Here is a 114,240-nt window from a genome sequence, read left to right as displayed (position 1 = left end):
TCTGGAGCTTGCGAAACTGTTGGGCCAGATGGAGGGCGTGGTTTTCGACAGCGGTGCTGCGGCATTGCGGGCGGAGTTTGAGACACCGCATGGACCGCGCGTGTTGGAATGAAAATTCGTCAGGCTCGGGTGGCGGATGCCAAGGCAATCGCGGACATTGCGAATACTATCATTCGGGACACACTGATCACCTTTACGACGGCGGAACGCAACACCGACAGCATTGCAGAGGATATCCGACAACGGGACCGCGCCTATCTGGTGGTTGAAGACGCCGCTTTGGTTCAGGGATTTGCCACCTATGGCCCGTTCCGATCCGGCCCCGGATATGCCCAATGCCGCGAGCATTCTGTTCAGTTATCAGAGCAAGCACGCGGCAAAGGCGCGGGGAGGGCCCTGATGGCTGCACTGGAAGAAGTCGCGCGGCATGAGGACGTTCATGTGTTGGTCGCCGGCATCTCATCGGCCAATCCGGGGGCTGAGGCGTTCCATGCAGCGCTTGGGTTCCAACATGTCGGACGGATGCCCGAGGTAGGATACAAATGGGGCAAACGGCTGGATCTTGTGCTAATGCAGAAAATTCTTGCCCCCAAGCCACTAGTCGCACCTGACACCGGCGTTTTCAAAGGCTAGGGTGCGCTCATGTCGATCTGGACTCGCATATCCGATGCGCTAAGCGCGCTTGCCAAGGGCGAAAGCCTGACTGCTGTTTTCGAAAAGCTGCGTACGCCGCCTGAACGGTCGGTGGCCTTTACGATCGCAGTGATCGCGCTGGGCGCCAAGATGGCCAAGGCCGATGGGCAAGTAACCCGAGATGAAGTCACCGCATTTCGTGATGTCTTTCAGATCGCGCGCGAAGATGAGGCAGACGCCGCACGTGTGTTCGACATGGCCCGAACCGACGTTGCGGGGTATCAGGAATATGCCCGCAAGATCGCGGGGATGTTTGCCGATGACAGCACCACCTTCTGCGATTTGATGGAGGGGCTGTTCCACATCGCCATGGCGGATGGGTTCTACCACCCCAACGAAAACGAGTTTCTGGAAGAGGTCAGCCGCATCTTTGGCCAGACCGAGGCGCAATTTCTGGCCTTGCGCGCGCGGTTTGTCCCGGATGCGCCTAATGATCCCTACATTGTGTTGGGTGTTCCGCGAGATATGCCATTACTTGATATCCGAAAGGTCTGGCGGCAATTGGTGCGCGAAACCCATCCCGACGCGATGATGGCACGTGGCGTCCCCGAAGAGGCGATCCGACTGGCCGAGAAAAAGATGATCGACATCAACCGCGCATGGGATGAGATCAACGGCGCTCGGGCCTGACCGCAATGCGGTTGGCGACCTACAATATCGAGTGGTTCGCCAATCTTTTTGATCGTCAGGACAAGCTGATTGTCGACGACAGTTGGTCCGGCAGGCACAACATCACCAAGGCGGAACAGGTTGAGGCGATTGCCAAAGTTTTGACGGCCGTAGATGCGGACGCGATGCTCATAGTCGAAGCGCCTAACACTGGTAAGACCCAGAACACTGTGCGCGCGTTGCAGCGCTTTGCCGAAGCATTTGATCTGCGCACCAGTCACGCGGTGATGGGTTTTGCCAACGACACGCATCAGGAACTGTCGCTGATGTATGACCCGATGGCCATGGCAGTAAATCACGACCCGAAGGGGACGGGTGACAAGAACGCCCCGCGGTTTGACGGCGTGTTTCATATTGACCTCGACATCGACGCGACCGAAGACCGCGTTCGGTTTTCAAAGCCTCCGATGGAGCTATTGGTGCGGACACCGGCGGGTGGGCGCTTTCGTCTGATCGGCGCGCACCTGAAGTCAAAAGCCCCTCATGGGGCCGAAAGCCGGGATGAGGCTATACGAATCTCGATCGCCAATCGACGCAAGCAATTGGCTCAGGCGGTGTGGCTGTCGCGGCGGGTAGGGGCCCATTTAGACGCGGCAGAACCCGTGATCCTGATGGGCGATCTGAACGATGGACCGGGGCTGGATGAGTTTGAAAACCTGTTCGGCCGATCCTCGGTCGAGATTTTGTTGCAAGCGGGCCTGTTCGACCCTCACGCGGTCGAGGCCTATGCGGATCAACCGGGTAGTTTGTTTTCGACGGCGCGCTTTGCGCGCCCGACCGAAGGTGAGTATCTTGAGGCTCTACTGGACTACATCATGATCAGCGAGGAATTGCGGGCGTGCAGTCCGCAATGGCGCATCTGGCATCCTTTTCATGATCCCGCCTGCCTGGCTGTGAAGGACTTGCATCAAGCGCTTTTGACCGCATCCGATCATTTCCCCGTCACACTGGATATTGATCTGTGACCTTACATGACCGGCCTGATGGCTCTATATTGCCAGTATGAGACATTTCATCACGATCTGCGCGATTTCCGTAGCCTTGACCCACCCGGCCCACGCTGAAGATGACAGCGGCCCGTCGCTGATGGAGCAAGGCGCCGAACTGTTCTTTGAAGGGCTGCGAAAGGAAATGGAACCAGCGTTCGATGAATTGCTGGGGCTGGCTGATCAGTTTGGACCAGCGATGCAGTCTTTCATGGCCGAGATGGGTCCAGCGCTTGCGGATCTGGCTGCCGAGATCGAGGACTGGAGCACCTATGAGGTCCCGGAAATCCTGCCCAATGGCGATATCATTATCCGCAAAAAGCCTGAAACACCCGAAATCGAACCGGTACAGCCGCAGGACGCGCCGGAAGGTGAGATTGATATCTAAGGCTCAGCCTTTGATCACAACGCGGGTTTCCGACCTCAGTGCAGACGCCAGTGAATTCAGGCGCGCTTGGGCCACTTCGCTGAAGAGCGAGGCAGCGGTTTCAGGCAAAAACAGTTCAAGCTGTCGCTTTTTTGGATAAAAGCGCAACTTACCCATCGTGGCGTCGTTCTGCATCCAAAGCATCGCGCCGAACCGCATGGCTTTGCCCAGAATCTCGGCCTGTTTCTGGCCGCTTTCATCTAACAGGTCATAAAGCGGTGCAAACCGATTATCTTCGCGCTTGTTGCGGTATCGGTGCTGCAGGGCAAGCCCGATGAATACCCGCTCGGAGTGTTTTAGGCCCCCCAAATTGGCGCGTGTGACATAGTCAAAGCAGGTCTCGGCCCGGTAGTCGGGATGCGCGCGCCAACTTACATCATGCAGCAGGCAAGCCGCCTTGATCAGACGCACCCGTGCGTCGGGGGCGGATTTGAACAAGGGCATCACGAAGTCAAACAAGTGTTTGCTGAACCCGGGCAAGCGAGCATCTTTCGCCTCATAAAATCGACTGGCTTCGATCAATGGATCGCGGTCGCGCAGGATTTGCGGCATCTGTTCGTATAGCAAGCCTTCACGGATGCCATAGCTTGAGATCGCGATATCCTTAGGTTTGAACGTCCGCACCAACCGGGCCAGTACATCCATCGCAAAGGGCATCAACGCCATACGAGAGCCAGACACACCAGCAAGGCTTCGCAGCTTGTCCGGGTCGCCCTTTTCAATGAATTTTATTGTCTCGTGAACCTGTTTGGTGGTCATGCGGTATTCATGCAGCACGTTCAGCGGATAGCCCCGGCGCAACATGTCCAACCGTGCAAAAGCACGCCAACTGCCACCGACCAGAAACAGCCGGTCACGCTGCGGCCCCATTTGATCGCGCAGCTCTTCCATCGTGGCTTTGATATGTGCTTTGCGCGCCCGTCGCCCACCTTTGATATCGCGCAGCTTGAGCGGACCAAGGGCCGATGTCACGCGGCGGCCCACATCGCCGCCTCCGATCTCGGCCAGTTCCATCGAAGACCCGCCGATGTCGCAGATCAAGCCATAGGCTCCGGGCCAGCCCAACAGGACGCCTTGCGCAGACAGGCGCGCCTCTTCACCGCCGTCGATAACCGAGACGGTCAGGCCAGTTTCGGCAAACACCTCTTTGCAGAAGGCAGGCCCATCTGTGGCTTCGCGCACCGCAGCCGTCGCGACAACATGCAGGCCCGGCAGCCCCAAATCCTGGGCCAGTTGTGCAAACCGACGCAGGGCAGCCAATGCGCGTTCCCGTCCGCGTGGGTTCAGACGCCCGGTCTCGGACAGGCCTGCGCCCAGTTCGCACATAACTTTTTCGTTGTAGAAATAGGCTGGCGACCGTGCTGCACCGTCAAAGATAACCATTCGGACCGAGTTCGATCCAACGTCGACCACTCCGACACGCGACAGGGCGCGGGCCTCGGGGTTGTCGAATAGCGGTTTTCCGAAAGGCCCCCAGTCGGGGATGTCTGTGTCGACGGTCTGATCCATGTCTCTTCCAGATATTCCGTGCTTAGAATGCGAAATCGTCGGGTTTGGGTCAATCGTCAGATGCGACATCACCTACGTCCGAGTTCAAAACACGCACAGCCAGCGAGCGGGTGATGTCACGTTTTTCAGTCAAAGCCACCAAATCCAACTGCGCGACAACATTTGCGGCTGTCTCGAACCTACGATCCATGTGTTTCACAAGGTAGGATATCACCTCGGGGCCCGGGTTAAGCTGTCGGTCCAGAAACAGTTTAGCCAGAACCGCCCCCAAAAGGGCGTCGTCTGGCGGGTCCAGTGCTACGTGGTGTGCCCCCTCGATCCGGCTTTGAAGGTCAGGCAGCGGCAGTTCCCAGAACTTCGGAGCCATGCGCCCTGTCATCAACAGAGCGTTGCCTTCCGCCAACGTCAAGTTGTGCAAATGGAACAACGTCTTTTGGAGGTCGGGATCACCGGCGATCATCGGCACGTCTTCCACAGCAATCGGCGTGCTGGCCAGTGCGGGTACATCGTCATAGCGCAGATCACGGGCCTGAATAATCCGGCCTCCGGTCTCAGCCGCCCAGACATGGGCCAGGTGAGTCTTTCCCGCGCCCGCCGGGCCGCTTAGCACCAGCTTGTTGCCGGGCCACGAGGTCGCAGAAATCATCGCCACCGCCAGCGCATTGGCAGGCGAGACAAAGAAATCCTCGCGGCCCAAGGCGGTTTTGGCCGGCAGGTCAAAGCTCAGTTGGCGGGGCATTTATTCGTCGTCCTGTTGAAGCCCTTCAAGGCCCGTATACAAGCGGCTGTCCAGATAAAGAGAGGTCATGAACCGGGCCACAACACCCAGTGCCGCCGCGACCGGAACCGCCACCAGCATCCCGACAAATCCGAACATGGCGCCAAACACCGATAAAGCCAGCAAAAGCCAGACAGGGTGCAAACCTACCGAACTGCCCACCAGCTTGGGGGTCAGGAAATTGCCCTCGGTCACTTGTCCCAGCGCGAAGATCCCGGCGACCAGCCCGATCTGCGCCCAGTCGCCCCAGAACTGAAACAGGGCCAGCCCGATTGCCAGCGATCCGCCGATCAGTGCGCCCAGATAGGGGATGAAGGTCACGAGCCCGGCGATAAAGCCCACGATCAGGCCAAACTGCAGGCCCACCGCCATCAGCGCCACGGCATAATAGGTGCCAAGGATCAGGCAGACCGTACCCATACCGCGCACGAACGAGGCCAAAACGGCGTCAATCTCGCTGGCCAGGCGCTTTATGGTGGGGGCGTGGTCGCGGGGCAACAGCTCTCCGACACGGGCGATCATACGGTCCCAGTCCAACAGCAGATAGACAGCGACAACGGGGACGATCACCAGCAGCACCACCACATTGATCGCGGATCCCAGCGACGCCGCCACCGATTGCAGCACATCCCCGGTTTTGGATTGCAGCGTCTCGCCCAGCGAGACAAGGAATTGGTGCGAGCTGGATTCGCGGTCCAGCAGCGAGGGGAATTGTTGCTCGACAAACCCGCGCAGCTGTTTGATCAGGCTGGGCATGAACTCGACAAGGTCGATCAGCTGCGTGACCAGCGCGGGCACGACCATCAGGATCATCAGGACAAAGCCCAGAACTCCGACAACGGTTATAATCGCGGTTGCCGCCATGCGTGACAGCCCCAGATTTTCCAGCCGGTCGGCAACCGGGTCAAGAAAATAGGCAATCGCACCGCCAATTACGAAAGGCAAAAGCACATCGCCCAGCGCCCACATCAGGAACACGAAGACAACAGCGGCAATGCCCCAGTATCTGAGTTGGTCCTTCACTGGCAGCGCCATGCCCGTCCCCTTGTTGCCGGTTCTTGCATATGTTCTTGGCGTATGCGGCGCGGCGATGCAAGCGGTTCATGGGGCTGTGGATTTCTGCCCCTCAATCGGCAAGCGTTCCCAGTTCCGGCGTCGCCTCATCGGCATGTTCATCTGGCCAGTTGGTGCGCCATATCTCGGCCGACCAATGGCCGCAATGGACCGAAGGGCGGTCGAATCCGTCCAAAGGCTCCAGCAGCGGACGCACAACAACATCATGACGAGGTACAGCGAAATATGGGAAGGAATAGCGTTCTTGCCCAGATCGGTTGACAACCCGGTGTGGCGTGGATTTCAGGCGTCCACCGGACCAAAGCTCTAGCATGTCACCGATATTCACGACAAACCCGCCAGGAGGGCAGTCCGGCGTGATCCAGCCGCCTTCGCGGGTCTGAACCTCCAGCCCGCCGACGGGGTCGGGGGCGATGATGGTCAGGGCGTCGGTATCCTTGTGCGGGTGGATACCATATCCACCCTCATCCGGTGCCTGCGGCGGGTAATGCAGCAGGGTCATGTTGGTCATTGGATCGACAAAGGCATCGCGCAGGGCGCGCGCAGGCAGGGCCAGGCCGACCTCTAGCGCGCCCAGCAGGTGATCGGCCACCGTGTCCAGTTGCGACCAATAGCCCAGTATCGTGTCGCGCGCGCCGTCCACGCCCTTTGGCCAGAGGTTCGGGCCATACAGCGCGCAGTCCTGCCGGATCGGTGCATCGAGGGCCACGTCATAGTGCAGCTTGTAGCCCTCGTATTTGTCGGCCTTTCCCGATCCGTCATTCGGGGTAAAGAACCCCATCGGGATGTATCCGCGGTAATTCTCGCGGGTGATGGCCTGATCCCATTTGGCGCTTTCCTCGACCGCAAAGATATCGCGCACGCAGGCGCGCACGGCGTCTGCCGTATCGGGGGAAATGCCCGTGCCGGTGATCGACAGAAAGCCGATACCGGTGCCGGCGTCCATGATTTGCTGAACGGTGCTAGCGTAGTCCGAGTGCGCCGAGTCGCGCAGGGGGGTGATGTCGATGGTTGGGATATGCTGCATCAGTGAATCCGCACGCCCTAACGATCGAGTTCTTTGTGGCCGGGGGCGAGGTTCATCGTGTCGACCTCCTGATTGCTTTTCAACGATAGCGCAGCGGCGATGCCTGCGCCTTGGCCCATGACAGCGCAGTAGGCCATGTTGCGTGTGGCGGCATGGGCCACTTTGTCGGCTCCGTGGGAGCGGCCCGCGACCAGCAACCCTTTGATTCCCTTGGGGAGCATCGAACGATAGGGCACCTGCATATACCGCCCCGTGGTGGGTAGGATCAGGATGCCATAGCCGTCAATGAATTCGGGGTAGATGCCGATCGTATCTTCGAACCGGCCCTGATGGCGGGCGTCATCCTCGGTCATGTTGTAGACCGCGTCGATCTTGCGTGTGTCACGGATACCGATGGTCATGCCGAAATTTCGCAGCCGCGCGTTTTCGCAGCCCGGCATGAAACGGCGCAGCGCCTCAATGGCCAGCATCGACTGACGGCGGCCCTCGATCTCGCCCCGCGTCAAGCTGTCGGGATCGGTGCCGTCAATCTCGGCCAGATGGATGAGGTTCATATAGGTCAGCTCACCCGTATCATGCATCGCACCCCACGTGCCTGCGATGGTGTTCAGGTGCGGCGGGATCATCCCTGCATCAATCGCCTGTTGGAAGGGCTTGTGAACGAAGGGCGAGAACATGTCATCCTCTTTCCCCGAGGTCTCGATATTCCACTCACCGCCGCCGCCCCAGTCCTTGTAGGTCTGCGGATCGGCCTTGACGCCCTCCATAAACGCGCGCTTGTCGACACCGGCCAGATGAAACATGACCGAGGCCGCCATCATATCCTCGCGCGCGGTTTTATGGGTCGGGGCACCGGCGCGGTGGGCGACATCTGCGTCGCCGGTGGCGTCGATTACAACGCGGGCCAGAATCGCCTCGCGCCCCGCTTTGGATTCGGTGATGATGCCGGTGATCCGGTTGCCGTCCATGATCGGGGCCACGAACTGACGGTGCAGCATCGGATGCACACCCGCCTCTTCGACCAGTTTGTCGGCGACCAGCTTGAACCCCTCGCTGTCCAGCTCATAACTCAGCGACTGGCTTTCCGCACCGCCGCGCCCATGTCCTTGGCGCGGGTCTCAAACTCCATGCCGATGCCGCCTGCCTCGACCGTTTGTTCGTGGCGATACCATGCGAACCCCTCTACCCCCACGGCGGTGATATTGCCGCCCATGCAGCCAAAGCGGTCAACCAGTGACACTTCGGCCCCGGCGCGCGCGGCGGCCAAAGCGGCGGCCAACCCGGCGGGGCCAGAGCCCACGACCAGAACATCCGTCTGGTGAACAACAGGAATTTGACGGGCGGGTTCCGAGATTGTCTGCATCGGGGCCTCACATTTTTACATTCCTGTCACATTTGAGGTTCCTGACTGGCGGGTCAATAAAAAATGCGACGGGCCGGGGGTCGCAAAAACGCCATTGCGTGATTGCCCCCGGCGAGGCTTTGGCATAATCACCTTGCAGCGAAATTTTCACCTTTGAAGGTCCTCCCATGCGCCTGAGCCGTTACTTTCTGCCCGTTCTCAAGGAAAACCCCTCCGAGGCTCAGATCGTCAGTCACCGGCTGATGCTGCGCGCGGGCATGATCAAGCAGGCTTCGGCCGGGATTTACTCGTGGCTACCGATGGGCTTCAAAGTGCTGCGCAAGCTGGAAAACATCATCCACGAAGAGCAGGCGCGCGCAGGCCATATCGCGATTCAGATGCCGATCATCCAATCGGCGGACCTGTGGCGCGAATCCGGGCGTTACGACGACTATGGTCAGGAAATGCTGCGGATGAAGGACCGGCATGACCGGGATATGTTGTTTACGCCGACTGCCGAGGAACTGGTGACGGATATCTTCCGTGGCCACGTCAACAGCTACAAAGACCTGCCGCTGACCCTGTACCAGATCCAGTGGAAGTTCCGCGATGAAATCCGCCCGCGTTTCGGCGTGATGCGGGGGCGTGAGTTCTATATGAAGGACGGCTACAACTTCGACCTGACCAAAGAGGATGCGCTGCACGCTTATAACCGCCATCTGGTCAGCTATCTGCGCACCTATGAACGTATGGGCCTGCAAGCCATCCCGATGCGCGCCGATTCCGGCCCGATCGGTGGCGACGACACGCATGAATTCCTTGTGCTGGCCGATACGGGTGAATCCGAGGTCTTCTATGACAGCGCTGTCACCGATCTGAGTTTTGGTGATCGTCAGATCGACTATGACGACCGCGCGCAATGTCAGGCGATCTTGGAAGAGTTCACCTCGAAATATGCGCGCACCGATGAAACCCATGACGAGGCGCTGTTCAATCAGGTGCCCGAGGATCGCCGCCGTGTGGCGCGTGGGATCGAAGTAGGGCAGATCTTCTATTTCGGCACCAAGTATTCCGAGGCGATGGGCGCAACCGTTCAAGGCCCGGATGGCAAGCCGACGCCCGTTCACATGGGCAGCCACGGCATCGGCGTCAGCCGCCTGATCGGCGCCATCATAGAAGCCAGCCATGACGATAAGGGCATCATCTGGCCCGAAGGCGTAACCCCGTTCCATTGCGGCATCGTGAACCTGAAGCAGGGCGATGAAGAGGCAGATGCGGCCTGTGACAAGCTCTACGGTGCGCTGACTGCGTTGGGGCTGGAGCCGCTCTATGATGACCGCAACGAGCGGGCAGGTGGCAAATTCGCCACCATGGACCTGATCGGCCTGCCATGGCGCATCACCGTTGGTCCGCGCGGGTTGAAAAACGGTGTGGTTGAACTGACCTGCCGCCGCACTGGCGAGAGCGAGGAACTCAGCCCCGAGGCCGCCGTCACTAAGATCGCCGAGATCTATGAGCAAATCGGCTGACACAGACGCGCCGCTGATCTCGGTTGTCACGGCGACGCATAACCTGCTGTCCCAAGGGCGGCAGGATAGCTTTCGCGAGGTAATCGCGTGCATGGCCCGCCAGAACTGCTTGAGGGCCGAGCATATTATTCAGGACGGTGCCTCAACGGATGGCACCGTCCCGTTTCTTCAGGACGTCACTGCCAATGCAGAACGGACCCGCGTGATCAGCGAACCGGACCGCAACCTCTATGATGCGATGAACAAGGGGGCAGGGGCCGCGCGTGGTCAATACCTTTTGTTCCTGAACTCGGATGACTCACTCGCTTCGGATGACATCCTGAACATAGCCGCTGAACGTTTGACCGCGACCCGGCCCGACTTCCTGTACGGGTCCACCTTGCGCCGGTTCAAGGACGGGACGGAAAGCCGCGAAAAGCGCATGTCGCTGACTGCGATCCTGCAACGGATGCCGTTCTGCCATAACTCAGTCCTGATCCGGCGCGACGTGTTTGCGGCGCTGGGCGGCCATGATCCGCAATTCCGCGTGGCGGCCGACTATGACCTGATGCTGCGCATGATCACGGCCGGGTATCAGGGCGAACGGATGGATGAGCCGATCTCGATGTTTTGGGGACGTGGGGCCAGCAGTGACCCGGATGTGACGGCCCGAGACTATGCGCGGGTCTGGATGAAGTATTACGACGGGCGTAAAGCTGCGCGTGACTTGACCGAGGATGATTTCTGCCGGTTCTACCATCGCGGCCATATGCCCGCGAAACTGGTCCTTGGGCGGTTGATCGAACCGGGAACATGCGCCGGTATCAAAGCGGCGGCGCGCCACAGCCTGTGGAAGGCCACGCGGCGTTCAGTCCAGTTCTGGCGCAGCTTTTAAGCGCCGTTCACCGAAGGTCGGGCGGCCAGCAGGTCTCCGGTTTCACTGTCGCGTGCAACAACGATGGGGCGTCCCATCCGCTGCACCAGATCGCGAAACTCCAACCCCAGAAACCGCAGCCCGCAAATCCGTTTTGCCGTGGCGATTTCGGTGACACACAGCCGACCCTGCCGGAAGGCCAGTTGATACCCCTTGTCTTTGAGAATATCGGTGAGGCTGTTCCAACTTGCAGCACTTGCAAACAAAGGGCGGATCGCGGCCCTCAGCAATGCCGCTGTTTCGCAATCCAGTTCTGTTGATGCCTGCCGGGCCGAAATCGCGCCCGCTTTTTCTTTGTTTAGTCGAATACTCATGAGCGACCCCCGCTCTAAAAATTGTATTCCCCCAAAGTCAGGGTGACAAAGTTTCGAAAAATAATCAAAAAGCGAAATATTATTCCAACGAAAATGTTGCATTTTGAGTTCAGTCAATCACGCGAGCCCGGCATTGACTACATAGCTGAAACAGTCGCCGCTGGTCTGTGAACGGTATCACAACCTTTGGTTTTTAGAGGTTCGACTAAATCATCCTTACCTCGAATAGCGGTTTGCCGGAACCGACGACTGATTCGTGGTGTGGTTCGCTTGGACAGGTCGGCAAATGCTGCTAGATGAGCGGAAAAACGCAAAAAGGTCTGCGCGGTGCTGAGTTTCGCAACGGTTGTATATTCCAGGGACTTTCCTTTGCTGGAACTTCAGGCCCTTTCCTTCGCCCGGTTTGTTGATCCGGCGCAGGTCGGGTCGATCCATGTGATCATGAACGACGTTGATGAGGGTGCGTTGGGGCAGCGGATCGAGCCGATTCTACCTGCCTACGGAGCACTGCAAGACAAGGTGCGCGTCCTCAGTGGGGACGATGTTCTACTGGGGGAGGGTCATTGTGCGCGACGCCCGGCGCTGGATCGTGTGCTGATCGAGAACCGCTTTCGCATTCCGCTGATCCGCAAGGGCGGGTGGCGTGGCAACAATGGCTACCGCAATCAACAGATTCTGAAACTGGGCGCGGCGCGGGTCGCGGCCTCCGAGAATATGGTCATTCTGGACACCAAGAACCTGTTTCTGCGCCAGTTTGATGAGGCAGAGTTCTTTACGCCCGGTGGCGCGGCGCGCATCCCGTTCATTGACATTGAAAGTGATTTTCACCGCAACTGGCTGCTGCAAAGTTTGGATGCCCTAGGTGCGCCACGGTCTGATCCAGGGCAGATCAAGACGACAACCTTTGCCACGCCGTACCCTGTGCGCCGGTCGCTTGTCCTGTCTCTGCTGGATGAAATCAACGCGCGCTACGGCTCGGTTCAGGCCTTGTTCGCGTCGCGCAGGCGGCCCTCAGAGTTCATGCTGATGAACGCGTTTTGCCTGAAATCCCACGACGGTTACGCCCCATGGTTCGAAGAGGCGGAGTCTACAGCCATCGGGCTCTGGCCTACATATTCGACCGAGGCGCTGACGCAGTTGCTGGGACGGCTGGATGACCCGCGCAGTTTGACGCTTGGGTTGCACAACCGCGCCATCGCAAACCTGCCCCAGGATTTGCGCGACCGTGTCTTTCACGAGCTTGAGGCGCGCGGCATTTGCGACCGGAACCGGGCCGAGGCCGTTTTGCAGCAAACCGCAGCCCTGTCGGGATAACGCGCGGCTTGACCATTTGGCCAAATGCCGAAAGGGTCACGTCCAACAAAAACACCGGAGCAGGCATGGCCAAGACACCCCCGCCCTTTGCACCTTTTGAATGGAAAATCGCCTGGCGATACCTACGCGCGCGCCGCGCCGAGGGGGGCGTCAGCGTGATGACCTGGATCTCGCTGATCGGGATCACCTTGGCCGTGTTCGCTCTGATCGCCACGTTGGCTGTTCGATCGGGTTTCCGTGCCGAGTTTGTCGGCACCATTCTGGGGGCCAACGCGCATGTGACGGTTTATTCGGCTGGGAATTTTGATGCCCAGGGGCACGTAGATCGGACCATTGAAAACTACGATCAGGTGGCTGACAGGATCGGGCAGGTGCCGGGCGTTCAACGGGCGGCACCTTTGGTCAAGGGGCAAGTGCTGATCACCAACCGCGACCGCAGCAGCGGTGTCGAAGTTTTTGGGATACAGCCGGACGACTTGTTGGACCTGCCGGGCATCGCCGAAAGCGATCAGGCGGTTGGCGATCTGTTGGAATTCCAGAACGAGGTATTCGTTATTGCGATCGGTTCGGGCGTGGCGCGCAGTATCGGCGCGACAGTAGGGGATACAGTCAAGCTGACCTCGCCTAACGGGGTAAAGACTGCTTTTGGCACCTCGCCCCGCGTCAGCGCCTATCGGGTGGTTTATGTGTTTTCGGCCGGGCGCTATGACATCGACCGCACCCGTGTTTACATGCCGTTCGAACAGGCGCAGACCTTCTTTAACCGGGAAGGTGTGGCCGACGAGATCGAAGTTATGGTGGATGATCCGGAGAATCTGACACCCATTCTGATCCCCATCCTGGAAGCAGCAGGCGAACGCAGTCAGATATGGACATGGCAGGACGCCTCGGGCGGGTTCCTGCGCGCGCTTGAGGTCGAGGACAATGTGATGTTCATCATCCTGTCGATCCTTGTACTAATTGCGGCGATGAACATCGTCTCGGGTCTGATCATGCTGGTCAAGAACAAGGGGCGAGATATCGGCATCCTACGCACCATTGGCCTCAGCGAGGGGTCTGTCCTGCGCGTGTTCTTCATCTGCGGGTCATTTACGGGCATTATCGGCACCACGATGGGTGTGGTGTTGGGCTGTCTGTTTGCCATTTATATCGACCCGATCTTCAGCTTTGTGAATTTTGTCATGGGCGGCGGGGTCTGGGATCCTTCGATCCGGGGCATCTATGCGTTGCCGGCCGAGTTGCACTTGTCCGATGTGCTTAAGGCCGTGGGGCTGTCGCTTGGCTTGTCCTTCTTCGTCACCTATTTTCCGGCCCGTCGCGCGGCGCGGCTGAACCCGGTTGAGGCGCTGCGCTATGAGTGATGTGACATTGCGGCTGAACGGCCTGACCAAAACCTATCTGCAGGGCACACCGGGCGAGGTGCAGGTGCTGCGCGGCGTCGATCTGGACCTACGCGCGGGCGAGGCAGTTGCACTAGTGGCGCCCTCTGGGGCGGGCAAGTCGACGCTGCTGCATATTGCCGGGCTGCTGGACACGCCCGATAGCGGCACCGTTGAGATCGCGGGGCAGAGCATCGCAGGCAAAGGCGACCGCACCCGCACCGCGCTGCGGCGGCAGGATGTAGGCTTTGTCTATCAGTTCCACCATCTACTGCCCGAGTTCACAGCGCTGGAGAACATCACCCTGCCGCAACTGGCCAATGGTGTCTCCGAGAAGGCCGCACAGGACAGGGCGATGGCGCTGCTGGATCGCGTCGGTGTTGCGGCGCGCGCGGATCACCGCCCGGCGGCCCTGTCTGGGGGCGAGCAACAGCGGGTCGCCTTTTGCCGCGCGCTGGCCAACGCGCCGCGCGTATTGTTGGCGGATGAACCGACGGGCAATCTCGACCCCGAGACCTCGGATCAGGTGTTCGATGCGCTAATGGCATTGGTGCGGGACGAGGGGCTCTCGGCCCTGATCGCCACGCACAATATGGATCTGGCCGCGCGGATGGATCGCAAGCTGCGGTTGGATGGGGGCGTTCTTAAGCCAGTTGAGTGATCGCCACCCCGGCGGCCATCACGGCAATACCGCCCGCGCGTATCCATGTCAGCGGCGTGACTTGCGCACCGAACAGGCCGAAATGGTCTATGGCAGCGGCGCTGATCAACTGTCCGATCAACACGAAGAACACCGCGTTGCCCACACCGAAATGCGGGGCGACGTGGGTGATAGACAGAACGTAGAAGGCGATAAGCACACCCGCAAGCAGCAGGTGTCTTGGTGCCCCGGCGATTTTCGATAAGGCACCGAACCCCGGAAATAGCACCATGACGACCGCCGAAGATGCAAAGGCGATGGCGAACAGAACCACTGCGGCGGTCGTGGGGGAACCGATCATCTTGCCCAAAGCCGCGTTCAATGCGGCGAGGATGGGAACTCCGATTCCGGCGGCCAGCATGATGGCTGCGTATTGTGTCATGGCCCGTGTCCTATGGTTTCGTTGATCTGGATCATTGCGCCAAGCTGCCCAACGAGCAAGTCTGCAAATGTCAGTCGTGACAGGAGGATGCGATGATCAGACGGGTACTCGGGCTTGTTTCGATAGGGTTAGCAATGGGGTCTCAGGCCATAGCGCAGGATGTGCAAGAGGGTGCGAAACTGTACCAGCACTATTGCGCGACGTGCCACGGCATTGATGCTACCGGGCAGGGTCCTATGGCCGGGGTGCTGGTGATCCAGCCGACGGATTTGACCACATTGGCCAGCGCGGATGGTACTTTCCCGGTCGCACGTGTTGTCGCGCGGATTGACGGGCGCGATCCCTTGATCAGTCACGGCAGCCCTATGCCGGTCTACGGGCCATATTTCGATGGTCAGGATACTTCGATGAAAACACCTCAAGGGCAGCCAATTCTAACAAGCCAGCCAATCGTGGACTTAGTGGCGTACCTGCAAACGTTGCAAGCAAAATAGCCTTAACGGCAAATTCCCTCGACCTCAGCATCGGCCCAAGGGATCACCACGTCCCGTTCGCGGCGTTCGCCGGGCAGCGCCGCTAGGTCAAAGTGCTGTCCCAGCATTTCATGCAGCCGTTGCGTGCGCGGTGCTGTAGGGTCCAGTGCACGGCAGCAGATGTATTCCTCGACAATAGCGCCCTGCTGCTCGAACCCGTAGGACAGGAAATCGGGCGAGGTCGTCAGATCAAATTGATAAGGATCCGTATTGCCCCCATGCTCGGCCGCTGCACGCAATGGGTGATAGCCCGTGGTTTCCCGGTTCTGCCACTGCCACACGTGGGTCAATTCATGGGCCAGCAACATGGCGGCGATCAGGTCCATCTGTTCCGGAAACTCGGACATATAATCCTCGAGGTACCAGTCTTTCGTGAAGTAGACTTTGTTAAACAACGCGACGGCGGCAGGTTTTGCAGTGACCACGCCTTCCTTGGTTGGCGGCAGGATACGCTCTCGGCAGGCCAGGCGCGGACGGTCTTTGCGATAAAAGGTGATCGGCACGACCGGGGCGCCTTCGACCAAACGTACGTTCTTTAGGTCCAGCGTGTTGCCCTGAACAGCGCTTGCAAAGGCGACCTCGTTTTCCGTTAGGGGACGGCCGCACGAGTAAAGAAACAACAAAGACGTCATCAAAATGAGGCGCAACATGTTCCGACCTTAATCCCTGACCTTCAACCTGCAACCTGTTTTCAAACGCTCATAGCCAGAACGCGGCTGATTTCCGTGAGCGAACGCCCGGATTGATCCATCCACGTATTAAAAGCAGCCTGCACAGCGTTCATAGCTTTCTTCGAGGTCGGCGCTTTGTCTACGACGCCTTCGGCAATCAACCGTGCGGTGACGTCCTGCGAGAGAATGAAGCTGTCACGGCCTGCAAAGCGCATTGCGATCTGCGCCGAGGTTCCCCCCAAGCGCGCACCACGCTTACGCAGCATCTCAAGCAGACCGACGAAGTCGGTCGAAGGCCAGCCACCCAACACCCGGCCTGCACCACCTTCTTCACGCAGTTCCAGCAGAAAGGCTGCGTTGTCACGCACGGCGGCGATCTTGGTGCCGTTGCGCACGATTCGGGTATCTTGCAAGAGGGAGTCGAACTTTTCGTCGTTCATGAAGGCGCATCGGCCCACGTCAAAACCGTCGAACGCAGCCTCGAACCCGTCCCATTTGGACTCGATCACTTTCCAGCTGAAACCGGCCTGAAATATGCATTTGGTCATCACCGATAGCCAGCGGTCTTCTGGCAGATCCGCCAGTTCTTCAGGAGATTTGGGTGTCTCGAGCTGCGAATTCAGGGCGTCGGCGCCGCCATGTCGGTCGGCGGCCATCCGAAAGATATCGTCAAAATGGTGCATAGCGGTGTCCTTTCTGATCAGCGTTGCTTGTCAGGCCCGGGGTTTCAAGGCCCCGGATACTGGGCAAGGCCTAAGCGTTTCGGGAAAAAAGTTGGAAAATTGGAAAGAAACACTCGACAAATCAGGTGATTCTGGTTTGTGATTGACTGGTCAATCAATGTCCGTGCCCAGCGAAATGTGAAAACACGTGGGGGCGGGCTTTCGGTGCATGCCGGCAGGCGGGGGACATTTAGGTCGGTCGAGCGTATGATTTCCGCGCTAGACCCAACTGTTTGCTTTCCCTTTCCGGCTTTAATTGTGCATGTTGCGGCATGGTAATGTTGTGAGACAGCCCCCAAGGCGCGTGCTTGTGCCGGGGCGGGCGAAGCAAAAAAAGACAGGGAGAATGTCGATGAAAAAACTCAGTGTAAGCCTTTTGGCGATGACCGTTGCGGGCTCGGCTTTTGCGGCCGATATGGGCGCCGTGGATGAACCTATCAAATTGGCGATCAACGAGTGGACTGGTCAGCATGTGACCACCCATGTGGCCGGTGAGATGCTGAAAGCCGCAGGGTACAACGTGGAATATGTCACGGCTGGCATGATGAACCAGTTCCAGGCACTGGCCGATGGTGATATCGATGCGACGCTTGAAATCTGGTCGTCGAACGTTTCCGACGAATATGCCAAGAAGGTCGACGAAGGCACCGTTGTGGAAATCGGTGATCTGGGCCTGAACGCCAAGGAAGGCATCGCCTATCCTGCCCACGTGGCCGAACTGTGCCCGGGTCTGCCCGCATGGGAAGCTCTGAAAGACTGCGCGCAGGTTTTCGCAACGGCTGAAACGCTGCCCGGTGGTCGTTTGGTCGATTACCCGGCGGATTGGGGGACTCCTGGCGCGGACCGTATGACCGGTCTGGAACTGCCGTTCAAAGCCGTGCCCGCTGGTTCGGAAGGCGCTTTGATTGCCGAACTGCGTGCCTCGACCGAGCGGAAATCACCATTGCTGATCACCTTCTGGCAACCGCATTGGGCGATGTCCGCATATGACGTGCAATTCGTTGAGCTGCCTGCCGGTGAAGAAGCCTGTTTCAACGATCCCGCATGGGGTCCAAACCCCAACGCGGTGAATGATTGTGACTTCTCGCCCTCGCGCATCTTCAAGGCCAGCTGGAGCGGCATGGAAGACAAGTGGCCCGCAGCTTATGAAATTCTGACCAACTATCAGTTGGCAGTCGAAGATCAGCAGCCGATGATGGGCGCGATTGACGTCGACGGCGGTAAGGTCGAGGAAGTCGTCGCCGCATGGATGGCAGAAAACGAAGGCAAGTGGCGTCCGGTTGTTGACGCGGCAACTCAGTGAGTCTGCCTAAGTGACTGACGCACAAACACCAGCCATTGCCTGCCAGAATCTCTGGCAGGTCTTTGGCCCCGGTGCAGACAAGGCCCTGACCGACGCGCTGTCTCGGTCAGGGAGTGACTCCGACAAAGCCGCCTCCGATCTGCGCGAACGCGGGTTCATCCCTGCCGTGCAGGACGCCAATTTCGAGGTAAAAGAGGGCGAGCTTTTCGTTATCATGGGCCTGTCGGGCTCGGGCAAATCGACGCTGATCCGCTGCATCTCGCAACTGCTGCCCGGTACGGGCGGTGAAATCCGCGTGGATGGCGAGAACGTCATCGGAGCCTCCAAGAAGGTACTGACCGACCTGCGCCGTAAGAAGCTGGGCATGGTGTTCCAGCATTTCGGTCTTTTCCCCCATATGACCGTCGCCGAAAACGTGGCCTATCCGCTGCGTGTTCAAGGCGTTGGTAAAAAGGAACGTCTGGCCCGCGCGCAAGAGGTGATCTCATTGGTCGGCCTTGAGGGGCGCGAAGACAGCTTCCCACGGCAGCTATCGGGCGGTCAGAGGCAACGTGTGGGCATCGCCCGCAGTCTTGCCGTGAACCCCGACATTTGGTTTTTGGATGAGCCGTTCTCGGCCCTCGATCCCCTGATCCGTCGTCAGTTGCAGGACGAATTCCTGCGCATTCAGGCGACGTTGAAGAAATCCATCGTCTTTATCACTCACGATATCCAAGAGGCGCTGAAACTGGCCGACCGCATCGCGATCATGCGCGATGGCAAGATCGTGCAGATCGGCACGCCCACCGATATCGTGCTGCGCCCGGTCGATGACTATGTACGCGAATTCTCGAAAGACGTCGCCAAGGGCCAACACGCCAAGGTCGCCTCGGTCATGCGCGACGATTCCGAACGTGGCCCGGACGATCCCGGTCTGACAACCAGTATGACATTGGACGCCGCGCTGGCGCATTGCATGGAGCTGTACGAACCGGTGCCCGTGCGGGATGAGGCGGGCAAAATCGTCGGCACGGTTCACCCGTCCGATCTGGCTGCGGCGCTTCAGGTGGATGAGACATGACGGCGATCACGGACATCCCTGCACAGGCGCGCCTGACGATCGGAGCCAAGGCGGCACTGATTACTGTTGTCGTTGGCGCGCTGTGTCTGGCGCTTGAAGGTATTGCCCCGTGGTTGGTCAAATGGCCCGCCGCATGGGAGTTGCCTGCGACGCAATGGGTCGGAGCCTTCCTCGACTGGTTCCTGAACGGGATCAAACCCGCGATGCGGTTGTTTTCAGACCTGATGACCTATCCGATGGATGCGGCCAATTTCGTGCTTGCGAACACGCCATGGCCAATCCTGATTGGGCTTGTCACCGCGCTGGGCTGGTATCTGGGCGGGCTGCCAATGGCCGCTCTGGGATTCTTTGGCCTCAGCTTCGTGCTGGCCTCGGGTTATTGGGCTGAAAGCATGAATACGCTGGCGCTGGTGGCTGTCTCAGTCCCTGTGGCGCTGGTTGTGGGTGGAGGGATCGGCATTCTGGCCAATGAGATCCCCCGCGTGAAAAACTTTGTTCAAGCCGTGCTGGACGTCATGCAGACCGTGCCGACCTTCGCTTATCTGACGCCTTTGCTGCTGCTCTTTGGTTTTGGCCCGGTGGTGGGTCTTATCGCCTCGGCCATCTATGCTGCGCCGCCCATGGCGCGCAACGTGATGCTGGGGCTGGAACGGGTCGAACCCGAGATCAAAGAGGCCGCCATCATGTCCGGCGGTACCCGGTTTCAGCAACTGTTTCAGGTGGAAATTCCGGCAGCGGCAACGCAGATCATGGTCGGTGTGAACCAATGCCTGATGGCGGCCTTGTCGATGGTGATCATCGCGGCTGTGATCGGTGGCTTCAACGATATCGGATGGGAGGTTCTGCTGACCATGCGCAAGGCGCAGTTCGGCGAATCCCTGATGGCCGGTCTTGTGATCGTGGTGTTTGCCGTCGTCATCGACCGCATGAGCGGCACGCTCGCCACCGAACGCAAACGCTATGACCAGCGAGTCGTCTGGGCGGTTCTGGGCTTTACCGTTCTGTTCACTGCGGCCTTCTGGCTGTGGCTGCCGAACCCGTCCGAGCTGACTCTGCTGGACCCGGTGGCCGGGGCCATCGACAGCGGCCTGACCGCCTTTACGCAGGCTAACGGCCCGTGGCTGGATGCGCTCAAGAACAACTCGCTGTTCTACGTGCTGCTGCCACTGCGGATTGGTCTCGACCAAGCGGTGCTGCCCTTCACTTGGGGCTTTCAATGGACGTCCGGTATGAGCTTCGGTCTCTTTGCCGTGGCCGCTGTGATCGCTGCGCTGATGGCATGGCGCGGGCATCTGACCGGAGGGCTGGTTGTACTGATCCTGATCGGCATGTTGGAAACCGGCATTGCGAACCTGCCATGGCCCTTTGTCCTGACGGGGGCTGCTGCCCTCAGCTATGTGGCGGGCGGTTGGCGACTGGCGGCGCTGTCCGTGGGGCTGCTGTGCACCATCCTTGTCTCGGGCCTGTGGGAGCGCGCCTTGCTGTCGCTCTACCTTAGCGGTGCGGCGGTGTTTTCCTGTGCTGTGGTCGGCGGGCTGATCGGTCTGGCCAGCGCGGTTTGGACGCCCGTCTGGAAAATCGTCCGCCCGATCTGTGACATGCTGCAAACGATCCCTCTATTCGTGTTCCTGATCCCGGTGCTGATGGTGTTCCAGATTGGCGAGTTCTCGGCGTTTCTGGCGATCTGCGCCTATGCGATCGTGCCGATGATCCGGTACACCCGCCATGGTCTGGTAAACACACCCGAGGAAATGATGGAGGCTGCAATCTCCAGCGGCGCGACCGAGTGGCAGATCATGCGAGACGTGCGCGCGCCCTATGCCGCGCCGACCATCCTGCTGGGGCTGAACCAAACCATCCTCTATGCATTTGCGATGCTGGTGATCGCGGCACTGATCGGCACCACCGGTCTGGGCCAGTCGATCTATCTGGCGTTGGGGCAGGCGGATGTGGGGCTTGGCATCTCGGCCGGGGCGGCGATGGCCATTCTGGCGCTGATCGCCGACCGTATGGTGCAGGGCTTTGCCGAGGAACGCCGCAAGGCACTGGGCCTGTAACTCAGGGCAGGGGCGGCGCGACCGCCCCGCCTGGCTTGATTTCGAACAAAGACGGTCCCAACCTATAGGGCTAAACCGGGCGCAACACGTTCGGAGACTCTGATGACTGGTTGGGTCCTATTCCTTGCAGCGCTGATCACATTCATGCTGACGCACGCTATTCCGGCGCGTCCCGCCTTGCGTGGGCAGTTGATCACAGCGTTGGGGCGCAAGGGATATTTCGCCGCTTATTCGGCTTTGTCACTGCTGGTTCTGGGCTGGCTGATTGTCGCAGCCAGTCGTGCGCCCTATGTCGAGGTCATCCCACCTTGGCCTGTTTTCCGCTGGTTACCATTGTTGGTCATGCCCATCGCCTTGTGGCTGGCCGCCGCCGGTGTGGCGATACAGAATCCGTTCTCATTCGGCGGATTGGGTCGACGCCCGTTCGATCCGGAAAAGCCGGGCGTTCTGCGCGCCACTCGACATCCGGTGCTGGCGGCGCTGATGCTTTGGGCACTGGCGCATCTGCTGGCCAATGGCAGCCTTTCGCACGTGATCCTGTTTGGCCTGTTCGCGGGGTTCGCGGCGATGGGAATGGCCTTGATTGACCAGCGCAAATCCCGCGAGATGGGCATCGAATGGATGCGCCTGTCCCGTAACACCGCGCGCTTTTCCCTGCGCGCCCCGCATCCCTGGCCACCCCTTTGGGTCTGGCTGGTTTCACTTGCCGCATATGCGGTTCTGCTTCACCTGCACGCAGCTGTGATCGGACTTTCTCCTTTACCTTAGGGTAAAGGAGTGGCCGGAGTGTATCTTGCGTGCTATCTGGAATGTCACAGTTTTACGACGAGGGTCTCTGAATGTACCTGGGCTATGTAACCACCACCGACCGTGGCGCGACCGATCTTTTGCTGGCCGCAGCTGCTGAACAACTGTCGAAATCTGGCGCTCGGCTTGCAGGCGTTGTGCAAACCAACACTGAATGCGTCGACAGCACTAAATGCGATATGGACGTGCGCGTCCTACCCGAAGGTGACACCATCCGCATCTCGCAGTCACTGGGCACGCAATCTCGAGGATGCCGTTTGGACCCCGCCGCGCTGGAACAGGCTGTGGGGTATGTGACCGCGTCGCTTGCCGACAAGCCGCAATTGTTGATCGTCAATAAGTTCGGCAAACATGAGGCTGACGGGCGCGGGTTTCGTCCTTTGATTGCCGAGGCATTGGCGCAGGACATCCCTGTTTTGGTTGGCGTGAACGGTCTTAACATGGAAAAGTTCCAAGAGTTCACGGGCGGCGGAGCAGAAGAAATCACGCCGAAACGCGATGCCATTCTGGAATGGTTTGACCGTATCACAGCGCAACGAGCAGCCGCTGCTTAACGCGGGTTCTTTCATCGTACAAAAACAACGCCTTTGGTATGCCAAGGGCGTTTTTTTTGAAAACTCGCAACGTCACTCAGAGATTCAATTTCGCGAACGGAGATGATGCGCGCTGCACATTACGCAACCCGTTGCGCTTTTTTACCATCTGAGGAAGATGGTGGGCGACCCTGAACTGGTAGTTTCAAGCTAAATCAATGGCTTGAAGTGTAAACCCCGGCGAAAGCGTCTTATTGTTTTTCAAGGACTTTCACGTGAACTGTCAAACTTTACAGGGCCTCAAGAGAGGAACTGAAGCATGAATCACGCTTGACGATTACAAAAAACCCCCGCCGAGAAAAACGGCGGAGGCATCCAAAAAAAACGATCCCGCAATCCTCTGCCAAAAGGAAGCAAGATGCTGAATAAAAATAGCAAAACCACCACCAAAGCACAAGCGCAACAAGTTTATGACCAGAACAGACAAGCGGCCCTAGATGCTGCAGCTCATGACCTGCGGGTATTCCCCGTTCACGTGACCCACGACCCGAAAAAGCCCGGCAAGAAGAAAGCCAAGGTTCTTGTCAAATCTTGGGTGAAAGACGCCTCGACTGATCCCGTCCAGATTAACAGTTGGTGGGATGAAAACCCTAGTGCGGTTCCGGGGATGCCAACTGGCGATTTTCTTGTGATTGATTTGGATGATCGCGACGGGAAGGACGGTTCCGCTGCATACAAGGCTATGGGTCTCGACCCGGAAGATGCGCTTTTCACTGTAGAAACACCGTCTGGGGGCGAGCACCTTTATTTTGAGAACTCGATTGGTCTCAGCATTTCACAAGACAATATCGCCCCGGGCATCGACACACGCGGAAAAGGCGGCTTCGTGTTTGCCCCCGGTGCCCGGACGGTCTTCGGGGAATACCGAATAAAACGGGGTGATTTGAACTATCTTCAACTTGGTTGTTTGACCGCTGTCCCTCAGCTAATTTTTCATGCACTCACGAAACAGAAATGCGAGAAGGAACAATCTGCACTCGGCGAGTGCGATCTAGACACGATCCGTGATGCACTGAATGTCGTGCCCAATGACCTCTACTATGGCGACTGGATTGAAACCCTAATGGCCGTTCATCACGCAACCGGCGGCGCGGAAGAGGGGCTTGCTCTCGCTCTGGCATGGTCTGCGGGCTACGATGGTTTTTCCATCAAAGAAGTCCAGAGTAAGTGGCGGTCATTCGGCAAATTCGAAGGTAATTCTATCACAAAAAAAACACTTTTCATGAAAGCGCGTGAGCATGGTTGGGACGACCCGCTTGCGCTCTTGACTGACGCGGATGTTGAGATTGGCGAGACGACTGATTTGCGGTCCGCTGGGCACGGGTCGCTGGATGCAGAAGCCCGCGAACTATTGGGGCTTCCGCCCTCGCGATTGAAATTTCTGAGCCCGACTGATTGCGAAACCCTGCCTACCCGGAACTATCTTATCAAGGGTCTGCTGGGCGAGGGCGACGTTGCCGCTGTCATTGGCGCACCGGGTGCGGGTAAATCTCTTCTGGCCCCTTATCTGGGCTATGCAATAGCGCAAGGCGCGGAAGTCTTCGGCTGCCGGAACCGACAGGGCGGCGTCTTCTACGTTGCCGCAGAGGATAGCCATGGCATGCGCGCGCGAGTTCAGGCACTCCGAGGTCAATACGGTGATGCCGATGCCTTCAGGTTGGTGGAAGGCGTCTCCGATCTATTGAGCGAAAACAGCGAAGACCTGAAGGCATTGCTGATCGCTGTTGAGGACCGGCGCCCGGTGCTAATTGTGATCGACACGCTCGCTATTGCCTTCCCAGGCTTAGAAGAGAACGAGGCGAAGGCGATGGGCCGAGTCGTTGCTGTAGCCCGTAGCTTGACCCGATGGGGTGCCGCCGTCGTGCTTGTCCACCACGACACCAAGGCCGGCGACGGGCTGCCGCGAGGTCACTCCATCCTGAACGGCGCGTTGGACCTGTCACTGCACCTGAAGCGCAACGGCAAGGTGGTCTGCGTCCGACCGACCAAGAACCGGAACGGCAGCACTGATCAGCAACTGGCCTTTCGCGTTGACACGGTCCAGATGGGAAATGACGATGACGGCGAGCCGGTCTTGACCGCGATCTGCGTGGAGGAGCACGCCACCGAACTGCAAAAGACAGGCAAGCCATTGGCCCGAAGTAAACGTGTCGCACTCGAAATCCTGACAGACTTGCTCCGGTGGCAGAGTAGTGTTTCTGAAGATGAGTGGCGGGCGGCGTGTATCGCCGATCCGAAGTTCTCTGCGGCGGAAACTGATAACGGAAAACGCAAGACATTCCGCGAGGCCCGCGTGGACCTTGCAGACCGAGAATTGATCGCACTTCGCGATCGGGGTTTTGTTCTGACGGAAAATGACCACGGGGCGCAGCCGGAGGACGACCATGAGATCCTGTGAGAGACGGGACTTTCAGGAAACACTTCCCCTCACGTCCCCGGCAAACCGGGAGATGGGCAGGGGACGGGACAGGACACACCCCTTAGAGGGGGTGTCCCAAGTCACCGCCCCTCAAATGCCATTTTGACAGTGTTGAGAAATTCATAAGGAGAGCCACGGCGGGGAAGCTGTTCGCTCGGGTCCTTCCCGAGGGAGGCTTGCTCCGGGGGGTGCGCCGAGCCCCAGTTTTCCATAGCTTTTGGGGCCTCTAACGATAACAGACCTATTTCGCCCGCCATGTATGGTTTCAGCATCTCGTGCCAGCTTGCAATCAAGGCTTTAACCATAGGATTGCTTCCTAGGTTTTTGGACCCTGCGCCATAACAGATCCAGTGGCTTCCTCGACGAGGTCGCTGGAGAAATTCATCCATCGGACTCGATGTCGTCGTTCTCACCCGCCGCTTCAACAGCAGTCTTCGCCACTTGTTCTGATTGCCAGTCCCCATAGGAAACGTTGGAGCCGCTGACCTTCCAAGACGAGCGACCGTTGTCGGGGCGCCCGTAAACCACCGCAGATGCCGCGCTTGGGCTATTGAACGCGACATCTTGCGCAAAGCTAAGAAGGCCCTTTTGCCCCGGGACCAGCTTGCCCGTCTTGATTAGCTGCGCGTGCCGTTTTGAATAGCTGTGGTCCGAAGTGCTCGACCAGGCACTCACTGCGTCCGATCCCTCCAGAACAATAAATTCCCCTTCGACCTCGCGGGCGCGCGCTTCCAACCCAAGCTTACTGTGGACAAACTTGAACAGTGGTGCGACTTCGATTTCTGAGGTGATTTCGTCCCCGGCGGAAACTACCTTGGTCATGGCTCTGTGCTGGCGAAGGAAATCAAACCCAAGGACCGGCAGGATGAGGCGAAGCTGGTCTATGAAGTACTCCATGTCGGACGCGTCGGCCTCCGGCAGGGCGACCGGCGGGGGTGCCGTGCTATTCTGAACACTGGAGTTGCCCACAGCGTTTGCGATAGCAATCAACCGCGCCTCTAGATAACGCGCATGCGCCTTAGTGATGTTCTGGTCTTTGCTGGTTACAACGCAAGTGCTCTCCCAGAAATCCTTGCCGGAGTCTCTGTTGTGCTGAACGAGACGCTTTCGGACATTGTCGCTTTCACCGATGTAGAGTTGAAGGGTATCCGGGTCCTTAGGATCGCGACCAGTCAGGAAATAGATTCCGGTACGGTCAAGTTCCGAGCGTTTGAGGAAAGCAGGCAATCCATTCCGTGACCCGGATAGGACATGACCAGTCCAGTTCATTATCTCGGCCGTTGTCAGGCCGGACGCCGTGCCTTCGGCAAGAAACAATTTTACCGATCTCCCTAGTCGGGAACTCATGCTACAACCTCCATCGCCTTCTCACTCCCCCACGATACAAATTTCGCCCGACATCAGCATGAGTATTAGGAGGCTGTGGGTCGCCTCGAAACCGAGGTTCGGGCCGGATATGTACTGATTGTTCAACGAAGTTTATGCCATCTCATTTCTGACTTCCAATCATCTGCGAATTTGCGGGGGCGCAAGACGAAACCTGCAACCCGGCCTTTCTATCAACTATTTGCCAAAGTAAAGATAAGCGGTTTCGAAACAACCCGTAGGAAAGCAGTAACAGCCTTGGGCAGACGCAATGAGGATTCAGCGTTACCTAACTTGACAGACGCATTTTGCGCCATACTGGCAAACCATTATCCGAGCCGCCTTGGATATGCCCAAATTCTCATGTTAGCGTGCCGCCAAAGATACAGTGGGAGGATTCCCGCTCAAGAAAACAAAGATAAGAGCAGGCTGTATACTATGAGCGCAGATATTAAATCACTTAGTTCTTTCGTCTGGTCTATAGCTGAGCTGCTTCGTGGGGATTTTAAGCAATCTGAGTATGGCAAAGTAATATTGCCCTTTGTCGTGCTGCGACGCCTAGACTGCATTCTTGAAGAGAGCAAGCAGAGCGTCCTCGACATGGCCGCATCGCTGCCAGATGATATGGACGACGAGGCACGCGACACGCTGCTTTTTGGCTCTGTTGGTCAAAACATCCGCATTTACAACTTGTCCCACTTCACCTTTGCTTCGCTCAAGGGGCAGGATGCCAAAGACATCCATATGAACCTGCTCGACTACATCACCAAGTTCTCAGGCAACGTCCGCGACATCTTCCTCGACAAGTTCCTGTTCACTGATCAGCTAAAACGGCTGAACGATGCCGGGCTGCTCTATCAGGTGTTCGACCGCTTCACCCAGATTGACCTGCACCCCGACGCGATCTCTAACCTTGAAATGGGGTATCTGTTCGAAGACCTCATCCGCCGCTTCTCGGAGATTTCAAACGAGACAGCAGGGGAACACTATACCCCGCGCGAGGTCATCCGTCTCATCGTCTCGTTATTGCTCATCAACGACAAGGACGCGCTGACCGGCTCTGGCGTCATCCGGCAGGTCTATGACCCGGCAGCGGGCACAGGCGGGATGCTGTCAATTGCTGAGATGGAGATGAAGGCGCTCAACGACCGCATCCGCGTCGAACTCTTCGGGCAGGAACTGAACCCCGAGTCCTTCGCGATCTGCAAATCCGACATGCTGGTGACCGGGCACAACCCCGAGAACATCGCCTTCGGCAACACGCTGACCCAAGACGCCCACGCTAACAAACGCTTCCATTACATGTTATCAAATCCGCCCTATGGCGTGGACTGGAAGAAATACGCTGACCCCATCAAGGACGAGGCTGCAGAACTAGGCATGGGCGGGCGCTTTGGTGCAGGCCTGCCGCGGATCTCGGACGGACAGCTGCTCTTCCTACAGCACATGATCTCGAAGATGCGGAACGATGAGCAAGGCTCGCGTGTTGGTATTGTCATGAATGGCTCACCGCTTTTCACGGGCGGGGCCGGATCCGGCGAGAGTGAGATACGTCGCTGGATGCTTGAAAACGACTGGGTGGAGGCTATCATCGCGCTGCCCACCGACCTATTCTACAACACCGGCATCCAGACATATGTTTGGCTGCTCACGAACCGCAAGGACACAGCCCGGCGCGGCAAGGTGCAGCTGATTGACGCCAGTGGTGAGCGTTTCTGGAAGTCCATGCGCAAGTCCCTCGGGTCCAAGCGTCGCGAAATTCCGATTGAAGCCTGCGATGAGATCGCCCGCATCTACGCTGAGATGTTGAACGGCGACGGTGACTGGGGCGAAGTTTCAAAAATCTTTAAGACGACCGACTTTGGCTATCGTGAAATTCGGGTGGATCGACCGTTGAAACTCGCCTTTGCGGTGACCCCCGAGGGACTTGAGACGGTGCGCGAGGCCAAGCCATTTCAAAAACTTGAAGAAAGTGAGCAGAGCCGCGTTCTGGCGGCGTTGGAGGCCCTTCCTACCGATGAACGTTGGATCAACCGCGACGACTTCGACAAGGCACTCACAGCGGCGTTTAAAGAGTCTGGCCTCAAGGTTGGAGCGCCGGTTAGAAAGGCGATCCTTTCGGCCTTGTCGGAGCGTGATGAAGACGCCGAGGCTTGCGCTGACAGCAAGGGCAACACTGAACCGGACACCAATCTGCGCGATCACGAATTGGTGCCGCTGAATGAGGACTGGCGCGATTATGTGAGACGTGAGGTCCTGCCCTTTGTCCCGGATGCCTGGGTGGATGAAACTCACACCGATGGGCAGGACGGCCACGTTGGGCGTGTCGGGTATGAGATCAACTTCAATCGCTATTTCTACAAATACGTTCCACCCCGTCCGCTCGACGAGATCGATGCCGAGTTAAAGGAGCTGGAGGCAGAGATTGCAGATCTGCTTCGGGAGGTGGTTGAGTGAGTTTCGCGGTTCATGAAGACTGGAAAATGGCGTTCGGAGAATTTTCTAGTTGGTATCGCGTTCGTGATCATTTTGACCTGATAAACGGCTAGGTATCGTTGTTGGGATTCGATGGATGCAAAGCCACGATGATATAGTTGAGTCGTTCAGCCTTAAAACGCAAAGCTTTGAAGAGCTAAGCGACGCAGTCGTCAACTGGGATCAGGAGTATGACCAGTTGTCGGGCGGTCAATTCGAGGGTGGCCTCAAGCTGGCGCAGGTTAATGAGTCCCAGATCCTCAGAATTCGATGGGGACAAAAAATTCGCTACCGTGGAACAGCCCCAGCTGGGGCTTTTGCCTTTGCTTTGCCGTTCGATCAGCAAGGAGATGCAAACTGGATCGGCCAGAAAGCGGGCGTGGACACAGTTCTCATGCAAGCACCAAACAAGGCCGGCGATCTGATTTCCTCCAATTTCTACGACGCGCTGGTGCTCGGAGTTCCTGAAAACGACGTGTTCCGGATTTCATCGGCGCTATCTGGGAAAGGCGAAATCAGTGGCAACTTGCATGGGGCCTCAACCCTTTCGACGGCAGGTGCAGCTTCTTTACGCCATCAGGGACAATCGCTCATTGACCGGGCTATCTCAGATTTTTCCGACGACAGAGCCGCTCTTAAGCGTCTCTCCGATCAGTTTATCAAGTTGTTCCTTTGGGAGCTGGTGAAGTCAAATGGCGGCGGCCTAAAGGAACACCGGGTTTCCAGACCGGCCAGACTGGTGGGGGACGCAACAGATCTGGTTCTATCCGACGTGACCGGAAACATAGGATTGACCACTCTTTGCGCTCATTATGGTGTCAGCCTTAGGACACTTCACTATGCATTCAAAGATGTCACGGGCCTTTCAGCTGCGACCTGGCTGCGACGCATGAGGCTCAATAGAGTGCATCGCGAACTGCAAGGCGCGATCTCGAATGGGGCTACAATAGGCAGCGTGGCCGCGACTTACGGCTTTCACCATCAAGGGCATTTCACGAACCAATACAAGCGGCTGTTCGGCTGCCTGCCATCGGAAACACTGCATCGCAATTAGACGGAAGTTTAGTCTCAAAAACCCAGTCTCAAGAGATGTTTGCAGATTTTGGATAAGAATGATGCGTGATTTTGACAGCCAAAGAGGCCACCATTGTCGAGTAGTCTGATGGTTGCGCAGCGGCGCCTTCAGCCACAAGAATTCCGATCAAATTTTTTAGGAGAGATACATGAAACTTCTTACCAATCATTTATCGGCGGCAATTGCCCTCAGCCTCATTGCGGCGGGCGCCAGCGCCTCCAAGGCCCATGCAAATGAGGACACTGTCTCAACGGAGCTTCCGCCATTGATGCAGCAAATCAACAATGGCAACTGGCTTGAGGAGTCTGAGGCGCAGAAATTGGTAGACGAACTCTACTATCATAGAGCGATTCAGGCCTACTACGACATGTTACCGGCAATGAACACCATTGGCCTGCGCGATGGGTCTGAGGCAGTGTTTGGAGCGGGCTACAACGTCATTCCGATCTGGAAAGAAAGAATGGACTCCCGCGCCTGGGTTCCGACACCTAACGCTGACGTTATTTATTCAATGGGTTACGCAGATCTCAAAGAAACCGGCCCATTGGTTGTTGCGGCTCCACCCAATACAGTGAGCATGCTCACAGATTTCTTCCAAGTAACGTTGACGGACGTAGGCGCCGCTGGTCCAGATGGCGGAAAAGGCGGACTGTATCTCCTTCTTCCACCCAACTACGATGGCCCGGTTCCGAATGGCGGGTATTACACGTTCGAGTCTCCGACATACAACGTGTTTATCTTCTTTCGCACAATCATGAAGCAGGGTGATGGTGGTCCAGATCCCTCCGAGGCGGTCGCGACGGCGGAACAAATTCGTATTTACCCACTTTGGGAAGTGGAGAAGGATATTCCGGCAATGGAGTTCCCGAACGCCTCGGGCAAGCGCCTCAACATGATGTATGAAACCGATTTCGACTTTTGGACGAAAATGAAAGAGTTCGTGGACCATGAGCCTTACTCGGCCATTCCGCCGGCTACTCGCGGTGTTTTGGCTTCCCTCGGCATCAAGAAGGGTGAGCCATTTAATCCAACTGCCAAGCAAATGGAATCCTTGAACAAGGCGATGGAAGTTGCACCAAAGATGATCTTTGCCTCCAGGCAGGTCGGTCGACCGGATGGCCGTAACTTCTATTACTATGACAGACAGTATGAACGCGTTTGGTCTGGAGCTACCGCCGAGTTTATGCAGGACGGCTACCTCGACATCGACCAAAGGGCTGCCTTTATGCAATTTGCATACAGCACGTCACCAGCAATGGTTAAACGCGTTATCAATGGTGGTGCAAAATATCCGGTTACTGCCAGAGACGCGGACGGCGAATTCTTGAATGGTAGCCACCACTACAAGCTACATCTGCCGGCGGGTATTCCGGCGAAGCTGTTCTGGGCAGTAACGCTCTACAACGTAACCGATGGGACGATGCCGGAAACTGACCAGTTCATGCCGTCTATCAATCAATTCAACGATTACGAGAAGAATGATGATGGTTCGGTTGATCTCTACTTCGGTCCGACGCTGCCAGACGGCGCTCCTGAGTCCAATTTCATCAAGACCGTTGAGGGAAGAAACTTCCTGACAGCTGTGCGACTGTTTGGAACGGGTATCGAGTTCTTCGACCAAACTTGGAAACCCGACGATGTTGCGAAAATTGACTAATTTTCAAATCGTTGGATAAAAAAGTTCTGAAAGCCCGCAGGGAACTGTGGGCTTCCTGGACAACTGTGATCGCAGCGCACCAAGGAATCTGACCTTTCACAATCGCGAAGTATCTATTGCTCTCGTGGCAACCGGCAGAAAAGCAATTCCTCGTCGAATCCACAACATTTTGTAGCTTTCTGAAGTTGACCACAAAATGACACCCCCAACGAGGCGTCGGGGGCACAACTTAAGTGAACGGCTGGCTGTCTACACCCGACGTAGGGGGCAGACTGCTCCAATAACGGGTGAAGAGTTTTCGCAACTTCTGAACTCTCGCGACGATAAGACCCGTAGCGAAATATTCTCATATCTCAGCCGGGGGCGCGACATTGGGTTCGATCAGGTGATTGTCGCGGATCCTAGGAGCGGCGCAGAAGATGATGGGCAAGAAATGACATTCTATCTGCCTGAGACTGCCGCAGCGGACATGAATGTTATCGACGAGGGAACGCTTGTTCAGGACGACGGCGCACCCGCGTACAAACTTGTGGGCAACGTCCAATTGGCTGCGCCCGCCGACAATGACCCCCGCAACCCAATGCGAACCAAAGACGCCGTCGACGTGATGCGTCCAACCATCGTAGGGGTGTTCGGCGATCAGTTCCCTTGGTCATACGCGCATCTGCGAAAAGCAGCAGAACACCTTGGGTTCTGGGACCAAGCGGTTGGCGACAAGACGAACACCGGAGTGGAGCCAATCACTGGAACGACGCTCTACTATGGAAGGGGGCGCGAGGCGGTGATGCAGTTCGCGAAACAGACCCCCGACGACTTTGTAGAAGTGGTTGGCTCGAAACAGACGCAAACAGTCTGGAAACAGCAGCACGATGTTGCGGCCTTAGAAGCCGAGCAAGAAGGTTGAAGCTGAACACACCATACGCCAACTTCAAAAGCTCTTTCCAACGGATAGTCCCGCAATGACCGAAGTACGAAAACGCAAGAAACGTGAGATTATGCCGCCGCAAAGGGAATGGCCGCCGATACCTTTAGAACCTACCGATACCGAAGACCAAGATAATACTATCGTTTCTCGTCTACCTGGCCGCAACGGGTTGGCAGGAGCCGACGATATTGTCCAATGGCTCGCGCAGTTAATGAACAAGAAAAGTGTTTCATACGATCAGCTTTCACACCTCTCAGGCGTTCCCTCCCGGACTATCAAGAAATGGTTCAGCAGCGACGAAAAATCTCGAACTATTCCCAAACTCAATACTATCCAAGCTTGCTTCGAAGCGTTGGGCCAATCGCTCATCGTCAGTCCGCCAAGTGTTCAGATTGGAAACGGCCAGAAGTTCTATCCAATTGACAACTTCCGTCGGCAACTCTTGGAAGATTGGCTAGACCAGTCGGCCAGATCGAGAGGTGTATCCGTTTCCGCCTTAATCGAAGACTTGGAAACCAATCATCGCAGGGCGATCGAGAACCAAACGAAGGGTTATCGGAGGCGAGAGTTGTAAAAGTGCCTTTTAGGGCACCAGAAAACACCGAAGAAATACTCCATGTTTTGCTCAGAACGCCCAAGAAGCTTTGTGAGGCCCGCATAGTGAGTAAGAAAACCCTGCCAAATACAGACATTCGCCCCCCTTATATCCGTGAGCGTCAGATCGTATCCCGCTTCGGAGTTTCACGAGGCACCCAGTATCGCTTGCGTCGGCGCGGCATCTTTCCGCGAGGGATACGGGTGAGTCCACGGACTGTAATATATTCTGAGCCGGAGATCATCGATGCGCTGGCCGCATTGGCTACGGATGCGAAGAGGTAAGTCAATGGCCACCGCCTCCCAAGTACGACACAGGGTCTTGCCGCCGCCTTGCGCAAGGCTGCTGTCACGTGGAGAGGCATCAGCATATGCCGGGGTTAGCCCGAATACTTTTGACCGCATGATGGGCGATGGCCTGATGCCCGGCCCCAAGCGTGTGTATAATCGCGTGCTTTGGGACGTGCGTGCGCTCGACAGTGCGATTGATGCCTTGCCGGGCGACCAAGACTCGTCAGATGCTGGCGGTTCCGACATCAATGAATGGGACTGACCAATGAAACAACTCCGAAGACCGCCCAAATACTGTCAGGGCTTTGAAGACAGACATGGCAAGATGCGCTGGTATTATCGCCGCACGGGCTATCCCCGTGCTGCATTGTCCGGTTTGCCATGGAGTCCCGAGTTCATGGCCGCTTATGAGCTGGCGGCCCAAGGCGAACGCATGGACGTGGGCAGGACCAAGAGCAAGCCGGGGACCATCACCGCACTGGTGGCTAGTTACTACCGCACGTCCGACTTCACCAACCTGTCCGATGTAACAAAACGCACGTATCGCAACATCTTAGAACGGTTTCGAAAGGAGCACGCAGACAAGAGGGTGGCCTTGCTTCAGCGCCGGCACATTCAAAGATTGGTGAACGAAAGGGCAGGAACACCATCCGCTGCGAACCGCCTCTTGCGAATGATCCGCATCCTTATGCGTCACGCAGTTGAAATGGGCTGGCGTCGCGATGATCCGACCATAGGCGTGCGCAAGCTGAAAGAAAATACAGGGGGCTTCACTACTTGGGAGGATGAACACATTGAACGTTTTTTGGCGCATCATAAGCCCGGGTCTCGGGCGCATTTGGCGTTGATGCTTTTGCTCTACACGGGGCAGCGCAGGGCCGATGTGGTGCGCATGGGGCGGCAACACGTCAGAAACAATGTGCTGACGATCACGCAGCAAAAGACGGGCCAGCAAGTTTCGATCCCGATACACTTTGAGCTGAAACGTACCCTCGATTCTTTGCCGAAAAACAATTTGACATTTTTGGTGTCCGACCGAGGCGGCCCGCTGAAGCCCGAGAGTTTCACCAATTGGTTCAAGCGCATGGTTCAAGACGCCGGACTTTCTGGCTTGTCAGCTCACGGTCTGCGCAAGGCAACTTGTCGAATGTTGGCAGAAGGCGGATGCACACCGCATCAAATCATGGCTATCAGCGGTCACAAAACCCTGTCCGAAGTCACCCGTTACACTGTGGCCGCAAGCCGCGCGCAACTGTCTGAGGACGCTATGGCATCAATGGGTAAGGTCAAAGAAAGAACGTAAACTGTCAAACCTCATACAAAAGTTTGACAATTCGCTCTGTAAGTATCTGACTATTTTAAGTGAAATTTGGAAATGGTGGGCGACCCTGGAATCGAACCAGGCGTGCGTCTCCGCGAGGGAGTTACAGTCCCCTGCCACACCTTGCGGCCTGTCGCCCACTGTCAGGCGTTGCACCTGACGTGGAGGCGTGATTACTAGCGCCTTAAACGAGCGTCAACAGGAAAATACTGCTTTGGCGCAGGAAACCGAATTCCCGGCCAGGAGGCCTAAGAAATGAAGAAACCCAAGTGGGTCGTTGAAAAGGAACAGGCGCGCAAGGCGGCCGCTTCTGAAACTGTATGGCTGTTCGGCTTGCACGCTGTGCGCGATGCCCTGATGAACCCCAAACGGCAGAAATTGCGCCTAATCGTGACCCGGAATGCCCGCGACAAGCTGAACGAAGCCATTGAATTTGCAGGGATCGAGGCTGAAATGGTTGATCCGCGCAAGTTTACTGCTCCGATTGACCCCGGCTCGGTGCATCAGGGGGCCGCGCTTGAGGTAAAGCCGTTGGATTGGGGCGGGCTGGCCGAAAACTGTATCGGGCGTGAACATCCGCGTGTCATTCTGCTGGACCGTGTGACCGACCCGCATAACGTCGGGGCGATTCTCCGCTCGGCCGAGGTTCTGGGGGCCAGTGCGGTTATCGGCACCCGTCACCACTCGGCGCCGGAAACCGGTGCCTTGGCCAAAACGGCCAGTGGAGCGCTAGAGCGGCAACCTTACCTGCGCATGCGCAACTTGGCCGATACAATCGTTGAGCTGCAGAATATGGGTTTTCTGGTCCTTGGTCTGGACGGTGAGGCCGAGCAGACGATTGAGGCGACGCTGGATAGTAAGTTCGACCAACCGGTCGCCTTGGTGCTTGGGGCCGAGGGGCCGGGGTTGAGGCAGAAAACCAAGGAAACCGTTGACCACTTGGTGAAAATTGACGCGGCAGGCGGCTTTGGATCGCTGAATGTCTCAAATGCGGCCGCAATTGCCCTATATGCTTCAAGGCATAGATAGACAGGAGAGCGCCATTTCCACCCCTTCGAAAATTGTCACCTGCTGCTATTGCGGCACCCGAGCTGCGCTGGTCCTGAAAGGTAAGCAACGCCACGAGCTAAGCTGTTCAAGCTGCGGCGCACCGTTGCACGACCTCAAAATGGTGCCGAAGCGCAAGCTGTCCGACATAAAGCCGGACCGCCGAATCGAAAAACAGCGAAAGACCAAAAAGAAGAAGAAAAAGAGCGTCTTTTCACGCGTGTTCGACGAAGCATGGGATGTGATCGAGGATATTTTCGACTAGGGCGTTTATTCACCCACGCGCGATCACATCCGCGTTAATTGGGGTTTCAGCGGCGTTAATCAATTGCATCTTGATACCCTGACTTCCTAATGAAGACCTTATGAAGATGTACCGACGTTTCCTATTGGGCGCGATAACCGCCTCTATGCTTGCTCCTGCTGCGTTCGCGCAGCATTTACCCGTGTTTTACAAGACGGATGGCGCAGCCATGGCTGGGTATGATGCGGTGTCGTATTTCAACGGCGATGCCCCTGTTCGCGGCCGCCCAGAGTATTCTGTGGTGTGGAAAGGGGCCGAGTGGCACTTTGCGACACCTGAAAACCGTGATGCGTTCGAAATGAACCCGCGTGCGTACGCGCCTCAGTTCGGAGGATACTGCGCTTATGCAATGGCTCAGGGGGAATTGGTCAGTACAGACCCGAACCTGTGGCAGGTGATCGATGGACGCCTTTACCTGACGCATTCGCCAGCGATCGAGCGTATGTGGGAACAGGATACAAGCGGATTTATTCGAATGGCCGAGGCAAACTGGCCTGTTATCCTCTACGAGAACTAGGCGAATTTCCGCTTTTCGTGATCTGTCATCACAAAAATGCGCTCCCCCTCTTTTTTTTAGCCAGGACATGCTTAAATGTCACAGTGACCGCGGAACGGAACTGCCGCGGGTCATTTCACTGTCCCTCGTTCCAACACCTTGCGCCCGGGTTATTACCTGGGCGCTTTTTTCTTTGATGGACTGCGCATAGGGTGGCGGCATGACTAAATACACAGACGCATTTCTGTCGAACATACTTAAGCGCACGAAAACTGTGGCCGTGCTTGGTGTTTCGATGAACCCGGTCCGGCCCAGCTATTATGTTGCTCGCTACTTATCGCTCAAGGGGTACACGGTTATCCCGGTCAATCCTGGGCATGCGGGAAAAGAGCTGTTTGGCACCAAGGTTCGGGCGTCTTTGTCAGATGTTCGGGAATCGGTCGATATGGTTGATATTTTTCGACGGTCCGAGGCTGTCCCTCCGATCGTTGATCAAGCACTGGATGCGTTTCCGGAATTGGGAACCATTTGGATGCAGATCGGTGTAGAACATGCCGACGCTGCAGCAAAGGCGCAGACGCGCGGTGTTGATGTGGTGATGAATCGCTGTCCCAAGATCGAATATCAGCGCCTTTTCGGCGAGCTGCGGATGGGTGGGTTCGCGACCGGGGTGATCTCGTCCAAGCTATAAGCTATTCGCCTGTATAGGCGAGGAGCTCGCCGTATTGTTCGATACGCCTTTGTGCCAACACAACCTCGCGCGGGACCCAGTCATATCGGGTGTCCTCGCTGAAGGGTGACCAAAAAAGAGTTCCGCCGTACCGCCAGGGGTCCAGAATGATTCCGTCCTGCATCCCATCCTCTGAACGACTGATAATCGCGGTGCTGTGGTCAATTCGCAGCGGGTTATCAGCATTGGCGATGGCCCGGTGCATCTTCAGGGTTTTGAAACCCTCTTGGTTCAGACGCTGCTCGATATCCTCGGCCCAGTGCCAGCACAGTCCGCGCGGCTTTAGGCCCTTGTTGACCTTGGCATTGTGGATCAGCGGGGGATCGGTGATCTGGTATTCCTGCGCAAGCTGCGCGGTATAGGCATAGGTGATACGTGCGGCGCGGTCGGCCTCGGATGGATCAATGCCAGGCCCCAGATTGCGGATTTCGGTGGCCAGACGTTGCACCTCGTCCCCGGTCTGGGGCGGAAGGCTGGCACAAGCAGTCAACGCCACAAGGGCCAATAGGGTGGCCAAGGTTTTGATCATCTGCGGGCCCTTTGATCCGTTCGGTGTTGAAACCCGATCATAAAGGCACGTCGGCGAAAGCCTAGCCCTTTGGCCTTGCAGCTTTTTCGGAGATGCCGCTGATACCTTGACGGCGGGCCAGTTCGGCCAACACATCATCCAGCGCCACATCGCGCGCGGCCAACATGACCAGCAGGTGATACAGCACATCCGCTGCCTCGGCTGTCAGCCCGGCTTTGTCGTTCTTGACCGCTTCGATGATGGCCTCGACGGCCTCTTCGCCGAATTTCTCGGCGCATTTCTCGGGGCCTTTGGACAACAGCTTGGCCGTCCAACTGCTGTCGGGGTCCGCCCCCTTGCGCGAGTCGATCGTGGCGGCCAGATCGTGCAGGATACTCATGTCAGCCTCATGGGGATGCCGGCGGCGGCCATATGCTCTTTGGCCTCGCGGATAGTGTATTCGCCGAAATGGAAGATCGAGGCCGCAAGAACCGCACTGGCCCCACCTTCGGTGACGCCTTCGACCAGATGATCCAGATTGCCGACCCCGCCCGAGGCGATCACCGGCACGTCCACAGCATCAGAAATGGCGCGGGTCAGCGGCAGGTTGAACCCCGCCTTGGTGCCGTCGCGATCCATTGATGTCAGCAGGATTTCACCCGCACCCTTGGCAACGACGGTTTTGGCGAACTCGACCGCGTCGATACCGGTGGGCTTGCGGCCGCCATGGGTGAAAATCTCCCACTTGCCGGGGCTGACGGTTTTGGCGTCAATGGCGCACACGATGCACTGACTGCCGAACTGATCGGCGGATTCGGCGATCACATCGGGGTTGGCCACGGCGGCCGAGTTGAAGCTGACCTTATCCGCCCCGGCCAATAGCAGGGCACGAACATCGTCCTTGGTGCGTACGCCGCCGCCAACGGTCAGGGGGACAAAGCACTGCTCGGCCGTGCGTTGAACCACGTCGAACATGGTACCGCGGTTTTCATGGGTGGCGTGAATGTCCAGAAAACAGATCTCATCCGCGCCAGCCTCATCATAGGCCTTGGCCGATTCCACCGGATCGCCCGCATCGCGCAGGCCAACAAAATTGACGCCCTTGACCACGCGGCCATCAGCGACGTCCAGGCAGGGAATGATGCGTGTTTTCAGCATGTCGAAGTCCTTTGTTGGCGCACCTCTAACGGCAAAGCCCCGCCGATGCCAGACTTGTGATTGTGATCTCCCGCGAAGCCGTGGAAATTAGGGATGAAATTCATGAAAAGGATTATCGAGATGCGACATCTTATTCTGGCTTCAATACTCACATTCGGAGGGGCACTGTCCGCCATGGCAGACGACATCATCAAAGTTGAGACAAATAAATCCGTGGCCGAGGCGCTGGACGCGCTTGAGGCTGCTGTCGGCAATGCAGGCGCAACCGTCTTTGCCCGTGTCGACCATGCCGCCGGCGCCGAGAAGGTGGGTACACCGATCCCGGCCAATCAGGTGCTGATCTTCGGCAACCCTGCACTTGGTACACCCGCCATGCAGATCGACCCGCGCGCCGGGCTGTTCCTGCCGCTGAAGGTTCAGGCTTATGAGGACGCCAACGGGCAGGTTTGGTTGGCCTATGAAGACCCGAAAGAGACCTTGGAGGATCTCAATGGTGTCTCTGATGCCCCAGTCATCGAAAAGATGCGCGGCGCACTGGCCAAACTGACTGCAGCGGCCGCGCAATAAGGTTCTGCCACGCCGGCGGGTGCGTGGCGATACCTCTCAAGTTTTGGGATGGCGGCGATTTGTGATAGAATTGCCGCATTTCAAAGCACATATTGGGAGGTTTTTTATGAAAATTGCCTTACAAACAATCAGCGCAGCAGTGATGTGTGTCGGGGTGTTTACCACCGGAGCGTTTGCGCAAGATTTCATGTCCAAGTCAGAACTTTTGGCAACCCTACCCGGGTCAACAGTCCGGTCTATTTCTAATCAGGATGACAAGACGCAGTGGGCACAGGCATACAGCACTGGTCGCAAAAAAGGTAAACTTGCCGGTAATTTCGGGGGAAACTCCTACGACGGCGAGTGGTATGTTGATGGCGATAAGTGGTGCGAAAAGACCGGAGACTGGACGGGTTGTTTTCAATTCATAAAAATCAGTGAAACGGAGCTGCAGCCATACAAAGATGGGCAGCCCCGGAAACACACATGGAAGCTGGAATAACCGCCGGTCGGCTTGATTACGCGCCGAGCGTGGCAAGCGCTTCTTTCAGATCAAGCGCCCCGTCGTACAGCGCACGGCCCGAAATGGCACCATTCAATTCCACGCCACAATCGCGCAGGGCGATCAGATCATCCAGCGAGCTCACTCCGCCCGACGCGATCACCGGAATGGACACGGCGCGGGCGAGGGCGGCTGTGGCTTCAATATTCGGGCCCTGCATCGCGCCGTCGCGGTTGATATCGGTGTAGATGATGGCCGCGACGCCCGCATCCTCGAAGCTGCGGGCAAGTTCGGTGACCTCGACATCGGTTTCCTCGGCCCAGCCTTTGGTGGCGACCATGCCGTTGCGGGCGTCGATACCCACGGCGACCTTGCCGGGAAACTCACGCGCGGCTTCGCGGACCAGATCGGGATTTTCGACCGCAACGGTACCAAGAATGACGCGGGCGAGCCCTTTGTCGATCCAGGTTTCGATTGTTGTCATATCGCGGATGCCTCCACCTAGCTGGGCGGGGACTTTGCATGCCGACAGGATCGCCTCGACCGGGGCGGCATTGACCGGCTCGCCGGCGAAGGCACCGTTCAGGTCGACCAGATGCAGCCACTCGCAGCCGGCTTCGACAAATGCTTTCGCCTGGGCGGCCGGGTCGTCATTGAACACAGTCGCCTTGTCCATTTCGCCACGCAACAGGCGCACGGCCTGGCCGTCTTTGAGGTCGATGGCGGGGTAGAGGATCATGATCGGCGGCCCTATATCAGTGTTACACGCGGGGGATATCGCACAAGCGGGGCAGGGGATGCAACGCGACGCGGGGTCATTCTTGCCCGACGACATAAGGCGCGACAAAGTGGCCTCATAAAAGGGAGAAGATCATGAAATCTACATTCATTGCAGCAGCGGCCTTTTCTGTTCTTTCTACGGCAGCGCTGGCAGACCCGGTCGACGGTCTTTGGAAAACCGAGCCCGGAGATGAAGGCAACTATCTGCACGTTTCGATCCAGCCCTGCGGCAGTGCCATCTGTGGAATCATCGATAGCGCGTTTGACGCCTCGGGCAATCAATCGTTGAACTATGAGAATTTGGGTAAACAGATGATCTGGGATATGCAGGCGCAAGGGGATGGCGCTTATGGTGGTGGCAAAATCTGGGCCCCGGACCGCGATAAGACCTACAGTTCAAAGATGCAACTGGACAGCCAGAACAAGCTGACCGTCAAAGGCTGTGCTGCGGGTGGTCTGATCTGCCGCGGCCAGACTTGGACCCGCGTTCAGTAAAGGATCAGGGCTTCCACGTCAGGAAGTTGCCGATCATGCGCAGCCCCACATCCTGGCTTTTCTCAGGGTGAAACTGCATTCCAACCATCGTGTCACGGCCAATCACGGCCGTGACGTCCCGCCCATAGTCCACATAGGCCAGACGCTGTGCTGGGTCCGCGACCCGCAAGTGGTAGGAGTGGACGAAATAGGTGTGATCGCCGGATTTTATCCCGTCAAACACTGGGTGATCGCTTTCCAGAACCAGATCGTTCCAGCCCATGTGCGGGACTTTCAGCGCGCTGTCTGACGGTTCAATCCGCACCACATCGCCCGCAACCCAGCCCAGACCATCAGTATCGGTGTATTCATGACCTGTAGAGGCCATCAGCTGCATCCCGACGCAGATGCCAAGAAACGGACGGCCTTTTTGCTCCACCGCCTCAACCATGGCGTCGTGGATGCCCTTATGGCCGCGCAGTTCGGCGGCGCAGGCCGGGAAAGCCCCGTCGCCAGGCAGAACCAGCCGGTCGGCGCGCGCGACAACATCTGCGTCCGCGGTCACGACGACCTCGCCCGCATCCAATTCCCGCGCCATCCGCTGAAACGCCTTTTCCGCCGAGTGCAGGTTGCCGCTTTCGTAGTCAATGATCGCTGTCAGCATCTACAGCGCGCCTTTCGTGGATGGAATCGCATCCGCCTTGCGCGGGTCGGTTTCGACCGCGAGTCGCAGGGCGCGGGCGACGGCCTTAAAGGCAGCTTCGGCAATGTGGTGGCTGTTGAAGCCGTGCAACTGGTCGATATGCAGGGTGATGCCGCCATGGGTGGACAGCGCCTGAAAGAACTCACGTACCAACTCGGTGTCGAACGTGCCGATCTTGTGCGTCGGCAGGTCCACGTTCCAGATCAGGAACGGACGGCCCGACAGGTCAAGCGCACAGCGCACCTGCGCGTCATCCATCGGCAAGTGGCATTCGCCATAGCGCCGGATGCCCTTCTTGTCGCCCAATGCCTGCGTCAGCGCCTGACCCAGCGCGATGCCGGTGTCTTCGACCGTGTGGTGGTCGTCGATGTGGTAATCGCCCTTGGCGCGGATCGTCATGTCGATCAGCGAATGACGCGCCAGCTGGTCCAGCATATGATCGAAGAACCCGACGCCGGTCTGGTTGTCATAGGTGCCGGTGCCGTCCAGATTGACCTCGACCGAGATTTCGGTTTCGGCGGTCTGACGGCTGATCTTTGCGCTGCGCATGGGCGAATTCCTTTTGCTACAGGCGCGCTTATAGACGGGGAAGGGCGCGCATATCCAGACCGCAAAGGCGCATTCGCCGTAAACTGTTGCAGGGGATTGCACCCTGGCGCGCCTCGTGCCAGCTTGCGACCAACACGAACCAATAAGGCCCGGCCCATGTCCACCTGCGTTTTCATCCAGATCCGCTGCAAACCCGGCACCACCTATAAGGTGGCCGAAGACATCGCCCTGCGCGAAATTCATTCCGAGCTTTATTCGACCAGTGGTGAATACGACCTGCTGCTAAAGCTCTATATTCCGGAAACTGAAGATGTGGGTCATTTCATCAACGAAAACTTGCTGGTGATTCCTGATATCGAAAGATCGCTGACCACGATGACGTTCAAGGCGTTCTAACCCAACTCAAACGTAGTTACCCCGAAAACCCGACTCAGGTCGATGTCCGGTTCATGATCGGAATACATGCGCGCTGTTTCGAACACTTTCTTTAACTCCAACTGCTGCGCCATCGCGATGGCGGCATCGTTGGGCTGGGGCATGTCGACAAAGACATCGTGATCGCGATGATCTACGGGAATAGCGGCGAGCAAACTGGCCAAAAGCGCCTGAGCAATTGCGGCGTCATCGGCAAAAAGCGGGCCGACTTTGTACCCCGTTTTGCAGGGGCGAAGGGTGGCATATCCTCTGATCTGACCATTTTCGGTGTAGACGCGTGAGATGTGGGAGTAGGCGCTTAGCCAGCTTTGCAAAAATGCGTCCCGCGCTGCCGGGAATAGCTGTCGGTCGTAGGCTTTAAGGGCGTCGGTGGCTGTCTTTATGGGCGCAACCCCATTGCCCAGAACTTGACCCAGTTTGGGCAAGACCTGTCGAACGGGGGCGCCGAAGCGGAAATTGTTGTAGGCAAAGGTGAACCCTGATTTCCGGTAATTATCCTGTTGCTCGACCACGCCATCCAGCCCCATGTTGCGGCCTTCACAATGGGCAAGTGCGTGTCTGGCTATCTCGAGACCGTGGCCGTGATGTCGAAATTCGGGCCGAACAATGTAAAAGCCAAGGAACGAAAAAGCGTCGTCATAGTTCACGGCCGAGACCGACGCGATCATCTCACCATCCAGAAAGCCGCCCAGAAATCCACTTGGGTCTGTTGGGCGAAAACACTGAGCGTCGTGCACGCCGGGGTTCCACCCTTCGCGGCCGGCCCAGTCAACGGCGTGTTGCAATTCATCGGCGGTCAGTGACCTGATACTATATCCTGACATGTTAAAATCCTGAAACTTGTAACGATAACACCTACAACGCCAACAGAATGGCGTAACAATCGGCAGGTGGCCAGAAAAGTTTCAAGAATTTGGTATCTGGAGCGGGCGAGGCGATTCGAACGCCCGACCCTAACCTTGGCAAGGTTATGCTCTACCCCTGAGCTACGCCCGCATCAGATACTATGTTGGTCCGAAGACCTCTCAATGGAGCGGGCGAGGCGATTCGAACGCCCGACCCTAACCTTGGCAAGGTTATGCTCTACCCCTGAGCTACGCCCGCGCCGTTGAGTGAGGAGGGATGTATAAATTCCCGCGCAGGGCTGCAAGCGGAAAAGCACAAAAAGGTGCAAAAATATTTCGACGGAAATGCGCTGCTGAAGTGTTCAAGACATAGAGCAACGCAAAACAACAAAGATGGAAACGAGGAAATGAAGCGGGTAGCAGACATAAAGACGGCTCTATTGGCCGGTTTGATCGTTTTAAGCTGTGCACTGAGTGTGCGGGACGAGGACAGGCTTGGAAAGGCCGAGCCTGACCTCGGGCAATTGCCTAGGGTTGAAACACGTGTTTTGACCGGCTGACCCGTGTTGCGGTGATCAAAAGGCCAATATCAGATTCGAGATAGCCGCCACCAGAAGGGCTGTAAACGTCAAAACCATACCGAGTTGGCGTAGGATAACGATCTGAGGCGTCTTACCGAATCCGTAGGCATGCAGCATGCGTCCGGACAGCAAACACAGCCCCAACAGATTGACCATCAGGCCGCTCGCCCCCTGAAGCTCGACCATGGCGATCAGCAGCAACCCAAACGGAGCATATTCTGCAAAGTTGGAATGGGTTCGTACCGCTTTAAGCATCTCGCCGTTGCCCGAGTCGCCATACGAGATCTTTTGGCTCCGGCGGGTACTAATGACCCAGCCGCTGAGAGCGACGTAGATGATCGCCAGCAGCGCAGCGTAGATAGGTGTGATAGACAGCATGTTTTCCCTCCCGTTTGCAAAGCGACGGGCCGCCCGGATGTCCGAGCGGCCCGAAGGTTGGGAATTAAACTAGATCGTTCACTCAAGTTCGACCAGTAGGTCCTTAGCGTCAATCTGGCCGCCGGGCTGCACGTGGATCGCCTTAACGGTCGCGTCACGCTCTGCGTGGATGCCAGTTTCCATCTTCATGGCTTCGATGGTCAGCAACAGGTCGCCTTCCTTCACCTCTTGTCCGGCAGTAACGGAAACGGTTGCGACGACGCCGGGCATTGGTGCGCCGATGTGGCTGGGGTTGCCGGTTTCAGCCTTGGGGCGCGTCTGTGTCGACGACGTGACAAGACGGTTCGGCACTCGAATTACACGCGGTTGGCCGTTGAGTTCAAAAAAGACCTTCACTTCACCTTTTTCGTCGGTCTCACCAATGGCCTGACACCGAATTTCCAACGTCTTGCCGGGGTCGATCTCGGCCGTGATTTCTTCGCCCGGTTCCATTCCATAGAAAAAGGTGCGCGTGGGCAGGGTGCGAACCGGACCATAGGTACGGTGGCGGCCCATATAGTCCAGGAAGACCTTGGGATACATCAGATACCCGTTCAGATCCTCGTCATCGACCTCTTTGCCTTCCAGTTGCTTCGACAGCTCGGCGCGGGTGGCTTCAAGATCGACGGCAGGTACATCCTTGCCGGGGCGGTCCGTGTTGGGGGCCTCGTCCTTGAGGACCTTGTGGATGATGGTGTCGGGGAACCCGCCCGGAGGTTGGCCCAGGTTGCCGCGCATCATGTCCACGACTGAATCAGGGAAGGCCACATCCGAATCCGGGCTTTCAACGTCAGCACGGGTCAGGCCCTGGCTGACCATCATTAGCGCCATGTCACCAACCACCTTGGACGATGGTGTCACCTTGACGATATCGCCGAACATCTGGTTCACGTCGGCATACATCTGAGCGACCTCATGCCAGCGTTCCTCCAGCCCCAAGCTGCGCGCCTGCGCCTTGAGGTTGGTGAACTGACCGCCGGGCATTTCGTGCAGATAAACCTCGGAGGCCGGAGCCTGCAGGCTGGACTCAAACGCCGCGTATTGGCCACGAACTGCTTCGAAGTAGTCACTGATCTCGCGGATGGCCTTGATGTCCAACCCGGTGTCACGATCCGTGTGGCGCAGCGCCTCGACCACGGTGCCCAGCGTCGCCTGAGAAGTGTTGCCCGAGAAGCTGTCCATCGCGCAATCCACCGCGTCCACGCCCGCCTCGGACGCGGCCAGAATGGTGGCGCTGGCGATGCCCGCGGTGTCGTGCGTGTGGAAGTGGATCGGCAGTCCGACCTCTTCCTTCAACGCGCGGATCAAGATCTTGGCCGAGGCCGGTTTCAGCAGACCCGCCATGTCTTTCAGGCCCAGAACATGCGCGCCCGCGTCGCGCAGCTCTTTCGCCATGCCGACATAGTATTTCAGGTCATATTTGGCGCGATCCGGGTCCAGAATATCACCGGTATAACAAACGGTGCCCTCACAGATTTTGCCGTTCTCAACCACCGCATCCATGGCAACGCGCATGTTCTCGACCCAGTTCAGCGAGTCGAACACGCGGAACACGTCGATATTCTGCGACGCCTGACGGACGAATTCCTGCACCACGTTGTCGGGGTAGTTGGTGTAGCCAACCCCGTTCGCGCCACGCAGCAGCATCTGGGTCATCAGGTTCGGCATCGCTTCGCGCAGGTCACGCAGACGCTGCCACGGGCATTCCTGCAAGAAGCGGTAGGCCACATCGAATGTCGCTCCGCCCCAGCATTCGACCGAGAACAACTGCGGCAGGTTGGCCGCGTAGGTCGGTGCCACCTTGATCATGTCGATTGAGCGCATCCGCGTGGCCAACAGCGACTGGTGCCCGTCGCGCATGGTGGTGTCGGTGATCAGCAACTGGCGCTGCGCCTTCATCCAGTCTGCGACCGCCTGCGGGCCTTTCTGTTCCAGCAGGTTGCGGGTGCCCATTTGGGGTTCCCCCTTCAACGCGGGGGGCTTGGCCTCTTTCAGGTCGGCGCGGGGTTCGGGACGGTCCTTGGTCTCGGGGTGCCCGTTCACGGTAATATCCGCGATATAGGTCAGAACTTTGGTGCCCCGGTCGCGGCGCCGCTTGAAGGCAAACAGGTCCGGCGTCGTGTCGATGAACTTGGTGGTGTATTCGTTCGACAGGAAGGTCGGGTGCTTCAGCAGGTTGATAACAAAGTCGATATTGGTGCTGACACCGCGAATACGGAACTCGCGCAGCGCCCGGTCCATCCGCGCAATCGCAGCCTCAGGCGTGGGCGCCTTGGCCGTGACCTTGGTCAGCAACGAGTCGTAATAACGCGTGATCACCCCGCCCGCATAGGCCGTGCCGCCATCCAGACGAATGCCCATTCCGGTGGCCGAGCGATAGGCGGTGATGCGGCCATAATCGGGGATAAAATTGTTCTGCGGATCTTCGGTCGTGATCCGCGTCTGCAGCGCGTGACCGTTCAGACGCACGTCGGACTGGCTGGCAGCGCCGGTTGCTTCGGCCAGAGTTTTACCCTCGGCGATCAGGATTTGCGCCTGCACGATGTCGATGCCCGTGACCTCTTCGGTGACGGTATGTTCGACCTGTACGCGGGGGTTCACTTCGATGAAGTAGAACTTGCCGGTTTCCATATCCATCAGGAATTCGACCGTGCCCGCGCATTCATAATTCACATGGGCGCAGATTTTGCGGCCGAGTTCACAGATTTCCGCGCGCTGTTCGTCAGACAGATACGGGGCAGGGGCGCGTTCCACGACCTTCTGGTTCCGGCGCTGAACCGAGCAGTCGCGTTCGTACAGGTGGTAAATCTCACCGTGCTTGTCGCCCAGAATCTGCACCTCGACATGGCGGGCACGGGTGATCATCTTTTCCAGATAGCCTTCTCCATTGCCAAAAGCGGCCTCGGCCTCGCGGCGGCCTTCCAGTACCTTTTCTTCCAGCTCTGCCTCGGATTCGATCGGGCGCATCCCGCGTCCGCCTCCGCCCCAGCTGGCCTTCAGCATCAGCGGGTAACCGATCTCGGCGGCCTCCGCGCGGATCGCGTCCATGTCATCGCCCAGAACCTCGGTTGCCGGAATGACCGGAACGCCAGCTGCAATCGCAACGCGGCGGGCGCTGGCCTTGTCGCCAAGGGCGCGCATGGTTTCAGCTTTCGGTCCGATGAAGGTTATGCCGTTCTGCACACAGGCATCCACGAAATCGGGGTTTTCCGACAGCAGGCCGTAACCCGGGTGGATCGCGTCTGCGCCGCATTCCTTGGCGACGCGGATGATTTCATCAATCGAAAGATATGCAGCCACCGGGCCCATGCCTTCGCCAATGCGATACGCCTCATCCGCCTTAAAACGGTGCAGGCCCAGCTTGTCCTCTTCGGCGAAGACAGCGACGGTGCGTTTGCCCATCTCATTGGCTGCGCGCATCACGCGAATGGCAATCTCGCCGCGGTTGGCGATCAGGATCTTGTTGAAGTCGGTCATTTGCGGTCCCGGTCTTTATGGTTTGGCCGTGTTCATAAGCGGACAATACGCGCACGTATATCAGTCGTTCTGGGTAGAACCGGCATGTTAACGCTCGCAAACGCCCTATGTTGGCGCTAACGTATTACACGTGCCGCGCCGCAGCATCAATCTGAGATATTGCAGGTGGCAAGTGATCTAGAGATTCTGCCCCCAGCTGACCCATATTCGCCAGCAGATCTTGCCGCAGAATGTCTATCGCATGGTCAGGGCCATCGACGCCTAGGGCTGCGAGAGCATACATGAACCCACGCCCAAGCATGACCAAATCTGCGCCCAGTGCTTTCGCGCGCAGAATATCCAGCCCCCCTTCGATGCCGCTATCGAGTATCAGTGGCAGATCTGTCGCGGCACGAATGGCTGGTAGCGCCTCGATACTTGCGGGGGCGGCGTCGAACTGTCGACCACCGTGATTGGATATCCACAAGGCGTCGACACCCGCCTGTTTCAGCGGTTCAGCATCCTCGGCACGCATAACCCCTTTAACTATGAAAGGACCATCCCACGCATCGCGCAGCCATCTGACATAGTCCATGTCCGGCGACGTGCGCAGTAGATACCCAACATGCGCTGTCGGAGGGAGATTGCTTGAATCGTCGGTGTACTTGTCCAATGTGCGCATCCGCGGTGGCCCGCTACGCGCCATGGCAAGGGCCCATGCAGGCCGTTGAATGATTTGTGCCAGCAAGCGGGGGGTCAGCCTGGGCGGGTTCGTAAGCCCCGAACGGATTTGTCTTTCCCGTCGAGACGCCACCGGCACGTCCGCAGTCATTACCAGCGTTGAGAATCCGGCAGCTTTGACCCGGTTGAGCAAATCCATGCGGATGTCTGGGTCCTTTGGGGGGTAGAGTTGAAACCACGCGTCATCCCCAATGTGGCCGTCCAGGTCTTCGGGGCTTTGGGTCGCAACGTTTGAGAGGGTAAAAGGCAGGCTTGCCGCCGCGCAGGCCCGCGCCAAAACCCCCTCGGCGTCGGGCCAGATCAAGCCCGCCATTCCGATCGGAGCTACACCAAACGGGAGCGGGTAACGTTTCCCCAAAAAATCGGTGCCGGTGTCACAAGATATCGTTCCGTGCAGGATTGAGGGCAAAAAGCCAATACGATCCAGGGCGGCGCGGTTTCGGTTCAGTGTTGCTTCGACTCCGGTACCGCTGTCCAGGTATTCCCACACGAAATGGGGGATTCTGGTTTTGGCCCGACGCTTCAGATCTTCGATGCTGGGATATCTGCTGTGCAAATCCATACGGATTGATCGTGGTTGGCGTCTGATTCGGCAAGAAATTTAGGACTTTGCGCTAATTTTGGCGATGGAAGGTGTTGTAACGCCAGTCTGATCCCCGCGCCCAGAGCTCGGATCAATCTTTCCGGCAACCTGAACCTGATTGCGGCCTTTGTCCTTGGCCTCATACAGCGCATCATCCGCCGAGCGCATAAGATCCTGCGGCATGGTTCCATGCGCCGGGTAATTGGCGACACCCACAGAAATCGTTATGCGGGGTAGCGATTTTTCACCGTACCGCACGGTAATACCTTCAACCGCCTGGCGCAGCTGTTCAGCGCGGGTCATGGCATCTTCCTGAGTATTGTCGGGCAGGATCAGCATGAACTCTTCCCCACCGATCCTGCAGGCGATCTCATCCCGGTCACACTCTTGTTCCATTGCCGATCCAACAGCGCGCAAAACCATATCTCCGGCGTCGTGCCCATGAGTGTCGTTGAACTTTTTGAAGTGATCCACGTCCACAGCAATCAGGCTGAGCGGAGCGCCTGTTTGCTGGCTGCGGCTAATGGACTTGCGCAACGTCTCGGTCATGTGCCGCCGGTTGAACAAGCCGGTCAGCGGGTCCCGCACTGACTGGTCATGCAACTGGTCGCGCATCCGAACGTTGGCGATTGCCATGCTGATTTGCTCTGCACATAGCTGCGCCAGTTTGCGGCTTTTGTGAAAGCACTTGTCGCGACCTTCCAGCGCCCGCAGATGCAGCAGACCAACCGTTTCGCCGTGGGCCAGAATCGGGAAGCAGAAGTAAGGACGGCCATCATGGGGCTCGGCATGTTCACATACAAAGTCAATCTCGGACGCACCGAATTCATAGGTTCGCCCCCGACGCAGGCCCCAGCATCCTTCGGGGTGGATGTGAGACTTATGCGTGCCACCATTCCAACTGGCACACCCATCCAGCACATCGCGTGAGTTCGAGTATACATACACACTGCCCTCTGCCTCGGGCAGGATGTGGGTCATGAAACGCGAGACCATGTCGAACAGCTCGTCCAGAGACCGGCTGGATTGCAGCCATTCATTCAACTCGCCCAGCAAACGGACTTCTCGGGCCAAACGCAATTGTTCGTCCATAAGCTCACGTTCCTTGGCTGCGCGCCCGCGAAGGCTTTGAACCTGACGGCGGTTAGAGCGGAACACGACCAATGTCACGACACTGAACGCAAGAAGGGCAACAGTGCTGAGAATAAACAGAGACAACCGCACGCGATCGATGAACAGGTTCCTGACATCCGTAATGTCCGAATAGAACTCAATCGCGCCCAGAAAACGACCGTCTCGAATGATCGGAGTGTAGATTTCCGCAACGTGGCGTGTTTGCGGGCCCGAGGCGTGAATAGCGTCGCCATCGAAATCCTCGACCTCGGATAAAGGTTTTTCTTCGTGTTTATAGTAGATATTGCCCTGTTTGATTACGGTGTCAAAGTACGGTTTGGAGTTCACTGACCCTAGGTCGGAGGACCGTGAAGACCAGAAGACGCGATCATCTGCGTTGAACAGTTTGAAACGATAGATGTCGGATGTTGCGGGCAAAAGCTCAAGAAACTCCTGATCATGGCCGCCGACGAATCCTGTTTGGAACGTGGCTTGAACATCCTTCAGGTGCGATGTCACTTGTTTGCCGAGCTGCGTGGCTTCTTTTCTCAGGTCCGCTTCAAGCATACGGTCCACGACCGGAGCAGGCACCGCGTATATTCCCCAGCCAGAAAACGCGGTCAGGGACAAAAGCGTCAGCACAATGGCCGCCAATTTCAGCCGATATGACCAGCCTGGTTTAAGTTTTTGTTCCATGATCGCGCTCCCACAGCTTTGAATTCACTATCGAGTGCGCTTTTTTGAGCAAAGGTTAACGCGGGCCGGCAAAATGCACAGCTGTTGAATAGAATTGCTTATAGTTCAAACGGCAAATCTTGGCGAACAAGGGGTGAACAAACCCTTTCCCTCGGGCCTTATTCGGCGTAGCTTGGCACGATGAGCAGTTTCGATGAAATGGACGCCTTTGAAGGCGCATCCCTGTCCCAGCGCGCCATGGTTGCGCGCCCCGCACCTTATCTTGATGAACTGAACCCGGCGCAGCGCGAAGCGGTTGAGCGTCTGGATGGGCCGGTTCTGATGTTGGCCGGGGCGGGGACCGGCAAAACCAAAGCACTCACGGCGCGGATTGCGCATCTTCTGACCAAGGGGCAGGCGCGGCCGAATGAGATTCTGGCCGTGACATTCACCAACAAAGCCGCGCGCGAGATGCGTGATCGCGTGGGTCGCCTGTTGGGCCAACCGGCCGAGGGGATGCCGTGGCTGGGCACATTTCATTCGATCTGCGTCAAGCTGCTGCGCCGCCATGCGGAACTGGTGGGTTTGAAATCGAACTTCACCATTCTGGACACGGATGAACAGCTGCGCCTGCTCAAGCAGTTGATCAAGCTGGCGAATATTGACGAGAAACGCTGGCCCCCGCGAATGTTGGCCGGGATCATCGACGACTGGAAGAACCGCGCGCTGACGCCCGACAAGGTGCCCGCTGCCGATGCGGGGGCGTATAACAGCAAGGGTATTGAGCTTTATGCCCAATACCAGACCCGCCTGCGCGAGCTGAACGCCGTCGATTTCGGCGATCTGTTGTTGCACATGGTCTCGATCTTTCAGCAGCACGAGGATGTGTTGCAGCAATATCAGCGCTGGTTCCGCTATATTTTGGTGGACGAGTATCAGGATACCAACGTTGCCCAATACCTGTGGCTGCGGCTGCTGGCCGGGGCGCATAAAAACATCTGTTGCGTGGGCGATGATGACCAGTCGATCTATGGCTGGCGCGGGGCCGAGGTTGGCAATATCCTGCGGTTCGAAAAGGATTTCCCCGGCGCGTTTGTGGTGCGGCTTGAGCAGAACTACCGATCGACTCCGCATATTCTGGCTGCCGCCTCGAATGTCATTAGGGGCAACGAAAACCGTCTGGGTAAGGAACTGTGGACGGCCGCAGAAAATGGCGAAAATGTTCGCTTGATCGGCCATTGGGATGGCGAGGAAGAAGCGCGCTGGATCGGCGAGCAAATCGACGACCTTGTTAACGGGAGTTCTCCTGTTGCTAAACGAAGACAAAACTCTCGATCAGATCAGATGATGAGGGAGGTTGAGCGTCTCGATGAACTGGGTGCATTGAAGGGGCTCAATAGAAGAGAGGATGTCCTCGATAGGTTGAAGCAGAATAAGAGCTTTTTGGCAGACGATCATCGGAAAAGTCTTATCTGGGAATTGACGATGAGGCAGCAAGAAGGTCGATCACTGGAAGCGGCTTTCCCGAGATTCTATCTGGATGAGATCGCCATCCTTGTCCGTGCCTCGCACCAGATGCGCGCGTTCGAGGATCGGTTTCTGACCATCGGTTTGCCTTATAAGGTGATCGGCGGCCCTCGGTTCTATGAGCGGATGGAGATCCGCGATGCCATGGCCTATTTCCGGCTGGTGGTCAGCCCCGGTGACGATCTGGCGTTCGAGCGGATTGTGAATACGCCCAAGCGCGGTTTGGGCGACAAGGCGCAACAGACGATCCAAATGACCGCGCGCGAAAATGGCGTGTCGCTGGTCGATGGGGCACGGATTGCGGTCGACAATGGGCTGATCAAGGGCAAAGGCGGCAAGGCTTTGCGAGAGCTGATCGAGGGGCTGGCGCGCTGGAATGCGATGACGCGCGGGCCGCGAATCGAGGTCGAGGATGATACGGTCATCGACGACGGCGCGCCGCTGCGGTTTGGTGAGCCTGAAGTGTCGCATATCGAACTGGCGCAGATCATTCTGGATGAATCCGGCTATACGGCCCACTGGCAGAATGAAAAGACGCCCGAGGCGCCGGGGCGGTTGGAAAACCTCAAGGAACTGGTCAACCAGTTGGATAATTTCGAGAACCTGCAGGGGTTCTTGGAACATGTCAGTCTGGTCATGGACAATGAGCAGGACGGCGACGGGGCCAAAGTCTCGATCATGACGCTGCACGCGGCCAAGGGGTTGGAGTTTCCTGCCGTGTTCCTGCCGGGGTGGGAGGATGGGTTGTTCCCCTCGCAACGCTCGATGGACGAATCCGGCCTGAAGGGTTTGGAGGAGGAGCGACGGCTGGCCTATGTCGGTATCACCCGCGCTGAAGAGGTCTGCACGATTTCCTTCGCGGCCAATCGGCGGGTGTTCGGGCAGTGGCAAAACGCGATGCCATCGCGATTCATCGACGAGTTACCCGAGAACCATGTAGAGGTGCTGACGCCTCCGGGCCTGTACGGCGGCGGGCAGGCTACGGCCAGCATCGAAACCCGCGCGGCCGAAGCAAATGTCTATAACTCGCCGGGCTGGAAACGGATGCAGGCGCGGCAGGGGCAGTATGGGATGTCTCAGCCCAAAGAAAGCCGCAATACGGTGATCGATGCGACGGCACTGGTGAGTTTCACGCTGGGTGAGCGGGTATTTCACCAGAAATTCGGCTATGGCGCGGTGATCGACATCGAAGGCGACAAGGTCGAGGTCGATTTCGACAAGGCCGGGGTGAAGAAGGTCGTATCGCGATTCCTGTCGGCTAAGGACGACGTACCGTTTTAATCAAATGGAATGTGCCTGACGGCACATGCTCGAATCTGCGAAGGCGCCCGGTTCTGACCGCGGCGCCTTTTTTGCGTTCAGAAAAAGAAAAACGGCGGTTTCCAGGGAGGAGGAGAGGAAACCGCCGTTCTTTGCAACATCGAGACAGGGAGGAGGAGAGTCCCGATGTATCCGAATCCGGGTTTGATCCCGGTATGTGTAAGTCGCGACGACACCAGGGAGGAGGAGAGGTGTCGTCGCGCTCTTTCAACATCAGGGCAGGGAGGAGGAGAGCCCCGATGTATCTGTTTCCGGGTCTGATCCCGGTATCTGTAAGACGCGGCGACGTCAGGGAGGAGGAGAGACGTCGCCGCGCGCTTTCAACACCGGGAAAGGGAGGAGGAGAACCCGGTGTGTCACGTTCCGGCATTCAGGGCCGGTATAATCTGCGGCGACACCAGGGAGGAGGAGAGGTGCCGCCGCTGAAATACAGGCCCTAAAGGGAGGAGGAAGGACCTGATCTCGGTTATGTCGGTGCGCTTAGCGTGCGCAGTATTCTTCTGCCGCCTGCATCGCGAGGCGACGGATCATCGACCGGTGTAGGCCAAGATCAGCCAGTTCGCGGTTCGACAGCTCGGACAGCTCGTTGACTGTCTGGCGATAGATGCGATAACGGGCGTACCGGGTTTTTGCGGCTTCAATCAGAGAAGCCAGGCCGGTTGCCGGTGCGCCTTTGAGCGCTGTCTGATGTGTTACTGCTGCCATTTGCTTAACCCGATATGTCTCTTTGCTGCCGGATCGTTCCGGCGTTTGCTTGAGACTGAAGATAGGCGAATGCTGCGATTGCACAATAGCTCACGTCGTCAATGCTGCTATGCGGCAAGTGCATAGATATCAAAGCGTTGTAAGATATCTGCCAAAAGTGCCTTAAAAATAAGGGTTTTCACGATTTACAGTTTTCGCCACAAGTGTCACCTTGATTGCTTGCGCATAAAGTTTGCCCCAACTTTCATCGCCATTTCCTGAAATTTGTGCGCTTTGAGAGCGCCCTCGCTCGTTGAAAAAGAGAAGAATCTTTTGGGGGAGGGGTAAATGGGAAACCATGGGTCTTTCTGCAGACGATGATAATCAGCTCGTTTTCAGACGCTGATTCGCGGTTTCTAGGGCGTGTTTGAATGGCGATCACCCAAGAATCCGCACATTTTGGAAAAAAGTTGGGAAATCGTGGGACATAGTGGGTTCAGCTTATATTTATCTATATATCGTAGCTAGGCGCGATATGGACACTTTTTCTGGTATGCTTTTCCTGTTTGCGTCTATTGAATTCCTCCTTATAGTGGGCCTTCCGTGATGACATGCCTGAATTTTTTATTTGATTTCCATGAATTCCCATGGCATCCCTTATACATCCGATGAGGACGAGGCACATGGGGCACCAAACGACCCCGAACCAATAAAATTCAGGTTTCATACAGGCATCTCGCTTTCATCAATCAAGAGATCCGGCGCGCGGGCGAGCAGACATCCCCCCCAGGTGGCGCGCGCAGCTGGACTTCCCGCTCAGCGGGCCAATGCGGCGGGTTGATCAGTGGCAGCAGATCAACCCGCCGTTTTTCATCCGGGGGAAACGTGAAGTTCAAGTGGGGCGCAAGCGAAAGGGACAGTCGTCTTGGCGCGCAGGTTCAGAGGTGAAAGCCACCACAAGGTGGATACGAAGGGCAGGGTGTCGATCCCGGCCTCATTTCGCCGTGTGCTTGAAACTTCGGACCCGAACTGGCAACCCGGTGATAACCCTGAGCTTGTGATAGTCTACGGCGATCATCGTCGAAAATACCTTGAATGCTACACAATGGAAGCGATCGACGAGGTCGACGCCAAGATTGATGCTTTGCCGCGCGGATCTATGCAGCGCCGGATGCTGCAACGCATGTTCCACGGTCAGTCCCATCCGACCAACGTTGATGAAACGGGTCGTCTGGTACTGCCCGCCAAGCTGCGCAACAAGATCGATCTGGAAGGCGAGGCTTTCTTTATAGCCGCCGGCGATACCTTCCAGATTTGGAAGCCCGAGACCTATGAGGCTGAAGAGCTGGCAAAGGCGGAAGAGTGGTTGGACGATCTGCCCGATGACTTCGACCCGATGGTCTATCTTGATGGCGTCGAGGGGGCGTAGCGGCATGGCCGACGCTCTGACCCCTTCGGACAAACCTCATATCCCTGTTTTGTTGCGCCCATTGCTGGCGGCTGTGGCGCCGGTCTCGGGCGTGTGGTTGGATGGTACGTTCGGCGCCGGTGGGTACACAAAAGGTTTGCTGGAGGCGGGGGCTGAGAAGGTTATCGGTGTGGACCGCGATCCGTTGGCCTTTGAAATGGTCGCGGATTGGGTTGGTGACTACGGCGACCGATTGGTGATGCAACCCGGTGTGTTCTCACGCATGGATGAGTATGCACAGGATTTGGACGGAGTTGTGTTGGACCTGGGCGTGTCTTCGATGCAGTTGGACCAGGCCGAGCGTGGGTTTTCCTTCATGAAGAACGGCCCGCTGGATATGCGGATGAGCCAGGAGGGCGAAAGCGCTGCAGATCTGGTCAATGCCGCGTCCGAGGCGCAGTTGGCTGATATCCTGTTTCACTTTGGAGAAGAGCGCGCCAGCCGCCGCATTGCCAAGGCCATCGTCAAGGCGCGTGCGGAGGAGGCGATCACGACGACCCTGCGTTTGGCCGAGATCATCGAATCCTGCCTGCCGCGCCCGAAGCCGGGTCAATCGCACCCGGCAACGCGAAGCTTTCAGGGCCTGCGAATTGCAGTAAATGCGGAATATGAGGAACTGTTTCAGGGTCTTATGGCCGCCGAGCGGGCTTTGAAGCCCGGAGGACAACTGGCAGTGGTGACGTTTCATTCCATCGAAGACCGTATGGTCAAACGGTTCTTTCAATCGCGCGCGGGAAAGACCGGGCGCGCCAATCGTTACGCGCCTGAAATCACGCAGGACTTGCCGCAATTCACGTTGAAAACGCGCAAGGCGGTGGGGCCAGACGAGCAGGAATTGCAGGAGAATCCGCGTGCGCGCTCGGCCAAGTTGCGTGTTGCTGTGCGGACTGAGGCTCCGGCGGGGGAAATTGAGGCCCGCGCCATTGGGATGCCGCAAATCGGGGGAAGGGCAAAATGAAGAGTGTATTATATGTGATGACTGCGCTTTCGGTATTTGGGTTGGCTTTGTGGGCCTATCAGGAAAACTACCGCACGCAGCAGGTTGTCAAAGAGACACAGAAGCTGCAGCGTGAGATCGGCATGGCGCAAGTTCGGCTGGCGGTTCTGAATGCAGAATGGGCCTATCTGAACCGCCCGGACCGGTTGCGTGAACTCGCCGACCTGAATTTCGAACGTTTGGGCCTGCTGCCTCTGCGAGCAGAACAGTTTGGGCGGGCTGACCAGGTCTCTTATGCCGAAGATCCCGATCTGCCGATCGTTGATCCGATCGAACTGCAGGCGATCACGAACATTCAGGCGTTTGGCGAGGTGCAAATCCCATGACCCGGACACCGCTACGCCCCTTAGCCCGTATCCTTGACGCCCGCGCCCGCGGCGAAAACCCCAAAGCCATCGAGCGCGAAAATATCCGCCAGCGTCACGAAGACATGAAAGACCGCGCCCGCGCCCGCGCCGAGGGGCGTCTTTTGGTTTTGGGCCTGTTCTTTTTCTGTGCGTTTTCGGTAGTTGGTTTTCGCATGGGTATGCTCGCCACCTCCGAGGCGCAAGAGCCGCTGGCCAGCACGCCCGGTGCCGCCATCGCCATGCAGCGCGCCAATATCGTCGACCGTGAAGGACGCATTCTGGCGACCAATCTGGATACATACTCGGTCTATGCGCAGCCGCCATTGATGATCGACCCCGAAGCCGCCGCTGATCAATTGGTGGCGATCTTCCCCGATCTTGAAAAAGAACGTCTGGTCAAGGATTTCACCGGCAATCGTAAATTTCTGTGGATCAAGAAACGCATCTCGCCCGAGCAGAAGCAGGCTGTCCATGACATCGGCGACCCCGGCATCCTTTTCGGCCCGCGTGAGATGCGGCTTTATCCCAACGGCAAACTGGCCGCGCATATTCTGGGCGGCTCGGGCTTTGGTCGCGAAGGCGTCAGCGCCGCCGAGGTAATCGGTGTCGCGGGCGTTGAAAAGCAATTCGACGATTATCTGCGTGATCCGGCCAACGGCAACAAACCTCTTCAACTGTCTTTGGACCTGACTGTTCAGGCGGCGGTCGAACAGGTTCTGTATGGCGGCATGAAAATCATGAACGCCAAGGGGGCCTCGGCCGTTCTTATGAACGCCCATACGGGTGAGGTCGTTTCGGCAGCCTCGTTGCCGTCTTTTGACCCCAATGACCGCCCCCGCCCGCCAACTTCGGGGTTTGATCCCTCGGACAGCCCATTGTTCAACCGCTACGTGCAGGGCGTGTACGAGCTGGGCTCGGTCTTCAAGATTTTCACGGCGGCGCAGGCGGTTCAGCTTGGGCTGGTGAATTCCGAGACGATCATCGACACGTCGGGCCCGATGCGGATCGGTCGCTTCCCGATTGGCGAGTTCAACGGCAAAAACTACGGCAAGATCAGCGTGGCGGATGTGATCGTCCACAGCTCGAACCGGGGAACGGGGCGGCTGGCGCTGCAGATCGGCGCAAAACGGCAGCAGAATTTTCTGCGTTCGCTGGGTATGTTCGATTCGACCCCGTTTGAAATTGTCGAGGCCAAGGGCGGCGAGCCTTTGAAGCCCAAGAAATGGGGCGAACTCAGCACGGTTACGATCTCTTATGGCCATGGTCTGTCGACAAGCCCGATGCATCTGGCGGCGGGCTATGCGACGATTGCCAATGGCGGGCACTATGTCAGCCCGACGATCCTGCGCAAAAATGGGCCTCAATACGGGCCGCGCGTGATGTCTGACAGTGCAGCGCAACAGGCGCAGCGGATGTTGCGCAAGGTTGTCACCGACGGCACCGCCAGCTTCGGCGATGTTGCAGGCTATGACGTGGCGGGTAAGACCGGCACGGCTGATAAGCCCAAACCACGTGGCGGCTATTATGATGACAAGGTGATTTCCACCTTCGCGACAATCTTCCCGGCCTATGATCCAAAATACGTGCTGATCGTCACGCTGGATGAGCCATCGATCGTCGCCTACGGCGAAAAGCGCCGCACGGCTGGCTGGACAGCCGTGCCCGTTGCTGCCGAGCTGATCGGGCGCATTGCCCCGTTGCTGGGGTTGCGACCTCGGCTTGAGCCTGAAGCGCGCGCTGCTATAACGCTCACCTCAAATTAGACCGTCCGACAGAGGGTAGGGCATGGGCACAAGACCAAAAACACTCAGCCAACTGGCCCTGACCGCACGCGGAGGCGCGAATCCCGAAATCACCGGTCTGGCCGTAGACAGTCGCGAGGTGCAGGAGGGCTTTCTGTTCGCTGCCTTGCCCGGCACGCGGGTTCATGGCGGCGCGTTCATCCAATACGCCCTGCGCATGGGCGCGGCGGCGATCATGACGGACGCCGAAGGGGCCGAGATTGCAGCCGATGAACTGGCCGCATCAGACGCGGCCTTGGTCGTCGTCGAAGACCCGCGTCAGGCGCTGGCCGGTTGTGCCGCACTATGGTTTGGCGCGCAGCCACAGACCATTGTGGCCGTGACCGGGACCAATGGAAAAACCTCGGTCGCCACATTCGTGCGCCAAATCTGGATGGAGCTGGGCCACGCCGCCGTTAACCTTGGCACCACCGGGGTCGAAGGCGCATGGACTGCCCCTCTGGCCCACACCACGCCCGAGCCGATCACGCTGCATCGCTGTTTGTCCGAAGCTGCCGCAAATGGCGTGACCCATGCGGCGATGGAAGCTTCCTCGCACGGGTTGGAACAGCGCCGTCTGGACGGGGTCCATCTGGCGGCTGCGGGATTTTCGAATTTCACGCAGGACCATCTGGACTATCACGAGACGTTCGAAGCGTATTTCGCCGCCAAGGCTGGTCTCTTCGACCGGGTTCTGCCCCAGGACGGCACAGTCGTGATCAATATGAGCGACCCCAAAGGAGCCGAGGTCCGCAAGATCGCCAAGGCTCGTGGACAGGAGGTTCTGACCGTTGGTCTGGGCGATGCCGATCTGTGCCTGATGAACCAGCGTTTTGACGCGACCGGTCAGGATTTGCGGTTCTCGTGGAAGGGCAAGGTGTTCCAAACCCGCCTGAACCTGATCGGAGGGTTCCAGGCCGAAAACATCCTTCTGGCCTGTGGTTTGGTGATCGCGGGCGGGGAAGAGCCTGAACGCGTGATTGAAACTCTGCCGCATCTGACAACCGTGCGCGGTCGAATGCAGCTGGCCGCCACGCGCCAAAACGGTGCGGCGGTGTTCGTCGACTATGCCCATACGCCGGATGCTGTGGCCACTGCCCTCAAGGCGTTGCGCCCGCATGTGATGGGCCGCCTGATTGCCATTGTTGGCGCAGGCGGCGACCGCGATGCAACCAAGCGGCCTTTGATGGGGCAAGCGGCAGCAAACCATGCCGACGTGGTTTTTGTCACCGACGACAACCCGCGTAGCGAAGACCCCGCCACCATCCGCGCCGCTGTTCTGCTTGGCGCGCCCGAGGCGACTGAAGTTGGCGACCGGGCCGAAGCGATCCTGCGCGGCGTCGATGCGCTGCAACCGGGCGATGCTCTGTTGATCGCGGGCAAGGGGCATGAGACCGGCCAGATCGTTGGCGATCAGGTTCTGCCCTTTGATGATGTGGAACAGGCCAGCATCAGCGTGGCCGCGCTGGACGGGAGGGTAGCATGACGCTCTGGACTGCGGCTGAGGCGGCCGAGGCTACCGACGGGCGTGTGACCGCCGACTGGGTGGTGAATGGCGTGTCGATTGACACGCGCACTTTGCAACCGGGCGATCTGTTTGTGGCGCTGAAAGCGGCGCGAGACGGGCATGATTTCGTGGCGCAGGCGTTGGAGAAGGGGGCAGGGGCCGCTTTGGTCTCGCGCATCCCCGAAGGCGTGGCCGAGGATGCGCCGTTGCTGATCGTCGACGATGTGCAAGCGGGGCTGGAGGCGTTGGGCCGAGCCGGTCGAGCCCGCACGGATGCGCGTGTGGTTGGTGTGACAGGAAGTGTCGGCAAGACTTCGACCAAGGAAATGCTGGCCAATATTTTGGAAACGCAAGGAAAAACCCACGCCAGCGTCGCCAGCTACAACAACCATTGGGGCGTGCCGCTGACCTTGGCGCGGATGCCACGCGACACCGAATTCGCCGTGATCGAGATTGGCATGAACCACCCGGGAGAGATCGCTCCGCTGGCTCAGCAAGCCCGCCCGCATGTGGCGCTGGTGACGACCGTGGCGGCCGTGCATCTTGAGGCGTTCGAATCGGTCACAGGTATCGCCCATGAAAAGGCTGCGATTTTCGAGGGGTTGGAGCCCGGAGGCACAGCCATCGTGAACGCCGACATTGACGACGCGAATGTGTTGCGCAGTTGTGCGCAGGCTCAAGGGGCGGGAATCGTCGAATTTGGGCGGAACGCTGCGGATTATGTTGTGACGGATGTGGCGCAGACCGCCGACTCGGTCCATGCCTCTGCGGCGCTGGACGGGGCGCCATTCGGTTTTGACGTAAGGTCGGCCGGTACGCATTTCGCCATGAACGGGCTGGGTGCTTTGGCGACATGCGTTGAGCTGGGCGTTGATCTGGAACAAGCCATTGCCGGGCTGCGCCGGTGGTTTCCGGTCGCGGGGCGCGGCGTGCGCGAGACGCTGCCGCTGGCGAGCGGTGGGCAGATTGAGCTTCTGGACGACAGCTATAACGCCAATCCAACCTCGATGGAGGCGGCCTTGGACGTTCTGGCCGCGGCGCAAGGTCCCCGTCGGATTGCATTCTTGGGCGATATGAAAGAGCTGGGCGCGCGGGAAAGCGCCATGCACGCGGCCATGGCCGATGTTGCGGCGATGGCGCATGTGGATCAGGTGCATTGCATCGGTCCGTTGATGCAGGCGCTGCATGATGCGTTGCCCGAGGGGAAACGCGGGATTTGGACGGAAACCAGCGCCGAAATGGCCTCGCATCTGCCGGATCTGATCCGCGCGGACGATATCGTGCTGGCCAAAGGATCTTTGAGTATGGCGCTGGCGCGGATTGTTGACGGTTTACGGAAAATGGGGCAAGGGGGCGCGCTTGAGCCATGATCGCCGCACGAGAAAGGTGTTAGAATGCTTTATTGGTTGACCAATCTGTCCGATGGCGGGGATTTCTTTAACCTCTTTCGCTATATCACCTTCCGCGCGGGCGGTGCCTTTATGACGGCGCTGATTTTCGGGTTCCTGTTTGGCAAACCGCTGATCAACGTGCTGCGCCGCAAGCAGGGCAAAGGTCAGCCGATCCGAGATGACGGCCCCGAGGGGCATTTTTCCAAGGCAGGTACACCGACAATGGGCGGGTTGCTGATCGTGGGGGCGTTGGTGACGTCAACGCTGGTCTGGGCACGGTGGGACAACCCCTATGTCTGGATGGTCTTGTTCGTGACGCTGGGCTATGCGGCGATTGGCTTTGCGGATGACTACGCAAAAGTGTCCAAACAGAACACTAAGGGCGTGTCGGGCAAGATGCGTTTGGCTTTGGGCGTGTTGATCGCAGTGCTCGCTTCGGTCTGGGCAACCCTGCACCACCCCGAGGCGTTGCAGAACCAACTGGCGGTGCCTGTGTTCAAGGATACGCTGGTCAATTTGGGTATTTTCTATATCCCGTTCGCGATTGTTGTAATTGTTGGCGCTGCGAACGCTGTGAATCTGACCGATGGGCTGGACGGTTTGGCGATCATGCCTGCGATGATTGCGGCCTCGACTTTAGGTGTGATTGCCTATGCGGTTGGGCGGGTTGACTTTACCGAGTATCTGGATGTGCATTACGTGCCGGGTACAGGCGAGATTTTCATCTTTACCTCGGCCTTGTTCGGCGCAGGGCTTGGGTTCCTGTGGTACAATGCACCCCCGGCTGCGGTGTTCATGGGCGATACTGGATCATTGGCTTTGGGCGGTGCTTTGGGAGCCATCGCGGTAGCGACCAAGCACGAGCTGGTGCTAGCCGTGGTCGGCGGCCTGTTCGTCGTTGAAGCCCTGAGTGTTATCATTCAAGTTCTGTATTTCAAACGCACCGGACGACGGGTGTTTCTGATGGCGCCAATCCACCATCACTATGAGAAAAAGGGCTGGGCTGAGCCCACCATCGTGATCCGGTTTTGGATCATTTCGCTGATCCTAGCGATGATCGGGCTCGCGACGCTTAAGGTCCGGTAACGCTCCCGCCAGGTTCGAAGGGCCTGCGGCCCGCCTGCCACCTGTTGGGCCCGGCTCGCGCTGACGCGCGAGCCTTTTGCGTCTCTTGCCAAGGCTTGTGTCTTCTGCGCAGGGTGGCCGCGACATGTACGACAGAACAAGGTGGGCAGGATGATCCCGGTCAAAGGGTTTTCGGGGCAGAAAGTAGCGGTGCTTGGGCTTGGTCGCTCGGGTCTGACCACGGCGCGTGCGCTTAGGGCAGGCAAGGCAGAAGCCGTCTGTTGGGATGACAATCCCGCTGCTCGCGAAAAAGCCGAGGCCGAGGGGTTTGCCTGTGCCGATTTGCGCCGCCAAGGGGCGTTCGATCAGATCGCTGCGCTGATCGTCTCGCCCGGTATCCCTCATCTCTACCCTGTACCAAATCCCGTCGTCGCGGCCGCACTTGGTGCCGGCGTGCCGATCGACAATGATATCGGGTTGTTTTTTCGATCGTTTGCGGGCCCGGAATGGGATAATTTCGACACGCCCCCACGTGTTATTGCGGTCACGGGCTCTAATGGCAAATCAACCACGGCGGCATTGATCCATCACATTCTGACCGAGGCAGGCCGAGAGGCCCAGTTGGCCGGAAACATTGGGCGTGGGGTTCTCGATATTGAACCCGGTCGGGATGCTTCAGTCGTCGTGCTGGAGCTGTCGAGCTATCAAACCGAACTGGCGCGAGCGTTAACGCCGGATATCGCGGTGTTTACCAATCTGTCTCCGGATCATCTGGATCGGCACGGGGGTATGGGTGGCTACTTTGCCGCCAAACGTCGCCTGTTTGCCGAAGGTGGCCCGGACCGGGCAGTGATTGGCGTCGACGAAAATGAAGGCGCGTTTTTGGCCGGGCAATTGGCCGAAGGCCCAACGGATGACCGGGTGATCCGGATCTCGGTTGCCCGAAAACTGACGGGGCCCGGGTGGCAGGTTTTTGCCCGCAAAGGGTTCTTGTCCGAATACCGCAAAGGTCGACAGGCAGGCGCGATTGACTTGCGTAACATTAAAGGGCTGCCGGGCGCGCATAACCATCAAAACGCCTGTGCTGCTTACGCGGCATGTCGCGCGCTTGGGCTGGCCCCGCGCGTGATTGAGGATGCGTTGCACAGCTATCCCGGTCTGCCGCACCGCAGTCAGATCATCGCCGAAGCGAATGGCGTGACCTTTGTGAATGATTCGAAGGCCACCAATGTAGACAGCGCGCTCAAGGCGCTAAGTGCGTTTAAGAACGTCCGGTGGATCTGCGGCGGTCTTGAGAAGGAAGGCGGTTTGTCTGCCTTGAACACAGCCTGCGATCAAGTCGTCAAAGCCTACGTCATTGGGCGGGAGGCCGCCGGTTTCGCCATGCAGCTCGAGGTGGAGGCGCAGGTCTGTACCACAATGGCCGAGGCCGTCGCGCAGGCTGTGGCGGATGCGGCGCCGGGGGACACAGTATTGCTAGCCCCAGCTGCGGCCAGTTTCGATCAATATGACAATTTCGAGCAACGCGGAGAGGATTTCGCAGCACAGGTTCGATTGAACCTTTCACTTTAGAAATTTGCAATAGATTGCCGGTTGGGCCAAGCTGCGGTGCTATGTGCTTGACGCCCATTACTAATTGGTCTTGCTTGCCTGTAAATTCAACACGAGGTTATCATTATGACTTACCGTAAGTTTTCTCTGGTCCTGCCTGCGCTTTTGGTGGCCGGAGCCTGTACAAACACTGGTGCGAATTATCAGCCCGTCATCGATGGGCCGGTCGGCCCGAATTACAACGTCGACCTACAGCAATGCCAACAGCTGGCAGCTTCGCAGGCTTCGGTTGATGGGACTACGGCCGGTAACGCGGCAATCGGGGCTGCGGGTGCCGCGGCAGTTACCGGGATCGTTCAGGACAGCAGCGACAATCTGGGGCGCGCCGCAGTCGCAGGTGCGCTGGTAGGTGCCGGTGCCGACGTGATAAACAAGAACCAGAACAAGGAAGTTCTCGTGCGCAACTGTATGCGCGGCCGTGGCTATAACGTCGTAGGCTAACCTGCAGCTATGGCGGTTCCGGCGGCGTGACCCGAAGACCACGCCCACTGGAAATTGTAACCGCCCAGCCAGCCGGTAACATCCACCGCTTCGCCAATCGCATAGAGGCCGGGGACATCCCTGGCCTCCATCGTTTTGGACGACAATTCATCCGTATTGATCCCGCCCAAAGTAACCTCGGCGGTGCGATACCCTTCGGTGCCAGAGGGGGTGAGGGACCAGTTGGACAGCGCCGTCACCAGATCGTTCAGGGCGGCGTCGGACTGGTCGGCCAGATTACCGCGCATTGGTATTTGGTGTTTCAGATAGTCGACCAGCCGTGCGGGCAGGTGCCGTGCCAGTTCGGTGGTCAGGGCCTTGCGCCCTCCGGTCTGGCGCTGATCGCGCAGCAGGTCAAACAGAGGTAGGTCGGGGATCAGGTTCGCACGGATCGCCTCACCTTCATGCCAGTATGACGACAGTTGCAGCACCGATGGCCCGCTAAGTCCGCGATGGGTGAACAATAGCGCTTCGTCAAAGTTGGTGCGATCGTTTGACAGGCGGGCGGGCAGGGACACACCCGAAAGCTCCTTGAACCGGCCATCCGAAAAGGTGAAGGGCACCAGCGCCGCCCGCGTGTCTGTAACGCGCAGGTCGAATTGATGGGCGATGTCATAGGCTAACCCCGTTGCGCCCATCTTGGGGATCGACTTGCCGCCTGTCGCTAGCACCAGATTTCGGCAAATCAGGTTTCGGCGCTGGCCTTCGCGCTCGACCTCGATCGCAAAGCCGTATTCGGTTTTGCGCAGATCACGTACCGAGGTTTGCAGCCAGAGTTCAGCCCCGGCGCGGGTCATCTCGTCCAACAGCATCTGGACAATCTGCTTCGAAGACCCGTCGCAGAACAATTGCCCCAGAGTTTTCTCATGCCACGCGATTCCGTGATGCCCGACCAGATCGATAAAATCCCATTGCGTGTATCGCGCCAGTGCGGATTTGCAGAAATGTGGGTTTTGCGACAGGAAATTTCCGGGGCCCGCATACATATTGGTGAAATTGCAGCGCCCTCCGCCTGAGATGCGGATTTTCTCTCCGGCTGCTTTGGCATGGTCGATCACCAGAACGCGCCCGCCGCAGTGGGAGGCACACATCATACCGGCTGCACCGGCACCAAGGATGATCGTGTCAAAGGTCATGGACGAGGGGATGGCGCGGATCGCGTCGGAACGCAAGAGCATGCCGTCGTCTCGCTCAAGGTGTGCTGGTAAGTGGGCAATCCCGATTGCCAGCCGCTGAAAGCACTGTCATCCTGTGGCGACAGTTCACCCGAGGAGAAGGAACAATTCATGCATTACCCAGACTTCATAACGGTCTTTCCGAAACTGGACGTTCCTTTCCCTGAAGATGTGGTGCAGACGGCTGTCATTCGCTCGGAAGCAGGTCTGGTAGCGTTCTTCACTTTTCTGAAGGATATGGAGCTTCCGCTTCATTCGCATGGTGCGCAATGGGGCACGGTCGTTGAAGGTGAGATTGCACTGACGATCGGAGACCAGACGAAAACTTACCGTCCGGGCGACAGCTACTCGATCCCGGCGGGCGTCGAACACGGAGGCCAGATCAAGGCCGGTACACGCGTGATTGATGTCTTTGAGGAACCGGACCGGTACCCAATTAAAGCGTGACGCGTTATTTCAACTCTGGGGCTGATCGAATTCCGCTTATGCCCCTCATTTCCCTAGCCCCAAAGCCAAAATCGCTGTAGAGTCTCAATCAGACCCCGAAAACGGGGCGTGAACGAGGCAGATAGTGGCGGTATCTCATGACTGAGATGGTGTATGGCGCGGTCCGGGACACGCGCGGCGAACCGATTCTACCAAAGTGGTGGCGCACGATTGATCGCTGGGCCATGTCCTGCGTGCTGATCCTGTTTGTCATCGGCTTGCTACTGGGGCTGGCTTCATCGCCGCCTTTGGCCGGGCGCAACGGGTTTGATCCCTTCCACTATGTCGAGCGACAGGCGCTGTTTGGCGGGCTGGCGCTGGTGGCAATGCTGCTGACCTCAATGATGTCGCCCACATTGGTGCGGCGTTTGGCGGTGCTGGGCTTTCTGGGCGCGTTTGTGGCGCTGGCCTTTCTGCCGGTCTTCGGCACCGATTTCGGCAAGGGTGCGGTGCGGTGGTACTCCTTGGGATTTGCCTCGCTGCAACCCTCAGAGTTTCTAAAACCCGGCTTTATCGTTGTCGCTGCGTGGCTGCTGGCGGCCTCGCAAGAGATCAACGGCCCTCCGGGGCGATTGTGGTCCTTTGCGCTGTGCATGGCGATTGTGGCGATGCTGGTGCTGCAACCTGATTTTGGGCAGGCCTGTCTGATCCTGTTTGGCTGGGGCGTGATGTATTTCGTGGCCGGTGCGCCGATGCTTTTGCTGGTCGGCATGGCCGGGGCCGTCGTGCTGGGCGGGATGTTCGCCTATTCCAATTCCGAACACTTTGCTCGTCGCATTGACGGATTCCTCAACCAAGAGGTCGATCCGACCACGCAGCTGGGCTATGCCACTAACGCCATCCGTGAAGGCGGGCTGTTCGGCGTCGGAGTAGGTGAGGGGCAGGTGAAGTGGTCTTTGCCCGATGCTCATACCGATTTCATCATCGCCGTCGCGGCCGAGGAATACGGGCTGATTCTGGTGCTGATCATAATCGCGCTCTACTCGCTGATCGTGGTGCGTTCGCTGTTGCGGCTGATGAAGGAACGGGACATGTTCATCCGTCTGGCCGGAACCGGTCTTGCCTGTATGTTCGGCGTTCAGGCGATGATCAACATGGGCGTCGCGGTGCGCCTGCTGCCCGCCAAGGGTATGACGCTGCCTTTCGTCAGCTATGGCGGCTCGTCGCTTATAGCGGGCGGTATCGCAGTTGGCATGTTGCTGGCGTTCACCCGCACCCGACCACAGGGCGAGCTGGGTGATATTCTGCGCGGACGGGGTTGATGAGCAAACCGTACCTATTGATTGCGGCGGGCGGCACCGGGGGCCACATGTTCCCGGCGCAGGCGCTGGCCGAGGCGATGCTGCAAAAAGGCTGGCGCGTACGCCTGTCCACCGATGCGCGCGGTGCGCGCTATACCGGTGGCTTTCCCCCTTCGACCGAGATTGTCGAGGCGACATCGGCCACTTTCGCGCGTGGCGGGCTGGCGGCCAAGGCGATGGTCGGCCCCAAGATCGCGGGTGGCGTGACAAGTATGGCAATGCAGATGATGCGCGACCGGCCCAATGTGGTGGTTGGGTTCGGAGGCTACCCTTCGATCCCGGCGCTGGGTGCGGCGACGCTGTTGAACATTCCACGGATGATCCATGAACAGAACGGTGTGCTGGGCCGCGTGAACCAACTGTTTGCCAAGCGCGTAGCGCAGGTGGCTTGTGGCGTCTGGCCCACGGATTTGCCCGACGGCGCAAAGGGTGTCCATACTGGCAACCCGGTGCGCGGTGCGGTGTTGGAACGTGCCGCGGCAGGCTATATCCCGCCCGGAGACTACCCAATGTCGGTTCTGGTGATGGGTGGTAGTCAGGGTGCACGCATCCTCAGTGATGTGGTGCCCGGTGCGCTTGCGGCCTTGCCCGATGGTCTGCGCGACCATATCCGCGTGGCCCATCAGGCCCGCGATGAAGATGGTGAACGTGTCACCGCCTTTTACGCCGACCATGGCATCCGGGCCGAAGTTCTGCCCTTTTTCGATGATGTCCCCCGGCGCATGTCCGATGCGCAGCTGGTGATCAGCCGCTCGGGCGCGTCTAGTGTGGCCGATATCTCGGTCATCGGGAGGCCCTCGATCCTTGTCCCCTTTGCCGCCGCTGCGGGCGACCATCAAACCGCCAATGCGCGCGGGCTGGTGCAGGCGGGTGGCGCGATCATGATCCCCGAAAACCTGCTTGACGTTGCCGCGCTGACCGAGCAAATCACCGCCGTTCTGACAAACCCCGAGGCCGCACAAAAGATGGCCCGTGCCGCCCTATCGACCGGAGCCCCGGACGCGACCGAGCGTCTAGTTCACCTTGTCGAAGAGCTGGCGCAGAAGGAGACCCCATGAATCCAGCCACCAAACTGCCGCAAGACGTAGGGCCGATCCATTTCGTTGGTATCGGCGGGATCGGGATGTCGGGGATTGCCGAGGTGCTGCTGAACCTGGGCTACCGGGTGCAGGGCTCGGACCTCAAAGCGTCCAAGATCACGGACCGTCTGGCCGGGCTGGGGGCCGAGATTTTCGTAGGCCAACGCGCCGAAAACCTTGAAAACGCAGCCGTTGTTGTTGTGTCTACCGCGATCAAGCCGGGCAACCCCGAGCTGGACGGCGCCCGCGCGCAAGGCCTGCCGGTGGTGCGCCGCGCCGATATGCTGGCCGAGCTGATGCGCCTGAAATCAAACATCGCCATTGCCGGAACTCATGGCAAGACCACCACGACCACCATGATGGCCGAGCTTATGGTGGCGGGCGATTTCGACCCCACCGTGATCAATGGCGGCATCATCCATGCCTACGGGTCCAACGCGCGGATGGGGCAGGGTGAATGGATGGTGGTCGAGGCCGACGAATCCGACGGTTCGTTCAACCGCCTGCCTGCGACGATTGCCATCGTCACCAATATCGACCCAGAGCATATGGAGCATTGGGGTGATTTCGACCGGCTGCGGGATGGGTTTTATGAGTTCGTCTCGAACCTGCCCTTCTACGGTCTGGCTGTGTGCTGCACCGACCATGCCGAGGTGCAGACGCTGGTGGGCCGCATCAGCGACCGCCGGGTGCGCACCTACGGGTTCAACGCGCAGGCCGATGTGCGGGCCGTGAACTTGACTTATAAGGGCGGCGTCGCGCATTTCGATATCCACCTGCAATACGAAGACACGGTGATCGAGGGCTGCACCCTGCCTATGCCCGGCGACCACAACGTCTCGAACGCTTTGTCCGCCGTGGCTGTGGCCCGCCATCTGGGCATGAAAACCGCTGAAATCCGCGAGGCTCTGGCCAATTTCGGTGGCGTAAACCGCCGCTTTACCAAGGTCGGAGAGGTTGATGGCGTTACCATCATCGACGACTACGGCCACCACCCGGTTGAGATTGCCGCCGTGCTGAAAGCCGCACGCCAAGCCAGTGATGGGCGTGTGATCGCCGTTCACCAGCCGCACCGTTATTCGCGCCTGTCGAATCTGTTTGACGATTTTTGCACCTGTTTCAACGATGCCGACGTGGTCGCAATCGCTGATATTTTTGCTGCGGGTGAAGACCCGATCGAAGGTGCATCGCGTGATGATCTGGTGCAGGGCCTGATTCGCCACGGTCACCGTCACGCCCGCGCGCTGCTGGATGAAAACGATCTGGAGCGTCTGGTCCGCGAACAAGCCCGTCCTGGTGACATGGTTGTTTGCCTCGGCGCCGGGACAATCAGCGCCTGGGCCAACGGTTTGCCCGACCGGTTGCAACGTAAACAAGCTGTGTGACGCAGGGAACCAACTTGACGCTCGACTGATTTGAGCGTTTGCAGCCGCGAAACAACGTCCTCGGAGGGGCGCATGGTAAATTCAGTGGTGTTTGCGGGGCTGTGGGTCATTGCCTCGACCATCGTGGCGATGTTGCCGATGCGTCTGCAGTTTCCGCCAGGCGTGGTGCTGTTTGTCAGTGCACCCGCGCTGATCGTCTGGTTGGGTCATGACTTCGGCTGGTTCATTTCGGTGCTGGCCTTTGCCGCTTTTGCATCGATGTTCCGCAACCCGATCCGCCACTACTGGCGCCGTTGGACCGGGCAGGAGGTTCAGGAATGAATTGGTCAATCGCTCTGGCTGCGTTGTGGGGGATCGCCGCAAATGTGCTGGCGATGATCCCAAGTAAGGACAACCACTGGACCCGCGCCTATGTCCTGATCGCGGTGGGGATTCCGATATTGGGCTATGTCACCCTGCAGAACGGCCCGTGGATCGGACTGTTGGTGCTGGCGATGGGTATGTCCGTGCTGCGCTGGCCAGTGATTTATCTGGGGCGGTGGGTGCGTCGGATGCTTGGTTCGGCTCAGTGACAGTTACGGCTTGCGCGGAGGAAATAAATCCGCGAAGGAACCGGAATGACATCTCTTCCTGAACCCCGTGGCAAACTGACCCAGAACCGAGCGTTGAACGACCTGACATGGCTTCGTGTCGGCGGTCCGGCGGATTATTTGTTCCAACCTACGGATATTGACGATCTGAAAGCGTTTCTGCACGACCTGCCCGAAGATTTCGACGTGTTCCCCATGGGTGTCGGATCAAACCTGATTGTTCGTGATGGTGGCTTGCGCGCCGTGGTGATCCGGCTGGGGCGCGGGTTCAACGGGATCGAGGTCGCAGGCAACACCGTCACGGCGGGCGCGGCGGCGCTGGATGCGCATGTGGCGCGCAAAGCGGCAGATGCAGGAGTAGATCTTACGTTTTTGCGAACCATTCCGGGCTCGGTTGGTGGGGCGGTGCGGATGAACGCAGGTTGCTATGGCAGCTACACGGCGGATGTGTTGCGCAAGGCCACGATAGTGACGCGCCAGGGGGAGGTCGTGGACCTGACACCGCAGGACCTGAACTTCCGCTATCGTCAATCGGATTTGCCCGATGGGGCGGTGCTGATTTCGGCCACGTTCGAGGGGCCCGCGGGTGATCCACAAGCGCTGCATGACCGGATGGCGGCGCAGTTGCAAAAACGCGATGAGACCCAACCCACAAAAGACCACAGCGCAGGTTCGACCTTCCGCAACCCGGCAGGGTTTTCCTCGACGGGCAGGGCGGATGACGTGCATGATCTGAAGGCGTGGAAAGTGATCGACGATGCCGGGATGCGCGGGGCCACCAAGGGTGGTGCGCAGATGAGCGAGAAGCACTCGAATTTCCTGATCAACACTGGCGGTGCCACTGCCGCTGACCTCGAAGGTCTGGGCGAAGAGGTGCGAAAAAAGGTTTACGAAACAAGCGGCATCACGCTAGAGTGGGAAATCATGCGGGTCGGTGACCCGTTGAAGGAATAAAGCCCCAACCGTCAGACCAAAACAGGCAAATTCAGGCGGCGGATCAAAGGCATAAACGCAGTACGGACCACCGCATAAGGTCCGGGGACATTGAGGCGCTAAGTGGGTAAGTCGAGCAGGACACACCCCAAAGTGGCGGTATTGATGGGCGGCCCCTCGGCGGAACGCGAGGTGTCACTCAGCTCTGGGCGCGAATGCGCAGCCGCCCTTAGGGGAGAAGGCTTTGAAGTGGTCGAACTGGACGCAGGTCCCGACCTCTATGCGCGTCTTTTGGACATCAAGCCGGATGTGGTTTTCAACGCTCTGCATGGACGCTGGGGTGAAGATGGCTGTGTGCAGGGCCTGCTGGAGTGGATGCGCATTCCGTACACGCATTCCGGCGTGCTGGCCTCGGCGCTCGCGATGGACAAACAGCGCAGCAAAGAGGTGTTTTCCGCAGAAGGTTTGCCTGTTGTTCCCAGCGTGATCGTGCCCAAGCCCGATGTGTCCGCCGCACATGTGATGGATCCGCCCTATGTGGCCAAGCCCAACAACGAAGGGTCCAGCGTCGGGATCTATATCGTCCACGAAGGCTCGAACGGGCCACCGCAACTGTCCGACGACATGCCAGATTACGTGATGGTCGAGAAATACGTGGCCGGGCGCGAGTTGACTGTGACCGTGATGGGCGATCGCGCTCTGACCGTGACCGAGATCATGACTGATGGCGGATGGTATGACTATGATGCCAAATACAAGCCCGGCGGCTCGTGGCATGTGCTGCCTGCCGACATCCCGCAGGATATTTTCGACCGTTGCATGAATCATGCGCTGAAAGCCCATAACGCACTGGGCTGTCGCGGTGTGACCCGTACTGATTATCGTTGGGATGACAGCATGGGCGCAGATGGTCTGTTTCTGTTGGAGACCAATACCCAGCCCGGAATGACACCGACCTCATTGGTGCCCGAGCAAGCCGAACATTGCGGTATGACCTTTGGTCAGCTGTGTGCCTGGATGGTGGAGGACGCCTCATGCGACCGTTAAAAGCCACGCGCGCACCTGTCATTCATCGGTCCAAGCCATTGGCGGGTCCGGATGCCGATTTCGCTTCAGGCGAACGCCACGAAACAGAACCAAAACTGCGGTTAGGCGGCGTGAAACTGTTCGGGCGCAAATCGCAACGGTTCGACCCGGCTCCGTCTCGCCTCAGCTACCGACTACAGCGTTGGATGCTTACGCCGGGCATACGCCGCGGTCTGAAGTATGGGTTGCCCATCCTGGCCATTTGCGCGGCTACGGGGCTTTATTTTAGTGCAGAGGACCGGCGAGAGGCGGTTGTGGCTTATGTCAATGACATCAAGACCTCGATCCAGCAAAGACCAGAATTCATGGTCAACTTGATGGCCATTGATGGCGCTGGGCCGAATCTCTCCGAAGACATTCGCGAGGTTGTGCCACTGGATTTCCCGATCAGTTCCTGGGATCTGGACGCCGAACAAATCCGCGACACGATTACCGGTCTTGATCCTGTCAAATCTGCGACGGTTCGCATTCGCCCCGGCGGAATTCTTCAGGTTGATGTTGTTGAACGCCAACCCGTGGTGGTTTGGCGCACGCGCAGCGGAACCGAGTTATTGGACGAAACCGGCGCGCATGTTGAGCGTGTCGCCTCCCGCAAGGACCACGCGACCCTGCCGCTTATTGCAGGAAAGGGCGCGGACGAACATGTCGCTGAGGCACTGCAACTGCTGACAACAGCGCGCAGCCTTGGGGCGCGTGTGCGGGGTCTTGTTCGAATTGGCGAACGCCGCTGGGATCTGGTTCTTGACCGAGGTCAGCGCATCATGCTGCCAACCGATCGGCCCGTGCGCGCACTGGAACGCGTCTTGGCGGTTAATGAGGTGCAGGACCTGTTGGAACGTGACGTGGCCGTTGTGGATATGCGGCTCGGACAACGTCCAACCATAAGAATGACCGAAGCTGCCAGCGAAGACTGGTGGAGTACAAAAACAGACGTGAGTAGCAGGCAGTAACGACCATGATGACCGATCTCTATCAGTCCCAACGGGCCATGCGGCAGATGCGCAGACAGGCGATGCAACGCGGTGTTGTTGCGATTCTGGATGTAGGAAGTTCCAAGATTTCATGCTTGGTGCTGCGTTTCGACGGAACAGGGCAGTTAAGTGAGGACAACAGCATCGGGTCTCTGGCCGGTCAGACCGGGTTCCGGGTTATCGGCGCTGCGACCACACGTTCGCGCGGGGTACAGTTTGGCGAAGTCACTGCGATGCAGGAAACCGAACGCGCCATCCGCACCGCTCTTCAAGCTGCGCAGAAGATGGCCGATATTCGGGTCGATCACGTGATCGCCTGCTTCTCGGGCGCGAACCCCCGGTCTTATGGGTTGGATGCGCAGGTCGATCTGGAAGGGCAGGTGGTCAGCGAAGCCGAGGTCGGACGTGTGTTGAACGCCTGCGACGTGCCGGACTATGGAGCGGGTCGCGAGGTACTGCACGCACAGCCGGTGAACTTTGCGTTAGACAATCGCTCGGGCCTTATCGACCCTCGGGGGCAGATGGGTCAGACCCTTGCGGTCGATATGCACATGCTGACGGTTGATGCGGTCGCCATTCAGAATATCGTGCGCTGCATCAAGCGCTGTGATCTGGAATTGGCCGGGATCGCGAATTCGGCCTATGTTTCGGGCATTTCCGCACTGGTTGAAGATGAGCAAGAGTTGGGCGCGGCCTGTATCGACATGGGTGGCGGCACGACAAGTGTGTCTATCTTTATGAAAAAACACATGATTTATGCAGATTGCGTACGCATGGGCGGCGATCATGTGACGTCGGACATTTCGATGGGGCTTGGCGTTCCTGCGAATGTGGCCGAACGTATTAAGACCTTCAACGGCGGCGTGCATGCCACCGGAGCGGATGATCGCGACCTGATCGACATCGGCGGCGATACCGGAGATTGGGAACATGACCGGCGCACCGTCAGCCGCGCCGAGTTGATCGGCATCATGCGTCCTCGTGTAGAAGAGATTTTGGAAGAGGTCCGCATTCGACTGGATGCTGCCGGGTTCGATCATCTGCCCAGCCAGCAGATCGTTCTGACCGGTGGAGGAAGCCAGATTATGGGTTTGGACGGTTTGGCGACTCGTATTCTGGGGCAGCGCGTTCGTCTTGGCCGTCCCCTGCGTGTTCACGGGTTGCCGCAATCGGCGACTGGTCCGGGATTTTCTTCGGTGGTGGGGCTCAGCTTGTTTGCGGCGCATCCGCAGGATGAATGGTGGGACTTCGAGATCCCTGTCGACACCTATGCTGCACGCCCGTTCAAGCGGGCTGTCCGTTGGTTCCGTGATAATTGGTAAGACACTGGTCGCGGCACTGTTTGTCGCGATTCCCGCCTCGGTTCAGGGTCAGACCCTGATCACGCCCGAGGCTTTTCTGGGGGCTGTTGTAGGCAAGACCGTCAAATTCTATGATTTCCATAACGGTGGCTTGGTTGGCACCGAAGAGTTCCTGAGCCCGAGTCTCTCGGTCTGGCGCATGGAGGGTAGGGGTTGCGTTTACGGAAAAATTACAACCCCCGATGGCCAGCTTTGTTTCCTGTACGACGACGATGCCGATGGGTTACCTGTGTGCTGGTGGCCTTTCGTGCACAATGGTAGTTTCATGGTTCGCCTGGCGACATTGGCGAATACCGAAATCCAGATTGTGAGAGAGATTTCTGATGAGGGACTGAACTGTCCAAGTACTTCTATTGGTTGAAGAATTCCCTTGCGGATGAACGTCGAATCCAGCAAGATATCCACAAGGCCCGACAGAGGTCAAGCGTGAGGACCCGAGCAGTTTTCCGCGCCTTGTAAAGACAAGAAATCCGTACGTGACATGCCCGTAATCTACGGCGCGGCGGTCGCATCTGTTGTCCTGGATTGAGTTCGTTCCGCAACATCTGGCAAACAATACGAAATACTGGCGTGGAACGCCTTATTTCCTCCATATTTTGTGGATTCTGGCGATTTTTGGCGTGACGTTTGCGGTTTCGGTCGGTAGAATTGTAGCAGGATAGGTAAGAAAAACACCGCGTTGGCGGAGCATATAAACAGGCGGACAGAAGCATGACATTGAATCTTTCGATGCCCGGGCACGATGAATTGAAGCCTCGGATTACGGTATTTGGCGTAGGCGGGGCAGGCGGCAATGCCGTCAATAACATGATTGAAAAACAGTTGGATGGCGTGGATTTCGTGGTCGCCAACACAGACGCTCAGGCGTTGCAGCAGAGCCAGTCGTCGGCTCGTGTGCAATTGGGCGTGAAAGTCACCGAAGGTCTGGGTGCCGGGGCGCGTCCGACCGTGGGTGCCGCAGCCGCCGAGGAAAGCATCGAGCAGATCGTGGATCATCTGGCTGGCGCGCACATGTGCTTCATCACCGCCGGAATGGGCGGTGGCACCGGAACGGGTGCGGCTCCGATTATCGCGCAAGCCGCGCGCGAATTGGGCGTGCTGACCGTGGGCGTTGTGACCAAGCCCTTCCAGTTCGAAGGCGCCAAACGGATGCGTCAGGCCGAAGACGGCGTTGAATCGCTGCAAAAGGTCGTCGATACACTGATCATTATCCCGAACCAGAACCTGTTCCGCCTGGCCAACGAAAAGACCACGTTTACCGAGGCGTTCTCGATGGCGGATGATGTTCTGTATCAGGGCGTCAAGGGCGTGACTGATCTGATGGTGCGTCCGGGCCTGATCAACCTCGACTTTGCGGATGTTCGTGCCGTGATGGACGAGATGGGCAAAGCCATGATGGGAACGGGCGAGGCCACTGGCGAGGATCGTGCGGTTCAGGCTGCCGAGAAGGCGATTGCCAACCCGCTGCTGGACGAAATCAGCCTGAAAGGTGCCAAGGGTGTCCTGATCAACATCACCGGTTCGCATGATCTTACCCTGTTCGAGTTGGACGAGGCGGCCAACCGTATCCGCGAAGAAGTCGACCCCGAGGCGAACATTATCGTTGGTTCGACCCTGGACACGGCCATGGAAGGCGGAATGCGGGTTTCGGTCGTTGCCACTGGCATTGACGCGACCGAGAAGTCCGAGGATGTGCCGGTCGCGCGTCGCTCGATGTCAGCCCCGTTGACGCGCACTGTGTCGGCGGAAGAGCCTGCGCAGGAAGACACATATGTTTCCGCGCCCGAACCTGCAGAGGCCGAACCGGCTCGTGAGCCTTCGCTATTCGAAGCGGCCGAAGAGCCTCAGTTCCAGCCGCGCGCCGAACAGGATGACGATGACCTGCCTCCTCCGGCTTATCAGCCACGTGTAGCTGAATTCGAGCCGACGCCTGATCCGGTTGAAACTGCGACCGACAGCTATGTAGCGCCTCAACCGCAGCCAGCTGCTGGGACACCATCACCGGAAGCGCTGCAGCGTTTGCAGGCAGCGGTTCAGAATGTTCCACCGTCTGATCGTGGGTATGTGGCGCCGCGGCCTCAGCCAACGGCTGCGCCGGCGCCTGCAGCTCAATCCGATGCGGATCGCCCTCGGTTCGGGTTTAACCGGCTGATCGACAGAATGACCGGCCACGCGGCCGATACGCCGGCACAGCCCCAGCGCCAACAGCCCGTGATGCGCCAATCTGACGCTACGGCGCCAGCGCATGATGAGGCAGACCCCGAGCAAGATCGGATTGAAATTCCGGCCTTCTTGCGGCGTCAAGCCAACTGATCGCGGTAACAAATTGATTTAGAAGGGTCGCTGTTTGGCGGCCCTTTTCCGTTTTGAAACAATTACGTAACCGGGTGTAAGCAGGCTTTTGCCGATCTGTTACATTCATGTTTCATTCGGTTACAAAGAGTGAGTTGAGCCTTTTGCCCGCGTTCCTTAACTGAGATGCCAACACGGCCAAACTAGGTCGGACACCACTCACCGAGGCCCAAATTGCAACATATGCTCAAATCTCCGATCACGTTTACCGGTGTAGGGCTGCATAGCGGCAAGCCTGCGAATATGGTGCTGAAACCGGCGGCAGCTGGCCATGGCATCTGGTTTAAACGTACGGATATTGAACTGGGCAATGCACTGGTCCCTGCGATCTATGATGTGGTCGAGCGGACTCCGCTCTGCACCCGGCTGATAAACGATGCGGGCGCTTCGGTTTCGACGGTTGAACATATAATGGCTGCGCTGGCAGGATGTGGTGTCCACAACGCACTGATCGAGATTGATGGCCCCGAAGTTCCGATCATGGATGGATCGTCAATCGAATTTGTGCGTGGGATCATGGCAAAGGGCGTGCGCCGTCAGGCCAGCCCGGTTCTGGCCTACGAAGTATTAAAGCCTGTGACTGCTTCACGGGAAGGAGCGAGCGCTTCGATTGCGCCTGCCGACGGTCTGATTATCGACTTCCACATTGATTTTGAGGACGGCGCCATCGGACGCCAGACCAAAACTCTGGACATGCGTAACGGCTCATTTGCGCGGGAACTCAGCGATTGCCGCACTTTCTGCCGCCGCACAGATGTTGAAGCGATGCGCGAAAACGGTTTGGCCCTTGGTGGAACGCTGGAAAACGCGGTCGTCGTGCAAGGGAACGAAGTTCTGACACCCGGCGGGTTCCGTCATGCCGACGAAGCCGTGCGCCACAAAATGCTGGACGCACTAGGCGACCTGTATCTGGCCGGTGGTCCAATTCTTGGCCACTTTACCGGGGATAAGTCGGGACATGCGATGACGAACACTCTGCTGCGCAAGTTGTTTGAGACCCCCGGAGCAGTTCGCCCGATCCTGTGCACGCCGGAACAGGCTGCCCGTCTGCCAGGGCAAGGGCTAGTTTGGAACGAAATTCCCGAAGTCGCTTGATTGGATCAACTCTGTCGACAATTCCGACAGTAGGCAGACTAAGGCGTTTTGCCCCGGAATTATATGTGCTAAACCAAGCCTCAAACCGGGGCGTGCCTCGACAAGCAAGACGACAAGGATAGGCGGAATGGGTGGCACCAAGGCGGCAGTCAGATTCGCGGGCGCGTTACTTCTGACAGCAGTTTTGACAGCATGCGGAGGCCAGGGGGCTGACCGCAACCAGAATCTTGAGGGGTTCACTCCTGAACAGATATTCACGCGTGGCGAGTTCGAGCTGTCGCAGAATCGGCAGGACGACGCGGCTTGGTACTTCTCTGAAGTAGAGCGCTTGTACCCTTATTCCGATTGGGCCAAGCGAGCGTTGATCATGCAGGCCTTCTCGTATCATTCCGACAAGAATTATGAAGAAAGCCGTGCTGCGGCACAGCGGTTCATAGATTTTTATCCGGCGGATGAGGATGCAGCTTATGCCCAGTATCTTCTGGCGCTTAGCTATTATGACCAAATCGACGAGGTTGGACGAGATCAGGGGCTGACGTTCCAGGCGTTGCAATCGTTGCGGACCGTGATCGAAGTCTATCCTGACAGCGAATATGCAACTTCTGCCGTTCTGAAGTTCGATCTGGCCTTCGACCATCTGGCCGGCAAGGAGATGGAGATCGGGCGCTATTACTTGCGTCAGGATCACTACACTGCGGCGATCAACCGCTTCCGCGTCGTGGTTGAGGATTTTCAAACCACCTCACACACCGCCGAAGCGCTCTATCGTCTGATCGAAGCGTATCTGTCGCTGGGTCTGGTGGATGAGGCACAGTCGGCAGGGGCAATTTTGGGATTCAATTACCAATCTTCCGAGTGGTATGACGCGGGCTACAAGTTGCTGACGTCGCGCGGGCTTGACCTTAAGAGCCGTGGCAACAACTGGCTTAGCACAATTTACCGCCAGACCGTCAAAGGTGAGTGGTTGTAATCGTCATGGCCAAAGCTCCGGGACGCTAGGATCCGATGCTTCGCGCCCTTGATATCCGCGACATGCTGATCATCGACCGGCTGGAACTGACGTTCCAACCGGGTTTGAACGCGTTGACAGGCGAAACCGGCGCAGGCAAGTCGATCTTGTTGGATTCCCTGGGCTTTGTGCTGGGCTGGCGTGGACGGGCCGAACTGGTCCGTCAGGGGGCCGCGCAGGGCGAGGTGGTGGCCGAGTTCGAGCTGTCCGAAGATCACCCCGCCCATGCGATTCTGGCCGAGGTCGGGCTGCCGGGCGGCGAGGAACTGATCCTGCGTCGTGTCAATACCGCCGAGGGGCGCAAAACTGCGTGGGTCAATGACCGGCGCTGCTCGGGCGAGGTGTTGCGGGCGTTGTCCGAGACCCTGGTGGAGCTGCATGGCCAGCATGATGACCGGGGTTTGCTTAACCCGCGCGGGCATCGGGCGATGCTGGACGAGTATGCCGGCGTTTCGGATGATCTGGCTGCGGTACGCACCGCTTGGTCTGATATGTCGCGGCTGCGCAAGGCGCTGGCTGAGACCGAAGCAGCGCTGGCCGCTATGCGCGCAGAAGAGGAATTCTTGCGCCACGCTGTGGCTGAGCTGGACAAGCTGGACCCACAAACGGGCGAGGATGCCGATCTGGACGCGCGCCGCCGCATGATGCAGGGCGCCGAGCGCATTCGCGATGACGTGGCCCGCGCGTATGATCTGTTGGGCGGGAACGGGGCCGAAACGGCCATGTCCGATGCCGTGCGCTGGCTGGAGGGCGTGTCTGACAGCGCCGGTGGTCAGTTGGAGGAGCCGATCGCCGCCTTGGGCCGGGCTCTGATTGAGTTGGGCGAGGCGCAGGACGGTGTGCATGCTTGCCTGCAGGCGTTGGAGTTCAATCCGGCGGAGCTGGAACAGGCCGAAGAACGCTTGTTTGCAATCCGCGCTCTGGCCCGCAAACATGACGTGGCCCCGGACGATCTAGGCGCCTTCGCTGATACGCTGCGCGACCGTCTGAACAAGCTGGACGCAGGCGATGCCGATCTGGCCGACCAGCGCGCAGCGGTTGCGGCTGCGCATGATGCCTATGATCAGGCGGCAGCCGAACTTAGCACTGCACGCCAGCAGGCGGCAGGGCAGTTGGATGCGGCTGTGATGGCTGAACTGGCACCGCTCAAGATGGAACGCGCGGTGTTTCAGACCGAACTCACCGCCGCCGATCCGGGCCCCGAGGGCATTGACGCGGTGGCCTTCACGGTCGCCACCAACCCCGGCGCGCCGTCCGGGCCGCTGAACAAGATCGCCTCGGGTGGGGAACTCAGCCGGTTCCTGCTGGCGCTCAAGGTCTGTCTGACCGGCGATGACAGCGCCCGCACGATGATCTTTGATGAGATTGACCGCGGCGTCGGTGGCGCGACTGCGGATGCGGTGGGGCGGCGTCTGGCGTCTTTGGCACAGGGTGGGCAGGTGCTGGTCGTCACACACTCGCCACAGGTCGCGGCCCGCGCGGCGCATCACTGGCGGGTGCAGAAACAAGTGACCGACGGGCTGACCCTGTCCACCGTCATCCCGCTGGCCGAACCGGACCGCGTGGATGAGATCGCGCGCATGGTCGCGGGCGACACGATCACGGATCAGGCCCGCGCCGCCGCCCGTGCTCTGTTGGACGCATAGCGCCTCACAGACGCGCGATCCGGCTTTTATCTGTGCCCTCCGTGGCTTAGTAAGGGATATCTTCTGATCCCCGAGGGCACATGACCCAGTCAACCCGCACCGTTCTGCGCAACCAACTGCATCAGGCTTTGGCCGCGATGAAGGATGGCTGGCGGGTAATGCGACGGCGGGGGCCAAGCCAGATCCAGTTCTGGTTCATCGCTCTGGCCATCGGCATCGCCGCCGGGTTCATGGCGCTGGGGTTCCGCAAGGGGATCCGGGCGCTGCAGGCGTGGGTCTATGACACCGAAGATATTCTGCTGCTGCATTCCCATGTCGAGAAACTGCCCTGGTTCATTGTGCTGATAACGCCGATCATCGGAGGTCTGATTGTGGGTATCATCCTACACAGGTTCACCGATGACGGGCGCGTGCGTTCGGTCGCGGATGTGATCGAAGGCGCGGCGCTGACTGATGGCCGGGTCGAAGGCAAGGCGGGGATCGCATCCTTGTTTGCCTCGCTGATCACGCTTAGCACTGGCGGGTCCACGGGGCGCGAGGGGCCGGTGGTGCATATGGCCGGGGTGATCTCGACCTGGGTGTCGAACCGTATCCACGCCGATGGGATAACGGGCCGCGACTTGTTGGGTTGCGCAGTGGCGGCGGCGGTTTCGGCCAGCTTTAACTCGCCCATAGCAGGCGCGCTATTCGCGCTCGAGGTGGTGCTGCGTCATTTCGCGGTTCATGCATTTGCGCCGATCGTGATCGCCTCGGTTGCGGGAACAGTGATCAACCGGCTCGAGTATGGCGACGTGACCGAGTTTACCCTGGATACCCCCGGATCGTTGCAGTTCTATGTCGAGTTGCCGGCCTTTCTGATCCTTGGCCTGATCTGCGGCCTGGTGGCGCTATTGCTAATGCGTTCGATTTTCTTTGCCGAGGACATCGGCAATCACATCCAGACTCGCCTGTCCTTGCCGGGTTGGCTGCGCCCGGCCGTGTCTGGGGCGATGCTTGGTCTGATCGCCATCTGGTTTCCCCATATCATCGGTGTGGGCTACGAAACTACGATCCGTGCCCTGACCGGAGATTTGGTTCTATCGGCAGCCATCATGTTTGCCGTGATTAAGACCGTGGCTGTAGCGATCACCATGGGTGGGCGTATGGGGGGCGGGGTGTTTTCGCCGTCGCTGATGGTGGGGGCGCTGACTGGATTGGCCTTTGGCCTGATCGCCACTGGGTTGCTGCCGGATGTGTCGGGGACGCATACGTTGTATGCTTTCGCCGGAATGGGGGCGGTGGCCGCTGCCGTTCTGGGTGCACCGATCTCGACTACAATGATCGTTTTTGAGCTGACCGGAGACTGGCAGATCGGGTTGGCCGTGATGGTCTCGGTCTCGATGTCGACCGCGCTTGCCTCGCGATTGGTGGACCGGTCGTTCTTTTTAACCCAGCTAGAGCGCCGTGATGTGCATCTCGCCGCCGGGCCGCAAGCGTATCTGCTGGCGATGCTGCGTGCTGGGACGGTGATGCGGCCCTTGGGGGATGCCCGATCGATCAGCCGCGATGAGGCACAGGCGCTGATCGAGCAGGGCTTGTGTGTGCAGGCCAGCGCGACGCTTGAGGCCGCGATGCCTTATTTCGACCGCGAGGATATCCCTTGTATCCCGGTCGTAGTGATAGACGATGACGGGTGCGAAAACCCGGTCGGCGCACTTTATCACATAGATGCGCTTAAGGCTTATAACCGCGCGCTGGCGGCCACGGCCGCCGAAGAGCATTCCTAGCCGCGATAAACTGTTGCCGTGTCGCCCAGATAGTTGTCCCATGCGAACCAGTACGAGATATGCCCGGCCACGCGCGGCAATTCCGTACCGTCCGGTCCGATCAGTTTTTCCTCGGTCAGGCGCCATTTGCGACCCTGCTGATCAACCAGTCCGCCCTCTGACGCGGTAAAACGGTTTGATCCGCGCTCATAAGCGCGCACGGCGCGTTTTTCGGGACTACCAATCAGAACCAGCGGGCGGTTGGCAATCGCGTCGTTGATCACGCGCGTGTTGTTGAACGCATCCAGCGGCCAGGCCCGTGCCGCGCCGAACTGTCGGATTGCAAAGATATAATCCTTTTGCCGGTGCTGCGATTGATCCACCAGTGCCGGGAACATCAGCTCGGGCGACGCAAAATACTCGCGATAAACCACGCCCGAGCCATAATTCCGACGATGCCCGGTGTTCAGCGACAGGATTCTGGTATCGGGGTGCGACCCTTTCCAGCTTTCCCAAGTGGTGATCACCACGGGGCGCTGTTTCAGCTCGATCCCGCTATCGACCAGCGGGCCGACGACGGGTTTGCCGGTGTATTGGTTCCACAGCGAATGGGTCTCGCGATCGAACATCAGCTTGTTGGACCGATAGAGGAACCCCGACGAGCCAAAGACCAGGGGTTTGCTGCGCCCCGACACTTGCGTTTCAAACAAAATGCCCGATCCGCAGAGCGTGCAATAAGCCAACGCCAGAGGCACCCCACCGATTACATCGTTGAACATCTCGTGCCAGCCCATGATCCGTAACGGATAGGCGCGCGAATCCCCGTTGATCGAGACGCCAAAGACCAGGTCATCGTTCTTCATGTAGTCCGCGCGCGCGGCCGGGATCAGCGTCGGATTGTCCAGCGAGGGGATGCCGTCCTTTTGAACACCGCCCCATGTGATCTCTTCCAGCCGGATCTTCATTTTGCCGGGTTGCAGGTATTCTGGGCGCAGGAAATCGTCAAAATTCGAGTCTATCCCTAACAGCACCTCGCGCTTGAACGGGATCAGCGATGGGTGCGGTACGATCTGTGGATTGCGTTCTTGCCAGATCATCCAGTCGAACCAATCCACACCGATATTCTCACCAGTCAGGGTTTGCATGACTTCCGTGATCTCATCACTGCGCCGACGTCCATAGCGCATCGCCGTCAGCAGCGCCGGAATGACATCTGGCTTTCCGCGTTTGACAAGAAACGCCATGCCCTCTTCGAATTCAGAACTGCTTCCGTAAAGTGTCGTGCGGATGGCATCCAGGACAGGATCGCTCTGAGCCCAAAGCGGGGCGGGCAGCATTGCAGCGGCCCCCAGAATTCCAGTGAAACTACGGCGAGTGATCGGCATTGCGTCCTCCGGCTATGGTCACATGTATTTTGCACGGGATCGTACCAGAAATCATTCAACAGCCGCGTGAACTCATCGTGAGGGCTGCAAGGGTGCAACGCGAGCGATCTTGTTGTGCGCGGCACGGTCTGGTCGGGTTGATACCGGTTGTGTTTCAGGGTTCTATGTGGCCGAGCAGCGCCAGAATGCACGGTGAAAACAAAAACATTTTGAGGTCAGGGAATGAATTTTCTTAAATGGGTACTGGCGAGCCCGGTCATCGTACCCGTTACCCTAATAACACTTGTTGTTTCCGTCGTGCTTTTGATGCTTGAGGTGCATGAATTGCGCGGCCGCCCCGTGGCTGCGCCGCACTCTGCGCCTGTTGTTGCGCTGGATGGGGCCGCACAGATCGAGACAATCTTCACTGCCTTGAATATGAAAGAGACCGAAATCCCCGTCGAACGTGTCGGTAGCGGTGGCGCGTTAGCCAGCTTGGGCAACGACCTCATCGTTATGACCCACGAGGGAGGTTTTTTTGAAGCGGGCGGAGCAGAGGCCAAACAACTGCAAATTGCCCCACCCCCGAACGGTTGGAGTGCAATGTTGGCGTTTGCTGAGGCGAACCCCGACTATGAATTCGCGCATTTCTTTTTTCGATACAATGATGTGGATGTTGTAGACGATCAACTGATCGTTTCTTTCACAGAATGGGTCGAGGGCGAGAACTGTTATCGCACGGCAATCTCGACCGCGTCATTGCAAGGCGCGTCTGCTGAAACTGCCGTAATCAAAGCCGAAGACTGGACGGTGCTGTTCGGGACAGAACCCTGCCTTGCGCCCAACCCCGAAGGTCGCGCGATTCAGGGCCATATGGCGGGCGGACGGTTTCGTGTAGACGCGAATGGCACATTGTACTTGGCTGCAGGTGACTATGCGCAAGACGGAATTTATGCTCCGGTGCCATTGTCGCAAATCCCGGACCAGATGTACGGCAAGGTGATCGCAGTGGATTTGGCCACCGGCGATAGCCGTGTTGTCAGTCAGGGTCATTCGAACATGCAGGGAATAGCGCTGGACCAGGACGGGAAACTGTGGACGGTCGAACATGGCCGGCGCGGAGGGGATGAGCTGAACCTTATCCGCGAAGGCGAGGACTATGGTTGGCCACAAGTCTCGCTTGGAACGAGGTACAACAAACTGCCGTTACCCGATACGCTGGACTATGGTCGCCATCCCGACTTCCAGCTGCCGGCGTATTCCTGGCTGCCCTCGGTGGCTGTTAGTTCATTGATGTACGTTGATGACTTTCATCCTGCCTGGGATGGGGATTTGATTGCCGGATCGCTGGCCGGGAACAGCCTGTTTCGAATTCGTACCAACGGAGAGAGCATTCTGTTCGCAGAACGTATCCCATTGGGGCTGCGGATACGATATGTCCATCAACATGGGGACGAGCTCGCCTTGTGGACCGATCAGCGAAAAGTGGTTCGGTTGACAGTTGGCGAGTTCGATCCCAGCTTTCAGTTTGCGGTTTCAAAGATCACTGATCTGGAACTGCCGGAACGCAAGGCAAGTGCAGTAGAAACGGCCCTGGATGGCTGTGCGGAGTGTCACGGATTCGGCGTGTTACCCAGCACCAGTGCCCCGTCTTTGGGCGAAGTCTTCGGTCGTCAGATCGCGGGCCTGACCGATTTCGACTACTCGCAGTCATTGTCTGAAGTGGGTGGTAAGTGGACCCGGGACCAGCTTGTCGCGTTCCTTGATAATCCGCAATCCATCGCTGCCGAAACGTCGATGCCTGATCCGTCTCTGGACGACCCCGAAGTGGTAAATGCTATCGTGGATATCCTTGTCTCGCTGAGGGAGCAGGCCGAGTGACTTGATACTCTCGCATTTTGGTTTCAACCGCTGAGTGTCGCACCCTGGCCATGTTTACAGAACGCCATGGCCCAGTGTTTTCATTGATTGCCCGGTGAAAATCGGCGTTTCACGGGCTGAAACACACTTTGGCTCAACTTTTCTTGATCTAGCTGTTAACTTTCGGTTAATATTAGCCAAGAGCATTCCGCCCGAGTTCCGCGCTGACCACCTATTGCAACTCTGATTTTGTGCATGGCGTAAGGCTACTCGGCTTTCATATTTTTGAACGACCAAACGAATAACGAGCTGTTTTAGAACCAGAACTCATGTGAATGGGAGTGGTTGGTAATGTATTTAAAGAGTTTCGTTCAGCGTCTCTGGCTAGGTTCGAGGGGCGCGGGTTACGCGCTGCCAGTGCTGGGGTCTGACGCAGATTTGCATGTTGCCAGAAAAGAGTTGGCACCATGACCTTTGCTGAGACTACAACCTCGATGGGCGAGTATCCGCCTGCGGTCGGAATAGCGCTACGCCTGCCTGTCATGGTGAGCCGGTCTGTAAAAACGTTTTCAGGTTCTGACCGTCTCTTAAATGGCGATGTGCAACGTGCGGCTGTGCTGGAGACGGGGCTGAGTCATGCAAAGCGTTGATATTGCATTAGTCGGAGCAGGGCCCGCTGCATACGCAGCGCTTACAGCTATGCGGGGCTTCTCTGGGTCTGTGGCTGTCGTGACGGGGGCCACCTCCAAGCCTTCTCAGGGTGGGCCGGTCAAGATTGTCTCGGTTGCGTATGAAAGACAACAGCCCGCGTGTCTGGCCGACCGCACCGAAGTATCAGGAGACGCACCGCCGATGTTTGCTGCCGCCGAAGTCGGTGGGCTGGCCAATTACTGGGGTAAACAGCTTCAGGTTTACGACTGCGATGACCCTTGGGGAAGGGGACAGTTTTTGGAAACATGGTGGGACTATTGTGCCGCGTGCGAAGCTGTGCAGCGCGATCTGAAAGTGGTCGGCGGTGCCCGGCACGAGCTTTTAGAGAACGGACTGGAAAAAAGTGTCCCACGTTTGCTGACCGGAACTTCTGAAACTCCCAATGCCGGGCTTCGGACCATGGCCCGCGCGGTCGAGGCGCGCCTCAAAGAGATGTCGAATGTCTCGGTCCGAGCGGGGCGTGTTAGCCGGATCTTGTCGGGGCAGGGGATGGTACGCTTGGACCTGGATGATGGAACTCAACTGCGAGCGCGGCACGTGTTTCTGGCTTCAGGAGTTTTAGGTACAGCGAACTTGCTAGCGCGCAGCCTGCCACAAGCATCGCAGATCGGCTTTCGCGACCATGCCCCGTACATCATGAATTGCCTTTGGTTAAGCCGTGCTTTGGGATCGCCGCGCGCTTATGCTGAGGCAGGACATTTTAATGCCCTGACGCTGAAACATAAGGTAGGTGGGCGGTGCGATCTTTTCGCCTCTGTCTATGCCGTCTCACAGGCTCCGATCAGCTTGATAACTGCCACATTTGGTTTGGGCCCCCACTTGCGCGGGCGTCGTATCGGGCGACTTGTAGATTTTGTGCAGCCCATTCGGATCTGGACGCCGTCAACTATGGTGCAGCTCAGGCATTTGCCGCGCGAGGGCCGTATCAAAGCAAATAAAGTGCCGGACGTGGGTCAGGACGTTGGCCTGCGCAATTTGTTGGACTGGTTAGCATCGCATGGAGTGCGGCACACGCTGGGCGTCACCGCCCCAGGTCAGGGCTTTCATTATCACAAACTTACAGTCGGGGATCGAGATGAGCCAGTAGATCAGGTCGTCGAGTCGGCTTTCGATGGTCGAGTCCGCGTGATTGATGCCTCTTGCCTTCAAGAAATTGGTTGCCCGCCGCACACATTGACAGCGATGGCGCAGGCTTACGGTCGGGTCAGTCAAGATCTGGCGATGGTCGACTTGATGAAAGAGGCGATGTGAGTCCCGCTCAGATTTGTTCAACTTTGACTGAATCGAGCCGATAAAACGCGATATAGCCTTTGATATCGGCGACTTCGGAGATCGGGTTTTCATAGCTCCACGCCGCGTTTTCAGTCACAGAAGATTTATTGACGATCGAGAAATGCGCGGCGTCACCCTTATGGGGGCAATGCGTGACTTTGTCGGTCTGGTCCAGAAACGCCATCGCAATATCACTGCGGGGGAAATAGATCACCGGGTCCAGATCACCTTCAAGCAGTTCAAGCGCATTTGTGCTTTCGCCCAAAATGGCGCCACCGGAACGGACGCTCCATTTACCCGGTGCTTTGCGAATAGTGATCTTGGTCATCTTGCCTCCTTAACCCTTACTGATGTCGGGCTTTTCCTCTGCCTCCGGAATGTAACAGCTGGGTGTCAGATCGGAGCGCTTGCGGCATCCAACCACACTTGCGCGTCCGCGCCCAGCCTTGGTCGTATTTTTTCCGCAACGTCGCGGTGATACGCATTCAGCCAATCACGTTGAGCGTGGGCCAGCATATCGGGAGCAATCAATCGACGGTCAATTGGAACGTAGGTCAAAGTGCGCCAGTTCAGCATTGCGCGTTCGGCATCGCCACCGGGCAAGGTAGGGGCCTGCTGCACCACCACCAGGTTTTCGATACGAATGCCAAAAGCACCTTCACGGTAATAGCCGGGCTCGTTTGAAAGGATCATACCGGGTTGAAGGGGGACATGGCTGACCTTCGACAGACGCTGAGGGCCTTCGTGCACGCTCAGGTACGCGCCGACGCCGTGACCGACGCCATGGTTGAAATCCTGCCCTGCCGCCCACAGCGGGGCCCGAGCCACTCCTTCGATATCGCGCCCAGCCAAGCCTACGGGCCAACGCAGCATCGACATGTCGATCATACCCTTTAGGACACGGGTGAAACAGGTTTTTTCTTCGTCACCTACCTCACCAATAGCGATTGTACGGGTAATATCTGTGGTGCCATCAAGGTATTGACCACCGCTGTCGAGAACCAGAATGTGCCCGTCTTCCAGAAGGCTGTCGGTCTCTTCGGTGACGCGGTAATGCATGATAGCACCGTTAGGACCGGTGCCTGCGATTGTATCAAACGAGATGTCCTGCAGCGCGCTGTCCTTGCGCCGGTTCTCTTCCAACCTTGTGACAACCTGCGTTTCAGTGACACTGCCGGGGCTTTGGTCATCCAGCCAGCAAAGCGTCTCGATCACCGCCACTGCGTCGCGCAGGTGTGCCTCGGCGCTGCCATCGATTTCAGCAGGATTTTTGCAGGCTTTCGGCAGGGCGCACGGGTCGCCGGCATCGACAATCTTGTCCTGCAAAACGTCAGCTACGATTTGGGGCAGGGTTCCAAGATCAACCTGAATTGCCCCCTGTAACGCGGCAACAGCATCAAGGAACGTTTCAGGCGCGTGAACGCGAACTTGATCACCCAACGACACGCCCAGCTTTTCTTGTGCCATGAACAAGTCAACCTTGGCATCCGCGTGCAAAATGGCAAAACCGTGCGCCACTGGGTTGTACCCGATATCCGAGCCCCGAATGTTCAACAGCCACATGATCGAGTCCGGCAAGGTGATCACGGCAGCCGAGTTGCCAGCAGCAGCCAAAGCATCGGCCAGACGGTCGATTTTGCTGGCGGCGCTTTCACCGGCGAATTTCAGAGGGTGCGCTTTAACCGGGTTCATCGGTGGAGCAGGTTGATCGGGCCATATGCGGTCAACCAGATTGGGGCTGCGAACAAGGTCTATACCGCTGCCTGCGAGGTCTTTGCGTGCGTTGGTGATCTGGCCAGCAGCGTGCAACCAGGGATCAAAACCGACCTTGCCGCCATCGGGCAGATTGTCCTTCAACCACGCGCCCAAACTGACCTCGGGCCACGGCACAGGGGTAAAGTCCTGGGCGACCTGAGCTTTGACCTGCGTTCGATATCGCCCGTCGACAAACACACCGGCCACGTCGGGCAACACGGCACAAAAACCTGCCGACCCGGTAAAGCCTGTTAGCCAAGACAAACGTTCGTCCCGCGGGGCGACATATTCGCCCTGATACGCGTCTGAGCGCGGAATAAGAAACCCGTCCAATCCAGCCTGCGCCATCTCGGTGCGCAAAGCGGCCAACCGGGGCGGCCCCTGTTCGGGGCGCGCGGTTACGGCAAAGGATTGGAACATTTATTACCTCATCACTTCAGGGCTGCGCCCTTCTATTTATGACAACGATAGGCCAAAGCCGCGTTCAACCGACCTTGCGCATGCCCATGACACGGGCGCGCGCCCTTGGGTCATTGTCGAACAGGGCGGCAAGCTGTTCGGTCATTGCACCGGCAAGCTGCTCGACATCGGTAATCGTGACGGCGCGGTCGTAATACCGCGTCACGTCATGGCCGATCCCGATGGCCAGCAGCTCGACCATATTGCGCTTTTCCACCATGGCGATGACGTCGCGCAGGTGCTTTTCCAGATAGTTCGCCGGGTTCACGCTGAGCGTTGAATCATCAACCGGCGCCCCGTCCGAGATCACCATCAGAATCTTGCGCTGTTCGCGCCGCATCATCATCCGGCGATGGGCCCATTCCAGTGCCTCACCGTCGATGTTTTCCTTCAGTAGGCCTTCTTTCATCATCAGGCCCAGATTTGGGCGTGCCCGCCGCCAGGGCGCATCGGCCCCCTTGTAGATGATGTGGCGCAGATCGTTCAAACGCCCCGGCTGCTGCGGGCGGCCGTCGTTCAACCACGCCTCGCGTGCCTGCCCACCCTTCCAAGCACGGGTGGTAAAGCCCAGAATCTCGACCTTGACGTTGCAGCGTTCCAGCGTCCGCGCCAGAACATCGGCACAGATCGCAGCGATTGAGATTGGACGCCCGCGCATCGAGCCGGAATTATCCAGCAGCAACGTCACCACAGTGTCTCGGAACTCGGTATCCTTTTCCATCTTGAAGCTCAGCGGCGTGGTCGGATTCGCCACCACGCGGGCCAAACGACTGGCGTCTAGAATTCCTTCTTCCAGATCGAATTCCCAACTGCGGTTTTGCTGTGCCTGAAGACGGCGCTGCAGTTTATTGGCCAAGCGGCTCACAGCGCCTTTCAGCGGCTCCAACTGCTGGTCCAGATAGGCCCGCAGGCGTTCCAGTTCGGCCGGTTCCGCCAAGTCTTCGGCTGCTATTTCTTCATCATGCGTGTTCAGATACACTTTGTAATCAGGATCCGCATCCGAGGCAGGTGGCGGGGCCGGTGGTTCAAGCGGAGCCTCACCTTCCGGCATTTCGGCTTCGTCGCCCATCTCGTCATCGGCCATCTCGTCCATCGAGACCTGAGCCTGAGACTGGTCCTGCTGTTCTTCCTGCGACTGTTCAGGCGTGGCGTCGGCGTCCTGCTCTTGCTGGTCGTCGTCGCCTGTGCTGTCCGGATCGGGTTGCTCTTCGGCGTCTTCTTCGGCCTGATCTTCCTGCTCGTCGTCCAGCTCGTCGGGGTCGTCACCCAGCTGGTCGCCATATCCCAGATCCTTGATCACCTGCCGCGAGAATTTGGCAAATTCAGCCTGGTCCGAAAGGATATCGTTGAGGTTTTCCAGCGATCCCCCTGCCTGTTCCTCGATAAAACCACGCCACAGATTCATGATGTTGGCGGCGGCGGGGGGTAGGTCACGACCGGTCGCCAAGTGGCGGATCAGATATCCGGCGGCAACAGACAGAGGCGCGTCTGCGGGTTGTTTACACTGGTCATAACCGCGGCGTATCGCTTCGTGGCTGATCTTGACGTCGATGTTGCTGGCCGTGCCTGGCATGTCTCGCGCGCCCATCGCCTCGCAGCGGGCGGTCTCCATCGCTTCGTACAGGTCCCGCGCCATATCGCCCGGAGGCGCATAGCGCGCATGCGTCGCGTCATCGTGGTATCGGCGTTGCAGGGCCAGAGCATCTGCTGTTCCGCGCGCCAGCAAAACCTCTTCTCGTGTCATTCGGCGGCTGACCTGGGGCAAACGCATCGACTCGCCCGACATGCCTGACGGATCAACGGTGTACGAGACGTTCAGCTCGGGGTCGTCGGCCATGACCCGCGTGGCCTCGGCCAGGGCTTTCTTGAACGGATCAGCGGGGTTGTCGTTTGGTTTGCTCATCGGCGGCGGGTCCGGTCTTGTTCTGCCCCGGCAACCTAGAGCCATTCCGGGGGCTTGACCATAGGGGCGATCCGCTTTTCAACATCGCGATCCTAAAGCAATACGGCCCGACACTCCGAGATTCTGCGCGCCAACTGCTGTTCGGCCCCTTCGGCGATGCGCGCGTCGAAGCTATAGTCCATATCGGCCAGCAGGTAGGCGACTTCAACCCAGCCGCGCACACGCCACCGTTTGGGCTGGTGTTCTTCGATACCCTCGGACAGCGCCCACGGCAGAACCGCTTCCAGCATTTGGTCGAACTGTTGCTGCAGATTTGTGGCAGGCGCATCTTCGTCCCCGATGCGGGCCCGTTGGCGGGCCGCTAGCGCTTCCAACCGGCCAGAGCAGACAGCAAACAGTTCAGCCCTGTCAGACGTTGTTGTCGGCAATGCGGTAACAGGAGAGGCGAATGCCCAGACAGTTGTTGTTACAATAAGAGGTGTTTTCCAATGTGCCATGCATTGGATATGATATAGATGTAATTTGTATAATCAAGGTATATACAAATCACGGTTTCGCCAGTGACCCATCCGCTACAATCGATGCTCATTGATCTCTTTTGGTACAGCATTTATCGAGCGAGGCTACTTGCCTTTCAGTCCTAGGTGTCCTCGGCGCGTTTTGCGGCCGGTTGATTGCTGCAAGTCTCAGCTGAGTTTGGCAAGTTCGGTCCTGAATCGGGGCCGGGTGGTACCTGCAAAAAGCCAGTAAGGACAGGTTTGGGCATTTCCAAACAACACTTGTGGCATCATATCGACCATTTTCGTGGGCGACGGAAGCACAACGGCCAGCCTGAGATTTCAGGCCGGCCGTGTGTAAATCGTTTGTTCTTTTGTGGGGTGTTAGCCCAAGCTCGCGCTTGCCGCGCTCTCTGGAAGTTCTTCATCAAAGCAGCGCTGATAGAACTCGGCCACGGTCTGGCGTTCCAATTCATCGCATTTGTTCAGGAAGGACAGGCGGAACGCGTAACCAACATCACGGAAAATCTCGGCGTTCTGGGCCCAGTTGATCACTGTTCGGGGGCTCATCACCGTGGACAGGTCGCCGTTCATGAAGGCGGTTCGGGTCAGGTCGGCGACGCTGACCATCTGGCTGACGATCTTGCGACCTTCAGCCGTGTTGTAATGCGGGGCCTTGGACAGAACAATCATCGTCTCGGCGTCATGGCTGAGGTAGTTCAGCGTCGCGACCAACGACCAGCGGTCCATCTGAGCTTGGTTGATCTGTTGCGTACCGTGGTAAAGGCCCGTCGTATCCCCAAGGCCAACGGTGTTGGCAGTGGCGAACATGCGGAAATACCGGTGAGGTGTCAGAATCTCGTTCTGGTCCAACAGGGTAAGGCTACCGTTGGCTTCCAGTACGCGCTGCAGCACGAACATCACATCTGCACGGCCGGCGTCATATTCGTCAAACACGATCGCGACCGGGTTGCGCAGGGCCCAAGGCAAAATGCCTTCACTGAATTCGGTGATCTGCACGCCATCACGCAGTTTGATCGCATCCTTACCGATCAGATCGATCCGACTAATATGGCTGTCGAGGTTGACCCGCACCGCAGGCCAGTTCAGACGCGCGGCGACCTGTTCGATATGGGTCGACTTACCCGTGCCGTGATACCCTTGGATCATCACACGACGGTTGTGGGTAAAGCCCGCCAGAATTGCGAGAGTCGTCTCAGGGTCAAACTTGTAGGTCTGATCAATCTCGGGGACCCGTTCGGTCACTTCATAAAAGCGTTTGACCTGCATGTCGGTGTCGATGCCGAACACGTCGCGAACCGAAATCTCTTCTGAGGGATGTGCATTTGCGTCAATCGGCCAATCCATGCCTGTCGTCCTTATTCCTGGTACCGCAGCCTCGTGCGGGTTTTCGAACCTGTGTTTGGTGCAACATATTGCGGGCAAGGGCAAGGGAAAGAGGTATGAGTTTGAGCTGAGGCGGATGTTTCTTTGAAACTGGCCTTATTGATATGAAACGAAGTCACACTCAGTCTTTTTCTGCCCAGAACTCAATCTTCAAGTTGCTAAAATATGACTGCAAATCTTGGACCAATGATTTCCTTTCAATGCTTACATTGCAATAGAATTATGTGATGGTTTAATATCACTAAAAGCCTGCACATAACGAGTTCCCAGTTTAACGTTTCCCGTTTGAGGTTCAAATGGCACTGACAATTCTAGGCCCGACTTCGCTTTCGATTCCCAGTGGGTCGACCTCTGTCGCTCAGCAATACATAGCAACTAAAGCCGGAGCTTCATGGACTGTTGTCGTTTCGGGGACCGGCGGATTAGACGAGTCCGATTACACGGTTTCGATTTCATCAAGCGGACTTTTGACCGTCGAGTTAACTCCGGGAACCTATATTCCGCCAAACACTCAACTTACTCTCGAAATATTTGCCTCCACGGGGCCCGGTAATGGCAATAACGATTCCCTTATCGTGACGGTCTCGCTTCCAGAGGGGACAGTGCCTTGTTTCGTTAAGGGTACTTTGATCGAAACCGAAACGGGCCGCTGCCTCGTGGAAGAACTGTCCGTTGGGGATAAGGTGCGCGTTTCTAGCGGCGAATTGCTACCCATTGAATGGATCGGTGAAAAGACAATAAGCGTCGAAGAATTGAATAAGGCCCCTCGCTTGCGTCCTGTTTGCATTAAAAAAGGAGCGATGGGAAAAGGTTTGCCTGATCAAGATTTGTATGTGTCGCCGCAACACAGAATTGTTCTGGAAGGATGGCGTGCAGAATTTTTGTTTGGTGAGCCCAAGGTTTTCGTCGCAGCTATTCATTTGGTGAACGACAAAACCATTCGCCAGGTGAACGCATCTGAACCCGTAACCTATTTCCACATTGCATGTCATCGGCACGCGATACTGATGTCGAATGGTTTGCCGACTGAAAGTTTATTTCTGGGAGACATGGCGCTGCAGTCTTTTGGCCGTGAAGACGTGGAAGAGCTCTGTATGATTTTCCCCGAAATACGTAATTCCGCAACCGCGAAGGAACAAACGCGGCTGCGTTGCCTCAAGCGACCGGAAGCAGTGGCTCTACGCAATATGTTCGTGCATTAATTCAGCTATTTAAAGTTCCGGCTGTCCTTGATCTGGTCCCAGGCCCAGACAACCTCTTGCAGTTGTTCTTCCTGGCTGCGGTCACCGCCGTTCATATCGGGGTGCAGCACCTTGATCAGTTTCTTATATGCTTTGCGCACTTCAGCTTTGGTCCAGCTGTCATTGGCTTCCAAGATTTCAATCGCACGGCGCTCGGTGGGGGGCAGGCGGCGGCCGCCGCTGCCTGCGGTGCGACCTTTGTTTTGCGTGCTGTTTGCACCCAGAACCTGATGGGGGTCTTCAATACCAAGACGGGCCCAGGCACGGGCCTCGGGGTCACCCATGGGTTTTGTTTCGCGTTCCCAGACCTTGTCTTTGGATCGCTGCGCGTTCAGCTCGGCCTCGGTCGTGCCGTCGAAGAAATTCCACTTCTGGTTATATTCGCGCACATGCTGCTGACAGAACCAAAAGAAGTCATCCAGCACATCCGGCGCTTTGGGGGCGCGGAACTTGCCCGGCTCGTCACAGCCTTCATGGTCACAGATTCGGACCGAGGTCTCGGATGCGCCCGACATCCCCCGACGTCCGCGCGGGTTCTTTTTCTTGGCGCTAGAGACGGACATATCGAATCCAAAGGGGTCTGATTTCGTCATTCTGTGATCCTTAAGAACGCATCTTCTCGACTCGGAGGCAGCAGTTTAGTCTAAGCTGCCGAAAGTAGAAGAGGGGAGGCGGTAAAATTTTTGCCGCTGAGCGTAAAAATGACCGTGACTGACGAAATCCGCACTGCCTTGCAATCCGCCTTTGACCCGCATGAGCTGGAAGTAGTGGATGACAGCGAAAGCCACCGGGGCCATGCGGGCTTTCAGGAAGGTGGCGAAAGCCACTTTAACGTGCGCATCCGTGCGGCTGCGTTCGAAGGCCAATCCCGCGTCGCCCGCCACCGCGCTGTTCACAAGGCACTGGGGGACATCGTCCCGCGTATCCACGCGCTGGCGCTGGACATAGGGGTATAGTGGTGCGGTCTCGACCGCGCGGGGCGCTTGGAATTCGAGATTGGGTATCCGACTGAATTCGACTTCGTCAATTCACAGTTACCATGCAAACATCGTGTTTCAACTTCCGCTCTTCAGAGAGATAAACTCTTCGGACCAAAGACATCTTTCCCGGCCTTGAAGCGATTACTTCGAATTCTTCGACGTCAGTTAAGCCAATTTTTAATGGCGTGGTTATTTCAATCGGCGGCAAGTTCTGCGTAAATCGGCCTGAAGAAAAGTTGATGTTATTTCTGTATTTTGACAGTTCTAATTGTGCTTTGCTACCTTGGCCCAAGGTAAGATTTTTACCCTCAGTATCTTTGCAAGATTCAATGAGCTCTGTCTGGTAATCTTGTGTGGTCGACGTACTTTTAGATACCTCGACGTTGCATATTCCCCCTATTCCTCCAAACTTTGATTGATCTTCTGGGTGCCAAACATAGTTCGCCCAGCCCGGGGTTTGTCCGCGCAGTTGAATCAGCTCAGTGGTAACTGGAGCGACGGCCAATACAGTCTTGGGAACGCCACTGATTTCGACAAGGTCGTAGGGGGGCTCAAATATTTGAACGTGCCCCGGCGTCAGCGTCTCGACACCTGCAATCTGTTTGAGATCGCATTCGCCAACTTGCGAAGCTATAGGGTCATAAATAGTTGGGTCGAATTGGTTGGCTTTGACCATGCAAATGTGCACAATCGAGCCATCATCCTGTTTGAACACGAGTTCGGTCTCTGTGCCCGACTTGTTAACAGTTTGGCTGGCCCCCCCCTGCCGAATAAACCCCCCGATAAATGCCCGCATAGACGAGCGCACCGTTCCCATGCCGGATGGTTGGGTAAACCGTTAGGTCACCTCCTTCAGTTTCGATTGAGGAATAAGGGACCGGAGGAGTCACCAAGCCAAAGAAGCCAGCAATAACTGTCCCCTCAGCATCAATATTTGTCACGCAGTTAGGAGGGGTGTTCGCGCCCGCATCAGCGTGCAGCTGACCGGTGAACATCAAAGTGAAACAAACGCAAAGTGTTGAAACAAAAGAATGTGAAATCAAAAATGTCCGATTGGCAATGCTGTTCATTATTTCTCCGGCGGTGCGTCGTCCGAACTGGAAACTGTTTCCAAGCCCTTCAATGACAGCGGCGGCTCTTGCACCTCTTCCGCAATCGGGGCTGGGGCCACGACCATTTCGGGGGCCGGAACAGGCTGGGCCAAGGGTACGCCTTCGGGCGTTTCTGTCGGGCTGCGAGTGGTGACAAAAGTCAATTCGATTTCGCGCCGGAACACCAGCACGTTTCGCCAGTTCACGGTCGAACTGGTAAAGCCTGCGCGTTCTTCACTGGGTAGAAGTTCTGCGCGCTGATATTCCCAGCCGTCCTGACCCATTTGGTTCAGCACCTGTTCGATCGAGGCCGCAAACCGGCCTTCGGCGGTTTTTGCGCCCTTTGATTTGCCGCTTTTCTGCGGGGCGGGGACAACTTTGTATTCGTAGCGCGGCATCGGATCTTCCTACCTGTTCGTTCCTGGCAATCTAGCATGTTGAGGCCATTGGGAAAGTCTCCTTCGCGCCGTGCCCGGCGTGTGTTGCCCGGACACAGCGCAAAAGAAGGGCGGCAAAGGGGATGCCCTCTGCCGCCCTTTGCATCAAATTCAGTTGGTTCAGTCGCCCAGTTTCTTGGCAACCAGCTCGTTCACGGCCTTGGGGTTGGCCTTGCCGCCGGTGGCTTTCATCACCTGACCAACGAACCAGCCCGCCAGTTTCGGGTTCACCTTGGCTTTTTCCACTTGCGCGGGGTTGGCGGCGATGATCTCGTCCAAAGCGGCTTCGATCGCGCCGGTATCGGTGACCTGTTTCATACCGCGCTCTTCCACGATCTGCGCCGGGTCACCGCCTTCGGTGTAGACGATCTCGAACAGGTCTTTGGCGATCTTGCCCGAGATGGCATCCGAGGAAATCAGATCAATGATCCCACCCAACTGCGCAGGCGAGACCGGGCTGTCGGTAATGTCATGGTCTTCTTTCTTCAGACGACCGAACAGCTCGTTGATCACCCAGTTCGCGGCAAGCTTACCGTTGCGGCCTTTTGCGACCTCTTCGAAATAGGCGGCGCTTTCCACTTCGGCAGTCAAGACCGAAGCGTCGTAGTCGGTCAGGCCAAACGCCTCAATGAACCGCGCCTTTTTGGTATCGGGCAGTTCGGGCAGTTTGGCGGCGATGTCATCGACCCAGGCTTGTTCAATCTCCAACGGCAGCAGGTCGGGGTCTGGGAAATAGCGGTAATCATGCGCCTCTTCCTTGGACCGCATCGAGCGTGTCTCACCCTTGTCCGGGTCATAGAGACGGGTTTCCTGCTCGACCTCACCACCCGCTTCGACGATGGCGATCTGACGGCGGGCTTCGACCTCAATCGCCTGCTGAATAAAGCGCATCGAGTTCATGTTCTTGATCTCACACCGCGTGCCCAGATGCGAGAAATCCTGCGTTTCCTGGTATTTCTCATACGCGCCCGGCAAACAGATCGAGACGTTCACATCCGCCCGCAGGTTGCCGTTCTGCATGTTGCCATCACAGGTGCCTAGATAACGCATGATCTGGCGCAGCTTGGCGATATAGGCGGCGGCCTCTTCTGGGCCACGAATGTCGGGCCGGGACACGATCTCCATCAGGCAAACGCCGGTCCGATTCAAGTCGACAAAGGACATATGCGGGTCCATATCGTGGATCGATTTGCCTGCGTCCTGCTCCATATGGATGCGTTCGATCCGCACCATGCGCGCGGTACCATCGCCCATCTCGACCAGCACTTCGCCTTCGCCCACAATGGGGTGGTACAGCTGGGAAATCTGGTAGCCCTGCGGCAGGTCAGGATAGAAATAGTTTTTGCGGTCAAAAGCCGATTTCAGGTTGATATCCGCCTTCAAACCTAGCCCGGTGCGCACGGCCTGTTCCACGCAATACTCGTTGATCACCGGCAGCATTCCCGGCATCGCAGCGTCCACAAAGGCTACGTTCGAATTCGGCTCGGCTCCGAACTGGGTCGATGCGCCGGAAAACAGTTTTGCGTTCGATGAGACCTGAGCGTGCACTTCCATCCCGATCACCAGTTCCCAATCGTGCTTGGCCCCGGCAATGGTTTTGATTTTGGGCATTTCATATGTCAGGTCGAGCATGGCGCGCCTCTAATTTCCGCAGAAGTCTAGGCTTGCGTATTAGGCCCGGCGTGCCAAAGGGGCAAGGGGGAATCAGTGGCTGGACAGGTGTAAGCCCGTTGAGGTGAAAGTCACATCCATACCGTTGCGCAATTCTTCGCTGAACAAGTTGCCGATTGCCCGCAAAGCGTCGCGATGACCGCGTGCCGCAAACCGTTCGGTCGAGTTGACGCGCGCCGCGTTGTTGAAGCCGTTGGCCGCATGTGCCCAGATCAGCGGGTGCAATTCGGTCAGGTGATCGCGGATCAACCAGTTTGCGGCCTCGTGGATTTGAGCGCGAACAGCGTCCGCCTTTTCATTCCGGCCAATGCCACGCTTGATCGTGATCGCGCAGTATGCCGCCAGCATATTTACCATTTCTTGATCGGGGCGGTTGCTCAGAATGTCATGAAGGCCCTGCAGGAAGTATTCGACATCCAGCCGCGCACAGGCTTCGTCATCCAGCACTATCGCGTCGAACTGCGCCCAAGTGTAACCACCTGCGCCCCAGATATCATGAGTTCTGGCGGCGTTGCGCAGGGCTTGGACCTCAAGCTCTTCGTAGCTGCCGAACCAGCGCGGCAGCAGATGCGTGCCCATAGCGCGCATATGGCGTTGGTTATGGGGATCCAGCGTAATCAGGCGTTCGTATTTGTCGGCCAAACGAACATGCGTCTTACGCTGTCCGGCCAGCAGAGCACAATCGGCCGCTGCAACCAAAGGGCTGTCCGGCGCGGCCTCACGGCATTTCGGAAGGATCGCGGCGGCGCGGTCGAAATGAGCTGCGCAACGCGACTGATGCAAAGAGGGCAACTTGTCTTCCGTGGCCGTCCCGCGCCATGCCCACGCGATGTCGATATGGGCCAAAGCAACGACGAGAGCGATCATCTCATCGTCCGCGTTGTCGCGCATTTCGTCTTCTAACTCCGAAATACCACCCAGCAGGTCGTAGTCGCGCACTTCTTTCAGGTCCGACAGGGCATGCTCGACGGCCAAAACCACGTCCGCACGAGCACCAAACGCCAGTAGATCGGCGACCGGCATTCCATCTGATGCCGACTCGCGCGCATCGTCGGCCGCCTTCATCTGCCGAGACAACTCGGACCACCTTCCCTGTCGGGCCAGATGGCGGCCGCGTTCAATCGCATCACGGCCTGCGATGTCCTCGGAACGCGCATCAACGACAGGAATATTCACTTGGCCACGCTGCGGAAACACCGCAGACACATCTGGCGTTAGACACAACTCCGGGTGGATTTGGGGGACAGATGCGCTGGGCGCGTTGGACTTGAAGAACCGCAACATGGTAAAACTCGGTAACTGTAAAAACTGGTAACGTTGGACTTAATCTTTCTCCTGATTTTACTCAAATTCAAGATTCAGGGGTCGTTTAGCGCTAAATTCGTGAACAATCCAGGTTGGGTATCCGGATTACCCCTAGAATACAGTAAAGTGATGCCGTTCAACCCGTAGCCCGGTGGCCTGCAGAACCTGCTCAAACACGCGGTGCGGAGGGGTAGATTCATCAGGCAGGCGAATCTTTTTCTCGGAATTCAGGACCAGCGATACACGCACTGAGAAATCCCAGCGCGTGTCCATTCGAACGTGGTCAATATCGGCAAGATTGACCTCGGCCTTGCGCGGTCCGGTGAACCAGCTCAACGTATCCTTCCCCACCGACAATCCGGCTTTGGTACCCTGCACAAAGTCCCAAACTGCGGGTAGAGTGGTCAGTGCCAGCGGAGCGATCAGCCACCATACCGCGTCAAACCACACGACCAGAGCGATCAACGCGCTGTAGATGCAGAGCAGGATCGCCAAAACGCGCGGCGTTCTGTTCTGCCGGGTGAACGTGTAAGGCGTCATGCGTCCAAGATGCGCGACACCATTTCGGTCGTATCCCGCGACAGATCGGGTGTTTCTGCGATGCGGGTCAACTGCGCGCGGATCAGGGCCTGGCGGTCGGTGTCATAGCGTTTCCACGTCTGGAAGGCCGAGCACATCCGTGCCGTGGTTTGCGGGTTCACAGGGTCCAGTTTGATCAACCAGTCCGCCAGCAGGGCATAGCCCGCGCCATCGGCCCGGTGGAATCCGGCATGGTTCATCGCAAGCGCACCCATAACCGCGCGGAAGCGGTTGGGGTTTTTCCAGTTGAAATCCGGATGCTCGGTCAGGTTGCGCGCCACATCCGCCGTCGCATCCGGCGCGGCCATCGAGACTTGCAGTCCAAACCACTTGTCCATCACCAACCGGTCGTGTTGCCATTGATCATAGAATGCGGCCAGTTCGGCCTCGCCCTTGCCAGCGCGCAGCAGGCAGGACAGGGCAGTCAGTTGCAGGGTCATGTTGTCGGCGGCTTTGTATTCCTCACCTGCCTTTGCACCCCCGTCGAGTCGTGAGGTCAGCGCAAGGACGGCCCCGCCCAGCGCGCGTTTTCCCGATTGATCCGCATCCGGGCTATAAGGGGATACAATCACGGTCTCGCTGTGCAGACGTGGCAACAGGTCTTGCACGTGTTGAGCGGTGACTTGCCGCAGCGTTTCAACGGCGGTCCAGATTGCCATTGGATCGGGCGTTAAGCCTTTCTCGTGTAACGCGGCAGCCAGTTCAGATTGTGTCGGGAGGCCCAACACCAAAGCGCGGTAGGCCGGGTCCAAGTCACCATCACGCAACACAGCAAGAAGGCCATCCAGATAGTCGGCATCAGGGGCTGCGTCGGACTGAATCATGTTCAACAACGTGTCTTCGGCCAGCGAGCGCCCGGCTTGCCATCGGTTGAACGCGTCCGTGTCATTGGCCAGCAGAAAGGCGCGTTCGGCGTTGCTTTGATCCTGTTCCAGAATAACCGGGGCCGAGAAATCCCGCAGGACCGAGGCCGTTGGTTTGGCCGCCAGCCCGGTGAAGGTGAAACTTTGGCTGGCTTCGGTCAGTTCCAGCACCTCAGTCGCGCGGACCTCATCACCGTTGGGGCCCAGAAGGCCAACGGCCACCGGGATCACCTGCGGCAGCTTTTCGTCCTGACCCGGCGTGGGTTCGGTGCGCTGCGACAGGGTCAGGGTATAAGTGCCTTCTGCCCATTCTTCGGCCACCGTTACGCGCGGAGTGCCGGATTGGCTGTACCAGCGCTTGAACTGGCTCAGATCGCGACCGGTCGTATCCTCGAATACCTTGATCCAGTCTTCGATCGTGCAGGCTTGCCCGTCATGGCGGTCGAAATACAAATCCAGCGCCTTGGTATAGGCTTGATCACCCACCAGCCGTTTCAGCATACCGATAATTTCCGCACCTTTTTCGTAGACTGTAGCGGTGTAGAAATTGTTGATCTCTTGAAAGCTTTCGGGCCGGACAGGATGCGAGAGCGGCCCGTTATCCTCGGGGAATTGCCGGGCGCGCAGGTCGATGGCGTCGTGGATGCGTTTGACCGGGGCCGAGCGCATGTCGGACGTGAACTGCGCGTCGCGGAACACGGTCAGGCCTTCTTTCAGGCACAGTTGAAACCAGTCGCGGCAGGTGATGCGGTTGCCGGTCCAGTTGTGGAAATACTCATGAGCGATGATCGCCTCGATCCGCTCAAAATTCATATCGGTCGAGGTCTCGGGGCTGGCCAACACGGCGGAGGAGTTGAAGATGTTCAGCCCCTTATTTTCCATCGCGCCCATGTTGAAGTCATCGACAGCCACGATGTTGAACACGTCCAGATCGTATTCACGGCCATATACGTCCTCGTCCCATTTCATCGACTTTTTCAGCGCCTCCATGCCAAAGGCGCATTTGCCCTCGTCGCCGGGGCGGACCCAGAGGTTCAGCTCGACATCGCGCCCGGACATGGTGGTGAACTGGCCCGGATGCGAGATCAACTCGCCCGCGACCAGAGCGAACAGATAGGCAGGCTTGGGCCAAGGGTCGGTCCATTCGGCCCAGCCTTCGCCTTTGCCGCTTGGGTTGCCGTTGGACAGCAGCACGGGCAAATCGCCGTTGATGCGCACGGTGAAGGTGGACATCACATCGGGGCGGTCGGGATAATAGGTGATCTTGCGGAACCCTTCCGCCTCGCACTGGGTGCAATACATCCCGTTTGACATATAGAGCCCCTCAAGCGCGGTGTTGTTGCCGGGGTCAATCTCAACCTCGGCCTCCCAGATGAAGGGCGCGTCAGGGGCGGGCGCGGTCAGGCCCTTATCGGTCACCTCGGGCGCGATCTGCACCCCGTCAATGCAGGCGCGGATCAGGGTCAGTTCTTCGCCGTGTAGAAAGAAGGTGCGGTCCGTGGCATCGGGGTTGGGGCGGAAAGCAATGCGCGATGTTACGCGGGTGGCGTGCGCTGCCAGATCGAAGGTTAGATGCACGCTGTCCACAAGATAGCCAAAGGGCGTGTAATCTTTCAGATAAATCGTCGTAGGGGCAGCGTCGCGCATCTGGGCCTCGCATCGGTTGGAGTTTGAGGCGACGTTATGGTCTGTGGCAATGGGCTGCAAGCGGTGTCGGGGCCCAACCAAAAGCTGGTCACGAAATTTTGGTAAGTTTTTTTTACCGAAATTGTTGCGGCACGTTGCCTATCGGAAACTTTCACTCTAAATGCTGGCTGCACACAGTGGTGCACAAAAAGGCGGGAGGAACATTATGACCAGCAGACAGACACGCAGCGGGCTTCAAGTTGATACGGTTCTGGCCGAGTTCATCGAAGACAAGGCGCTGCCTGGCACCGGTGTTACGGCCGATGCGTTCTGGGATGGTCTGTCGCGGCTGGTGTCCGAGCTGGGCCCAAAAAACCGCGACTTTCTTGCCAAGCGTGAAAAGATGCAGAGCCAGCTGGACGCATGGCATCTGGACCGCAAAGGTCAGGACCACGACGCCAGCGCCTATCAGGCATTCCTGCGCGAGATCGGCTATCTGGTCGAAGAGAGTGACGATTTCCAGATCGAAACCACCAATGTCGATCTCGAGATCGCCTCGACACCCGGCCCGCAGCTGGTTGTGCCGATCACCAATGCCCGTTTTGCACTGAACGCCGCCAACGCACGTTGGGGCAGCTTGTACGATGCGCTGTATGGCACGGACGCGATGGGCGATCTGCCAGCCGCCGGAGGGTACGACGAGGCGCGTGGTGCCCGTGTGATTGCATGGGCCAAAGGTTTTCTGGACGATGCTGTACCGCTGGCTGCAGGCTCGTGGGCCGATGTGTCCGATCTGCGGGTCGAAGGCGGTGCGCTGGTACCTGCGCTTGCCGACGCTGCGGCATTTGTCGGCTTTGGCGGTGAGGCTGAGAAGCCTGATTTCGTTCTGCTTAAGAATAACGGGCTGCATGTGAAAATCGTTGTCGATGCCTCTAGCAACATCGGCGCGACCGACCCGGCTGGGATTGCTGATGTTCATCTGGAATCGGCGCTGTCCACGATCATGGACTGCGAGGACTCGGTGGCCTGTGTGGATGGCGAAGATAAGGTCGTGGCCTATAGCAATTGGCTGGGCCTGATGAAAGGCGATCTGGCCGAAGAAGTGACCAAGGGCGGCACCACCTTCACCCGGAAACTGGCTGACGATCTGACCTATACCACCGCAGGCGGCGAACAGGATGTGCTGAAAGGCCGCTCGCTGATGCTGATCCGCAATGTGGGCCATCTGATGACCAACCCCGCCGTTCTGGATGGTGAAGGCAATGAGATCGGTGAGGGCCTGATGGATGCGCTCTGCACCACGCTGATTGCGATGCATGACCTGCAGCGTGAAGGTGGGAATTCGGTCAAAGGCTCGGTTTATGTGGTCAAGCCCAAGATGCACGGGCCAGCCGAAGTCGCTTTCGCGGTCGAGATTTTCGATATGGTCGAAGACATCCTTGGCCTGCCGCGCAACACCGTTAAGCTGGGCATCATGGATGAAGAGCGCCGCACCTCATCCAACCTGAAAGAATGCATCCGCGCCGCGAAATCTCGCGTGGCCTTTATCAACACCGGTTTCCTTGATCGGACCGGGGATGAGATCCATACCTCTATCGAAGCAGGTCCGATGCTGCCCAAGGGGGACATGAAAGTGACGCCTTGGATTACATCTTATGAGGATCGCAATGTCGATATCGGTCTAGCCTGTGGTCTGAAAGGCAAGGCGCAGATTGGCAAAGGCATGTGGGCGATGCCCGACCGGATGGGCGATATGCTGGATCAGAAGATCGGCCACCCGAAATCTGGCGCGACTTGCGCGTGGGTGCCGTCGCCGACCGCTGCAACTCTGCACGCCACGCATTACCACAAGGTCGACGTTTTGGCCCGTCAGGACGAACTGGCCGCAGGCGGCGCGCGCGGAACGCTGGACGACCTGCTGACCGTGCCGCTGCTGGGAGGCCGCAACCTGAGCGAGGACGAGATCACCCGCGAAATCGAGAACAACGCGCAGGGCATTCTGGGATATGTCGTGCGCTGGATTGATCAGGGTGTGGGCTGTTCGAAAGTGCCGGATTTGAACGATATCGGCCTGATGGAAGACCGCGCAACCTGCCGGATTTCGTCGCAGGCGCTGGCCAACTGGCTGCTCCATGACGTGGTGAGCGAAGAACAGGTGATGGCGGCGATGCAGAAGATGGCCGCCGTGGTGGATCGCCAGAACGAAGGCGACCTGAGCTATCGCCCGATGGCGCCCGGTTTTGACGGTGTGGCATTCCAGGCAGCCTGTGATCTAGTGTTCAAAGGCCGGGTTCAGCCTTCGGGTTACACCGAGCCGGTTTTGCACGCCCGCCGTTTGGAGTTGAAAGCGAGCTTGGGTTGAACGGATAGGGTCGGAGCGAGGAGGCTGTTTGCCCGCTCCCGCTCCCCCGAGGATATTTTTGGCCAGATGAAAGGGATCACGCATGGCTGTTACATTGCGCAAGGCGCGCACGATTGTGCGCAAGGCTTTGGAAAAGGGCCGCGAATTGGAGCTGAAACCCCTGTCAGTTGTTGTTCTGGACGCCGGTGGTCATGTGATCGCCTTTGAGCGTGAAGACGGTGCCGCGCCCGGTCGTTTTGCGATTGCGCAGGGAAAAGCCTATGGGTCGGTCATGCTGGGCATGGCAGGCACCGCGCAGATGGCCCGGGCCGAGGCGCAGGCGTACTTCATGGCCGCTGTGAACGGTGTATATGGCGGGCAGGTTGTGCCTGTGCCGGGCGGCGTATTGTTGCGCGACAAGAAAGGGGCCGTGATCGGCGCTGTTGGCGTGACCGGCGACACCTCGGACAATGACGCGATCGCGGCGATGGCGGGGATCGAAGCTGCCAGCCTGATCGGCGAGATTTGATGAACCTGTCGAAGGGCCCCTGGGCCCTTCGACTTTCGGTGTTCGTGGAATGCCTCACAAATGGTCATTTGACTGTTTCTTGTTCCCCTTGTGCATAAGTGAACAAGTGCCTGCGCTGCCACACAGGGGCTGTGCTATTGCGCGCTGCTGTGACGGCGGCTAGCTTTCCCGAAACGCAAAAACAACCGGGAAAGAAGAATGCCTCGACCTATTGTGGGTATTATCGGCAACTCATACTTGTTGGATGATCAATACCCGACCCATGCCGGTGGGACCATGAATTCGGACGCGGTTGCGAACGTGTCAGGCTGTTTGCCGATGCTAATTCCGGCTGATCCCCGCTACGTTTCAGTGGAAGAATTGCTGGACGTCTGTGACGGCTTTTTGCTGACCGGCGCGCGCCCGAATGTGCACCCCGAGGAATATGGTGAGTCCGCAACCGATGCGCATGGCGATTTTGATCGGGCGCGGGATGCGATCGCACTGCCGTTGGTGCGGGCCTGTGTCGAAAGGGGCCAGCCGTTCTTTGGCATTTGCCGAGGGTTTCAAGAGGTCAACGTGGCAATGGGTGGAACACTTTATCCCGAAATTCGCGATCTTCCGGGGCGGATGAACCATCGCATGCCACCGGATGGGACGTTGGAAGAAAAGTTTGCGCTGCGCCATATCGTGACACTGTCCGAAGGCGGCGTATTTCACCGTTTGATGGATGCGACCGAAGTCATGACGAATACTCTGCACGGGCAGGGGATCAAGACGGTCGGGCATCGGGTTGTGGTAGATGGCCACGCGCCGGATGGAACGCCAGAAGCGATCTATATAAAGGACGCCCCGGGTTTTACGCTTTCGGTGCAATGGCACCCGGAATGGGATGCCGAGAACGATCCGGTCTCGCGCCCGCTGTTCAAAGCGTTCGGAGAAGCTGTTCATGCATGGTCTGCTGGCTCTAAGGCCGCGACACTGCAGCAATCGGCATAGAAGGCGTGCGCCGGTCCAGGAGAGAAGAACCAGACCGGCGCATCGCGATCAAACCAGCAAATCGAACTGATTGATCAGTGGCAGGGTGCGTGCGCGCTCGCCCGTGAGGTCGAACAACGCGTTTCCAAGTGCAGGCATTGACGGAGGTGTGCCAGGCTCACCCACGCCTCCCAGGCGCGCGTTGGTTTCGAGGATACGTACCTCGGTCACCGGAGCGTTGTGCATGCGCAGCGCGTCGTAGTCGGGGAAGTTGAATTGCTCTACTTCTCCGTCCGCAAACGTGATTTCACCCATAACGGCGGCCGACAAGCCATACATCATTCCACCGAACATCTGCGCCTCGACCGTGCCTGGATCCAAAGCAATACCCACGTCGCAGGCGATCCACGCTTTAGCGATGCGAATGGTGCCGTCCTCGTCGACCACTTCGATGACCTGAGCGACCGGAGTGCCAAAGCTGTAGGTCATGGCGACGCCCTTTCCGACACCGTCTGGGGTTTCTCCGGTCCAGCCGGACATCTCTTTCACGGCTTGCAGAACACCTGCAGCTGGGGCGAATTCGGCCTTGGCCAGCTCCAGCCGGAACTCCAGCGGGTCACGACCTGCGGCATGAGCCATTTCATCCATGAAAGTTTCGTGGAAGAACCCGTTATGACTATTGCCGACCGAGCGCCAGAAGCCTACTGGCACGGCCAGATCGGCGATGTGGCCGCTGATGCGGTAGTTCGGTACTGCGTAGGGCTGGTTGAACAACCCCTCGACAAGAACCTTGTCGGGTCCTCCGCCCGGCAGGCCAGTATAGCGTTCAACTGCTTGCTGCGTGCTGGATTGCGACGCCACCTTACCGTCGATCAGAACGGCAGTGCCATCCTTGACCGCTCCGCGCATCCGGGCGATTGCACCGGGGCGGTAGTAATCGTGACGCATATCCTCTTCCCGGCTCCAGGTCGTCTGAACCGGAACATTGGGTACCGCCATCGCAACTTTGGTGGCGATTTCTGCAAAGTCCAGTTCACCACGGCGACCGAAACCGCCCCCTAGATAGGTGGTATGAATATCGACCGCCTCGGTAGCCAGATTGGCTGTATTCGCGGCGCGGATTTGGATCAATGTCGGTGCCTGGTTGCCACACCACAGGTCTAGCTTGGTGCCAGTGAACAGGGCCGTGGCGTTCATCGGCTCCATTGTGGCGTGGGCCAGGTACGGCACTTTGTATTCTGCCGAGATTTCTGTCGCGCCGTCGGGCAAAACGTCCACGTCGCCATCATCGCGCATGGTCGAGTTTGGCGCGTCGTCAAACGCTTCGGCAATCTTGGAAAACAGGCCGTCGGTTTCGGGGGGGTAGGGGGCGTCACCCCAGTCGATGTCGATGGCTTCGACCGCCTGTATGGCAAGCCAGGTGTTGCTTGCGACCACCGCGACACCGTCGCCAAGATTGACGATCTTTTCGACGCCGGGCATGGATTCGGCTGAACTGGAGTCATATCCCTTCATTGTGCCGCCCAGCTTCGGGTTTATTCGAACGGAAGCGAACTTCAAACCCTCGGGTCGCACGTCGATGCCGAACTCAGCTGTGCCGGTGGATTTCCCTACCACGTCGACACGGGGTAGGTTCTGACCCAATAGGCGCCAGGTCGATGGGTCGCGCAATGCAACGTTGGGCGGTTCGATTTGACCAGCGGCTTCGGCGAGCTCGTGATAAGAAATGCGCGTGCCATCCGGCGCGATCACTGCGCCGCGTTCGGTTTTCAATTGTGCCCGATCCACGCCCAGCCGATCAGCGGCGACCTGCTTAAGCGTCTCACGCGCGGTGGCACCGGCTTCACGCATCCGCTCGAACCCGTCTTTCATAGAGGTCGAGCCACCTGTGACTTGAAGGTTCAGCGGTTTGCCAAGCACGCCAAGGGCCTCGCCCAGGTTGTGCTGGAACTCGCTGGCGTCATAGCCCTTATTTGGCAGCCCCTCGGCCATGAGTGCCGAGTTGTAATAGGCAGCAGCCGCAGGGCCGTGCAACACGCGGATGTCGTCGATCTCAACATCAAGCTCTTCGGCAATGAGTGCGGCCCACGTGGTCATAACGCCCTGTCCCATCTCGGCACGCGGAGCAAACAGGGTTACTCCCTGCTGGTCTATCAGGACAAAGGGGCTAAGGGCGGTCTCTCCTTTGCCGGGTCGCAGCGGGTTCGCGGCCGGACGCGTGACGTAATAAGCGCCAAAGGCGACACCGCCGACAACGGCGGCCGAGCCGATAAGGAACGTACGACGGAGGATTTTTCCAACAGACGCCATGGTTTATGCCTCCTTCAGTTTGGAGGCCGCGTCATGGATCGCAGCCCGGATGCGCGGGTAAGTGCCGCAACGGCAAAGGTTTCCTTGCATTGCGTCATCAATATCGGCGTCCGTCGGCGTTGGATTTTCGGCCAGCAGCGCCGCGGCCTGCATGATTTGACCTGACTGACAATAGCCGCATTGCGCAACCTGATGATCGACCCATGCCTGCTGGATCTTGGCCATAGCAGTTGGTGTGCCAAGCCCTTCGATCGTGGTGATGTCGCCCCACACATCTGACAACGCAACTTGGCAGGACCGAACGGCCTCGCCGTCAATGTGAACGGTACACGCGCCGCACGCTGCAACGCCGCATCCGAACTTTGTGCCGGTCAGTCCAAGCTCATCTCGCAGGACCCACAAAAGAGGGACGTCTTCAGGCAGGTCGACCTGATGTGACGTTCCGTTGATCTTCAGATTGGTCGCCATTGCGCTTCCTCTTGCCTTGTAGCTGTCGTTACTTTCTGACATAGTTAGCTGAATATGTCAGATGGTCAACTGACAAAATGGGTAAAAAATGTCAAAAGCTACACTGGAAAATTATGTTTTGGATGATAAGTGCCTGACTATATTGGATTCGGCGCTTCAAGCCTTCTCGGCTTATGGGTTCAAAAAAACGTCAATGGATGACATCGCCAAAGGCGCGGGTATGTCCCGACCTGCCCTGTACCTGCATTTTCAAAACAAAGAGGCCATCCTGCGCCAACTGACACATTTGCACTACGAGCGTAAAACGGCCGCCGTTGCCGAAGCGCTGAATATGGAGGGATCAGTTTCACAAATCATCGGAAATGCGATCCATGTGCAAACGGATGGCATGGCCGAGATCATGTCCTCGCCCCACGGGCTAGAGCTGCTGGATGCCAGCGTGTCCACTGCCGCCGATATCGTGACACAGGGTGAGGCGCAGTTGATGGCGCTTTATGCTGACTGGCTGCGGCGCGAGGCAGAAAAGGGGCGGGTGCGTTTGTTCGATGGGCCAAGGGAAACAGCCAAGATGATTGCCTCAGCGCTGCGTGGGATAAAAACCTCGGCCAGCGATTATCAGGAATTCATCCGCTCAAACTCTAATCTTGCCACGGTTATTGGAGCGGGAATCGAGGTTACGTAACCCGCTGGCGCGTTTTGTACTCTGGCGTATCCCATAGTTGGTTCTTCATTATGTCGGCCAGAATTGTGACAGCGTTCTCAACGTCCTGCGCGTCTATATAGAGCGGGGTGAACCCGAACCTCATAATGTCAGGGGCCCGGAAATCTCCGATCACACCGCGTGCGATCAAGGCCTGCATGGCGGCATAGCCTTCGGCAAACCGGAAGGAAACCTGACTGCCACGTTGGGCCGGATCACGCGGGCTTGCCAAGGTCAGGTCGGGGCAGGTGGCCTCGACCCGTGTGATGAACAGCTCGGTCAATTCGATAGATTTCGCGCGCACATCCGCCATATCGGCCATGTCCCAGATATCCATCGCCGCTGACAGCGCCGTCATTTGGATGATCGGAGGAGTGCCGACGCGCATCCGCTCGATCCCGTTACCGGGGCGGTAGTCCAGATCGAACGCGAACGGGGCTTCGTGCCCCAGCCAGCCCGACAGGGCCGGGCGTACGCGATCCGTCAAACCGGGCGCGACATAAATGAATGCGGGCGCGCCGGGGCCGCCATTGAGATATTTATAAGTGCAGCCCACCGCGAAATCGGCGTTGCAACCGGACAGGTTCACCGGAATTGCGCCGGCGGAATGGGCCAGATCCCAGACCGTCACGGTACCCTTTGCATGGGCCAGTTCGGTCAGTGACTTCATGTCGTGCATCCGGCCGGTGCGGTAATCGACCTCGGTCAGCATCAAAACCGCTACGTCCTCGGTGATGTGTGCGGCGACATCTTCGGGGGCGACAACGCGCAACTCATAATCCGACCCAAGCGAGCGCAAAAGGCCGTCGACCATATACAGATCCGAGGGAAAGTTGCCGCTGTCTGACAACACTACTCTGCGATCCGGGCACAGCTCCAGCGCCGAGGCGACGGCCTGATACACCTTGATCGACAGCGTGTCGCCAGTCACGACACTTCCCGGTTCCGCTCCGATCAGCCGCCCGATGCGATCGCCCAGACCTGTGGGCAACCCTATCCAGCCGGCCTTGTTCCAGCCAGTGATCAGCATCTGACCCCACTCATCCTCTATCATGCGGGCCACGGTTTTCCCGGCGGCTTGGGGCAGGGGGCCCAGAGAATTCCCGTCCAGATAGATCACTCCGTCGGGTAGCTCAAAAAGGGCTTTGGTCGCGGCAAAATCGGTCATCGCAGGGAGTGGCCTTGTGTTAAGAATGCGTCTTTTTCAATGGCGTAACCGATCCTGAATTCTCTGTCCATTGATGCGACATCCCGCGCTTTTGCGAATCCGGACTTAAAACGGTACGAGGACACGCAGAAGCGACGTGCCGTTGCATGTCGTCCGCTGCGGAGGCTGCCAATGCGCTGGGTCGATATACCACCTGTCTGGCTTGTCGGGTTTGCATGTGTTGCCTGGCTCCAGGCGCGCCATTTCCCGATGGGGTTGTCCCTGGACAGCGGCCTGACCGATTTGCTGAGCGGTATTTTGATCGGCGGCGGCATCTTGCTGGCGGCTCTGGCTGTGGCCGAGTTTCGTCGTTTCAAGACAACAGTCATTCCGCACGAAACGCCCTCGTCTTTGGTGCAGTCGGGCATCTACTCACGCAGCCGAAATCCGATCTATCTGGGCGACGTGTTGATTCTGGCCGGTCTGGTTTTGCGCTTCGATGCAGTGCTGTCGCTGGCCCTGATTCCGATCTTCGTCTGGTTGCTGGAGCAGCGCTTTATCCTGCCTGAAGAAGATCGAATGCGGCGGAGTTTCCGCACTGATTTCGCCCGTTACGAACGCAAAACCCGCAGGTGGATTTAGAGTGGCCAAGGCAATGACACAGCGTCACGGATGCTGCGCTTGCGAAATAATGTTGCGTCAGCTACACAGCGTGCTTATCAAACATATCCGATGAACCGCTCGGACCGAGTGAAACTTAGGGGGACTGCCAGTGAAGCTAGGCACACCAAAGGAAATACTGGACGGTGAGAACCGGGTCGCGATGAC

General features: G+C 58.0%; 106 protein-coding genes, 3 tRNA genes and 1 pseudogene (1 of these 110 only partly in view). 68 read left to right on the top strand and 42 right to left on the bottom strand.

Going from position 1 to position 114,240, the window contains the following annotated elements; translation table 11 throughout:
• The 5 genes in view from AC2TAD_RS11050 to AC2TAD_RS11030 are tightly spaced (at most 37 nt apart) and all read left to right on the top strand, a layout consistent with a single transcriptional unit that may run on beyond the window.
• Positions 1–112, top strand: partial view of a VOC family protein gene (locus tag AC2TAD_RS11050; RefSeq protein WP_170753154.1) — the end only. It extends 491 nt beyond the left edge of the window; 112 of the gene's 603 nt are visible here — the last part of the coding sequence; its start codon lies off the left edge, out of view; the stop codon is at positions 110–112.
• A complete protein-coding gene (locus AC2TAD_RS11045) occupies positions 109–633 on the top strand; it encodes an N-acetyltransferase family protein (protein WP_480867679.1) in 525 nt (174 codons plus the stop codon). Before AC2TAD_RS11050 ends, AC2TAD_RS11045 begins: the two co-directional genes overlap by 4 nt.
• 9 nt (positions 634–642) lie before the next feature.
• On the top strand, positions 643–1,323 hold the full coding sequence (locus AC2TAD_RS11040; RefSeq protein WP_170352493.1) for a molecular chaperone DjiA: 681 nt from the start codon (positions 643–645) through the stop codon (positions 1,321–1,323).
• A gap of 5 nt (positions 1,324–1,328) precedes the next feature.
• Entirely contained in the window at positions 1,329–2,327 is a 999-nt protein-coding gene (locus AC2TAD_RS11035) for an endonuclease/exonuclease/phosphatase family protein (RefSeq protein ID WP_480867677.1), read from the top strand.
• A 37-nt stretch (positions 2,328–2,364) separates the two neighbouring features.
• Positions 2,365–2,736, top strand: a complete 372-nt coding sequence (locus AC2TAD_RS11030; protein ID WP_480867676.1) for a hypothetical protein — start codon at positions 2,365–2,367, stop codon at positions 2,734–2,736.
• A gap of 3 nt (positions 2,737–2,739) precedes the next feature.
• Here the strand turns inward: AC2TAD_RS11030 and AC2TAD_RS11025 are convergent, their stop codons facing one another.
• The 5 genes and pseudogenes from AC2TAD_RS11025 to AC2TAD_RS11005 form a co-directional block, all read right to left on the bottom strand.
• Positions 2,740–4,284 (bottom strand): Ppx/GppA family phosphatase, encoded by a 1,545-nt coding sequence (locus tag AC2TAD_RS11025; protein ID WP_170753146.1) that lies wholly within the window; start codon positions 4,282–4,284, stop codon positions 2,740–2,742.
• A 49-nt stretch (positions 4,285–4,333) separates the two neighbouring features.
• Complete coding sequence (locus AC2TAD_RS11020) at positions 4,334–5,023, bottom strand: P-loop NTPase family protein (protein ID WP_480867674.1); 690 nt, start codon at positions 5,021–5,023, stop codon at positions 4,334–4,336.
• Positions 5,024–6,097 carry an AI-2E family transporter gene (locus tag AC2TAD_RS11015; RefSeq protein WP_170352498.1) on the bottom strand — a complete coding sequence of 358 codons (1,074 nt, stop codon included), beginning with the start codon at positions 6,095–6,097 and terminating at the stop codon, positions 5,024–5,026.
• Between the two features lie 91 nt (positions 6,098–6,188).
• Positions 6,189–7,163 carry an isopenicillin N synthase family dioxygenase gene (locus AC2TAD_RS11010; protein WP_480867672.1) on the bottom strand — a complete coding sequence of 325 codons (975 nt, stop codon included), beginning with the start codon at positions 7,161–7,163 and terminating at the stop codon, positions 6,189–6,191.
• Positions 7,164–7,180: 17 nt separating this feature from the next.
• A pseudogene (locus tag AC2TAD_RS11005) lies at positions 7,181–8,526 on the bottom strand (FAD-dependent oxidoreductase).
• 167 nt (positions 8,527–8,693) lie between these two features.
• Between AC2TAD_RS11005 and proS the strand changes: the two are divergent.
• Both proS and AC2TAD_RS10995 read left to right on the top strand, forming a co-directional pair.
• On the top strand, positions 8,694–10,034 hold the full coding sequence (gene proS, locus AC2TAD_RS11000; protein WP_170753139.1) for a proline--tRNA ligase: 1,341 nt from the start codon (positions 8,694–8,696) through the stop codon (positions 10,032–10,034).
• Positions 10,018–10,908 carry a glycosyltransferase family 2 protein gene (locus AC2TAD_RS10995; protein ID WP_480867670.1) on the top strand — a complete coding sequence of 297 codons (891 nt, stop codon included), beginning with the start codon at positions 10,018–10,020 and terminating at the stop codon, positions 10,906–10,908. Before proS ends, AC2TAD_RS10995 begins: the two co-directional genes overlap by 17 nt.
• On the opposite strand, the gene AC2TAD_RS10990 is transcribed toward AC2TAD_RS10995, so the two are convergent.
• Entirely contained in the window at positions 10,905–11,261 is a 357-nt protein-coding gene (locus tag AC2TAD_RS10990) for a hypothetical protein (protein ID WP_480867668.1), read from the bottom strand. The two genes, AC2TAD_RS10995 and AC2TAD_RS10990, sit on opposite strands and share 4 nt — an antisense overlap.
• Before the next feature lie 327 nt (positions 11,262–11,588).
• Here AC2TAD_RS10990 and AC2TAD_RS10985 point away from each other — a divergent pair, with 327 nt between their 5' ends.
• The 3 genes from AC2TAD_RS10985 (at position 11,589) to AC2TAD_RS10975 (ending at position 14,615) form a co-directional block, all read left to right on the top strand.
• Complete coding sequence (locus AC2TAD_RS10985) at positions 11,589–12,575, top strand: DUF6492 family protein (protein WP_480867666.1); 987 nt, start codon at positions 11,589–11,591, stop codon at positions 12,573–12,575.
• Between the two features lie 65 nt (positions 12,576–12,640).
• Positions 12,641–13,936: a lipoprotein-releasing ABC transporter permease subunit gene (locus AC2TAD_RS10980; RefSeq protein ID WP_480867665.1), complete on the top strand. Its 1,296-nt coding sequence runs from the start codon at positions 12,641–12,643 to the stop codon at positions 13,934–13,936.
• Entirely contained in the window at positions 13,929–14,615 is a 687-nt protein-coding gene (locus tag AC2TAD_RS10975) for an ABC transporter ATP-binding protein (RefSeq protein WP_170753129.1), read from the top strand. The genes AC2TAD_RS10980 and AC2TAD_RS10975 overlap by 8 nt, the downstream gene beginning before the upstream one ends.
• On the opposite strand, the gene AC2TAD_RS10970 is transcribed toward AC2TAD_RS10975, so the two are convergent.
• Positions 14,599–15,036 (bottom strand): DMT family transporter, encoded by a 438-nt coding sequence (locus tag AC2TAD_RS10970; protein ID WP_170352507.1) that lies wholly within the window; start codon positions 15,034–15,036, stop codon positions 14,599–14,601. The two genes, AC2TAD_RS10975 and AC2TAD_RS10970, sit on opposite strands and share 17 nt — an antisense overlap.
• A gap of 92 nt (positions 15,037–15,128) precedes the next feature.
• Here AC2TAD_RS10970 and AC2TAD_RS10965 point away from each other — a divergent pair, with 92 nt between their 5' ends.
• Complete coding sequence (locus AC2TAD_RS10965; RefSeq protein WP_170753127.1) at positions 15,129–15,530, top strand: c-type cytochrome; 402 nt, start codon at positions 15,129–15,131, stop codon at positions 15,528–15,530.
• A 2-nt stretch (positions 15,531–15,532) separates the two neighbouring features.
• Here AC2TAD_RS10965 and AC2TAD_RS10960 read toward each other — a convergent pair whose 3' ends face one another.
• Together AC2TAD_RS10960 and AC2TAD_RS10955 are read right to left on the bottom strand one after the other, a co-directional pair.
• Positions 15,533–16,219 carry a hypothetical protein gene (locus AC2TAD_RS10960; protein ID WP_170352509.1) on the bottom strand — a complete coding sequence of 229 codons (687 nt, stop codon included), beginning with the start codon at positions 16,217–16,219 and terminating at the stop codon, positions 15,533–15,535.
• Between the two features lie 41 nt (positions 16,220–16,260).
• On the bottom strand, positions 16,261–16,923 hold the full coding sequence (locus AC2TAD_RS10955) for a DNA-3-methyladenine glycosylase I (protein WP_480867663.1): 663 nt from the start codon (positions 16,921–16,923) through the stop codon (positions 16,261–16,263).
• 391 nt (positions 16,924–17,314) lie between these two features.
• Between AC2TAD_RS10955 and AC2TAD_RS10950 the strand changes: the two genes are divergently transcribed.
• The 6 genes from AC2TAD_RS10950 (at position 17,315) to AC2TAD_RS10925 (ending at position 25,180) form a co-directional block, all read left to right on the top strand.
• Positions 17,315–18,265 carry an ABC transporter substrate-binding protein gene (locus AC2TAD_RS10950; protein WP_480867661.1) on the top strand — a complete coding sequence of 317 codons (951 nt, stop codon included), beginning with the start codon at positions 17,315–17,317 and terminating at the stop codon, positions 18,263–18,265.
• A 10-nt stretch (positions 18,266–18,275) separates the two neighbouring features.
• Positions 18,276–19,325: a quaternary amine ABC transporter ATP-binding protein gene (locus AC2TAD_RS10945; protein ID WP_480867659.1), complete on the top strand. Its 1,050-nt coding sequence runs from the start codon at positions 18,276–18,278 to the stop codon at positions 19,323–19,325.
• A complete protein-coding gene (locus AC2TAD_RS10940; protein ID WP_480867657.1) occupies positions 19,322–21,382 on the top strand; it encodes an ABC transporter permease in 2,061 nt (686 codons plus the stop codon). The genes AC2TAD_RS10945 and AC2TAD_RS10940 overlap by 4 nt, the downstream gene beginning before the upstream one ends.
• 102 nt (positions 21,383–21,484) lie before the next feature.
• Positions 21,485–22,150: an NnrU family protein gene (locus tag AC2TAD_RS10935; protein ID WP_480867655.1), complete on the top strand. Its 666-nt coding sequence runs from the start codon at positions 21,485–21,487 to the stop codon at positions 22,148–22,150.
• Between the two features lie 71 nt (positions 22,151–22,221).
• Positions 22,222–22,743: a DUF2478 domain-containing protein gene (locus AC2TAD_RS10930; RefSeq protein WP_480867654.1), complete on the top strand. Its 522-nt coding sequence runs from the start codon at positions 22,222–22,224 to the stop codon at positions 22,741–22,743.
• 397 nt (positions 22,744–23,140) lie between these two features.
• Positions 23,141–25,180: an AAA family ATPase gene (locus tag AC2TAD_RS10925; RefSeq protein ID WP_170352516.1), complete on the top strand. Its 2,040-nt coding sequence runs from the start codon at positions 23,141–23,143 to the stop codon at positions 25,178–25,180.
• 402 nt (positions 25,181–25,582) lie between these two features.
• Here the strand turns inward: AC2TAD_RS10925 and AC2TAD_RS10920 are convergent, their stop codons facing one another.
• A complete protein-coding gene (locus AC2TAD_RS10920) occupies positions 25,583–26,548 on the bottom strand; it encodes a GIY-YIG nuclease family protein (RefSeq protein WP_170352517.1) in 966 nt (321 codons plus the stop codon).
• Positions 26,549–26,860: 312 nt separating this feature from the next.
• Between AC2TAD_RS10920 and AC2TAD_RS10915 the strand changes: the two genes are divergently transcribed.
• The 8 genes from AC2TAD_RS10915 to AC2TAD_RS10880 all read left to right on the top strand — a co-directional run bounded on the left by AC2TAD_RS10915 (position 26,861) and on the right by AC2TAD_RS10880 (position 34,886).
• The gene (locus tag AC2TAD_RS10915; RefSeq protein WP_480867652.1) at positions 26,861–29,023 is read left to right on the top strand and encodes a type I restriction-modification system subunit M; all 2,163 of its coding nucleotides are present in this window, start codon (positions 26,861–26,863) and stop codon (positions 29,021–29,023) included.
• A gap of 115 nt (positions 29,024–29,138) precedes the next feature.
• Positions 29,139–30,095 carry a helix-turn-helix domain-containing protein gene (locus AC2TAD_RS10910; RefSeq protein WP_170352519.1) on the top strand — a complete coding sequence of 319 codons (957 nt, stop codon included), beginning with the start codon at positions 29,139–29,141 and terminating at the stop codon, positions 30,093–30,095.
• A gap of 169 nt (positions 30,096–30,264) precedes the next feature.
• Positions 30,265–31,773, top strand: coding sequence for a DUF1254 domain-containing protein (locus AC2TAD_RS10905; protein ID WP_170352520.1), 1,509 nt, complete (start codon positions 30,265–30,267; stop codon positions 31,771–31,773).
• A gap of 196 nt (positions 31,774–31,969) precedes the next feature.
• Complete coding sequence (locus tag AC2TAD_RS10900; protein ID WP_170352521.1) at positions 31,970–32,677, top strand: hypothetical protein; 708 nt, start codon at positions 31,970–31,972, stop codon at positions 32,675–32,677.
• A 55-nt stretch (positions 32,678–32,732) separates the two neighbouring features.
• Positions 32,733–33,272 carry a helix-turn-helix transcriptional regulator gene (locus AC2TAD_RS10895; protein WP_170352522.1) on the top strand — a complete coding sequence of 180 codons (540 nt, stop codon included), beginning with the start codon at positions 32,733–32,735 and terminating at the stop codon, positions 33,270–33,272.
• Between the two features lie 2 nt (positions 33,273–33,274).
• A complete protein-coding gene (locus tag AC2TAD_RS10890) occupies positions 33,275–33,577 on the top strand; it encodes a helix-turn-helix transcriptional regulator (RefSeq protein ID WP_414478913.1) in 303 nt (100 codons plus the stop codon).
• 4 nt (positions 33,578–33,581) lie between these two features.
• Entirely contained in the window at positions 33,582–33,845 is a 264-nt protein-coding gene (locus tag AC2TAD_RS10885) for a helix-turn-helix transcriptional regulator (RefSeq protein ID WP_170352524.1), read from the top strand.
• 135 nt (positions 33,846–33,980) lie between these two features.
• Positions 33,981–34,886 (top strand): tyrosine-type recombinase/integrase, encoded by a 906-nt coding sequence (locus tag AC2TAD_RS10880; protein WP_170352525.1) that lies wholly within the window; start codon positions 33,981–33,983, stop codon positions 34,884–34,886.
• Between the two features lie 73 nt (positions 34,887–34,959).
• Here the strand turns inward: AC2TAD_RS10880 and AC2TAD_RS10875 are convergent.
• Positions 34,960–35,043, bottom strand: a tRNA-Tyr gene (locus AC2TAD_RS10875).
• Between the two features lie 116 nt (positions 35,044–35,159).
• Between AC2TAD_RS10875 and rlmB the strand changes: the two genes are divergently transcribed.
• The 4 genes from rlmB to AC2TAD_RS10855 all read left to right on the top strand — a co-directional run bounded on the left by rlmB (position 35,160) and on the right by AC2TAD_RS10855 (position 37,442).
• On the top strand, positions 35,160–35,933 hold the full coding sequence (gene rlmB / locus AC2TAD_RS10870) for a 23S rRNA (guanosine(2251)-2'-O)-methyltransferase RlmB (RefSeq protein ID WP_170753113.1): 774 nt from the start codon (positions 35,160–35,162) through the stop codon (positions 35,931–35,933).
• Positions 35,914–36,216, top strand: coding sequence for a hypothetical protein (locus AC2TAD_RS10865; RefSeq protein WP_480496961.1), 303 nt, complete (start codon positions 35,914–35,916; stop codon positions 36,214–36,216). Before rlmB ends, AC2TAD_RS10865 begins: the two co-directional genes overlap by 20 nt.
• A gap of 100 nt (positions 36,217–36,316) precedes the next feature.
• Entirely contained in the window at positions 36,317–36,772 is a 456-nt protein-coding gene (locus AC2TAD_RS10860; RefSeq protein ID WP_234899415.1) for a YHS domain-containing (seleno)protein, read from the top strand.
• 199 nt (positions 36,773–36,971) lie between these two features.
• Positions 36,972–37,442 (top strand): CoA-binding protein, encoded by a 471-nt coding sequence (locus AC2TAD_RS10855; RefSeq protein WP_480867651.1) that lies wholly within the window; start codon positions 36,972–36,974, stop codon positions 37,440–37,442.
• A 1-nt stretch (position 37,443) separates the two neighbouring features.
• Here AC2TAD_RS10855 and AC2TAD_RS10850 read toward each other — a convergent pair whose 3' ends face one another.
• The 3 genes from AC2TAD_RS10850 to hisF form a co-directional block, all read right to left on the bottom strand.
• Positions 37,444–38,010 carry a hypothetical protein gene (locus AC2TAD_RS10850; protein WP_480867650.1) on the bottom strand — a complete coding sequence of 189 codons (567 nt, stop codon included), beginning with the start codon at positions 38,008–38,010 and terminating at the stop codon, positions 37,444–37,446.
• Positions 38,011–38,071: 61 nt separating this feature from the next.
• On the bottom strand, positions 38,072–38,389 hold the full coding sequence (locus AC2TAD_RS10845) for a phosphoribosyl-ATP diphosphatase (protein WP_170352529.1): 318 nt from the start codon (positions 38,387–38,389) through the stop codon (positions 38,072–38,074).
• Positions 38,386–39,147 (bottom strand): imidazole glycerol phosphate synthase subunit HisF, encoded by a 762-nt coding sequence (hisF, locus tag AC2TAD_RS10840; RefSeq protein WP_170756401.1) that lies wholly within the window; start codon positions 39,145–39,147, stop codon positions 38,386–38,388. The genes AC2TAD_RS10845 and hisF overlap by 4 nt, the downstream gene beginning before the upstream one ends.
• A gap of 174 nt (positions 39,148–39,321) precedes the next feature.
• Here hisF and AC2TAD_RS10835 point away from each other — a divergent pair, with 174 nt between their 5' ends.
• Together AC2TAD_RS10835 and AC2TAD_RS10830 are read left to right on the top strand one after the other, a co-directional pair.
• Positions 39,322–39,714, top strand: a complete 393-nt coding sequence (locus AC2TAD_RS10835; RefSeq protein WP_170753524.1) for a DUF302 domain-containing protein — start codon at positions 39,322–39,324, stop codon at positions 39,712–39,714.
• 106 nt (positions 39,715–39,820) lie between these two features.
• Entirely contained in the window at positions 39,821–40,195 is a 375-nt protein-coding gene (locus AC2TAD_RS10830; protein WP_480867649.1) for a hypothetical protein, read from the top strand.
• Between the two features lie 16 nt (positions 40,196–40,211).
• Here AC2TAD_RS10830 and hisA read toward each other — a convergent pair whose 3' ends face one another.
• Positions 40,212–40,934, bottom strand: a complete 723-nt coding sequence (gene hisA / locus AC2TAD_RS10825) for a 1-(5-phosphoribosyl)-5-[(5-phosphoribosylamino)methylideneamino]imidazole-4-carboxamide isomerase (RefSeq protein WP_480867647.1) — start codon at positions 40,932–40,934, stop codon at positions 40,212–40,214.
• A gap of 134 nt (positions 40,935–41,068) precedes the next feature.
• On the opposite strand from hisA, the gene AC2TAD_RS10820 reads away from it, so the two are divergent.
• Complete coding sequence (locus AC2TAD_RS10820; RefSeq protein WP_480867646.1) at positions 41,069–41,470, top strand: DUF2147 domain-containing protein; 402 nt, start codon at positions 41,069–41,071, stop codon at positions 41,468–41,470.
• Positions 41,471–41,474: 4 nt separating this feature from the next.
• Here AC2TAD_RS10820 and hisH read toward each other — a convergent pair whose 3' ends face one another.
• Entirely contained in the window at positions 41,475–42,113 is a 639-nt protein-coding gene (gene hisH / locus AC2TAD_RS10815) for an imidazole glycerol phosphate synthase subunit HisH (RefSeq protein ID WP_480867645.1), read from the bottom strand.
• Positions 42,114–42,701, bottom strand: coding sequence for an imidazoleglycerol-phosphate dehydratase HisB (gene hisB, locus AC2TAD_RS10810; RefSeq protein WP_170352535.1), 588 nt, complete (start codon positions 42,699–42,701; stop codon positions 42,114–42,116).
• Between the two features lie 156 nt (positions 42,702–42,857).
• Between hisB and AC2TAD_RS10805 the strand changes: the two genes are divergently transcribed.
• Entirely contained in the window at positions 42,858–43,097 is a 240-nt protein-coding gene (locus AC2TAD_RS10805) for an Lrp/AsnC family transcriptional regulator (RefSeq protein WP_170753098.1), read from the top strand.
• Here AC2TAD_RS10805 and AC2TAD_RS10800 read toward each other — a convergent pair.
• From AC2TAD_RS10800 to AC2TAD_RS10770, 7 genes are all read right to left on the bottom strand, one after another.
• Positions 43,094–43,960 (bottom strand): GNAT family N-acetyltransferase, encoded by an 867-nt coding sequence (locus tag AC2TAD_RS10800; RefSeq protein WP_170753097.1) that lies wholly within the window; start codon positions 43,958–43,960, stop codon positions 43,094–43,096. The genes AC2TAD_RS10805 and AC2TAD_RS10800 overlap by 4 nt on opposite strands.
• A 97-nt stretch (positions 43,961–44,057) precedes the next feature.
• Positions 44,058–44,132, bottom strand: a tRNA-Gly gene (locus AC2TAD_RS10795).
• Between the two features lie 33 nt (positions 44,133–44,165).
• Positions 44,166–44,240, bottom strand: a tRNA-Gly gene (locus AC2TAD_RS10790).
• A gap of 316 nt (positions 44,241–44,556) precedes the next feature.
• Complete coding sequence (locus AC2TAD_RS10785) at positions 44,557–44,940, bottom strand: MAPEG family protein (RefSeq protein WP_480867644.1); 384 nt, start codon at positions 44,938–44,940, stop codon at positions 44,557–44,559.
• A gap of 78 nt (positions 44,941–45,018) precedes the next feature.
• On the bottom strand, positions 45,019–48,456 hold the full coding sequence (locus AC2TAD_RS10780) for a pyruvate carboxylase (protein ID WP_480867642.1): 3,438 nt from the start codon (positions 48,454–48,456) through the stop codon (positions 45,019–45,021).
• Between the two features lie 124 nt (positions 48,457–48,580).
• Complete coding sequence (locus AC2TAD_RS10775) at positions 48,581–49,738, bottom strand: alpha-hydroxy acid oxidase (protein ID WP_480867640.1); 1,158 nt, start codon at positions 49,736–49,738, stop codon at positions 48,581–48,583.
• A 39-nt stretch (positions 49,739–49,777) separates the two neighbouring features.
• Positions 49,778–51,568 carry a sensor domain-containing diguanylate cyclase gene (locus AC2TAD_RS10770; protein WP_480867638.1) on the bottom strand — a complete coding sequence of 597 codons (1,791 nt, stop codon included), beginning with the start codon at positions 51,566–51,568 and terminating at the stop codon, positions 49,778–49,780.
• A gap of 180 nt (positions 51,569–51,748) precedes the next feature.
• Here AC2TAD_RS10770 and AC2TAD_RS10765 point away from each other — a divergent pair, with 180 nt between their 5' ends.
• A complete protein-coding gene (locus AC2TAD_RS10765) occupies positions 51,749–54,355 on the top strand; it encodes an ATP-dependent helicase (RefSeq protein ID WP_480867636.1) in 2,607 nt (868 codons plus the stop codon).
• Between the two features lie 519 nt (positions 54,356–54,874).
• On the opposite strand, the gene AC2TAD_RS10760 is transcribed toward AC2TAD_RS10765, so the two are convergent.
• On the bottom strand, positions 54,875–55,099 hold the full coding sequence (locus AC2TAD_RS10760) for a DUF1127 domain-containing protein (RefSeq protein WP_170753086.1): 225 nt from the start codon (positions 55,097–55,099) through the stop codon (positions 54,875–54,877).
• 904 nt (positions 55,100–56,003) lie between these two features.
• On the opposite strand from AC2TAD_RS10760, the gene mraZ reads away from it, so the two are divergent.
• The 9 genes from mraZ (at position 56,004) to AC2TAD_RS10715 (ending at position 65,686) form a co-directional block, all read left to right on the top strand.
• A complete protein-coding gene (gene mraZ / locus AC2TAD_RS10755; RefSeq protein WP_170352544.1) occupies positions 56,004–56,507 on the top strand; it encodes a division/cell wall cluster transcriptional repressor MraZ in 504 nt (167 codons plus the stop codon).
• A gap of 4 nt (positions 56,508–56,511) precedes the next feature.
• Positions 56,512–57,504 (top strand): 16S rRNA (cytosine(1402)-N(4))-methyltransferase RsmH, encoded by a 993-nt coding sequence (gene rsmH, locus AC2TAD_RS10750; RefSeq protein WP_480867634.1) that lies wholly within the window; start codon positions 56,512–56,514, stop codon positions 57,502–57,504.
• A complete protein-coding gene (gene ftsL / locus AC2TAD_RS10745; protein WP_170352546.1) occupies positions 57,501–57,869 on the top strand; it encodes a cell division protein FtsL in 369 nt (122 codons plus the stop codon). Before rsmH ends, ftsL begins: the two co-directional genes overlap by 4 nt.
• Positions 57,866–59,653, top strand: a complete 1,788-nt coding sequence (locus AC2TAD_RS10740) for a peptidoglycan D,D-transpeptidase FtsI family protein (protein WP_480867632.1) — start codon at positions 57,866–57,868, stop codon at positions 59,651–59,653. The genes ftsL and AC2TAD_RS10740 overlap by 4 nt, the downstream gene beginning before the upstream one ends.
• Positions 59,654–59,675: 22 nt before the next feature.
• Positions 59,676–61,157: a UDP-N-acetylmuramoyl-L-alanyl-D-glutamate--2,6-diaminopimelate ligase gene (locus AC2TAD_RS10735; protein ID WP_480867630.1), complete on the top strand. Its 1,482-nt coding sequence runs from the start codon at positions 59,676–59,678 to the stop codon at positions 61,155–61,157.
• The gene (locus tag AC2TAD_RS10730; protein ID WP_480867629.1) at positions 61,154–62,548 is read left to right on the top strand and encodes a UDP-N-acetylmuramoyl-tripeptide--D-alanyl-D-alanine ligase; all 1,395 of its coding nucleotides are present in this window, start codon (positions 61,154–61,156) and stop codon (positions 62,546–62,548) included. Before AC2TAD_RS10735 ends, AC2TAD_RS10730 begins: the two co-directional genes overlap by 4 nt.
• A 24-nt stretch (positions 62,549–62,572) precedes the next feature.
• The gene (mraY, locus tag AC2TAD_RS10725) at positions 62,573–63,655 is read left to right on the top strand and encodes a phospho-N-acetylmuramoyl-pentapeptide-transferase (protein ID WP_170352550.1); all 1,083 of its coding nucleotides are present in this window, start codon (positions 62,573–62,575) and stop codon (positions 63,653–63,655) included.
• Positions 63,656–63,805: 150 nt separating this feature from the next.
• Positions 63,806–65,206: a UDP-N-acetylmuramoyl-L-alanine--D-glutamate ligase gene (gene murD / locus AC2TAD_RS10720; RefSeq protein WP_480867626.1), complete on the top strand. Its 1,401-nt coding sequence runs from the start codon at positions 63,806–63,808 to the stop codon at positions 65,204–65,206.
• Between the two features lie 105 nt (positions 65,207–65,311).
• The gene (locus AC2TAD_RS10715) at positions 65,312–65,686 is read left to right on the top strand and encodes a glycine zipper family protein (protein ID WP_170753070.1); all 375 of its coding nucleotides are present in this window, start codon (positions 65,312–65,314) and stop codon (positions 65,684–65,686) included.
• Here AC2TAD_RS10715 and AC2TAD_RS10710 read toward each other — a convergent pair.
• The gene (locus AC2TAD_RS10710; protein ID WP_480867975.1) at positions 65,683–66,861 is read right to left on the bottom strand and encodes a BaiN/RdsA family NAD(P)/FAD-dependent oxidoreductase; all 1,179 of its coding nucleotides are present in this window, start codon (positions 66,859–66,861) and stop codon (positions 65,683–65,685) included. The genes AC2TAD_RS10715 and AC2TAD_RS10710 overlap by 4 nt on opposite strands.
• A 150-nt stretch (positions 66,862–67,011) precedes the next feature.
• Between AC2TAD_RS10710 and AC2TAD_RS10705 the strand changes: the two genes are divergently transcribed.
• The 16 genes from AC2TAD_RS10705 (at position 67,012) to AC2TAD_RS10630 (ending at position 83,960) form a co-directional block, all read left to right on the top strand.
• A complete protein-coding gene (locus AC2TAD_RS10705) occupies positions 67,012–67,347 on the top strand; it encodes a cupin domain-containing protein (protein ID WP_170352553.1) in 336 nt (111 codons plus the stop codon).
• Between the two features lie 137 nt (positions 67,348–67,484).
• Positions 67,485–68,648, top strand: a complete 1,164-nt coding sequence (gene ftsW, locus AC2TAD_RS10700; RefSeq protein ID WP_480867625.1) for a putative lipid II flippase FtsW — start codon at positions 67,485–67,487, stop codon at positions 68,646–68,648.
• A complete protein-coding gene (locus tag AC2TAD_RS10695) occupies positions 68,648–69,745 on the top strand; it encodes a UDP-N-acetylglucosamine--N-acetylmuramyl-(pentapeptide) pyrophosphoryl-undecaprenol N-acetylglucosamine transferase (RefSeq protein ID WP_480867624.1) in 1,098 nt (365 codons plus the stop codon). Before ftsW ends, AC2TAD_RS10695 begins: the two co-directional genes overlap by 1 nt.
• On the top strand, positions 69,742–71,151 hold the full coding sequence (murC, locus tag AC2TAD_RS10690; RefSeq protein ID WP_353393839.1) for a UDP-N-acetylmuramate--L-alanine ligase: 1,410 nt from the start codon (positions 69,742–69,744) through the stop codon (positions 71,149–71,151). Before AC2TAD_RS10695 ends, murC begins: the two co-directional genes overlap by 4 nt.
• Positions 71,152–71,223: 72 nt before the next feature.
• Positions 71,224–71,472 carry a DUF2484 family protein gene (locus AC2TAD_RS10685; RefSeq protein WP_170352557.1) on the top strand — a complete coding sequence of 83 codons (249 nt, stop codon included), beginning with the start codon at positions 71,224–71,226 and terminating at the stop codon, positions 71,470–71,472.
• The gene (locus AC2TAD_RS10680) at positions 71,469–71,723 is read left to right on the top strand and encodes a DUF2484 family protein (RefSeq protein ID WP_170352558.1); all 255 of its coding nucleotides are present in this window, start codon (positions 71,469–71,471) and stop codon (positions 71,721–71,723) included. The genes AC2TAD_RS10685 and AC2TAD_RS10680 overlap by 4 nt, the downstream gene beginning before the upstream one ends.
• Positions 71,724–71,768: 45 nt before the next feature.
• On the top strand, positions 71,769–72,695 hold the full coding sequence (murB, locus tag AC2TAD_RS10675; RefSeq protein ID WP_480867621.1) for a UDP-N-acetylmuramate dehydrogenase: 927 nt from the start codon (positions 71,769–71,771) through the stop codon (positions 72,693–72,695).
• A gap of 102 nt (positions 72,696–72,797) precedes the next feature.
• Positions 72,798–73,721: a D-alanine--D-alanine ligase gene (locus AC2TAD_RS10670; RefSeq protein ID WP_480867620.1), complete on the top strand. Its 924-nt coding sequence runs from the start codon at positions 72,798–72,800 to the stop codon at positions 73,719–73,721.
• Entirely contained in the window at positions 73,709–74,710 is a 1,002-nt protein-coding gene (locus AC2TAD_RS10665) for a cell division protein FtsQ/DivIB (protein ID WP_170352561.1), read from the top strand. The genes AC2TAD_RS10670 and AC2TAD_RS10665 overlap by 13 nt, the downstream gene beginning before the upstream one ends.
• 8 nt (positions 74,711–74,718) lie before the next feature.
• A complete protein-coding gene (gene ftsA, locus AC2TAD_RS10660; protein ID WP_480867974.1) occupies positions 74,719–76,053 on the top strand; it encodes a cell division protein FtsA in 1,335 nt (444 codons plus the stop codon).
• Entirely contained in the window at positions 76,040–76,453 is a 414-nt protein-coding gene (locus tag AC2TAD_RS10655) for a hypothetical protein (protein WP_480867619.1), read from the top strand. Before ftsA ends, AC2TAD_RS10655 begins: the two co-directional genes overlap by 14 nt.
• A 350-nt stretch (positions 76,454–76,803) precedes the next feature.
• Complete coding sequence (gene ftsZ / locus AC2TAD_RS10650; protein ID WP_480867617.1) at positions 76,804–78,405, top strand: cell division protein FtsZ; 1,602 nt, start codon at positions 76,804–76,806, stop codon at positions 78,403–78,405.
• A gap of 222 nt (positions 78,406–78,627) precedes the next feature.
• The gene (gene lpxC, locus AC2TAD_RS10645) at positions 78,628–79,539 is read left to right on the top strand and encodes a UDP-3-O-acyl-N-acetylglucosamine deacetylase (protein WP_480867972.1); all 912 of its coding nucleotides are present in this window, start codon (positions 78,628–78,630) and stop codon (positions 79,537–79,539) included.
• A 127-nt stretch (positions 79,540–79,666) separates the two neighbouring features.
• Entirely contained in the window at positions 79,667–80,509 is an 843-nt protein-coding gene (locus AC2TAD_RS10640; RefSeq protein ID WP_209195103.1) for an outer membrane protein assembly factor BamD, read from the top strand.
• Positions 80,510–80,544: 35 nt separating this feature from the next.
• Positions 80,545–82,194: a DNA repair protein RecN gene (recN, locus tag AC2TAD_RS10635; protein ID WP_480867616.1), complete on the top strand. Its 1,650-nt coding sequence runs from the start codon at positions 80,545–80,547 to the stop codon at positions 82,192–82,194.
• 80 nt (positions 82,195–82,274) lie between these two features.
• On the top strand, positions 82,275–83,960 hold the full coding sequence (locus AC2TAD_RS10630) for a chloride channel protein (protein WP_480867614.1): 1,686 nt from the start codon (positions 82,275–82,277) through the stop codon (positions 83,958–83,960).
• Here the strand turns inward: AC2TAD_RS10630 and AC2TAD_RS10625 are convergent.
• Complete coding sequence (locus tag AC2TAD_RS10625) at positions 83,957–85,324, bottom strand: DUF3179 domain-containing protein (RefSeq protein WP_480867613.1); 1,368 nt, start codon at positions 85,322–85,324, stop codon at positions 83,957–83,959. The genes AC2TAD_RS10630 and AC2TAD_RS10625 overlap by 4 nt on opposite strands.
• A gap of 222 nt (positions 85,325–85,546) precedes the next feature.
• Here AC2TAD_RS10625 and AC2TAD_RS10620 point away from each other — a divergent pair, with 222 nt between their 5' ends.
• Positions 85,547–87,184 carry a PQQ-dependent sugar dehydrogenase gene (locus tag AC2TAD_RS10620; RefSeq protein ID WP_480867611.1) on the top strand — a complete coding sequence of 546 codons (1,638 nt, stop codon included), beginning with the start codon at positions 85,547–85,549 and terminating at the stop codon, positions 87,182–87,184.
• Positions 87,185–87,799: 615 nt separating this feature from the next.
• Positions 87,800–89,125, top strand: a complete 1,326-nt coding sequence (locus tag AC2TAD_RS10615) for a Rossmann-fold NAD(P)-binding domain-containing protein (protein ID WP_480867610.1) — start codon at positions 87,800–87,802, stop codon at positions 89,123–89,125.
• Between the two features lie 7 nt (positions 89,126–89,132).
• Here AC2TAD_RS10615 and AC2TAD_RS10610 read toward each other — a convergent pair whose 3' ends face one another.
• The 5 genes from AC2TAD_RS10610 to cobS all read right to left on the bottom strand — a co-directional run bounded on the left by AC2TAD_RS10610 (position 89,133) and on the right by cobS (position 95,128).
• The gene (locus AC2TAD_RS10610) at positions 89,133–89,474 is read right to left on the bottom strand and encodes a DUF427 domain-containing protein (RefSeq protein ID WP_480867608.1); all 342 of its coding nucleotides are present in this window, start codon (positions 89,472–89,474) and stop codon (positions 89,133–89,135) included.
• A gap of 65 nt (positions 89,475–89,539) precedes the next feature.
• Positions 89,540–91,321: an aminopeptidase P family protein gene (locus AC2TAD_RS10605; RefSeq protein ID WP_480867606.1), complete on the bottom strand. Its 1,782-nt coding sequence runs from the start codon at positions 91,319–91,321 to the stop codon at positions 89,540–89,542.
• 64 nt (positions 91,322–91,385) lie between these two features.
• Positions 91,386–93,263 carry a cobaltochelatase subunit CobT gene (gene cobT, locus AC2TAD_RS10600; protein WP_170753037.1) on the bottom strand — a complete coding sequence of 626 codons (1,878 nt, stop codon included), beginning with the start codon at positions 93,261–93,263 and terminating at the stop codon, positions 91,386–91,388.
• Between the two features lie 92 nt (positions 93,264–93,355).
• Positions 93,356–93,760: a hypothetical protein gene (locus tag AC2TAD_RS10595; protein WP_480867604.1), complete on the bottom strand. Its 405-nt coding sequence runs from the start codon at positions 93,758–93,760 to the stop codon at positions 93,356–93,358.
• A 384-nt stretch (positions 93,761–94,144) separates the two neighbouring features.
• On the bottom strand, positions 94,145–95,128 hold the full coding sequence (gene cobS, locus AC2TAD_RS10590) for a cobaltochelatase subunit CobS (protein ID WP_170352574.1): 984 nt from the start codon (positions 95,126–95,128) through the stop codon (positions 94,145–94,147).
• Positions 95,129–95,463: 335 nt separating this feature from the next.
• On the opposite strand from cobS, the gene AC2TAD_RS10585 reads away from it, so the two are divergent.
• Complete coding sequence (locus tag AC2TAD_RS10585; RefSeq protein ID WP_480867602.1) at positions 95,464–96,369, top strand: Hint domain-containing protein; 906 nt, start codon at positions 95,464–95,466, stop codon at positions 96,367–96,369.
• A 5-nt stretch (positions 96,370–96,374) separates the two neighbouring features.
• Here the strand turns inward: AC2TAD_RS10585 and AC2TAD_RS10580 are convergent, their stop codons facing one another.
• Positions 96,375–97,001: a J domain-containing protein gene (locus tag AC2TAD_RS10580; protein ID WP_170352576.1), complete on the bottom strand. Its 627-nt coding sequence runs from the start codon at positions 96,999–97,001 to the stop codon at positions 96,375–96,377.
• Between the two features lie 108 nt (positions 97,002–97,109).
• Between AC2TAD_RS10580 and AC2TAD_RS10575 the strand changes: the two genes are divergently transcribed.
• Entirely contained in the window at positions 97,110–97,364 is a 255-nt protein-coding gene (locus tag AC2TAD_RS10575; RefSeq protein WP_170753030.1) for a BolA family protein, read from the top strand.
• A gap of 67 nt (positions 97,365–97,431) precedes the next feature.
• On the opposite strand, the gene AC2TAD_RS10570 is transcribed toward AC2TAD_RS10575, so the two are convergent.
• The 6 genes from AC2TAD_RS10570 to pepN all read right to left on the bottom strand — a co-directional run bounded on the left by AC2TAD_RS10570 (position 97,432) and on the right by pepN (position 104,981).
• Positions 97,432–98,184, bottom strand: a complete 753-nt coding sequence (locus AC2TAD_RS10570) for a hypothetical protein (RefSeq protein ID WP_480867600.1) — start codon at positions 98,182–98,184, stop codon at positions 97,432–97,434.
• Between the two features lie 273 nt (positions 98,185–98,457).
• The gene (locus AC2TAD_RS10565) at positions 98,458–98,877 is read right to left on the bottom strand and encodes a DUF4177 domain-containing protein (protein ID WP_480867598.1); all 420 of its coding nucleotides are present in this window, start codon (positions 98,875–98,877) and stop codon (positions 98,458–98,460) included.
• A gap of 159 nt (positions 98,878–99,036) precedes the next feature.
• A complete protein-coding gene (gatB, locus tag AC2TAD_RS10560; RefSeq protein ID WP_480867597.1) occupies positions 99,037–100,548 on the bottom strand; it encodes an Asp-tRNA(Asn)/Glu-tRNA(Gln) amidotransferase subunit GatB in 1,512 nt (503 codons plus the stop codon).
• A gap of 72 nt (positions 100,549–100,620) precedes the next feature.
• Entirely contained in the window at positions 100,621–101,871 is a 1,251-nt protein-coding gene (locus tag AC2TAD_RS10555) for a hypothetical protein (RefSeq protein WP_480867595.1), read from the bottom strand.
• Positions 101,872–102,003: 132 nt separating this feature from the next.
• Positions 102,004–102,432, bottom strand: coding sequence for a hypothetical protein (locus tag AC2TAD_RS10550; protein ID WP_480867593.1), 429 nt, complete (start codon positions 102,430–102,432; stop codon positions 102,004–102,006).
• Positions 102,429–104,981, bottom strand: a complete 2,553-nt coding sequence (gene pepN / locus AC2TAD_RS10545) for an aminopeptidase N (protein ID WP_480867592.1) — start codon at positions 104,979–104,981, stop codon at positions 102,429–102,431. Before pepN ends, AC2TAD_RS10550 begins: the two co-directional genes overlap by 4 nt.
• A gap of 205 nt (positions 104,982–105,186) precedes the next feature.
• Between pepN and AC2TAD_RS10540 the strand changes: the two genes are divergently transcribed.
• The 3 genes from AC2TAD_RS10540 (at position 105,187) to AC2TAD_RS10530 (ending at position 108,808) form a co-directional block, all read left to right on the top strand.
• Positions 105,187–107,322: a malate synthase G gene (locus AC2TAD_RS10540; protein ID WP_480867590.1), complete on the top strand. Its 2,136-nt coding sequence runs from the start codon at positions 105,187–105,189 to the stop codon at positions 107,320–107,322.
• An 82-nt stretch (positions 107,323–107,404) separates the two neighbouring features.
• The gene (locus AC2TAD_RS10535; RefSeq protein WP_480496950.1) at positions 107,405–107,830 is read left to right on the top strand and encodes a GlcG/HbpS family heme-binding protein; all 426 of its coding nucleotides are present in this window, start codon (positions 107,405–107,407) and stop codon (positions 107,828–107,830) included.
• Positions 107,831–108,028: 198 nt separating this feature from the next.
• A complete protein-coding gene (locus tag AC2TAD_RS10530) occupies positions 108,029–108,808 on the top strand; it encodes a gamma-glutamyl-gamma-aminobutyrate hydrolase family protein (RefSeq protein WP_170753022.1) in 780 nt (259 codons plus the stop codon).
• Between the two features lie 48 nt (positions 108,809–108,856).
• On the opposite strand, the gene AC2TAD_RS10525 is transcribed toward AC2TAD_RS10530, so the two are convergent.
• Both AC2TAD_RS10525 and AC2TAD_RS10520 read right to left on the bottom strand, forming a co-directional pair.
• A complete protein-coding gene (locus AC2TAD_RS10525) occupies positions 108,857–111,097 on the bottom strand; it encodes a xanthine dehydrogenase family protein molybdopterin-binding subunit (protein ID WP_480867588.1) in 2,241 nt (746 codons plus the stop codon).
• Positions 111,098–111,100: 3 nt separating this feature from the next.
• Positions 111,101–111,565: a (2Fe-2S)-binding protein gene (locus AC2TAD_RS10520; protein WP_170352587.1), complete on the bottom strand. Its 465-nt coding sequence runs from the start codon at positions 111,563–111,565 to the stop codon at positions 111,101–111,103.
• A gap of 88 nt (positions 111,566–111,653) precedes the next feature.
• On the opposite strand from AC2TAD_RS10520, the gene AC2TAD_RS10515 reads away from it, so the two are divergent.
• Complete coding sequence (locus tag AC2TAD_RS10515; RefSeq protein WP_170527522.1) at positions 111,654–112,247, top strand: TetR/AcrR family transcriptional regulator; 594 nt, start codon at positions 111,654–111,656, stop codon at positions 112,245–112,247.
• On the opposite strand, the gene kynU is transcribed toward AC2TAD_RS10515, so the two are convergent.
• Positions 112,240–113,433, bottom strand: coding sequence for a kynureninase (gene kynU / locus AC2TAD_RS10510; protein ID WP_480867586.1), 1,194 nt, complete (start codon positions 113,431–113,433; stop codon positions 112,240–112,242). The two genes, AC2TAD_RS10515 and kynU, sit on opposite strands and share 8 nt — an antisense overlap.
• Before the next feature lie 51 nt (positions 113,434–113,484).
• Between kynU and AC2TAD_RS10505 the strand changes: the two genes are divergently transcribed.
• On the top strand, positions 113,485–114,054 hold the full coding sequence (locus tag AC2TAD_RS10505; RefSeq protein WP_480867971.1) for a methyltransferase family protein: 570 nt from the start codon (positions 113,485–113,487) through the stop codon (positions 114,052–114,054).
• Positions 114,055–114,240: the final 186 nt, after the last annotated feature.

This window comes from Ruegeria sp. HKCCD7628, assembly GCF_057221005.1.
The sequence above is the reverse complement of the archived record's forward strand: the minus strand, read 5'-3'. Positions and strand labels throughout refer to the sequence as shown.

Bases quoted from the DNA above. Each gene is read 5' to 3' on its own strand.
- AC2TAD_RS11045 (WP_480867679.1), top strand. From the start codon at position 109: ATGAAAATTCGTCAGGCTCGGGTGGCGGATGCCAAGGCAATCGCGGAC.
- AC2TAD_RS11040 (WP_170352493.1), top strand. From the start codon at position 643: ATGTCGATCTGGACTCGCATATCCGATGCGCTAAGCGCGCTTGCCAAG.
- AC2TAD_RS11035 (WP_480867677.1), top strand. From the start codon at position 1,329: ATGCGGTTGGCGACCTACAATATCGAGTGGTTCGCCAATCTTTTTGAT.
- AC2TAD_RS11030 (WP_480867676.1), top strand. From the start codon at position 2,365: ATGAGACATTTCATCACGATCTGCGCGATTTCCGTAGCCTTGACCCAC.
- AC2TAD_RS11025 (WP_170753146.1), bottom strand. From the start codon at position 4,284: ATGGATCAGACCGTCGACACAGACATCCCCGACTGGGGGCCTTTCGGA.
- AC2TAD_RS11020 (WP_480867674.1), bottom strand. From the start codon at position 5,023: ATGCCCCGCCAACTGAGCTTTGACCTGCCGGCCAAAACCGCCTTGGGC.
- AC2TAD_RS11015 (WP_170352498.1), bottom strand. From the start codon at position 6,097: ATGGCGCTGCCAGTGAAGGACCAACTCAGATACTGGGGCATTGCCGCT.
- AC2TAD_RS11010 (WP_480867672.1), bottom strand. From the start codon at position 7,163: ATGCAGCATATCCCAACCATCGACATCACCCCCCTGCGCGACTCGGCG.
- proS (WP_170753139.1), top strand. From the start codon at position 8,694: ATGCGCCTGAGCCGTTACTTTCTGCCCGTTCTCAAGGAAAACCCCTCC.
- AC2TAD_RS10995 (WP_480867670.1), top strand. From the start codon at position 10,018: ATGAGCAAATCGGCTGACACAGACGCGCCGCTGATCTCGGTTGTCACG.
- AC2TAD_RS10990 (WP_480867668.1), bottom strand. From the start codon at position 11,261: ATGAGTATTCGACTAAACAAAGAAAAAGCGGGCGCGATTTCGGCCCGG.
- AC2TAD_RS10980 (WP_480867665.1), top strand. From the start codon at position 12,641: ATGGCCAAGACACCCCCGCCCTTTGCACCTTTTGAATGGAAAATCGCC.
- AC2TAD_RS10975 (WP_170753129.1), top strand. From the start codon at position 13,929: ATGAGTGATGTGACATTGCGGCTGAACGGCCTGACCAAAACCTATCTG.
- AC2TAD_RS10970 (WP_170352507.1), bottom strand. From the start codon at position 15,036: ATGACACAATACGCAGCCATCATGCTGGCCGCCGGAATCGGAGTTCCC.
- AC2TAD_RS10965 (WP_170753127.1), top strand. From the start codon at position 15,129: ATGATCAGACGGGTACTCGGGCTTGTTTCGATAGGGTTAGCAATGGGG.
- AC2TAD_RS10960 (WP_170352509.1), bottom strand. From the start codon at position 16,219: ATGTTGCGCCTCATTTTGATGACGTCTTTGTTGTTTCTTTACTCGTGC.
- AC2TAD_RS10955 (WP_480867663.1), bottom strand. From the start codon at position 16,923: ATGCACCATTTTGACGATATCTTTCGGATGGCCGCCGACCGACATGGC.
- AC2TAD_RS10950 (WP_480867661.1), top strand. From the start codon at position 17,315: ATGAAAAAACTCAGTGTAAGCCTTTTGGCGATGACCGTTGCGGGCTCG.
- AC2TAD_RS10940 (WP_480867657.1), top strand. From the start codon at position 19,322: ATGACGGCGATCACGGACATCCCTGCACAGGCGCGCCTGACGATCGGA.
- AC2TAD_RS10935 (WP_480867655.1), top strand. From the start codon at position 21,485: ATGACTGGTTGGGTCCTATTCCTTGCAGCGCTGATCACATTCATGCTG.
- AC2TAD_RS10930 (WP_480867654.1), top strand. From the start codon at position 22,222: ATGTACCTGGGCTATGTAACCACCACCGACCGTGGCGCGACCGATCTT.
- AC2TAD_RS10925 (WP_170352516.1), top strand. From the start codon at position 23,141: ATGCTGAATAAAAATAGCAAAACCACCACCAAAGCACAAGCGCAACAA.
- AC2TAD_RS10920 (WP_170352517.1), bottom strand. From the start codon at position 26,548: ATGAGTTCCCGACTAGGGAGATCGGTAAAATTGTTTCTTGCCGAAGGC.
- AC2TAD_RS10910 (WP_170352519.1), top strand. From the start codon at position 29,139: ATGCAAAGCCACGATGATATAGTTGAGTCGTTCAGCCTTAAAACGCAA.
- AC2TAD_RS10905 (WP_170352520.1), top strand. From the start codon at position 30,265: ATGAAACTTCTTACCAATCATTTATCGGCGGCAATTGCCCTCAGCCTC.
- AC2TAD_RS10900 (WP_170352521.1), top strand. From the start codon at position 31,970: ATGACACCCCCAACGAGGCGTCGGGGGCACAACTTAAGTGAACGGCTG.
- AC2TAD_RS10895 (WP_170352522.1), top strand. From the start codon at position 32,733: ATGACCGAAGTACGAAAACGCAAGAAACGTGAGATTATGCCGCCGCAA.
- AC2TAD_RS10885 (WP_170352524.1), top strand. From the start codon at position 33,582: ATGGCCACCGCCTCCCAAGTACGACACAGGGTCTTGCCGCCGCCTTGC.
- AC2TAD_RS10880 (WP_170352525.1), top strand. From the start codon at position 33,981: ATGGCCGCTTATGAGCTGGCGGCCCAAGGCGAACGCATGGACGTGGGC.
- rlmB (WP_170753113.1), top strand. From the start codon at position 35,160: ATGAAGAAACCCAAGTGGGTCGTTGAAAAGGAACAGGCGCGCAAGGCG.
- AC2TAD_RS10865 (WP_480496961.1), top strand. From the start codon at position 35,914: ATGCTTCAAGGCATAGATAGACAGGAGAGCGCCATTTCCACCCCTTCG.
- AC2TAD_RS10860 (WP_234899415.1), top strand. From the start codon at position 36,317: ATGAAGATGTACCGACGTTTCCTATTGGGCGCGATAACCGCCTCTATG.
- AC2TAD_RS10855 (WP_480867651.1), top strand. From the start codon at position 36,972: ATGACTAAATACACAGACGCATTTCTGTCGAACATACTTAAGCGCACG.
- AC2TAD_RS10850 (WP_480867650.1), bottom strand. From the start codon at position 38,010: ATGATCAAAACCTTGGCCACCCTATTGGCCCTTGTGGCGTTGACTGCT.
- AC2TAD_RS10845 (WP_170352529.1), bottom strand. From the start codon at position 38,389: ATGAGTATCCTGCACGATCTGGCCGCCACGATCGACTCGCGCAAGGGG.
- hisF (WP_170756401.1), bottom strand. From the start codon at position 39,147: ATGCTGAAAACACGCATCATTCCCTGCCTGGACGTCGCTGATGGCCGC.
- AC2TAD_RS10835 (WP_170753524.1), top strand. From the start codon at position 39,322: ATGGCAGACGACATCATCAAAGTTGAGACAAATAAATCCGTGGCCGAG.
- AC2TAD_RS10830 (WP_480867649.1), top strand. From the start codon at position 39,821: ATGAAAATTGCCTTACAAACAATCAGCGCAGCAGTGATGTGTGTCGGG.
- hisA (WP_480867647.1), bottom strand. From the start codon at position 40,934: ATGATCCTCTACCCCGCCATCGACCTCAAAGACGGCCAGGCCGTGCGC.
- AC2TAD_RS10820 (WP_480867646.1), top strand. From the start codon at position 41,069: ATGAAATCTACATTCATTGCAGCAGCGGCCTTTTCTGTTCTTTCTACG.
- hisH (WP_480867645.1), bottom strand. From the start codon at position 42,113: ATGCTGACAGCGATCATTGACTACGAAAGCGGCAACCTGCACTCGGCG.
- hisB (WP_170352535.1), bottom strand. From the start codon at position 42,701: ATGCGCAGCGCAAAGATCAGCCGTCAGACCGCCGAAACCGAAATCTCG.
- AC2TAD_RS10805 (WP_170753098.1), top strand. From the start codon at position 42,858: ATGTCCACCTGCGTTTTCATCCAGATCCGCTGCAAACCCGGCACCACC.
- AC2TAD_RS10800 (WP_170753097.1), bottom strand. From the start codon at position 43,960: ATGTCAGGATATAGTATCAGGTCACTGACCGCCGATGAATTGCAACAC.
- AC2TAD_RS10785 (WP_480867644.1), bottom strand. From the start codon at position 44,940: ATGCTGTCTATCACACCTATCTACGCTGCGCTGCTGGCGATCATCTAC.
- AC2TAD_RS10780 (WP_480867642.1), bottom strand. From the start codon at position 48,456: ATGACCGACTTCAACAAGATCCTGATCGCCAACCGCGGCGAGATTGCC.
- AC2TAD_RS10775 (WP_480867640.1), bottom strand. From the start codon at position 49,738: ATGGATTTGCACAGCAGATATCCCAGCATCGAAGATCTGAAGCGTCGG.
- AC2TAD_RS10770 (WP_480867638.1), bottom strand. From the start codon at position 51,568: ATGGAACAAAAACTTAAACCAGGCTGGTCATATCGGCTGAAATTGGCG.
- AC2TAD_RS10765 (WP_480867636.1), top strand. From the start codon at position 51,749: ATGAGCAGTTTCGATGAAATGGACGCCTTTGAAGGCGCATCCCTGTCC.
- AC2TAD_RS10760 (WP_170753086.1), bottom strand. From the start codon at position 55,099: ATGGCAGCAGTAACACATCAGACAGCGCTCAAAGGCGCACCGGCAACC.
- rsmH (WP_480867634.1), top strand. From the start codon at position 56,512: ATGGCCGACGCTCTGACCCCTTCGGACAAACCTCATATCCCTGTTTTG.
- ftsL (WP_170352546.1), top strand. From the start codon at position 57,501: ATGAAGAGTGTATTATATGTGATGACTGCGCTTTCGGTATTTGGGTTG.
- AC2TAD_RS10740 (WP_480867632.1), top strand. From the start codon at position 57,866: ATGACCCGGACACCGCTACGCCCCTTAGCCCGTATCCTTGACGCCCGC.
- AC2TAD_RS10735 (WP_480867630.1), top strand. From the start codon at position 59,676: ATGGGCACAAGACCAAAAACACTCAGCCAACTGGCCCTGACCGCACGC.
- AC2TAD_RS10730 (WP_480867629.1), top strand. From the start codon at position 61,154: ATGACGCTCTGGACTGCGGCTGAGGCGGCCGAGGCTACCGACGGGCGT.
- mraY (WP_170352550.1), top strand. From the start codon at position 62,573: ATGCTTTATTGGTTGACCAATCTGTCCGATGGCGGGGATTTCTTTAAC.
- murD (WP_480867626.1), top strand. From the start codon at position 63,806: ATGATCCCGGTCAAAGGGTTTTCGGGGCAGAAAGTAGCGGTGCTTGGG.
- AC2TAD_RS10715 (WP_170753070.1), top strand. From the start codon at position 65,312: ATGACTTACCGTAAGTTTTCTCTGGTCCTGCCTGCGCTTTTGGTGGCC.
- AC2TAD_RS10710 (WP_480867975.1), bottom strand. From the start codon at position 66,861: ATGACCTTTGACACGATCATCCTTGGTGCCGGTGCAGCCGGTATGATG.
- AC2TAD_RS10705 (WP_170352553.1), top strand. From the start codon at position 67,012: ATGCATTACCCAGACTTCATAACGGTCTTTCCGAAACTGGACGTTCCT.
- ftsW (WP_480867625.1), top strand. From the start codon at position 67,485: ATGACTGAGATGGTGTATGGCGCGGTCCGGGACACGCGCGGCGAACCG.
- AC2TAD_RS10695 (WP_480867624.1), top strand. From the start codon at position 68,648: ATGAGCAAACCGTACCTATTGATTGCGGCGGGCGGCACCGGGGGCCAC.
- murC (WP_353393839.1), top strand. From the start codon at position 69,742: ATGAATCCAGCCACCAAACTGCCGCAAGACGTAGGGCCGATCCATTTC.
- AC2TAD_RS10685 (WP_170352557.1), top strand. From the start codon at position 71,224: ATGGTAAATTCAGTGGTGTTTGCGGGGCTGTGGGTCATTGCCTCGACC.
- AC2TAD_RS10680 (WP_170352558.1), top strand. From the start codon at position 71,469: ATGAATTGGTCAATCGCTCTGGCTGCGTTGTGGGGGATCGCCGCAAAT.
- murB (WP_480867621.1), top strand. From the start codon at position 71,769: ATGACATCTCTTCCTGAACCCCGTGGCAAACTGACCCAGAACCGAGCG.
- AC2TAD_RS10665 (WP_170352561.1), top strand. From the start codon at position 73,709: ATGCGACCGTTAAAAGCCACGCGCGCACCTGTCATTCATCGGTCCAAG.
- ftsA (WP_480867974.1), top strand. From the start codon at position 74,719: ATGACCGATCTCTATCAGTCCCAACGGGCCATGCGGCAGATGCGCAGA.
- ftsZ (WP_480867617.1), top strand. From the start codon at position 76,804: ATGACATTGAATCTTTCGATGCCCGGGCACGATGAATTGAAGCCTCGG.
- lpxC (WP_480867972.1), top strand. From the start codon at position 78,628: ATGCTCAAATCTCCGATCACGTTTACCGGTGTAGGGCTGCATAGCGGC.
- AC2TAD_RS10640 (WP_209195103.1), top strand. From the start codon at position 79,667: ATGGGTGGCACCAAGGCGGCAGTCAGATTCGCGGGCGCGTTACTTCTG.
- recN (WP_480867616.1), top strand. From the start codon at position 80,545: ATGCTTCGCGCCCTTGATATCCGCGACATGCTGATCATCGACCGGCTG.
- AC2TAD_RS10630 (WP_480867614.1), top strand. From the start codon at position 82,275: ATGACCCAGTCAACCCGCACCGTTCTGCGCAACCAACTGCATCAGGCT.
- AC2TAD_RS10625 (WP_480867613.1), bottom strand. From the start codon at position 85,324: ATGCCGATCACTCGCCGTAGTTTCACTGGAATTCTGGGGGCCGCTGCA.
- AC2TAD_RS10620 (WP_480867611.1), top strand. From the start codon at position 85,547: ATGAATTTTCTTAAATGGGTACTGGCGAGCCCGGTCATCGTACCCGTT.
- AC2TAD_RS10615 (WP_480867610.1), top strand. From the start codon at position 87,800: ATGCAAAGCGTTGATATTGCATTAGTCGGAGCAGGGCCCGCTGCATAC.
- AC2TAD_RS10610 (WP_480867608.1), bottom strand. From the start codon at position 89,474: ATGACCAAGATCACTATTCGCAAAGCACCGGGTAAATGGAGCGTCCGT.
- AC2TAD_RS10605 (WP_480867606.1), bottom strand. From the start codon at position 91,321: ATGTTCCAATCCTTTGCCGTAACCGCGCGCCCCGAACAGGGGCCGCCC.
- cobT (WP_170753037.1), bottom strand. From the start codon at position 93,263: ATGAGCAAACCAAACGACAACCCCGCTGATCCGTTCAAGAAAGCCCTG.
- AC2TAD_RS10595 (WP_480867604.1), bottom strand. From the start codon at position 93,760: ATGGCACATTGGAAAACACCTCTTATTGTAACAACAACTGTCTGGGCA.
- cobS (WP_170352574.1), bottom strand. From the start codon at position 95,128: ATGGATTGGCCGATTGACGCAAATGCACATCCCTCAGAAGAGATTTCG.
- AC2TAD_RS10585 (WP_480867602.1), top strand. From the start codon at position 95,464: ATGGCACTGACAATTCTAGGCCCGACTTCGCTTTCGATTCCCAGTGGG.
- AC2TAD_RS10580 (WP_170352576.1), bottom strand. From the start codon at position 97,001: ATGACGAAATCAGACCCCTTTGGATTCGATATGTCCGTCTCTAGCGCC.
- AC2TAD_RS10575 (WP_170753030.1), top strand. From the start codon at position 97,110: ATGACCGTGACTGACGAAATCCGCACTGCCTTGCAATCCGCCTTTGAC.
- AC2TAD_RS10570 (WP_480867600.1), bottom strand. From the start codon at position 98,184: ATGCGGGCATTTATCGGGGGGTTTATTCGGCAGGGGGGGGCCAGCCAA.
- AC2TAD_RS10565 (WP_480867598.1), bottom strand. From the start codon at position 98,877: ATGCCGCGCTACGAATACAAAGTTGTCCCCGCCCCGCAGAAAAGCGGC.
- gatB (WP_480867597.1), bottom strand. From the start codon at position 100,548: ATGCTCGACCTGACATATGAAATGCCCAAAATCAAAACCATTGCCGGG.
- AC2TAD_RS10555 (WP_480867595.1), bottom strand. From the start codon at position 101,871: ATGTTGCGGTTCTTCAAGTCCAACGCGCCCAGCGCATCTGTCCCCCAA.
- AC2TAD_RS10550 (WP_480867593.1), bottom strand. From the start codon at position 102,432: ATGACGCCTTACACGTTCACCCGGCAGAACAGAACGCCGCGCGTTTTG.
- pepN (WP_480867592.1), bottom strand. From the start codon at position 104,981: ATGCGCGACGCTGCCCCTACGACGATTTATCTGAAAGATTACACGCCC.
- AC2TAD_RS10540 (WP_480867590.1), top strand. From the start codon at position 105,187: ATGACCAGCAGACAGACACGCAGCGGGCTTCAAGTTGATACGGTTCTG.
- AC2TAD_RS10535 (WP_480496950.1), top strand. From the start codon at position 107,405: ATGGCTGTTACATTGCGCAAGGCGCGCACGATTGTGCGCAAGGCTTTG.
- AC2TAD_RS10530 (WP_170753022.1), top strand. From the start codon at position 108,029: ATGCCTCGACCTATTGTGGGTATTATCGGCAACTCATACTTGTTGGAT.
- AC2TAD_RS10525 (WP_480867588.1), bottom strand. From the start codon at position 111,097: ATGGCGTCTGTTGGAAAAATCCTCCGTCGTACGTTCCTTATCGGCTCG.
- AC2TAD_RS10520 (WP_170352587.1), bottom strand. From the start codon at position 111,565: ATGGCGACCAATCTGAAGATCAACGGAACGTCACATCAGGTCGACCTG.
- AC2TAD_RS10515 (WP_170527522.1), top strand. From the start codon at position 111,654: ATGTCAAAAGCTACACTGGAAAATTATGTTTTGGATGATAAGTGCCTG.
- kynU (WP_480867586.1), bottom strand. From the start codon at position 113,433: ATGACCGATTTTGCCGCGACCAAAGCCCTTTTTGAGCTACCCGACGGA.